Annotated in this window: 98 protein-coding genes, 1 tRNA gene and 1 riboswitch (2 of these 100 cut by a window edge); of the genes, 61 read left to right on the top strand and 38 right to left on the bottom strand. The window is 32.1% G+C overall.

What is annotated here, in order from left to right:
- From WA327_RS09205 to WA327_RS09140, 14 genes are all read left to right on the top strand, one after another.
- A protein-coding gene (locus WA327_RS09205; protein WP_336068935.1) for a DASH family cryptochrome crosses the window boundary here: on the top strand, positions 1-528 show its end. The gene continues 783 nt to the left of window position 1, outside the view; the window shows 528 of its 1,311 coding nt (coding positions 784-1,311); its start codon lies off the left edge, out of view; it ends in the stop codon at positions 526-528.
- A gap of 3 nt (positions 529-531) precedes the next feature.
- Complete coding sequence (locus WA327_RS09200; protein WP_336068933.1) at positions 532-2,064, top strand: cryptochrome/photolyase family protein; 1,533 nt, start codon at positions 532-534, stop codon at positions 2,062-2,064.
- A complete protein-coding gene (locus WA327_RS09195; RefSeq protein ID WP_336068931.1) occupies positions 2,064-3,548 on the top strand; it encodes a deoxyribodipyrimidine photo-lyase in 1,485 nt (494 codons plus the stop codon). Before WA327_RS09200 ends, WA327_RS09195 begins: the two co-directional genes overlap by 1 nt.
- 105 nt (positions 3,549-3,653) lie before the next feature.
- Positions 3,654-4,088: a hypothetical protein gene (locus tag WA327_RS09190; RefSeq protein ID WP_336068929.1), complete on the top strand. Its 435-nt coding sequence runs from the start codon at positions 3,654-3,656 to the stop codon at positions 4,086-4,088.
- Complete coding sequence (locus tag WA327_RS09185) at positions 4,081-4,359, top strand: TIGR03643 family protein (protein ID WP_129761666.1); 279 nt, start codon at positions 4,081-4,083, stop codon at positions 4,357-4,359. The genes WA327_RS09190 and WA327_RS09185 overlap by 8 nt, the downstream gene beginning before the upstream one ends.
- 58 nt (positions 4,360-4,417) lie before the next feature.
- Positions 4,418-5,113 (top strand): GTP cyclohydrolase I FolE, encoded by a 696-nt coding sequence (gene folE / locus WA327_RS09180; RefSeq protein ID WP_336068926.1) that lies wholly within the window; start codon positions 4,418-4,420, stop codon positions 5,111-5,113.
- Between the two features lie 3 nt (positions 5,114-5,116).
- Positions 5,117-5,338, top strand: a complete 222-nt coding sequence (locus WA327_RS09175) for a hypothetical protein (RefSeq protein WP_336068923.1) — start codon at positions 5,117-5,119, stop codon at positions 5,336-5,338.
- Positions 5,339-5,340: 2 nt separating this feature from the next.
- The gene (locus WA327_RS09170) at positions 5,341-6,024 is read left to right on the top strand and encodes an SDR family oxidoreductase (protein ID WP_336068921.1); all 684 of its coding nucleotides are present in this window, start codon (positions 5,341-5,343) and stop codon (positions 6,022-6,024) included.
- A 4-nt stretch (positions 6,025-6,028) separates the two neighbouring features.
- Positions 6,029-6,490 carry a TspO/MBR family protein gene (locus tag WA327_RS09165; RefSeq protein WP_336068919.1) on the top strand — a complete coding sequence of 154 codons (462 nt, stop codon included), beginning with the start codon at positions 6,029-6,031 and terminating at the stop codon, positions 6,488-6,490.
- Between the two features lie 30 nt (positions 6,491-6,520).
- Entirely contained in the window at positions 6,521-6,982 is a 462-nt protein-coding gene (locus WA327_RS09160; protein WP_336068916.1) for an SRPBCC family protein, read from the top strand.
- Positions 6,983-7,044: 62 nt separating this feature from the next.
- Positions 7,045-8,349, top strand: a complete 1,305-nt coding sequence (locus WA327_RS09155) for a deoxyribodipyrimidine photo-lyase (RefSeq protein ID WP_336068913.1) — start codon at positions 7,045-7,047, stop codon at positions 8,347-8,349.
- 148 nt (positions 8,350-8,497) lie between these two features.
- Positions 8,498-9,760, top strand: coding sequence for a DNA cytosine methyltransferase (locus WA327_RS09150; protein ID WP_336068910.1), 1,263 nt, complete (start codon positions 8,498-8,500; stop codon positions 9,758-9,760).
- On the top strand, positions 9,757-10,836 hold the full coding sequence (locus tag WA327_RS09145; protein WP_336068907.1) for an HpaII family restriction endonuclease: 1,080 nt from the start codon (positions 9,757-9,759) through the stop codon (positions 10,834-10,836). The genes WA327_RS09150 and WA327_RS09145 overlap by 4 nt, the downstream gene beginning before the upstream one ends.
- A 116-nt stretch (positions 10,837-10,952) precedes the next feature.
- Positions 10,953-12,620 (top strand): formate--tetrahydrofolate ligase, encoded by a 1,668-nt coding sequence (locus WA327_RS09140; protein ID WP_336068905.1) that lies wholly within the window; start codon positions 10,953-10,955, stop codon positions 12,618-12,620.
- A gap of 285 nt (positions 12,621-12,905) precedes the next feature.
- On the opposite strand, the gene murA is transcribed toward WA327_RS09140, so the two are convergent.
- From murA to WA327_RS09125, 3 genes are all read right to left on the bottom strand, one after another.
- Entirely contained in the window at positions 12,906-14,222 is a 1,317-nt protein-coding gene (murA, locus tag WA327_RS09135; RefSeq protein ID WP_336068903.1) for a UDP-N-acetylglucosamine 1-carboxyvinyltransferase, read from the bottom strand.
- An 8-nt stretch (positions 14,223-14,230) separates the two neighbouring features.
- Entirely contained in the window at positions 14,231-14,872 is a 642-nt protein-coding gene (locus WA327_RS09130; protein ID WP_336068900.1) for a DUF4290 domain-containing protein, read from the bottom strand.
- A 72-nt stretch (positions 14,873-14,944) separates the two neighbouring features.
- Complete coding sequence (locus WA327_RS09125) at positions 14,945-15,238, bottom strand: DUF493 family protein (RefSeq protein WP_336068898.1); 294 nt, start codon at positions 15,236-15,238, stop codon at positions 14,945-14,947.
- An 89-nt stretch (positions 15,239-15,327) separates the two neighbouring features.
- Here WA327_RS09125 and WA327_RS09120 point away from each other — a divergent pair, with 89 nt between their 5' ends.
- From WA327_RS09120 to WA327_RS09100, 5 genes are all read left to right on the top strand, one after another.
- A complete protein-coding gene (locus tag WA327_RS09120) occupies positions 15,328-15,870 on the top strand; it encodes an ATP-binding protein (protein ID WP_336068896.1) in 543 nt (180 codons plus the stop codon).
- A complete protein-coding gene (locus WA327_RS09115; protein WP_336068895.1) occupies positions 15,870-17,774 on the top strand; it encodes a RecQ family ATP-dependent DNA helicase in 1,905 nt (634 codons plus the stop codon). Before WA327_RS09120 ends, WA327_RS09115 begins: the two co-directional genes overlap by 1 nt.
- A gap of 1 nt (position 17,775) precedes the next feature.
- On the top strand, positions 17,776-18,723 hold the full coding sequence (gene fmt, locus WA327_RS09110; protein ID WP_336068893.1) for a methionyl-tRNA formyltransferase: 948 nt from the start codon (positions 17,776-17,778) through the stop codon (positions 18,721-18,723).
- A gap of 195 nt (positions 18,724-18,918) precedes the next feature.
- Positions 18,919-19,191, top strand: coding sequence for an HU family DNA-binding protein (locus WA327_RS09105; RefSeq protein WP_027878698.1), 273 nt, complete (start codon positions 18,919-18,921; stop codon positions 19,189-19,191).
- Between the two features lie 123 nt (positions 19,192-19,314).
- Positions 19,315-19,875, top strand: a complete 561-nt coding sequence (locus tag WA327_RS09100) for a YqgE/AlgH family protein (protein WP_336068890.1) — start codon at positions 19,315-19,317, stop codon at positions 19,873-19,875.
- Here the strand turns inward: WA327_RS09100 and WA327_RS09095 are convergent.
- On the bottom strand, positions 19,872-20,714 hold the full coding sequence (locus WA327_RS09095) for an aminotransferase class IV (protein WP_336068887.1): 843 nt from the start codon (positions 20,712-20,714) through the stop codon (positions 19,872-19,874). The two genes, WA327_RS09100 and WA327_RS09095, sit on opposite strands and share 4 nt — an antisense overlap.
- 52 nt (positions 20,715-20,766) lie before the next feature.
- A complete protein-coding gene (locus WA327_RS09090; protein ID WP_336068886.1) occupies positions 20,767-21,153 on the bottom strand; it encodes an START-like domain-containing protein in 387 nt (128 codons plus the stop codon).
- 138 nt (positions 21,154-21,291) lie between these two features.
- Here WA327_RS09090 and WA327_RS09085 point away from each other — a divergent pair.
- The 4 genes from WA327_RS09085 (at position 21,292) to WA327_RS09070 (ending at position 36,328) form a co-directional block, all read left to right on the top strand.
- A tRNA-Met gene (locus tag WA327_RS09085) sits at positions 21,292-21,365 on the top strand.
- A gap of 432 nt (positions 21,366-21,797) precedes the next feature.
- Positions 21,798-25,190: a M14 family zinc carboxypeptidase gene (locus WA327_RS09080; protein ID WP_336068882.1), complete on the top strand. Its 3,393-nt coding sequence runs from the start codon at positions 21,798-21,800 to the stop codon at positions 25,188-25,190.
- 83 nt (positions 25,191-25,273) lie between these two features.
- Entirely contained in the window at positions 25,274-30,715 is a 5,442-nt protein-coding gene (locus tag WA327_RS09075) for a LamG-like jellyroll fold domain-containing protein (RefSeq protein WP_336068880.1), read from the top strand.
- Between the two features lie 228 nt (positions 30,716-30,943).
- The gene (locus WA327_RS09070; protein WP_336068878.1) at positions 30,944-36,328 is read left to right on the top strand and encodes a LamG-like jellyroll fold domain-containing protein; all 5,385 of its coding nucleotides are present in this window, start codon (positions 30,944-30,946) and stop codon (positions 36,326-36,328) included.
- A 61-nt stretch (positions 36,329-36,389) separates the two neighbouring features.
- Here WA327_RS09070 and hisS read toward each other — a convergent pair whose 3' ends face one another.
- The 5 genes from hisS to rpsF all read right to left on the bottom strand — a co-directional run bounded on the left by hisS (position 36,390) and on the right by rpsF (position 39,647).
- On the bottom strand, positions 36,390-37,772 hold the full coding sequence (gene hisS / locus WA327_RS09065) for a histidine--tRNA ligase (RefSeq protein ID WP_336068877.1): 1,383 nt from the start codon (positions 37,770-37,772) through the stop codon (positions 36,390-36,392).
- 185 nt (positions 37,773-37,957) lie between these two features.
- Positions 37,958-38,428, bottom strand: a complete 471-nt coding sequence (locus WA327_RS09060) for a DUF6495 family protein (RefSeq protein ID WP_336068876.1) — start codon at positions 38,426-38,428, stop codon at positions 37,958-37,960.
- Between the two features lie 101 nt (positions 38,429-38,529).
- A complete protein-coding gene (gene rplI, locus WA327_RS09055) occupies positions 38,530-38,991 on the bottom strand; it encodes a 50S ribosomal protein L9 (RefSeq protein WP_336068875.1) in 462 nt (153 codons plus the stop codon).
- Between the two features lie 15 nt (positions 38,992-39,006).
- Complete coding sequence (rpsR, locus tag WA327_RS09050) at positions 39,007-39,303, bottom strand: 30S ribosomal protein S18 (protein ID WP_027878687.1); 297 nt, start codon at positions 39,301-39,303, stop codon at positions 39,007-39,009.
- Positions 39,304-39,308: 5 nt separating this feature from the next.
- Positions 39,309-39,647: a 30S ribosomal protein S6 gene (rpsF, locus tag WA327_RS09045; protein ID WP_336068871.1), complete on the bottom strand. Its 339-nt coding sequence runs from the start codon at positions 39,645-39,647 to the stop codon at positions 39,309-39,311.
- Between the two features lie 213 nt (positions 39,648-39,860).
- Between rpsF and WA327_RS09040 the strand changes: the two genes are divergently transcribed.
- Positions 39,861-40,556, top strand: coding sequence for a LytTR family DNA-binding domain-containing protein (locus tag WA327_RS09040; RefSeq protein ID WP_304143488.1), 696 nt, complete (start codon positions 39,861-39,863; stop codon positions 40,554-40,556).
- Positions 40,557-40,622: 66 nt separating this feature from the next.
- Here WA327_RS09040 and priA read toward each other — a convergent pair whose 3' ends face one another.
- From priA to nadC, 4 genes are read right to left on the bottom strand one after another with little or no spacing between them, the layout of a single operon-like run.
- Entirely contained in the window at positions 40,623-43,076 is a 2,454-nt protein-coding gene (gene priA, locus WA327_RS09035) for a primosomal protein N' (RefSeq protein WP_407942459.1), read from the bottom strand.
- Positions 43,077-43,094: 18 nt separating this feature from the next.
- A complete protein-coding gene (locus WA327_RS09030; protein WP_336068865.1) occupies positions 43,095-43,508 on the bottom strand; it encodes a DUF2147 domain-containing protein in 414 nt (137 codons plus the stop codon).
- Between the two features lies 1 nt (position 43,509).
- Positions 43,510-44,430, bottom strand: a complete 921-nt coding sequence (locus WA327_RS09025; protein WP_336068863.1) for a YihY/virulence factor BrkB family protein — start codon at positions 44,428-44,430, stop codon at positions 43,510-43,512.
- Positions 44,431-44,465: 35 nt separating this feature from the next.
- Positions 44,466-45,326 (bottom strand): carboxylating nicotinate-nucleotide diphosphorylase, encoded by an 861-nt coding sequence (gene nadC / locus WA327_RS09020; RefSeq protein ID WP_336068860.1) that lies wholly within the window; start codon positions 45,324-45,326, stop codon positions 44,466-44,468.
- A gap of 113 nt (positions 45,327-45,439) precedes the next feature.
- Between nadC and rlmH the strand changes: the two genes are divergently transcribed.
- A complete protein-coding gene (gene rlmH / locus WA327_RS09015; RefSeq protein WP_336068859.1) occupies positions 45,440-45,913 on the top strand; it encodes a 23S rRNA (pseudouridine(1915)-N(3))-methyltransferase RlmH in 474 nt (157 codons plus the stop codon).
- A gap of 286 nt (positions 45,914-46,199) precedes the next feature.
- Here rlmH and hpf read toward each other — a convergent pair whose 3' ends face one another.
- Positions 46,200-46,499 carry a ribosome hibernation-promoting factor, HPF/YfiA family gene (hpf, locus tag WA327_RS09010; RefSeq protein WP_336068856.1) on the bottom strand — a complete coding sequence of 100 codons (300 nt, stop codon included), beginning with the start codon at positions 46,497-46,499 and terminating at the stop codon, positions 46,200-46,202.
- A 131-nt stretch (positions 46,500-46,630) separates the two neighbouring features.
- Here hpf and WA327_RS09005 point away from each other — a divergent pair, with 131 nt between their 5' ends.
- From WA327_RS09005 to WA327_RS08995, 3 genes are all read left to right on the top strand, one after another.
- Positions 46,631-47,206 carry a non-canonical purine NTP diphosphatase gene (locus WA327_RS09005; protein ID WP_336068854.1) on the top strand — a complete coding sequence of 192 codons (576 nt, stop codon included), beginning with the start codon at positions 46,631-46,633 and terminating at the stop codon, positions 47,204-47,206.
- A 204-nt stretch (positions 47,207-47,410) separates the two neighbouring features.
- Positions 47,411-49,216 (top strand): DEAD/DEAH box helicase, encoded by a 1,806-nt coding sequence (locus WA327_RS09000; RefSeq protein WP_336068852.1) that lies wholly within the window; start codon positions 47,411-47,413, stop codon positions 49,214-49,216.
- A gap of 87 nt (positions 49,217-49,303) precedes the next feature.
- Positions 49,304-50,149 carry a carboxypeptidase-like regulatory domain-containing protein gene (locus WA327_RS08995; RefSeq protein ID WP_336068850.1) on the top strand — a complete coding sequence of 282 codons (846 nt, stop codon included), beginning with the start codon at positions 49,304-49,306 and terminating at the stop codon, positions 50,147-50,149.
- Here WA327_RS08995 and WA327_RS08990 read toward each other — a convergent pair.
- Together WA327_RS08990 and WA327_RS08985 are read right to left on the bottom strand one after the other, a co-directional pair.
- A complete protein-coding gene (locus tag WA327_RS08990) occupies positions 50,146-50,805 on the bottom strand; it encodes an RNA methyltransferase (protein ID WP_336068848.1) in 660 nt (219 codons plus the stop codon). The two genes, WA327_RS08995 and WA327_RS08990, sit on opposite strands and share 4 nt — an antisense overlap.
- A gap of 68 nt (positions 50,806-50,873) precedes the next feature.
- Entirely contained in the window at positions 50,874-51,695 is an 822-nt protein-coding gene (locus WA327_RS08985; RefSeq protein ID WP_336068846.1) for a CHRD domain-containing protein, read from the bottom strand.
- Positions 51,696-51,790: 95 nt separating this feature from the next.
- On the opposite strand from WA327_RS08985, the gene WA327_RS08980 reads away from it, so the two are divergent.
- A complete protein-coding gene (locus tag WA327_RS08980) occupies positions 51,791-52,465 on the top strand; it encodes an NAD-dependent deacylase (protein WP_336068844.1) in 675 nt (224 codons plus the stop codon).
- Positions 52,466-52,468: 3 nt separating this feature from the next.
- Here the strand turns inward: WA327_RS08980 and WA327_RS08975 are convergent, their stop codons facing one another.
- From WA327_RS08975 to WA327_RS08965, 3 genes are all read right to left on the bottom strand, one after another.
- On the bottom strand, positions 52,469-54,106 hold the full coding sequence (locus WA327_RS08975) for an ABC-F family ATP-binding cassette domain-containing protein (RefSeq protein ID WP_336068841.1): 1,638 nt from the start codon (positions 54,104-54,106) through the stop codon (positions 52,469-52,471).
- A gap of 66 nt (positions 54,107-54,172) precedes the next feature.
- Positions 54,173-55,408: a glycosyltransferase gene (locus WA327_RS08970; protein WP_336068839.1), complete on the bottom strand. Its 1,236-nt coding sequence runs from the start codon at positions 55,406-55,408 to the stop codon at positions 54,173-54,175.
- Between the two features lie 3 nt (positions 55,409-55,411).
- Positions 55,412-55,888 (bottom strand): heme-binding domain-containing protein, encoded by a 477-nt coding sequence (locus tag WA327_RS08965; protein ID WP_336068837.1) that lies wholly within the window; start codon positions 55,886-55,888, stop codon positions 55,412-55,414.
- A 35-nt stretch (positions 55,889-55,923) separates the two neighbouring features.
- On the opposite strand from WA327_RS08965, the gene WA327_RS08960 reads away from it, so the two are divergent.
- A complete protein-coding gene (locus tag WA327_RS08960) occupies positions 55,924-56,487 on the top strand; it encodes an adenylosuccinate lyase (RefSeq protein ID WP_336068835.1) in 564 nt (187 codons plus the stop codon).
- An 84-nt stretch (positions 56,488-56,571) separates the two neighbouring features.
- Entirely contained in the window at positions 56,572-57,915 is a 1,344-nt protein-coding gene (gene purB / locus WA327_RS08955) for an adenylosuccinate lyase (RefSeq protein WP_336068833.1), read from the top strand.
- A gap of 248 nt (positions 57,916-58,163) precedes the next feature.
- On the opposite strand, the gene WA327_RS08950 is transcribed toward purB, so the two are convergent.
- From WA327_RS08950 to WA327_RS08935, 4 genes are read right to left on the bottom strand one after another with little or no spacing between them, the layout of a single operon-like run.
- Positions 58,164-58,706, bottom strand: a complete 543-nt coding sequence (locus WA327_RS08950) for a DUF4252 domain-containing protein (RefSeq protein WP_336068831.1) — start codon at positions 58,704-58,706, stop codon at positions 58,164-58,166.
- Between the two features lie 6 nt (positions 58,707-58,712).
- Positions 58,713-59,279, bottom strand: a complete 567-nt coding sequence (locus WA327_RS08945; RefSeq protein ID WP_336068828.1) for a DUF4252 domain-containing protein — start codon at positions 59,277-59,279, stop codon at positions 58,713-58,715.
- Between the two features lie 31 nt (positions 59,280-59,310).
- A complete protein-coding gene (locus WA327_RS08940) occupies positions 59,311-59,766 on the bottom strand; it encodes a hypothetical protein (RefSeq protein WP_336068827.1) in 456 nt (151 codons plus the stop codon).
- Entirely contained in the window at positions 59,753-60,262 is a 510-nt protein-coding gene (locus tag WA327_RS08935; RefSeq protein WP_336068825.1) for a sigma-70 family RNA polymerase sigma factor, read from the bottom strand. Before WA327_RS08935 ends, WA327_RS08940 begins: the two co-directional genes overlap by 14 nt.
- Positions 60,263-60,371: 109 nt before the next feature.
- On the opposite strand from WA327_RS08935, the gene WA327_RS08930 reads away from it, so the two are divergent.
- Positions 60,372-61,820: a S41 family peptidase gene (locus WA327_RS08930; protein ID WP_336068822.1), complete on the top strand. Its 1,449-nt coding sequence runs from the start codon at positions 60,372-60,374 to the stop codon at positions 61,818-61,820.
- A 61-nt stretch (positions 61,821-61,881) separates the two neighbouring features.
- Here WA327_RS08930 and WA327_RS08925 read toward each other — a convergent pair whose 3' ends face one another.
- Both WA327_RS08925 and WA327_RS08920 read right to left on the bottom strand, forming a co-directional pair.
- Positions 61,882-62,928 carry a DUF5074 domain-containing protein gene (locus WA327_RS08925; RefSeq protein WP_336068819.1) on the bottom strand — a complete coding sequence of 349 codons (1,047 nt, stop codon included), beginning with the start codon at positions 62,926-62,928 and terminating at the stop codon, positions 61,882-61,884.
- A gap of 10 nt (positions 62,929-62,938) precedes the next feature.
- Complete coding sequence (locus WA327_RS08920) at positions 62,939-64,789, bottom strand: TonB-dependent receptor domain-containing protein (RefSeq protein ID WP_336068817.1); 1,851 nt, start codon at positions 64,787-64,789, stop codon at positions 62,939-62,941.
- Positions 64,790-64,828: 39 nt separating this feature from the next.
- Positions 64,829-65,020, bottom strand: a riboswitch (cobalamin riboswitch).
- 181 nt (positions 65,021-65,201) lie between these two features.
- On the opposite strand from WA327_RS08920, the gene WA327_RS08915 reads away from it, so the two are divergent.
- From WA327_RS08915 to WA327_RS08890, 6 genes are all read left to right on the top strand, one after another.
- Entirely contained in the window at positions 65,202-66,359 is a 1,158-nt protein-coding gene (locus WA327_RS08915) for an ABC transporter substrate-binding protein (protein ID WP_336068814.1), read from the top strand.
- Positions 66,356-67,387: an iron ABC transporter permease gene (locus tag WA327_RS08910; RefSeq protein WP_336068811.1), complete on the top strand. Its 1,032-nt coding sequence runs from the start codon at positions 66,356-66,358 to the stop codon at positions 67,385-67,387. Before WA327_RS08915 ends, WA327_RS08910 begins: the two co-directional genes overlap by 4 nt.
- A gap of 1 nt (position 67,388) precedes the next feature.
- Positions 67,389-68,183, top strand: coding sequence for an ABC transporter ATP-binding protein (locus WA327_RS08905; RefSeq protein ID WP_336068808.1), 795 nt, complete (start codon positions 67,389-67,391; stop codon positions 68,181-68,183).
- A 71-nt stretch (positions 68,184-68,254) separates the two neighbouring features.
- Positions 68,255-69,640 carry a DNA recombination protein RmuC gene (gene rmuC / locus WA327_RS08900; RefSeq protein WP_336068805.1) on the top strand — a complete coding sequence of 462 codons (1,386 nt, stop codon included), beginning with the start codon at positions 68,255-68,257 and terminating at the stop codon, positions 69,638-69,640.
- Between the two features lie 8 nt (positions 69,641-69,648).
- Positions 69,649-69,900, top strand: a complete 252-nt coding sequence (locus tag WA327_RS08895) for a hypothetical protein (RefSeq protein ID WP_336068802.1) — start codon at positions 69,649-69,651, stop codon at positions 69,898-69,900.
- Positions 69,897-70,460, top strand: coding sequence for an acyl-CoA thioesterase (locus WA327_RS08890; RefSeq protein WP_336068799.1), 564 nt, complete (start codon positions 69,897-69,899; stop codon positions 70,458-70,460). Before WA327_RS08895 ends, WA327_RS08890 begins: the two co-directional genes overlap by 4 nt.
- A 29-nt stretch (positions 70,461-70,489) precedes the next feature.
- Here WA327_RS08890 and WA327_RS08885 read toward each other — a convergent pair whose 3' ends face one another.
- The 3 genes from WA327_RS08885 to rpmH all read right to left on the bottom strand — a co-directional run bounded on the left by WA327_RS08885 (position 70,490) and on the right by rpmH (position 74,331).
- Complete coding sequence (locus tag WA327_RS08885; RefSeq protein ID WP_336068797.1) at positions 70,490-71,125, bottom strand: T9SS type A sorting domain-containing protein; 636 nt, start codon at positions 71,123-71,125, stop codon at positions 70,490-70,492.
- 88 nt (positions 71,126-71,213) lie between these two features.
- Positions 71,214-74,066: a carbamoyl-phosphate synthase large subunit gene (carB, locus tag WA327_RS08880; protein WP_336068794.1), complete on the bottom strand. Its 2,853-nt coding sequence runs from the start codon at positions 74,064-74,066 to the stop codon at positions 71,214-71,216.
- A gap of 103 nt (positions 74,067-74,169) precedes the next feature.
- Entirely contained in the window at positions 74,170-74,331 is a 162-nt protein-coding gene (gene rpmH / locus WA327_RS08875) for a 50S ribosomal protein L34 (protein WP_027878648.1), read from the bottom strand.
- A 171-nt stretch (positions 74,332-74,502) separates the two neighbouring features.
- Here rpmH and WA327_RS08870 point away from each other — a divergent pair, with 171 nt between their 5' ends.
- Together WA327_RS08870 and WA327_RS08865 are read left to right on the top strand one after the other, a co-directional pair.
- On the top strand, positions 74,503-75,387 hold the full coding sequence (locus WA327_RS08870; protein ID WP_336068789.1) for a DUF6263 family protein: 885 nt from the start codon (positions 74,503-74,505) through the stop codon (positions 75,385-75,387).
- 4 nt (positions 75,388-75,391) lie between these two features.
- Entirely contained in the window at positions 75,392-75,970 is a 579-nt protein-coding gene (locus tag WA327_RS08865; protein WP_336068786.1) for a DUF2892 domain-containing protein, read from the top strand.
- Between the two features lie 4 nt (positions 75,971-75,974).
- Here WA327_RS08865 and WA327_RS08860 read toward each other — a convergent pair whose 3' ends face one another.
- The 4 genes from WA327_RS08860 to WA327_RS08845 form a co-directional block, all read right to left on the bottom strand.
- Positions 75,975-79,238 (bottom strand): T9SS type B sorting domain-containing protein, encoded by a 3,264-nt coding sequence (locus tag WA327_RS08860; RefSeq protein WP_336068784.1) that lies wholly within the window; start codon positions 79,236-79,238, stop codon positions 75,975-75,977.
- Positions 79,239-79,320: 82 nt separating this feature from the next.
- Positions 79,321-80,778, bottom strand: coding sequence for a cardiolipin synthase (cls, locus tag WA327_RS08855; RefSeq protein ID WP_336068782.1), 1,458 nt, complete (start codon positions 80,776-80,778; stop codon positions 79,321-79,323).
- Entirely contained in the window at positions 80,778-81,707 is a 930-nt protein-coding gene (locus WA327_RS08850) for a lytic transglycosylase domain-containing protein (protein ID WP_336068779.1), read from the bottom strand. Before WA327_RS08850 ends, cls begins: the two co-directional genes overlap by 1 nt.
- A 47-nt stretch (positions 81,708-81,754) precedes the next feature.
- Positions 81,755-82,420: an alpha/beta hydrolase gene (locus tag WA327_RS08845; protein ID WP_336068776.1), complete on the bottom strand. Its 666-nt coding sequence runs from the start codon at positions 82,418-82,420 to the stop codon at positions 81,755-81,757.
- A gap of 124 nt (positions 82,421-82,544) precedes the next feature.
- On the opposite strand from WA327_RS08845, the gene WA327_RS08840 reads away from it, so the two are divergent.
- Positions 82,545-82,841, top strand: coding sequence for an N-acetyltransferase (locus WA327_RS08840; protein ID WP_336068773.1), 297 nt, complete (start codon positions 82,545-82,547; stop codon positions 82,839-82,841).
- 62 nt (positions 82,842-82,903) lie between these two features.
- Here the strand turns inward: WA327_RS08840 and mtaB are convergent, their stop codons facing one another.
- Positions 82,904-84,235 carry a tRNA (N(6)-L-threonylcarbamoyladenosine(37)-C(2))-methylthiotransferase MtaB gene (gene mtaB / locus WA327_RS08835; RefSeq protein WP_336068769.1) on the bottom strand — a complete coding sequence of 444 codons (1,332 nt, stop codon included), beginning with the start codon at positions 84,233-84,235 and terminating at the stop codon, positions 82,904-82,906.
- Between the two features lie 121 nt (positions 84,236-84,356).
- Here mtaB and WA327_RS08830 point away from each other — a divergent pair, with 121 nt between their 5' ends.
- From WA327_RS08830 to WA327_RS08820, 3 genes are read left to right on the top strand one after another with little or no spacing between them, the layout of a single operon-like run.
- Positions 84,357-85,517 carry an ABC transporter ATP-binding protein gene (locus WA327_RS08830; protein ID WP_336068766.1) on the top strand — a complete coding sequence of 387 codons (1,161 nt, stop codon included), beginning with the start codon at positions 84,357-84,359 and terminating at the stop codon, positions 85,515-85,517.
- A 15-nt stretch (positions 85,518-85,532) separates the two neighbouring features.
- A complete protein-coding gene (locus WA327_RS08825) occupies positions 85,533-87,278 on the top strand; it encodes a hypothetical protein (protein ID WP_336068764.1) in 1,746 nt (581 codons plus the stop codon).
- Positions 87,279-87,281: 3 nt separating this feature from the next.
- A complete protein-coding gene (locus tag WA327_RS08820) occupies positions 87,282-88,880 on the top strand; it encodes an ABC transporter substrate-binding protein (protein ID WP_336068761.1) in 1,599 nt (532 codons plus the stop codon).
- Here the strand turns inward: WA327_RS08820 and WA327_RS08815 are convergent.
- From WA327_RS08815 to WA327_RS08805, 3 genes are all read right to left on the bottom strand, one after another.
- Entirely contained in the window at positions 88,877-89,233 is a 357-nt protein-coding gene (locus tag WA327_RS08815) for a hypothetical protein (protein ID WP_336068758.1), read from the bottom strand. The genes WA327_RS08820 and WA327_RS08815 overlap by 4 nt on opposite strands.
- A gap of 20 nt (positions 89,234-89,253) precedes the next feature.
- Positions 89,254-90,429, bottom strand: coding sequence for a GlmU family protein (locus WA327_RS08810; RefSeq protein WP_336068756.1), 1,176 nt, complete (start codon positions 90,427-90,429; stop codon positions 89,254-89,256).
- A gap of 103 nt (positions 90,430-90,532) precedes the next feature.
- The gene (locus WA327_RS08805) at positions 90,533-90,784 is read right to left on the bottom strand and encodes a type B 50S ribosomal protein L31 (RefSeq protein ID WP_336068755.1); all 252 of its coding nucleotides are present in this window, start codon (positions 90,782-90,784) and stop codon (positions 90,533-90,535) included.
- A 159-nt stretch (positions 90,785-90,943) separates the two neighbouring features.
- Between WA327_RS08805 and WA327_RS08800 the strand changes: the two genes are divergently transcribed.
- From WA327_RS08800 to WA327_RS08770, 7 genes are all read left to right on the top strand, one after another.
- Positions 90,944-91,474 (top strand): DUF4199 domain-containing protein, encoded by a 531-nt coding sequence (locus tag WA327_RS08800; protein ID WP_336068753.1) that lies wholly within the window; start codon positions 90,944-90,946, stop codon positions 91,472-91,474.
- A gap of 35 nt (positions 91,475-91,509) precedes the next feature.
- Entirely contained in the window at positions 91,510-92,463 is a 954-nt protein-coding gene (locus WA327_RS08795; RefSeq protein ID WP_336068751.1) for a glycosyltransferase family 2 protein, read from the top strand.
- A gap of 51 nt (positions 92,464-92,514) precedes the next feature.
- A complete protein-coding gene (locus WA327_RS08790) occupies positions 92,515-94,245 on the top strand; it encodes a phospho-sugar mutase (protein ID WP_336068748.1) in 1,731 nt (576 codons plus the stop codon).
- A 1-nt stretch (position 94,246) separates the two neighbouring features.
- Positions 94,247-96,076: an ABC transporter ATP-binding protein gene (locus WA327_RS08785; protein ID WP_336068745.1), complete on the top strand. Its 1,830-nt coding sequence runs from the start codon at positions 94,247-94,249 to the stop codon at positions 96,074-96,076.
- Positions 96,077-96,350: 274 nt separating this feature from the next.
- Positions 96,351-96,896, top strand: coding sequence for an RNA polymerase sigma factor (locus tag WA327_RS08780; RefSeq protein WP_336068744.1), 546 nt, complete (start codon positions 96,351-96,353; stop codon positions 96,894-96,896).
- A 124-nt stretch (positions 96,897-97,020) separates the two neighbouring features.
- Positions 97,021-97,497, top strand: coding sequence for a hypothetical protein (locus tag WA327_RS08775; RefSeq protein WP_336068743.1), 477 nt, complete (start codon positions 97,021-97,023; stop codon positions 97,495-97,497).
- A gap of 11 nt (positions 97,498-97,508) precedes the next feature.
- Positions 97,509-97,973, top strand: coding sequence for a sensor of ECF-type sigma factor (locus tag WA327_RS08770; protein ID WP_336068741.1), 465 nt, complete (start codon positions 97,509-97,511; stop codon positions 97,971-97,973).
- A gap of 32 nt (positions 97,974-98,005) precedes the next feature.
- Here WA327_RS08770 and WA327_RS08765 read toward each other — a convergent pair whose 3' ends face one another.
- Positions 98,006-99,064: an oxidoreductase gene (locus WA327_RS08765; RefSeq protein ID WP_336068740.1), complete on the bottom strand. Its 1,059-nt coding sequence runs from the start codon at positions 99,062-99,064 to the stop codon at positions 98,006-98,008.
- A 106-nt stretch (positions 99,065-99,170) separates the two neighbouring features.
- On the opposite strand from WA327_RS08765, the gene WA327_RS08760 reads away from it, so the two are divergent.
- The 10 genes from WA327_RS08760 to WA327_RS08715 all read left to right on the top strand — a co-directional run.
- Positions 99,171-100,382 carry a methyltransferase domain-containing protein gene (locus WA327_RS08760; protein WP_336068738.1) on the top strand — a complete coding sequence of 404 codons (1,212 nt, stop codon included), beginning with the start codon at positions 99,171-99,173 and terminating at the stop codon, positions 100,380-100,382.
- Between the two features lie 24 nt (positions 100,383-100,406).
- Positions 100,407-102,278 carry an endonuclease gene (locus WA327_RS08755; RefSeq protein WP_336068735.1) on the top strand — a complete coding sequence of 624 codons (1,872 nt, stop codon included), beginning with the start codon at positions 100,407-100,409 and terminating at the stop codon, positions 102,276-102,278.
- Positions 102,279-102,440: 162 nt separating this feature from the next.
- Positions 102,441-106,139 carry a phosphoribosylformylglycinamidine synthase gene (gene purL / locus WA327_RS08750; RefSeq protein WP_336068733.1) on the top strand — a complete coding sequence of 1,233 codons (3,699 nt, stop codon included), beginning with the start codon at positions 102,441-102,443 and terminating at the stop codon, positions 106,137-106,139.
- Between the two features lie 68 nt (positions 106,140-106,207).
- Positions 106,208-107,014, top strand: coding sequence for a helix-turn-helix domain-containing protein (locus WA327_RS08745; protein WP_336068731.1), 807 nt, complete (start codon positions 106,208-106,210; stop codon positions 107,012-107,014).
- A gap of 291 nt (positions 107,015-107,305) precedes the next feature.
- On the top strand, positions 107,306-109,075 hold the full coding sequence (locus WA327_RS08740) for a long-chain fatty acid--CoA ligase (protein WP_336068729.1): 1,770 nt from the start codon (positions 107,306-107,308) through the stop codon (positions 109,073-109,075).
- Between the two features lie 142 nt (positions 109,076-109,217).
- Complete coding sequence (locus tag WA327_RS08735) at positions 109,218-109,664, top strand: MarR family transcriptional regulator (protein ID WP_336068728.1); 447 nt, start codon at positions 109,218-109,220, stop codon at positions 109,662-109,664.
- A gap of 5 nt (positions 109,665-109,669) precedes the next feature.
- On the top strand, positions 109,670-112,078 hold the full coding sequence (locus WA327_RS08730; protein WP_336068726.1) for a 3-hydroxyacyl-CoA dehydrogenase NAD-binding domain-containing protein: 2,409 nt from the start codon (positions 109,670-109,672) through the stop codon (positions 112,076-112,078).
- A 72-nt stretch (positions 112,079-112,150) separates the two neighbouring features.
- The gene (locus WA327_RS08725) at positions 112,151-113,341 is read left to right on the top strand and encodes an acetyl-CoA C-acyltransferase (RefSeq protein ID WP_336068724.1); all 1,191 of its coding nucleotides are present in this window, start codon (positions 112,151-112,153) and stop codon (positions 113,339-113,341) included.
- A 37-nt stretch (positions 113,342-113,378) separates the two neighbouring features.
- Positions 113,379-113,732: a four helix bundle protein gene (locus WA327_RS08720; protein ID WP_336068722.1), complete on the top strand. Its 354-nt coding sequence runs from the start codon at positions 113,379-113,381 to the stop codon at positions 113,730-113,732.
- Positions 113,733-113,774: 42 nt separating this feature from the next.
- On the top strand, positions 113,775-115,343 hold the 5' portion of the coding sequence (locus WA327_RS08715) for an acyl-CoA dehydrogenase family protein (protein ID WP_336068719.1). It continues 240 nt past the right edge of the window; 1,569 of the gene's 1,809 nt are visible here — the first part of the coding sequence; the start codon lies at positions 113,775-113,777; its stop codon lies off the right edge, out of view.

Here is a 115,343-nt window from a genome sequence, read left to right as displayed (position 1 = left end):
TCAGCTAAACACATTTATTACCAAGTCAAGCGGTTTGAAAAAGCATATTTTAAAAATGATTCTACCTATTGGCTTATTTTCGAGCTTATTTGGCGTGACTATTTTAAATATGTGTCATTAAAATTTGGCAATCAGATCTTTAAAATTGGTGGAATTTTAAACAAGGATTACGACTGGTCTAAAAATCAGCAAAAAATAAACGACTGGATTAATGGTAAAACGTCTGAACCTTTTGTAAACGCTAACATGATTGAGCTTAAAAAAACAGGTTGGATGAGTAATCGTGGTCGACAAAATGTAGCGAGTTATTTTGCAAAATCACTAGAATTAGATTGGCGCATTGGTGCAGCCTATTTTGAGAGTTTACTACTCGATTACGATGTGCACAGCAATTACGGTAACTGGATGTATGTTGCTGGTGTTGGTAACGACCCGAGAGACCGAAAATTTAACGTCAAACTTCAAGCAGATCGCTACGATAGTAACGGTAAATACCAACGTTTGTGGCTGCAAGACACTTTATTTTAGAACATGAAAACACTTAGACTTATACTTGGTGATCAATTAAACAGCAAACACAGTTGGTATAAAACCAATGATAAAAATGTGGTGTATTGTCTATTTGAAATGCGTCAAGAAACCGATTATGTAACGCATCATATTCAAAAAATAATTGGCTTTTTTGCTGCAATGCGTGCGTTTTCAAATCATCTTAAAGAGAATAATTTTAAAGTAGACTATTATAAACTAGACGATAAAAAAAATACGCAAGATTTAGTAGAAAATTTAAAACAACTCATCAAAAAACATGAGATTGAAAAGTTTGAATACCAATTACCAGACGAGTATCGCGTAGATCAACAATTATCAGAATTTTGCAAGTCTCTAGATATTGAATCTGAAGTGTTTTCAACAGAACATTTTTACACAGAACGTAATGATTTAAAGGACTTTTTTAAAGGTAAAAAGCAATATTTAATGGAGAATTTTTACCGCGATATGCGTAAAAAACACGACATTTTAATGGCTGGAAACCAACCTGAAGGCGGTAAATGGAACTACGACAAAAGCAACCGCAACAAATGGAAAGGTGAACATAAGATTCCTTCTTACAAATATTTTAAAAATGACGTTTCAGATATTGTTGAGCTAATTAAAAACAGTGACATCAAAACCATTGGTAACTTTGACACTAAAACGTTTAGTTATCCAATTACCAGAGCGCAAGCGTTAGATCAACTCAAATATTTCTGTGAAGAATTATTGATTCATTTTGGCGATTATCAAGATGCGATGCATACTAACGAAGTGTATTTATTCCATTCGCGACTGTCTTTTGCGATGAACATCAAGCTTATTTCAGCAAAAAATATTGTGGATACCGTTTTAAATTATTGGCGCAAACATGGCGACAATATTGATATATCTCAAGTAGAAGGTTTTATTCGTCAAATTATTGGTTGGCGCGAGTATATGCGCGGTATGTATTGGGCTTTAATGCCAGATTATAAAACCGAAAACCACTTAGAAAACACCAATAAACTTCCTGAGTTTTATTGGACAGGAAATACTAAAATGAACTGCCTAAAAAATGCCATAACCAACAGTTTAGATAATGGTTATGCGCATCACATACAGCGATTGATGGTAACTGGTAATTTTGCGTTACTCGCGCAAATTAAACCAGATGAAGTTGATGCTTGGTATTTAGGTATTTATGTTGATGCTTTAGAATGGGTACAATTACCCAACACACGTGGCATGAGCCAATTTGCAGATGGTGGAAAAATAGCTACAAAACCCTACGTTTCTAGCGGAAGTTACATTAATAAAATGAGTAATTATTGTGACAATTGCTATTACGATAAAAAGGAAAAATTAGACAAAAAAGCATGTCCGTTTAACAGCTTATACTGGAATTTTTTAGACGATAAACGCAGCATTTTAGGCAATAATCGTCGTATGGGCATGATGTACAGTTTACTAGACAAAATGGATAAAGACCAACTGGTAAATATCAAAAAACGTGCACAAAGTATTATAGAAAATCCTAATAACTTTTAATGAAAAACAACCTTAGTATAGTTTGGTTAAAACGCGACCTTCGTTTACAGGATAACGAAGCCATTACCAACGCCATAAACACAAACCAAAACGTGCTTCTCCTCTACACTTTCGAGGATTTTTTACTTCAAGACAAACATTACAGTCAACATCATTGGGATTTTATAAAACAGTCTTTAGAGGATTTAAATCAGCAACTAAAACCTTATAAGTCTAAAGTTTTAGTAGTTAATAATTCTATTGAAAATACAGTTGAGCAACTTCAAAAGCAATTCAACATTACACACGTGTTTTCTCACCTAGAAACTGGAATACTATCAACTTTTGAAAGAGATATCGCTTTCGCGAAATTTTGCCGAACTCAACATATTACTTGGATAGAAAACACTAATAACGGTGTACAGCGTGGACTAAAAAACAGAAACACTTGGTTTGAAGATTGGGATCATTTTATGATGCAACCAGAGTTTCAGTTTCAGCCAAAACAAAATCAGTTATTAAATATTACTTCAGTTGAAGCTTTAGAACTTCAGTTTAAAACTGTTTCAACAGAAACTATTCACAATAAAAACTTTCAAAAAGGTGGTACAACAACAGGAATAAAATACGTGCAGTCTTTTTTCAATAATCGCTATAAAAACTACATGTTTCATATATCAAAACCTTTAGAAGCCAGAACAGGTTGCAGCCGATTATCGCCATACATTGCTTGGGGAAATTTATCCGTGAAACAAGTCATTAATAGTGCATCAGAAGCTGTTAAAAACAAAAAACACAAACGTCATTTAAATGCTTTTGTATCGCGTTTACGCTGGCAAGCACACTTTATCCAAAAGTTTGAAATGGAACATACAATGGAATTTAAAAGCGTAAATAAAGGCTTTCATCAACTTGAAAAACCAGTAAACGTTGAGTTTCAAAATGCATGGAAAGAAGGCAAAACAGGCTTTCCGTTGGTAGATGCCTGCATGCGTTGTTTAAACACAACAGGCTATTTAAATTTTAGAATGCGTGCTTTAGTGGTTTCATTTTTCACACACAATTTATGGCAACCTTGGCAAGACTTAAGCGAACATTTAGCAAGCTTATTTTTAGATTTTGAACCTGGTATACATTACCCACAAATACAGATGCAAGCAGGAGAAACAGGTATAAACATGTTGCGAATTTACAATCCGTTAAAAAATAGTTTAGAGCATGATCCGGAAGGTAAATTTATAAAACAATGGGTTCCAGAATTAGCAAATTTAGAAGCGCCTTTTATACATAACCCAAGTGAAATGACCTATTTTGACCAACAAATTACTAGTTTTGAATTAGGTAAAGACTATCCTTTTCCTATTATCAATGAAAAGAAAACGCGCAAACAAGCAAGTGATATTTTATGGCAAATGAAAGAAGATACTCTTGTAAAAAAAGAAAGTTTACGCATCTTAAAACGACATACTTTAAGCGATCGTAGCAGAATGCTTCGCAACCGATAGATTTTAATTATCAAACATCAGAAAATAATATGTTAAATATTGTTTAACATATTTTTAAAAAGATTAAACATTTTGTAGATTTGGTTAGAATCAAATAACAAAATATTGCTTTTTAATACTTCTTATACCGATAAAGAAATCACTAAACAAATCAACAACTTGTTAGGTAAGCCTTTTTCGTTTTTCCAAGCGTTAAAATTAAAAGGTGTTGGTTCTAAACGAATGATTATTGACGAGGTTAGCCCAAACCTACATACCGTAATTAACTTGGTAAACGATATAAATTATGGAAGCATAGAGTTAAGACCAAAAGGCATTTTAATTCATATAGGTAAAGGTTTACAACGCTTTGCTTGGGCAATACCATATTACAGATTAGTGATTTATAAAACTAACGGTGCAAGCATACATGCAGACGGCAAATTTATTCATTTTAGAGAGAATAAAACCTTCAAAGAAAACAAGCAATTTTTTAAAAAACTATTGGATCAGAAAATAGAATTTGACGCACAATTTTCAACAATACCATATAATGAATAAGAATTTGACGATAAGGGAAATTGATAGAATAATAGAAATGGCTTGGGAAGATCGCACTACCTTTGATGCTATCGCTTTTCAATTTGGTTTAAAAGAACAAGAGGTTATTAATCTTATGCGTAGAGAGATGAAACCTAGTAGCTTTAGACTTTGGCGAAAACGTGTGCAAGGTCGTGCTACCAAACATCAAAAATTAAGATCTTTTGAAAAAGGAAGATTTAAATGCAGTAGACAAAAACAAATTACACACAATAAAATATCTAAACGATAGATATAACAACCTGCTTTGTTTCGATTTTATATTGAAAACAGCAATTAAAAAAGATGCTATGAAAAATGAAAAATTAGTAACTCCAACCAACGGACACAAATTAAATGGATTTTCGATTGAAGATATTGGTGATGACCATTTATTTACCAGTCTGGAAACACCAATGAAAAAAGATGCGTTTAAAATTTCTGATGAAGAAAAAAAGGAACGTATTTCAATTCTTTTTGAAGAAATTATGGACGTACTTGGTTTAGATTTAACCGACGACTCGCTAAAAGGCACACCACAACGTGTTGCAAAAATGTATGTTGAAGAAATTTTCTCTGGATTAAATCCAGCTAACAAACCAAAAATTGCATTGTTTGATAATAAATATCAATACAACCAAATGTTGGTAGAAAAAGATATTACATTTTACTCTAATTGCGAGCATCATTTTGTGCCAATTATTGGTAAAGCGCATGTGGCTTACATATCTTCAGGAAAAGTCATTGGACTATCTAAATTAAATAGAATTGTACAGTATTATGCTAAAAGACCACAAGTACAAGAGCGTTTAACCAACCAAATTGGTGAAGATTTAAAACAAATTTTAAATACAGAAGACGTAGCAGTAATCATAGATGCAAAACATCTTTGTGTATCGTCAAGAGGCGTAAAAGACGATACTTCTGCTACTGTAACTACTTTTTATAGCGGACTATTTACAAACCCGCAAAAAATATCAGAATTACAAAACTACTTAAAACAATAAGCCATGAGTACAATAGAAAAAGCACTAGAATTTGAGCAAACTAGTTTAAGATCTTTATCAACTAGTGATCGTGTAAAGTTATCAAGACAGGCAAAATCTTTAATCTTAGAATTGAACCAAATTTATAAGAAAAAGAAAGACCAAAAAATCATGGATTTAATGAAACGCTTAACCGCTATAAAACGTAAAGTAGAAAAACGTTTACCAACAACTGTAACTATATAATCATGAGTCATTTAGTTATTATTGGCGGAAGTAAAGGCATCGGAAAAGCCATTACTAAAAGCTTTTTAGAAACACATAAAGTCACAAATATTAGTAGAAATGAACCTGATTTTTCTCACGAGAATCTAACCCATCATTCTTGCGATATTTTAACTGACGATTTACCAGAAATAGACTATTTAGATCATTTAATTTATTGTCCGGGAAGTATTAATTTAAAACCTATCGGACGATTAAAATTAGACGATTTTAGAGCCGATTTTGAAATTAACGTTATTGGTGCTGTAAAAGCATTACAAAAATATGTTGAGCCTTTAAAAAAAGGTAATAATCCATCAATTGTATTATTTAGTACCGTAGCTACAAAATTAGGAATGCCTTTTCACGCCAGCGTTGCAGCATCAAAAAGCGCTGTTGAAGGTTTAGTAAAATCTGTTGGTGCCGAATTAGCGCCAACCGTTAGAATAAACGCTGTTGCGCCAACTGTGACCAATACAGATTTAGCATCAAAACTATTGCGTAACGAAAAGCAAGAAGAAAACATGCGCGAGCGTCATCCGTTAAAAAAATACTTACAACCAGAAGAAGTTGCCAATATGGCAAGCTTTTTATGTTCGGATAAAGCTTCTTCAATTTCGGGACAAGTTTTTGATTTAGACTGCGGTATTGTAAGCTTTAAAATTTAAACGTGTGAAAAAGCTAAAATACTTCATCTTTTTCCTGTTTATCAATTTTGGAAGCTTAGGTCTTGGCAGTTGGTTAATGGATAATGGACCACGATCAGACTGGTATATTAATTTAAATCAAGCACCTTGGACGCCACCAGGTTGGGTTTTTGGTGTGGCTTGGTCATTAATCATGCTGTGTTTTTCGGTGTATTTGATGTTTTTATTTATTAAAATAACATCAGAAAAAGCCAAAATTGCCTTTAGCATTCAAGTGTTTTTAAACATTATTTGGAATTTCATTTTCTTCAACCAACATTTAATTCTGTTAGGTTTAATCACCATTATTTTATTAACTGTAGTCGTATTTTATATCTTTTTCAGTTTAAAAAAAACAATGAAAAGTTGGAGTCTTTTATTACTTCCATACATAATTTGGCTATTAATTGCTACGTCATTAAACGCTTACATTCTCTTTAATAATTAAAAGTTTTCGCTTTCGCGGAAAAAGCTAACCATGAAAATTTACAGATTACATCAAAAGCAAAATTTACCAATTACCAAACAAGAAGCTTGGGATTTTTTGTCAGACCCAAAAAACTTAAAAGTCATCACGCCAGATTATATGGGATTTCATATACTTTCGGGAGCAGATAGACCAATGTTTGCTGGTCAAATTATTCAATATATTGTCACGCCAGTTTTAGGGATCAAAACAAAATGGGTAACGGAAATCACTCATGTTATTGATGGCGAATATTTTGTAGACGAACAACGTTTTGGTCCATATTCACTTTGGCATCATAAGCATTTTATTAAAGAAATTAATGGCGGTGTAGAAATGGAAGACATCATCGATTACAAAGTCCCAATGGGTATTTTAGGACAACTAGTACATCCTATTTTAGTCAAACCAAAACTGAAAGAAATCTTTGATTATCGCACCAAAAAACTGGAAGAACTATTTGGTAAATTTTAATCAGACAGACAAAAACACTAACTTTAAATACTTACAACTCTAGACACTTTAAGTAATCACAAATGAAACAACCTTTAAACATATTCTGGTTTAGACGCGACCTAAGATTAGACGATAACGTAGGCTTTTACAATGCTTTAAAAGCAGACAAACCTGTGTTACCTATCTTTATTTTTGATAAAGAAATTTTAAACGAATTACCAGAAGATGACGCAAGAGTAACTTTCATTTTTGATACATTGCAAAGCATGCGAAACACGCTTCAAGACGAACGTGACAGCAGCATTGCTATGTTTTATTGTACGCCAAAAAAAGTTTTTAAACAACTAGTTGAAGATTACGAAATAGACACAGTTTTTACCAATCACGATTATGAGCCATACGCAAAAACACGTGATACCGAAATTGAAGAATTATTAGCAAAAAACAACATCAATTTTAAAACTTTTAAAGACCAAGTTATCTTTGAAAAAGACGAAATTGTCAAGCAAGACGGCGATCCGTACGTAGTTTACACACCATACATGCGTACTTGGAAAGAAAACTTTAAAAACTACAACCTCAACATCTATTACACTAACGAGTATTTAGATAATTTGGTAAAAAATACCCGATTACCAAACGTATCCTTATCCGATATGGGTTTTAAAACCTCGTCACAAAAAATTGCAGATTATACAGTAACGCCAACGTTAATCCAAGAATACGAAGACAAACGAAATTTCCCTGCCAAAGACGCAACTTCAAAACTTGGTCCTCATTTACGATTTGGTACCGTTAGCGTGCGTAAAATGGTAAAAAAAGCAATTGCAGAAAAAAACGAAATCTTTTGGCAAGAGTTAATTTGGCGCGAGTTTTTCATGCAAATTTTATGGCATTATCCTAAAACACAAACAAAAGCATTTAAGTCTAAATACGACAATATTAAATGGCGAAATAACAAAGAAGAATTTGAAGCTTGGAAAACAGGAAACACAGGTTATCCTTTAGTAGATGCTGGTATGCGCGAGCTAAACGAAACTGGTTTTATGCACAACCGCGTACGTATGCTAGTTGGTAGTTTTTTATGCAAACATTTATTGATAGATTGGCGTTGGGGCGAAGCCTATTTTGCCGAAAAATTACACGATTACGAAATGGCAAGCAACGTTGGTAACTGGCAATGGGTTGCTGGATCTGGTGTAGATGCTGCGCCATACTTTAGAATCTTTAATCCAACAACTCAAATTGATAAGTTTGACAAAGACCACAAATACATTAAAAAATGGGTGCCAGAGTATCAAGAATTAACCTACGCGCAACCTATTGTAGACCACAAAGCTGCTAGAGAACGTTGTTTGAAGGTTTATAAGGAAGCGGTTAGTTAGAGTTTTGAATTTATCAAAAATCTTCTAAAAAACTTAAAATTTCAGTCAGATAATTGTTAAGAAGAATTGAAAAAACACTTTAAAATCAATTAAAAAATTTGCAAAAGACTTCTTATCTTGCAAGGAGCAAATTTTGAATTGAAAATAAATGTTAGACGAGAAAACATTAATAGAAAATATTGACGGGCAATTGTTTGAGATTAATATTATCGAACCAGAAAATCATAAACAGGCTTCATATTCTCACTACATATACAACCATAAAAATGGCGTTTCTCAATTTTTTAAAAAAGATGCTTTAAATTTTGTTAAAGATATTTTGTCTGAAAATTCAGAGAAAAAAATATCTACAGAGTTAGCTGAAGAAGCATTACAGTATTTAATTTTTAACAACAAAAATTCAATTCCTTTTCCAGCTAAAGAAAATCCAGATTTTAAATTTATAGACCTTTTCGCAGGAATCGGTGGATTTCGTTTGGCTCTTCAAAATTTAGGTGGAAAATGTGTTTTTACAAGCGAATGGGATAAATATTCAAAGAAGACTTACCGAGCCAATTTTGGAGAAATTCCTTTTGGAGATATTACAAAACCCGAAACAAAAAATTATATCCCAAATAATTTTGATGTACTTTGCGCAGGTTTCCCGTGTCAAGCATTTTCGATTGCTGGAAGACGTGGTGGATTTGAAGACACAAGAGGAACTCTATTTTTTGACGTAGCAGAAATCATAAAGAAAAAACAGCCTAAAGCAATTTTTCTTGAAAATGTAAAAGGATTAAGAAATCATGATAAAGGAAAAACGTTATCAACAATTTTAAATGTACTTCGAGATGATTTAGGGTATTATGTTCCAGAACCTCAAATTATTAACGCAAAAGAATTTGGTGTTCCTCAAAATCGAGAGCGAATTTTTATAGTTGGATTCCACAAAGATACTGGTATTAACGATTTTGAATATCCAAAACCAACAAATAAAGAAACAGTTTTGCAAGATGTTTTAGAACAAAACGAAGTTTCAGTTAAATATTATCTTTCAACAACTTATGTAGATACATTAAGAAAACACAAAGCAAGACATGAAAGTAAAGGAAACGGATTTGGCTATGAAATAATACCAAATAATGGAACTGCAAATGCTGTTGTTTGTGGTGGAATGGGAAGAGAAAGAAACTTAGTTTTAGATGATAGGTTAACAAATTTCAAACCTGTTACTAATATTTCTGGAGAAGTAAACCGAGAAGGAATTAGAAAAATGACGCCTCGAGAATGGGCAAGATTACAAGGCTTTCCAGACAATTTTAAAATAGTTGTTTCAGATGCTCAAGCATACAAACAATTCGGAAATTCGGTAGCAGTTCCTGCAATTCAAGCAACTGCCAAAAAAATAATAGAAAAACTTAAATACAAATGATAACAGGAAATAAAGGAGAATGGAGCGAAATTTATGCTCTTTTTAAGTTATTAGGTGACAAACAATTATTTCTTGGAAACAAAGACATAGAAAAATTAGAAGGTTTAGTTTATCCAATAATCAAAATACTTCGTACAGAAAACAACGGTAATTTTGAGTATTCAATACAAGATGAAATTATTTTAATTTCTGGTAATGAAGAAGTTTTAAAAATCCCAATTTCAGAATTTAAAGACAAAGCACTTTTTCTCTTAAATACAATCAAGAAAAATAATGAAAGGACTTTTTCTGTTCCAGAAATTGAGGAGTTTATGCAATCAATAAACTGTATTTCATTAAAAGCTAGTTCTTCTGCAAAAACTGATATTACAATTGTTGTTCACGACCAAAGAACCAATCAACAACCAACATTAGGGTTTAGCATAAAATCTCAACTTGGTAGTCCTTCTACTTTACTAAACGCTGGTAAAACGACAAATTTCATCTTTAATATTGTTGGGATTAACTTAACTAAAAATGAAATTAAGGGTATCAATTCAATTTCTTCGAGAAGCAAAATAATGGATAGGATTGTTCAAATTCAAAATAAAGGAGGAAAATTTGAATTCGTAAAAACAGAACGAAAAATATTTTCAAACAACCTAGTTTTAATAGACAGTTTGCTTCCAGAAATTTTATCGCAAATAGTTTTAGATTTTTATTCGAGTGAGTTCTCACATTTGACCGATTTGGTAAAAGAAACAGCTAAAAAAAATCCTTTGAATTTTGATATTGAAAACGAACATAAGTTTTATGAATATAAAATAAAACGTTTCTTGACTGATGTAGCACTTGGAATGATGCCTTCACAAGTTTGGACAGGACAATATGATGCTACAGGTGGTTATTTAATTATAAAAGATAATGGAGATGTTTTATGTTATCACATCTACAACAAAAATGAATTTGAGGACTATTTACTAAATAATACAAAGCTCGAAACTGCAAGTTCGTCACGACACGAATTTGGAGAAATTTACGAAGAAAATGGTGAGTTATTTTTTAAAATGAATTTACAAATTAGATTTATAAAATAGCCAGCAAAAAAAATCACATATAATTATTATAAATAAACCTTCTCCCAAACTCCTAACAAATATCATAAATCGCCTCCATAAGTTTTAATATTTTTATAGTGTTAAAACAAAGACTTATGACCGATTTACAAATATCAAAAACCGTAACCTTAAAACATATTTCAGACGTTTCAAAATCCTTTGGTATAGATCCAAACGAAATTGAAATGTATGGTAAATACAAAGCCAAACTGCCTTTAAAATTTATAGATAAAGACAAAGCCCAAAAAAGCAATCTTATTTTGGTGTCTGCCATATCGCCAACACCAGCTGGAGAAGGTAAAACAACCGTTTCTATTGGTTTATCAGAAGGCTTAAACCAGCTTAACAAAAAAACAACCGTTGTGCTTAGAGAACCATCTTTGGGTCCTGTTTTTGGTATAAAAGGTGGCGCAACTGGTGGCGGATACTCGCAAGTATTGCCAATGGAAGATATTAATTTACACTTTACTGGCGATTTTTCTGCAATTGAAAAAGCACACAATTTATTAGCAGCAATTATTGATAATAACATCCAAAGTAAAACCACATCGTTACACATAGACCCAAGAACCATTGGTTGGAAACGCGTTGTAGATCTTAACGATCGTGCATTAAGACGTGTTGTCATTGGTTTAGGCGGTACAACGTCTGGCGTACCAAGAGAAACTGGTTTTGATATTACTGCAGCTTCTGAGATTATGGCAATTTTATGTTTAGCAGAAAACCTAACCGATTTAAAAACCAGACTAGGTAATATTTTTGTGGGTTATACTTTTGATAAACAACCTATTTACGCCAAAGATTTAAAAGCTGAAGGTGCTATGGCGGCTTTACTAAAAGATGCTATAAAACCTAATTTAGTACAGACCTTGGAAGGTAATCCAGCCATTATCCACGGTGGACCATTTGCAAATATTGCTCAAGGTACCAATAGTGTTATCGCTACGTTAATGGGTATGTCACACTCAGAATATACGGTTACCGAAGCTGGTTTTGGCTTTGATTTGGGTGCAGAAAAATTCTTCGATATCAAATGTCAAAGCGCCAATCTAAAACCTAAAGCGGTCGTGTTAACCACAACTATTAGAGCATTAAAATATCATGGTGGCGCAGATTTAAAATCACTTACAACTCCAGATGTAAATGCTTTAAAAAATGGTTTACCTAATTTAGAAAAGCACTTAGAAAACATCGGTAAGTTTAATGTACCAGCTATAATTGCCATTAATAAATTTACTAGTGATAGTAATGAAGAAATAGAAGTCATTACCAAATTTGCTAAATCTAAAAACATCAAAGTAGCAGTTGCAGATGTTTGGGGGCAAGGCGGAATAGGTACTTTAGAATTAGCGCAAGCTGTTATAGATGAAGTTGAAAAAGGCTCTGCTAATTTTAAACCATTGTACAATTGGCAATCTAATGTAAAAGATAAAATTGAAACTATTGCAACCGAAATTTACGGTGCTGAACACGTAGATTACAGTTCTAAAGCCAAAGCTAATTTAAAAACCATAACTAATTTAGGACTTGAAAACTTGCCAATCTGTATTGCCAAAACTCAGAAATCGTTATCCGATAACCCTAAATTATTAGGACGACCAAAAGATTTTATCATCACAATAAGAGAAATTGAAATTGCTGCTGGCGCAGGATTTTTAATCCCTATAACGGGCGACATTATGCGTATGCCAGGATTACCTGCGCATCCAGCATCAGAAAATATTGATATTAATGATGATGGAGAGATTGTTGGGTTGTTTTAAAAATTGTCATATCAACAGAGCGAAGTATGAGCGACGAGATATCACAAAAGATAAGATTTCTCCTCGTACTTAATACGAAATGACATATAAATCTCTAGGAAAGATTCTTCGCTTTTGCTCTCAATGACAGAATTACTATAAAACAGCTACGCGTTTTAAGTTCAAACTCTCCAAATTTTCTAAAGAAAATTCACCTCTCTTTATCTAAAGAGAGGAACTTATCAGAATAAAAAAAGCGTCTAACCAAAATTAGACGCTTTTGTATTTATTTAAATAAAGAGAAAATTAATTGCCTTCAAAACGTTCAATTTTTGCTCCAATAGCTTTCAAACGTTCTACAATTTTTTGATAACCTCTATCTATTTGTTCAATATTATGAATGGTACTTGTGCCTTTTGCAGAAAGCGCAGCAATTAACAAACTAATTCCGGCTCTAATATCTGGAGAAACCATAGTTGTAGCTTTTAGCTGTGATTTAAAATCATGACCAATAACTGTTGCTCTATGTGGATCACAAAGGATAATTTTTGCGCCCATATCGATTAACTTATCCACAAAGAACAAACGACTCTCAAACATCTTTTGGTGTACAAGAACTTCTCCTCTAGCCTGCGTTGCTACAACCAAAACAATACTTAATAAATCTGGTGTAAAACCTGGCCAAGGAGCATCTGCTATGGTTAGAATAGAACCATCTATGTAGTTTTGTATTTCGTAACCATCGGTATGTGCAGGTATATGTATGTCGTCACCATGTTTTTCAACAGTGATTCCTAATTTTCTAAAGACGTTTGGTATTTGTCCTAAATCATCCCAACTTACATTTTTTATGGTAAGTTCTGATTTTGTCATTGCTGCTAAACCAATCCAGCTACCAATTTCAATCATATCTGGTAACATGGTATGCTCAGTTCCGCCAAGACTATCAACTCCTTCAATAGTTAATAAGTTAGAACCAACTCCTGAAATTTTTGCGCCCATTCTATTCAGCATTTTGCATAATTGCTGTAAGTATGGCTCGCAAGCGGCGTTGTAAATTGTTGTAGTTCCTTCTGCCAATACTGCAGCCATCACAATGTTTGCTGTACCTGTTACAGATGCCTCGTCTAAAAGCATATCGGTTCCTACTAATTTATCTGCTTCTACACCGTAAAAATAATCTTCACGGTTGTATCTAAATTTAGCGCCAAGATTTATAAATCCTTCAAAATGTGTATCTAAACGACGACGACCAATTTTATCACCACCTGGTTTTGGGATGTATCCTTTACCAAAGCGTGCTAATAATGGACCAACAATCATTATAGAACCACGTAAACCACGTCCTTCTTCTTTAAAAGCAGCAGACTCTAAATATTTTAAATCTAATTGATCAGCTTGAAAACTATAAGTGCCTTCAGAAAGATGTTCTACTTTAACGCCTAAGTTTCCTAATAAAGTTATTAGTTTATTGACGTCAATAATATCTGGAATGTTATTTATGGTGACTTTTTCTGGAGTTAATAAGACAGCACATAAAATTTGTAATGCTTCGTTTTTTGCTCCTTGAGGTTGAATGCTTCCTTTTAACTGGTGTCCACCTTCAATTTTAAATGTTCCCATAAATAAGTTTAGTATCTTTTTCGGTTTCTGTTATTCTTTTTATGTCCTTTTTTGTTGTTGGAATATTTTTTTCCGCTAGAGGCTTTCATTAAACTATTAGCATCTGTTAAATCTTCATCAGAGTTTTTAATGTTTAATTCGCCATTAGACAATTCAAATAAATGATCATAAATCACATCATCTTCAACGGTATCTTTATTCCAATTTAAGAAGCATTTTTTCATGTGATTAGCAATTGTATACACTAATGCTTCTTTCATTTCACCTTCTTCCCATGTTCTAGCAACGTCAATCATGGTTTTAATATTGTTTCCGTAAAAACGATATTTAGGGAAATTTTGAGGATAATCTAAAGGCACAGGACGTTGCATTAGCTCTTCTTGTGAAGGCTTTTCGAACGGAGAATCTGCGTCTAGTTCAAAATTAGACATGATAAATAATTGATCCCAAAGTTTATGCTGAAAATCTGGCACATCACGCAGATGTGGTTGCAAATTACCCATTACAGCTATTATAGCTTTGGCTACTTTATTGCGTTCTTCTTTTGTTTCTCTTGATTTTGCGTAGCTAATCATTTTTTGAATATGTCTACCATACTCAGGAATAATCAAGTGTTCACGCTCTGTGTTGTACTCTAAATTGTCTATCAAAATTAAATAAGTGTAGTATTTATATATTTTGCATTTGAAGTTTCTAATGCAGTTGCAAAATACAAAAAAAAATTAAAGGCTTATTACGCCTTCAATTTTTTCTCCGACCTCTTTATACTTTTCTATAACATGGTCAGGATTTTTCATTTTTACGCTAACCGAAACGCTGGTATATTTACCATTGCTAGATTCTTTTGTATTAATTACTGCGCCCATGTTATCAAAAATAATTTCTACGTGTTCTATTTTTGATTTTTCTGTTTGCACAATAAATTTATACAAATATTCTGTAGGCCACATTGCGGTATCTTGCAATTGGCTTTTTAATTTAGCGTAAAATTCGTCTTTATTTGGTATATTATCCATAGCGTTATTATAAGTCGCAAATATACCAATTTGTTTACATTTTTTTTTAAAGAATTTAATTCCGATTTTTACACTTTAATTTACAGACTTTGATTACAAAAAAAATAGTTATTACTGGCGGACCAGGAACAGGAAAATCTTCAATTATTAACGAGCTTACAAAACGTGGTTATACTTGCTACGAAGAAATCTCTAGACAAGTTATTTTAGACGCAAGAAAAGATGGTGTTGAGCAATTATTTTTAACCAAACCTTTATTATTTAGCGAGTTATTATTAAAAGGAAGAGAACAACAATATGTAGAGGCAGAAAACAGTGATAACGAGTTTGTATTCTTAGATCGAGGTATACCAGATGTTGTTGCATATATGGATTATGCTAACGAAAGTTATCCTGAAAATTTCATTACTTCATGCCAAGAAAACACTTATGATTATGTGTTTATTTTGGCTCCTTGGCAAGAAATTTTTAAAAGTGATAACGAACGTTATGAAAATTTTGAACAAGCAAAACAAATTCATGATAGCTTACTAGAAACCTATAAAAAGTACGACTATCACTTACAGGACGTACCTTTTGGAAGTATAGAAGAAAGAGCTAAACATATTTTAAACGTTGTAAAAGCCTTGTAATGCAACATCCAATAAACATATTAGAGCGTTATTGGAAATTTACATCGTTTAGACCTTTACAAGAAGAAATCATAAACGCTGTTTTAAATGGCGAAGACGCTTTTGCACTACTTCCAACTGGTGGCGGAAAAAGTATTTGTTTTCAAGTTCCTGCTTTAGCTAAAGAAGGTATTTGTATTGTCATTTCCCCGTTAGTGGCGTTAATGAAAGATCAAGTTAGAGCCTTACAAAATAAAGGTATCAAAGCAATTGCATTAACTAGCGGAATAAAACCTGCTGAAATTGATACCCTTTTAGATAATTGTATCTACGGAAATTATAAGTTTTTATACCTATCTCCAGAACGTTTACAACAAGAACTAGTACAAGACCGAATTAGACAAATGAATGTTAATCTAATTGCGGTAGACGAAGCACATTGCATAAGCCAATGGGGAAACGATTTTAGACCAGCCTATAAAAACATAACATTATTAAGAGAATTACAGCCAAGCGTTAATGTTATAGCGCTTACAGCTAGTGCAACGCCAAATGTAATTGACGATATTGTAACCGAACTTGATTTTTTAGACCCAAAAATCTTTAAGCAATCCTTTTACAGACCCAATATAGCTTACATGGTTTTTGAGGAAGAAGATAAGTTCTTCCGTTTAGAAGCTATTTTAAATAAAAACAAACAATCTTCTATTATTTATGTTAGAAACAGAAGATTAACTATTGAAATTTCTAACTTTTTAGAACAAAAAAACATTAGTAGCACTTTTTATCACGGTGGATTAAACAATACCGAAAAAGACCAACACCTTAATGATTGGATAAGTAATCAAAAACAAGTTATGGTGGCTACCAATGCGTTTGGAATGGGTATTGACAAAGCTGATGTAAAAACAGTCATTCATTTAAATTTACCCGATAGTATAGAAAATTACTTTCAAGAAGCTGGTCGCGCAGGAAGAGATAATGCCAAAGCTTTTGCTGTAATTTTAAAAAACAAAAATGACGATGCGCTTTTACATAAACAATTTATAAGTGTATTGCCAACTGTAGATTTTGTAAAAGCTGTATATAGAAAATTGAGTAACTATTTTCAAATTTCTTATGGTGAAGGCGCTTACCAAACTTTTGAATTCAATTTTAATCAATTCTGTAAAACATATAATTTTAATCCTGTAACAACTTATAACACACTACAAACATTAGACAGAACTAGTGTTATTGCATTAAGCAAACAGTTTAATAATCGTACTGAAGTACAGTTTATTATACCTAACAAAGCGCTGTTTTCTTATTTAGAAACCAATAAACAACTTGCTACCATCGTTAAAGCTATTTTAAGAACCTACGGTGGTATTTTTGAGCATCAAACCAAAATAAACAACAGTTTAGTCGCTAATAAAGCAAATGTTAGTGAAGAGCAGCTTTTTATGGCTTTAAAGCAATTAGAAAAAGATGAAGTTATTACGCTTAACATTCATAAAACAGATGCACAGATTACTTTTATCGAACCAAGAGAAGACGATAAAACCATTAACCGAATTGCAAAAACCATAGAGCAACAAAACGATTTAAAGAAAAAACAAGTCAAAGCCGTTTTAGATTACGTTAATAATAATGACGTTTGCAAAAGCATTCAACTACTATCCTATTTTGGAGAAAAAGAATTAGAAGAATGTGGGATTTGCTCTGTCTGCATTAAAAAGAAAGATGTTTCAGTTAAAGCGACTTCAGCAGACATTAATAAAGAAATTATCAAACAATTAGAATTTGGTCATTTAAGCTCTAAAGACTTATTTAAAACGTTACCTTTTTCTGAAGAACAAATAAACAACACATTAAAAAAGATGTTAGAGCGTAACATAATTGAAGTTACTGCAACAAACACTTATAAATTAAAACATTTATAAAATGAAAGATTTACGAATAGTATTTATGGGTACGCCAGATTTTGCTGTGCAAACCTTAAAAACCATATTAGAACATAATTATAATGTAGTTGGCGTGATTACAGCTCCAGATAGACCAGCAGGTCGTGGAAGAAAGTTAAATGAAAGCGCTGTAAAAACCTTTGCAAAAGAAAAAGGGCTACACATTTTACAACCAACTAATCTTAAAAGTGAAGATTTTTTAGATGAATTAAAATCGCTAAACGCCAATCTACAAATTATAGTAGCATTTAGAATGTTACCAAAAGTAGTTTGGGATATGCCAGAATATGGCACATTTAATCTTCACGCTTCATTATTACCAAACTATCGCGGTGCAGCACCAATAAATTGGGCTATAATAAATGGCGAAACCAAAACAGGTGTTTCTACATTTTTTATAGATGAAAAAATTGATACAGGAGAAATGATTCTTCAAAAAGAAGTAGAAATAGATCCAAAAGAAAACGCTGGTAGCTTACATGACAAATTAATGCAAGTTGGTAGCAATCTAGTAATAGACACAATTAAACTAATCGAACAAGGAAATGTAAAAACAACACCTCAACCAGAAGACGCGATTAGCAAAACAGCCTATAAATTAAACAGAGATAATTGTAAAATTAATTGGCAAGTAAATTTAGACCATATATATAACCAAATTAGAGGCCTAAGTCCATATCCTGCTGCGTGGTGTATTTTAAAAAATGAAGACGAAGAATTAGACGTAAAAATCTATAAAGCTGAAAAAGAAACCGAAAATCACAATTTAGCAATAGGAACGGTAATTTTTGACAAATCCTCAATTAAAGTAGCTGCAAAAGGCGGGTTTATATCAATCCTTGAAATTAAGCTTCCAGGTAAGAGAAATATGGATGTAAAATCACTTTTAAACGGATTTTCTTTAAGTGAAAATGCAAAAATGCTGTAAAGCCTTATTATCACTGATTTTATTAAAAAAAGTAAAAAAACAAGCTTCTTTATTAACAAAAGGCGCAACTTATTAACAAAACAACCTATTTCCCTTACTATTACTTGCATAGTAGCATAATCCGTATAAATTTGTAGAAGGATTTAACAAAAAATATGTTTAATCAACTATTTATTAATAATTAAAATTAAAATTATGAACAAAACAGATTTAATCGACGCAATGGCGGAGCACGCAGGAATTACTAAAGCAGCAGCTAAAAAAGCTTTAGAGTGTGCATTAATCGAAATTGAAGGAGCTTTACAAAAAGGAAACAGAGTTTCTTTAGTAGGTTTTGGATCTTGGTCAGTTACTAGAAGAGCTGCAAGAGAAGGAAGAAACCCTCAAACTGGAAAAACTATCAAAATCAAAGCTAAAAACGTTGTTAAGTTTAAAGCTGGATCTGATTTAGCAAACGCTGTAAACTAGTATTTGCATAAAATAATTACCAAAAAGCCTTCTTAAAAGAAGGCTTTTTTTGTGTTTATACTTCATTATAATTGGTATTTAAACAAAATAATATTACATTTAATAAAATAATCCTTTTAATTTATGACTACAACCAAACCAAAAAAGGGTGATTTATTAATTGCAGAACCTTCTATAATAGGTGATATTTCATTTAACAGATCTATAGTTTTACTTACAGATCATAACGAAGAAGGCTCTATTGGTTTTATACTAAACAAGCCCTTAAACTACACAATTAAAGATTTAATACCAGAACTTGATGTTTCTTTTAGAGTTTACAATGGTGGACCTGTAGAACAAGATAATCTTTACTTTATTCATAAAAGACCAGATTTAATACCTGATAGTATTGAAATATCTTTAGGTATTTTTTGGGGCGGAGATTTTAATGTGGTTGCAGAACTTATTGCTGAAAACAAAATTGATCAAAAAGACATAAAATTCTTTTTAGGATATTCTGGTTGGGATATTAATCAATTAGAAGACGAATTAAAATCTAACGCATGGGTTGTTACCAAAAACACTTATGAAAAAGATATTATTGAAAAAGACTACGAAACCTTTTGGAAAGAAAAAATGTTAGAGCTAGGAGGCGATTATTCTATTTGGTCTAATGCACCAGAAAACCCAAGCTACAACTAACTTAATCTTACCTTTACATTCAGCTTTTGCAGTAATGCTTTTGCTACATCTGTCTTAAATTGCTTTTTTCTATATTTTGATACTGGTTGAATACCTGTTATTACATTAGTAATAAACATTTCGTCTGCTTTTTGGATTTCAAAAGGAGAAATTGAAGTTTCTTCTAAAGTATATTCGTCCATCAAATTAATAATTTCTATCAACTGCTTTCTTATAATTCCTTTTAAACAACCATCTGATAGTGGTGGAGTTTTTATTGTATTTCCTTTGACTAAAAAAACATTTCCATTTAAAGCTTCAACTACACTTTTATTAGTATTTATTAACAAACAATTATCTAACTTATTTTCTTTTGCATAAATACTACCTACAATATTTATAGCTTTGTTGTTAGTTTTTAAGGTCGAAATTAAGCTAGGCGATACATAAAAATCTTTAAATAGATCAACTTCATAATTGCCTTCATTTAATAAATAGAAATCTTGATCTAAAGCTTTTACTGAAACTATAAATTCAACATCATTACTTTCTGGTTGATACAAACCACCTTCTACTCTATGCACCTGTAACTTAACGCGGCTAGTAGCATTGTCTAATTGATTTGCTTTTAAGGTTTTTAAAATTTCATCTTGAAGATACTCTAAAGTAAAGGTCATTGGTATTTCCATACGCATAATACGCATGGATGCCATTAGTCTAAAATAATGATCTTCAAAAAAAAGAAGCTTACCGTGTACTGCTTTTATGGTTTCAAAAAGTCCGTCACCAAAAGCGTATGCACGATTATTATTAGTTATTACTGTTTTTTTACCTTGTAAGTTTCCGTTAAAATTAATCATAAAAAAAGTCCCAAATTTCTTTGGGACAAATATAATTTAATTGTTACGATTTTTATGCAGAACCTAAGACTTGTTTTAAATCAGAAATTTGATTAGTCCATAACATTTTTGCTTCTTCCACTTCATCTTCTTCAGCAAAATCTGTTATCATTAAAGATACATCTTTAGTTATTTCGTCTACCTGAATTCTAATTTCAAAATAATATGGCTCGTCTTCATCATCCATCCATCTAAATTTTACACGTTCGCCAGATTTTTTTGTAAGTAAATTTGCTTGTTCTTCTGCCCCATCCCAAATAAACTTAAATAATTCTCCTCTAGAGTTTACGTTATCTGCAAACCATTCTGATAATCCTGATGGTGTTGAAATATACTGATATATAAGCGACGGTGACGCATGAATAGGAAATTCTAACTCATACTTTATTTTTTCTTCCATTTATTTTTTCTTGAAAATTATTACTGCCCAATATATACATTAATTAACAAGTTTAGAAATCATTTTAAAAAATATTTAATTTTAAAAATAATGTTTGCTTGATTTAATATTGTTGTTATATTTGCACCTCCAAAATATGGCGAGGTAGCTCAGTTGGTTAGAGCGTTGGATTCATAACCCAGAGGTCACGAGTTCAAATCTCGTCCTCGCTACAAGAAAAAAGCTAAGATGTACGTCTTAGCTTTTTTTATTTTAAACCCTATAGCACTTTATATTACAGTATTATTTTTAGAGCATAACCTTATTTTTAATAAGATTTAACTTATTAAAAAACAGCTATTTAGTATAAATTTGTAAGATTTTTAATGAAATGAATGTTCAAATGAATAAATTTAACATTTTGTAATTATCTAATTATCAGAGAAAAAGCAAATATTAAATGTATTTTATCGAAAATTTATGCTTTTTATAGATAATTTAATATAATCTAATATACATTTGTAGGTAAATACTTCTGTTTTTAATCGGATATTATTGCATTTAATAGAAATGAAATATCCTGAATAAAATTAAAGTATTTAAAAATTGTAAATAATATAATATTGTACAACCCTAATTAATTAAAACCATACTCATACATAGTTATGAAAAAAACTAACCTACTAATTACAATTTTATTTGTATTTCTAACACAACTAATATTTGCACAAGATTCTCATAAAAGAATTAGCATTACTAATCCTTCAGAATCTACTTTATTAAAAATAGCTACCTCTGGTATAGATTTAAATTGCGGAACCAAACATTCTCATGATAATTTAATATTAGATTTAACTAATGAAGAAGTTAACCTATTAACTAATGAAAATATATCTTTTAAAGTTGTAATTGATGATTTAGAAAAGTTTTACAGTGATAGAGCAACAAAGACTAAAGCAAAAGCAAACGCAGAACTAAATGCTGAAAAGTCTGCATCAATCAATAATTCTAACACAATGCAACGTGCATCAATTTCAAGCATTGTACAAGACAATATTATACAATATATAAATTGTGACGAAATTGATTGGGCAACTCCACAAAACTTCAACTTGGGTTCTATGGGTGGATGTTTAACATTAAGTGAAATGAAATCTGAACTTGATGAGATGAGAACATATTCTGTAACAAATGGTTTAGATATTGTTTCTCAAAAATTAGACGCATCACCAACTGGACAAACCACATGGGGAAATCCTTCTGGAACTATTTCTAATAATGGATTAACATATAACGGTCAAGGAACATCAAGATGGAACCCTGAAACTATATACTATGTAAGAATTACTGGTAACGAGTCTTCAACACCAGAAAATACAAAACCTCAAATTCTTTTCACTTCTATGATTCACTCAAGAGAAGTAAGTGCTTTAATGAATAACATTTACTTTATGTGGTATTTAATTGAAAACTATAATACTAATGATGCTGTTAAAGAATTAGTTGATAATAACGAACTTTATTTTGTACCAGTTGTAAATCCTGATGGTTTAAGATGGAACGAGCACCTAAATTCTAATGGAGGCGGAATGCAACGTAAAAACTTAAGACCTAATACAGGAGGAACAACAAATACGACAACTACAAGAGGTGTAGATTTAAACAGAAACTTTGATTACTATTGGGGATATAATAATATAGGTTCTTCGGGCACTCAAACTAGTGGAACATATAGAGGACCTTCTCCTTCTTCTGAGCCAGAAACTCAGATTATGGAAGATTTTATTTTAAGTAGAAACTTTGAAACTGGAGTTTGGAATCATTCATTTGCTAACTCTGTACCTCATCCTTACGGAGGAGTACCAACTTTAAACTCAGGAAGAGAAGATGAATTTTACAGATGGCATGAAGAAATGACTCGTTACAACAGATACCTTTATGGAGCTACAATCTTTTATGAGTCTAATGGTATACCTGACGACTGGATGCTTGGTGGTGCACCAGATAACAACGGACACACAGGTTCTGGTCAAGCTATTTTAGGCACTACACCAGAACATGGTAGTGAGGGTTTTTGGCCACCACAAACATCAATTATACCTATTGCTAAAAGATCTATGCGCATTTCTTTTGGTACAGCTTATTATGGTGGTAAATATGCAAAACTACACGACTTAACACAAAGTAATATTGATAATACAACTGCTAACTTAGACTTTGGTATTGAAAGAATTGGTCAAACAGCTAGTGATTTCACTTTAACAATCACACCAATTTCATCAAATATTATTAGCATAAATGCTCCAGCAACTCAAACGGGAATAAATATTTTAGAACAAAGAAATGTTTCAGCTCAAATACAATTAGATCCTAGTATTGTTGCAAATGAAAAAATAGAATACAACGTAAAATTATCTAATGATAACGGTATTATTTACGATGTTAACTATGAAAAATACTACCAACCAACTGTACTTTTTGATCATGACCCTGATATAGATGGTATTTCTGGATGGACACAATCTGGCGGATGGACAACATCAAGTACAGATACTTACACAGGAACAAATGCTTTAAGAACAAGTAGCGGTGCTCCTTATTCTAATAATACCACAAGAACTTTAACAACCACAAATAGTTATGATTTTTCTAATTCAACATCTATAGTTGTACAATTTTACTCTAAATGGGATATTGAAAGAAACTATGATTTTGTTGAAATCTTAGGGTCTACTAACGGTGGTAGTAGCTGGCAACCTCTTTGTGGTAAATACACAAAGCCAAATGCTACAAGCAACACTACTTCTCATGATAATAAAGGAGGTACATCTAACTTCCAAGCGAACAGTATGGGACAAGTCTATGATGGAGACAGAATGGATAATTGGGTAATGGAAGAAATTGCAATAGATGCAGCAAACAACTCTTATTTATTAGGTGCAACTAACGTAAAGTTTAGATTTAACTTTAGAACAGATGGTAGTAACGTATCAGAAAATTACACAACAACATCTGATGGATTTTTTATTGATGATTTCAAAATTATTAGTATTCAAATACCTTGTCAAACAGATGTTCCTGTAAACGTATCTACATCTTCAATAACAGCTACAGAAGCTACAGTTACTTGGGATGCGATACCTTCTGCTACTTACGATTTACGTTACCGTGTTTCTGGTGCTTCAACTTGGACAGATGTACCTAACTTAACCACTAGTAGTCATACAATTACAGGATTACAACCAACAACAACTTATGAAGTAGAGGTTAGGTCTAAATGTGATACTGCTACTTCTGCTTATTCATCTACAATTAGTTTTGTTACAACTAATGTTAATTACTGTAACTCTAACGGTCAAAGCACTACTGACGAATACATAGGAAATGTAACATTAAACACAATCAATAATACATCTGGAGAAGGAACAACAGGAACAGGTTATTCTGACTTCACATATATAAGTACAGATTTAGATAAAAACTTAACACACAACATTAGTATTTCAAAAATATGGACAGGAACTCAGTATAACGAAGCAGTTTCAGTTTGGATTGATTTTAATAAAGATGGAGACTTTGAAGACGCAGGAGAAAACGTCTTTACTAGTGGAGCATCACAATCAACTCCAGTTAGCGGTAGTTTTTCTATACCAAATGATGCTTTAATTGGAAGCACAAGAATGAGAGTTTCTATGAGATACAACACTAGCCCTAATTCTTGTGGATCATTTGATTATGGAGAAGTTGAAGATTACACTGTAAATATAACTGAGCCTAGTTTAGGTAATAATGAGTTTATTCTAAATGAAATAAAAATATATCCAAATCCATTTAATGATAGTTTTAACATAAGTCTATCATCAGATTTAATTGGACAAGAATTAGAGGTTTCTATTTATGATTTAAAAGGGAGATTAATCATAAAAGAAAACCCAAGATTAAATAATTACGTAATTACCATCGATGATTTAAAATCGGTGTCAAGCGGAACTTATTTTATCAGAATTAAAGATGTTAAAACTCAACAATTAATAACTAAAAAGCTTATAAAACAATAAAAAGGAAACACCCTTTTTTAGTGTAAAAAAGTAAATGCAAATAAACTGTGATTAGCCCCAAAACTAATCCAAATCAACCTACTATGAAAACAAAACACTTAAACAAGTTATGTCTTGCTATTGCCATTTTGTTTAATTTAATTTTAAGCAATAAAGCGTTTTCGCAATGTTCATCTAACGGAAACAACACTAGTGATGAATACATTAGCCGTGTTCAATTAAATACTATTAACAACCCTTCAGGTGATGGAACAACTAGTATAGGTTATTCTAATTTTACAGGAATAAGTACTAACCTTAATCAGAACTCAAACTATACAATTACAGTGACGCCTACATGGACAGGTTCTGCTTATTCTGAAGGATACGCTGTTTGGATTGACTATAACCAGAATAATGTTTTTACAGATCCTGGTGAATTAGTTTTTTCTAATTCTCCTAGTACAGCTTCTCCTGTATCAGGAAACTTTACAGTGCCTGCAACTGCGCTAACTGGAAGTACAAGAATGCGTGTAAGCATGAAGTATAATGCTATTCCAACCTCTTGTGAATCTTTTAGCTATGGAGAAGTTGAAGATTACACTGTAAACATAATAGCTTCAACTCCTTACAACGAAATTAGTGTTACAGGTAATGCCACCAACATTAATGATGGTGATACAACACCTTCTACCGTTGATGGGACAGATTTTGGAACAGCAGATATAGCAGGAGGAACTGTTAACCAAACCTTTACAATTTCAAACTCAGGGAACATCAATTTAAACTTAACTGGTGCTTCACCATATGTTACTATTACTGGTGCAAATGCAGCAGACTTTACATTAATAGCAAACCCTTCTACTCCTATAGCTGCTGGAGGAAACACATCATTTACCATTCAATTTAACCCTAGTGCTACAGGTGTGAGAACAGCTACAGTATCTTTTGCAAATGATGACACTGATGAAAACCCTTTCAATTTCAACATACAAGGAACAGGTATCATTCCTCCTCCGTGTGGCACAACAGTATTACACAATGCAGATTTTGAATCAGGAACAGATGGATGGTTACAAGGTAATATATTAGGAAGTGATGCATATAGAACAACAAATGCCACTTGGTCATATTCAGGAAGTAGTTCTTTATTAATAAGAGATAATTCAGGAAGTAGCTCATCATTTGATTCACCTATATTTAACCTTACTCCTTACGATAAAGTTGACTTTAAGTTTTTCTTTGCTCCTAATAGTATGGATTCAACATATGATTGGTCGGGGAACAAAACATATTCTGAAGATTTCTTAATTGAGTATAGTAACGATGGTGGATTATCTTGGACAACTGTAAAGTCTTTTGAAAGTGGAGAAGTAGCTCGTAAAACAGCAGATTTTGAAACTTCAAACTCGCCTATTTTTTATGCTAGAACAGTTTCTATTTTAGCTACAGATTATACCTTTTCATTAACATCAAGGTTTAGAGTAAGATGTGACGCTAGTGATAATGATGATCAAGTATTTATTGATTTAGTTACAATTTCAGGAACTTCGTTTTGTACTCCTACAACTGGTCCTGGTGGAGTTAGCTCAAACTTAGATTTATGGCTTAGAGGAGACAAGATAAATGGTTACGGAGTAACAACTGACGGAACAAACGTAAGTACTTGGGTAGATAATGGCAAAGGAAATAATGCAACTACAGCAGTGTCTGGTCAAGAACCTGTGTATAGAAACAACGCAAACGACAACTTAAACTTTAATCCTGTTATCGAGTTTCAAAATGACCACAATACAGCTGGTGCTGACATGACGTATATAAATAATAGAGATGAATTAAGCGGTTCTTCTGGCTTTAATAGCAATGATATGTTTTTAGTGGTTATTGCAGACCCAACAGTTACTACTTCGATGCTTCCTTTAGACACTTTTACTAGCTCTGATCCATTAGGAGATAGTTATGCAGAAGATGTAACAGGTGTTGGTTTTGGTGGTTATACTCAAAGATTATCTGGAGAATACTTTACATATTGTATAGGTAGTAGTAGTGGATCTGGTCCTTACACTGGTTATGGTCGTGGTGATACATCTGGTTCAAATAACTATAATAATTTCAATATTATTAATGTAAGACAAAACTCAGGAAATACAGATATGGAAATGTATCTTAATGCAAATTCTGTCTCTACTTCTTTAAATGATATTTCGTTATACGCTCCTGTAAATAACAGAAAATATTGGCTTGGAAGAAGTCAATACTACAATGGTAGTTTTGACGGAAAAATAGCCGAAGTAATTACTTTTAACTCAAGAAAAAATGACGGAGCTTCAGAAAGAAGACGTATTGAAACCTACCTTGCTTTAAAATATGGTATTACACTTGGTGTTAATGGTACTGCTATGGATTATATAGATTCTAACGGAAATGTAGTATGGAATGCAACTACAAACTCTGGATTTAATTATGACATTGCAGGAATTTTTAGAGATGATGCTTCTAATCACGTACAAAAACAATCTAAAAGTATAAACACTTCTAGTGTAGTTACAATAGGACACGGAAATATAACTTCTACAAACTCTAACAACACATATAGTTTTGATAATGACAGAGACTATTTAATTTGGGGACACAACAATGGTGCTTTATCAGGATCTAGCGTATTATCTGTAAACTTAGGCGCGTCTTCAACTTCAGTTACTACTTTATTTGATAGACGTTGGAAAATCGTAGAAAGTGGTAATGATGTTAGAGATGTAAAAGTATCTATACCTACATCTGTACTACCAGCAAAAGCTTCGGATGAAGAATATGCCATAGTAGTTTCAAACACTTCTTCTTTTGGAACTAATGATATAGTAGACGTTATACCAATGACTGTAAACGGATCAACCTACGAAACTTGGTATGATTTTGAAAACACTAAATATTTTACTTTCGGTATTGCTTCAAGAGTGACAGGAAAGTATAATGTAGAGTTCTCTGCTGGTGACTTCCTAGTAGGAGAAGACGTTGTTAACCTAAATTCTTCTTATACAGTTTCTGCATGGGTAAGAAATTTAGGAAACGGTGGTAATTATGTTTCCAAAGGAAATGCTTACAATTTTGAAGTTAGAAGTAATGGAAGAATAAGAGCTAACATTAACGGAACTAACTATTCAGAATCTGCAACTACCATTGCAGACACCTACTGGCATCATGTTGCTTACACATATTCTGGTGGTGATTTAAGATTATATATTGATGGTGTAGAAGATGGCAATAGTCCTATTAGTGGTGTTGCTATTCCTGTTGCAACTACAGATCATTTTGCAATTGGTGTAAACTATATAGACAAGAGCACTATTAGTAATTCTTTTAATGGAGATATAGACGAAGTAAGAATCTGGGATAGAGTTTTAACTCAAAACCAAATTCAGTACTTAATGAATCAAGAACTTGAAAACCTTAGCGGTACTGTAGATGGTTTATACTTACCTCAAACTGTCACTCTTAATGAAGCAACTAGCTTACCTTGGAGCGACATGCAAGCTTATCATAATATAAATGAATTTTATGGTACTACTGTAGTAGATGGATCTGGACATAAGAATTGGGTGAGAATAAAATACCTTGTAACAGGTAAAAACATTATGGATAATCAAGCTGCTCCATTACCATATACCACAACAACAAATGGAACTTGGGATAATAACTCATCTTGGACTAATGGTGCTGAACAATATATACCTGGCTCTGCTTCTATCGTTGATCCAACGATTACTGTAGATTGGAATATTGTGGAAACATCTCATAATATTACAATGGACAATATTGGGTTACCTGCTGGTAATAACCAAAACCGTTCTGTGCTTGGTCTATTTGTAACTGCTAATGAGCTTGAATTATCTGGTGACACATCAACAAATACTGGTAATGGTTTAACAGTAACGCACTACCTTAAAATTGATGGTAAAATTGATTTAGAAGGCGAATCTCAATTAATCCAAACAACAGATAGTGATTTAGATCCAACTAGTTCTGGTAGTCTAGAGCGTGACCAACAAGGTACACGTGATTTATATACTTATAATTATTGGGCTTCTCCTGTTGGTGTGATAAATTCAACAACAAATAACAATAGTTATACTTTACCTAATGTCTTTAGAGATGGTTCTAATCCTGCTGCTCCAACTGCTATTAATTTCATTACTAATGGTTATAATGGTACTTCAGGATCACCTATTGGTATTGCAGATTATTGGATTTGGAAATACGCTAACCAATCAGGTGCTTATGCAGATTGGCAACACGTACGTAGTACAGGTTCTTTACTTCCTGGTGAAGGATTTACTATGAAAGGTATAGCAAACACGTCTGGTAACGTAACATTAGAACAAAACTATGTATACCAAGGTAAACCTAACAACGGAGATATTACTTTACCTATTACTGCAAATAATGAGTATTTAGTAGGAAACCCTTATGCTTCTGCATTAGATGCTCATCAGTTCATTATTGATAACGCTCCTACTATTCAGGGTTCTGGTGCAACAACAGGTACTTTATATTTCTGGGAACATTGGGGCGGAGGATCTCATATCCTTGCAGAATATCAAGGTGGTTATGCTACATACAACCTATCTGGTGCTACTCCTGCTGCTTCTTTAGGTACTAATGATCCATTAGTTGCTACTGGTGGTACTCCAACAAAACTTCCTGGTCGCTATATTCCTGTGGGACAAGGTTTCTTTGTAAAGAGTGAAGCTACTGGCACAATAAGATTTAACAACTCTCAACGTGTTTTTGAAAAAGAAGGTGGTGCTTCTTCTATATTTATGAAAAGCGCTAACACGAGTCAAACAACTTCAGTTTATAACTCAGATAACCGTTTAAAAATCAGACTAGGTGTTAATACTGTTAATGGTATTCACAGACAATTATTAGTCACTCAAGATTCACATGCTACTGCTGGTCACGATTGGGGTTATGATGGCGAAATCACAGAATCTCAAATGGATGATATGTACTGGATGATTGAAGGTAATAAATTTATCATTCAAGGAACTGATGTTATTGATGTAAACACAGTATTACCTATCGGTATTCATACAGACGATGCTGGAAACAACACGTTTACAATTGATGCTTTAGAAAATGTTCCGGATAACTTAGATATTTACATTTTAGATAATGCAACAAATACGTATCATGATATTAGAGCTAACGATTTTACGATTAACTTACCTGCTGGTGAATATTTAAATCGTTTCTCAATGGTGTTTAGTACAACTTCAACTTTAGGAGTTGAAGATAATATCTTAGCAGAAGATATTAATATTTACTATAATAATAGTCAAGAAAGCATTGTAATTAATAATCCGAAGTTACACAGTATCACTACGGTAAAATTATACAACATTTTATCTCAGGAAATCTTTAGTGAAACCGAGATTGAAACTTTAGATTACACTACTTTAAAAACAGGTAAATTAAATACAGGTACTTACATTATCAAAATGAAAACGGACTCTGGTGAGATTTCTAAAAAAGTCTTAATCGAATAGATAAATCTCTCATCTAAAAATAACTAAAAGCCGAAACTAACCGTTTCGGCTTTTTTTTAAACGAATACCCTGAAATACATTTAAACGATAAAAATAGTTATTTTACCGTTATTTTGTAAGTAAATTCTTTTTAAAAATACATTTCATCGAATATTTTTGCACTTAATCATTGGTTTTCATAGTTTTAGCCCATATTAATGTTAATCCTAACCCAAAACAAACCTGCTTATGAAAAATTCTACCCCAAAGAGTTTAAAAAAGCTAACATTAAAACAAGCATACACATTAGTATTATTTTTAATGTTTGTTTCATTTTCTTACGCGCAAACCTCGATTGTTGAGGTTAGTGTAAATTGGCCTAATTGGTCTTCTGAAAACAGAGTAGAAATTTACAATCCATCAAACACAATTATAGCTACAATTGATAATGGATACGACGGTTGTTGTGACGACTCTTATTCTACAACAGTATCATTAGGCTGTATTCCTGACGGAAACAACTACTATATCAGAATGTACGATACTTATGGAGATGGTTGGAATGGTGCTACTTCAAACATAACCATTACCTCTTCAGGAACTACAGTACTCACAAATTCTGGTGCAAGTGCTAGCCCATCTGGTACAACATTAAACTTTAATGTTAGTGGTGGTTGTTCTAGTTCTTGCTCGGCTATTGTTAGTAGTTTTCCCTATAACGAAGGTTTTGAATCTGGATTAGGACAATGGACACAAAGCACAACAGATAACTTTGATTGGACAAGAAACCAAAACGGAACACCTTCTAACAACACAGGACCAAATGGAGCAAACGGAGGAAACTGGTATATGTTTACTGAAGCCTCTGGTAATAGTAACAATACAACTGACTTGATTAGTCCTTGTTTTGATTTATCTGCTGCAAGTTCAGCAAATTTCTCATTTTACTATCACATGTATGGTAGCAACATGGGATCTTTAAATGTAGACTTAAGTACAAATAACGGTGTTACATTTCCTAATAATGTATTTTCGGTTACAGGACAACAACACACAAGTAATGGTTCTGCATGGAGCTTAGCTTCAATAGATTTATCTGCCTATTTAGGACAAACAGTTACGATAAGAATTTCTGGAACAATGGGTTCTAACTATAGAAGTGATATGGCTATAGATGATATTTCTTTAACAGCTGTAACTACACCTTTACCAGAAATAGCTATTGAAGGTAACGCTACTGACATTTTAAATAACGACATTACTCCTTCAACTTCTGATGATACCGATTTTGGTAGTATTAATGTAGCTGCTGGATCTGCAACACATACATTCACTATAAGAAACACTGGTTTATTAACTTTAAATCTAACTGGTGCATCGCCTTATGTGAATATTTCTGGTCCAAATGCTGGAGATTTCACATTAACTGCTACGCCTTCTAATTCAATTTCTGCAGGAAGCACAACAACTTTTGATATTACTTTTGATCCTTCTGGGAATGGTCTTAGAGGCGCAACCGTTTCTATAGCTAATAACGATTCTAACGAAGATCCTTTTACTTTCAATATCCAGGGTTACGGATTAACACCTTTATCTGAAGGTCCTGGTGGAGTAACTACAGATCTTGAATTATGGCTAAAAGCTAATGATGGTGCAGGAATATCTGACAACCAACCTTTAAGCACATGGTTTGATCAAGCCAATACAAATAATGCAACAGTGCACACAGCTGGTCAAGAACCGTCTTACAGAGACACATATGGTAAAAATGTAAATTACAATGCTGTAATTGATTTTAATAACACACCTAATTCACCTTACGAAACTAATTTAAATTACACGCCACAACAATACTTAGAAGGCTCTACAGGTTTTTATACGCAAGATATTTTTATAGTTGCTTTTCCTGAAGAAACTGTTAGTAGTTCTTACGGTGCAATGGATATGTTTTGTGGAGACGCAGATTCTAGTAATACTACAGACAAAGATGTAACAGGAATTGGTTGGGGCGGATACACCGTTAGAATGAACAACGAGGTTTTAACCTATGCCATCTCTTCTACTCCTGAGCCAAACCCTTCAGATATAAATTTAAGAGGTTATGGTGTTGCTCAAACAGGAAGTGCACCTTCTTATAATAATGTAGGAATCATCAATGCAAGAAACAACAGTAGCTCTTCTCCTAATGCACAAGAAGTATTATATAATGGTATAAGAGTTGATAATTACGAAGTAGGCTCGCCTCAATTTACTAACATCAATAATTCTAATTTCTGGATTGGAAGAAGTCAAGCTTACCGTGCTAGTTATTATGGTACAATTGCAGAAGTAATTACATTTTCTTCAAGAAAGAATAATGCTTCTGTTACAGATGAAAGAAATAGAATTGAATCTTACTTAGCTATCAAATACGGAATTACTTTAGGCGTTAATGGCACATCTAAAGATTATGCAGCATCAGATGGAACCATTATTTGGGACACTTCTGCAAATGCTGGTTATAATTATGATATTGCTGGGATTGGACGTGATGATGATTCTGATTTATACCAAAAACAATCAAAGAGTGTAAATAACAGCGCGATTGTTTCATTCTCTTTAAATAATACAGAGTTAACCAACAACCTAAATACTCAAACGTTTAACACAAGTAATGAATATCTTGTTTGGGGAAATAACGGACTAGACACCAACTCATCTGCTACTTCTATTGTTGTAAGTTTAGGACCTGCAACAGTAACAACTGTAACAGATGTTATGAACAGAATTTGGAAAATAGTTGAAACTGCTGGTGATGATGTAGGAACTGTAGAATTATCAGTTTTCGAATCTGACTTAACCGGTTTACCTCCATTAACTGGCAACGATGCTTATGTAATGCTTGTTGCTGATGATCCAACTTTTACGACAAACTTAAGAACATCGTTTTTAGACGCTTCAACTTTTAGTGGATTACCAACACGTGAAGGTACTTTTGATTTTGATGGTACTAAATACTTCACTATTGGTATTGCACATGAAGAAGTTATAGACAGACAACTTGGTTTTGACGGTATTGACAACTACACAAATATTGGTGATAGAGTTGATTTAGCAGGAAGTTTTACAGCTTCTGCTTGGGTAAAACCTGATGGCGCTAATGCTTTAGGAACAGACAAAACAATCTTAGCTAAAAATAATGGTACAGTTGGATATAAGTTATTTTTAACTAACAACAACTATCCTGCTTTTTCAGTAGGAACAAATACTGCTACAGATAGAATTGATGCTAACACACAATTGCCAGACAATATTTGGCATCATGTTGCTGTGACCTATAATGGTACAACTGCAAACCTTTACATTGATGGTGTATTAGATAATACTAAAGTAATTACAGCGTCTACACCTAACGGTTCTTCTTTAGCAATTGGTGCAGTATACATCGATAAACTTAATATTGTTGACTATTTTAAAGGTGACTTAGATGAAATTCGTATATGGGATAGCGCATTAACTATAGATCAGTTAAGATTTGTGATGAATCAAGAGTTAATACAAAACGCATCTATGGTTAATGGTGATGTTTTACCATCAACAGTAACAAAAAATGATATATCCGTAGTTAACTGGAGTAACTTATTAGCATATTATAATATGAATTCTTACATAGGAACTCACCTTAACGATGTCTCTGGAAACGGAAATAGAGGTAGTTTAGCAGAACCTTCAGAATTCAATTTAGAATATCAAACGTCTCCTCTTCCATATACAACAACAAGTAATGGAACGTGGGATAATAACTCATCTTGGACTAATGGTGCTGAGCAATATATTCCTGGTTCTGCTTCTATTGTAGATCCAACCATTACTGTAGATTGGAATATCGTGGAAACATCTCATAATATCACTATGGATAACACTAGTTTACCTACTGGCAATAACCAAAACCGTTCTGTGCTTGGTCTATTTGTAACTGCTAATGAACTTGAACTATCTGGAGATACATCTACAAATGCTGGTAATGGTTTAACAGTAACACACTATCTTAAAATCGATGGTAAAATTGATTTAGAAGGCGAATCTCAATTAATCCAAACTACTGACAGTGATTTAGATCCAACTAGCTCTGGTAGCCTAGAGCGTGACCAACAAGGTACGCGCGATTTATATACTTATAATTATTGGGCTTCACCGGTTGGTGTGATAAATTCAACAACTAATAACAATAGTTATACCTTACCTAATGTATTTAGAGATGGTAGTAATCCTGCTGCTCCAACTGCTATTAATTTTATCACTAATGGTTATAATGGTACTTCAGGATCACCTATTGGTATTGCTGATTATTGGATTTGGAAATACGCTAACCAATCAGGTGCTTATGCAGATTGGCAACACATACGTAGTACAGGTTCTTTACTTCCTGGTGAAGGGTTTACCATGAAAGGTGTAGCTAACACATCTGGTAACGTAACATTAGAACAAAACTATGCATACCAAGGTAAACCTAACAACGGAGACATTACCTTACCAATTACAATCAATAATGAATATTTAGTAGGTAACCCTTACGCATCTGCTATTGATTCACATCAATTTATAATGGATAACGCACCAACTATTGACGCTGCTGGCGCAACAACTGGTACTTTATACTTCTGGGAACATTGGGGAGGAGGATCTCATATCCTTGCTGAATATCAAGGTGGTTACGCTACTTACAACCTATCTGGTGCTACTCCTGCTGCAACCTACGGAACAAACGATCCTTTAGTTGCTACTGGTGGTACACCTTCTAAATTACCTGGTCGTTATATTCCTGTGGGACAAGGTTTCTTTGTAAAGAGTGAAGCAACTGGTACAATAAGATTTACTAATGCACAACGTGTGTTTGAAAAAGAAGGCGGCGCTTCTTCTATATTTGTTAGAAGTGCAAATACTAGCGAAACAACTTCAGTTTATAACTCAGATAACCGTTTAAAAATTAGACTTGGTGTAAATACAGTAAATGGTATCCATAGACAATTATTAGTGACTCAAGATTCCCATGCAACTGCTGGTCACGATTGGGGTTATGATGGTGAAACAACTGAAGACCAAATGGATGATATGTATTGGATGATTGAAGGCAACAAATTTATCATTCAAGGAACTGATGTGATTGATGTAAACACAGTATTACCTATCGGTATTCATACAGACGATGCTGGAAACAACACGTTTACAATCGATGCTTTAGAAAATGTTCCGGATAACTTAGATATTTACATTTTAGACAATGCAACAAGTACGTATCATGATATTAGAGCTAACGATTTTACGATTAACTTACCTGCTGGTGAATATTTAAATCGTTTCTCAATGGTTTTTAGCACAACTTCAACTTTAGGAGTTGAAGATAATATCTTAGCTGAAGAGATTAATGTGTACTATAACAACAGTCAAGAAAGCATTGTAATTAATAATCCGAAGTTACATAGTATCACTACGGTAAAATTATACAACATTTTATCTCAGGAAATCTTTAGTGAAACTGAGATTGAAACTTCAGCTTACACTACTTTAAAAACTGGTAAATTAAGTACAGGTACATATATTATTAATATGAAAACAGACTCTGGCGAGATTTCTAAAAAAGTCTTAATCGAATAGATAAATCTCTCGTCCTGACTAAACATAAAAAAAGCCGAAACTTAAGTTTCGGCTTTTTTGTTTATGATTGAATATTTTGTTTCAATTTAGAAGTCAAAGAGTCAATATCAACTTTGTTTTGCTCTCCTGTTTTCATATTTTTTAGTGCAAATAGATTGTTTTTCATTTCTTCTTCACCTACTATCACCACAAATGGAATATCTCTTTTATTAGCATAATTCATTTGCTTTTTCATTTTAGCATCATCGGGATACAACTCAGCATTCACACCATATTCTCTTAGTTTTTTTATGGCTTTCATACTAAATAATGCTTCCTTTTCACCAAAATTGATAAATAAAACTTCGGTAGATTTTGTAATCGTTTCTGGGAATAAATCTAACTCTTCTAACACTAAATAAATACGATCTAACCCAAAGCTAATACCAACTCCACTTACATCTTTCATCCCGAAGATTCCTGTTAAATCGTCGTATCTTCCGCCACCACCAATAGAGCCCATTGCTACGTTTGGAGCAGCAACTTCAAAAATAGCACCAGTGTAATAATTTAATCCACGAGCTAAAGTAACATCTAATTGTAAAATTGCCGATTTTAAACCAAGCTCAGAAATTGCTGTGTTTATAAATTGAAGTTCTTCTATTCCTTTTTTTCCTTCTTCTGAAGTACTTAAAATAGACGTCAAACTTTCTACTTGCGTTCCAAAATCTCCTGATAACGAAAATAAAGGTTGAAGTTTTTCTATACCTTCTGGACTAATTCCTTTACCAAGCATTTCTTCTTTTACCTTCTCCTCTCCTATTTTGTCAAGCTTATCTAATGCAACTGTAAAATCGATTAATTTATCGCTTGCGCCAATTACTTCTGCAATACCAGATAAAATTTTACGATTGTTGATTTTTATGGTTGCACCTTCTAATTTTAAAGCAGTAAACACATCGTCATACAATTGTACTAACTCTACTTCTTGCCATAGACTATTGCTACCAACCACATCTGCATCGCACTGATAAAACTCTCTAAAACGTCCTTTTTGTGGTCTGTCTGCACGCCAAACCGGTTGCATTTGATAACGTTTAAATGGAAATTCTATCTCGTTTTGATGCTGTACTACGTATCTTGCAAATGGTACAGTTAAATCATAACGAAGGGCTTTTTCTGAGATACTTGAAGTTAATTTATTAGAATCCTTTTCGTCATAAGCTTTTTGGTCAGCTTTAGAAAGATAATCACCACTATTCAATATTTTAAAAATCAAGCGGTCACCTTCATCACCATATTTACCCATTAAGGTGTCTGAGTTTTCAAAACTTGGTGTTTCTATTGGCATAAATCCAAAACGTTCAAATTTTGACTTTATCGTATTAAAAATATAGTTTCGTTTTGCGACTTCTTCTGGATTAAAATCTCTGGTTCCTTTTGGTATGCTTGGTTTTTGTGCCATATTAACTTTCTGCGTTTGCAGAAATTTATTTTAATGATTATTCTTTCTTATATCTCACTTCGACAAGCTCAGTGTGACAACTTGATTTAAGTCTATTTTGTTAAATGTAATAACAAAAATAGTAGTTTAGTTACAAATAACGAAAGTTAATTAATGAGATTACTGTCTAAGCAACAATGACAATTTTAGTTGATTAAATTGTTCATATACTCATACAACTCGCCTTTTGTAATCACACTTCCTTGTTGGATTAGCGCAAATTTATCAAGGTTTTTATCTTCGGTATATTCTTTTTTGGCTTGGGCAAATTCTACACTTTCATCCATTAAATTATTTCGTAACCAATTAAAACCTTCTGGTGTGGTTACATCTACATCTTCCTTCTCTATTTTTATACCTATAAGATGCATATGATCTTCGTTTAAGGCAAATAAATGGATGTTTTTTGGCGATATGTGCTCTAAATATTTTGCTGCTGTTAATACGCCTTCCCAAACCAAATCACTAAATACGTCTAGCTCTTGTTCTGCCACTTCAGGCTTTTCGGTTTTAATGGTTTGCCACTCGTCTGCTGTGATAGATTGTGTGGCTAAAAAGTTGATAAATTCTTGGTGCAATTCTTCAAATTGTTCTTTTGTTAGTCTTGCGTATTTCATTGTTTATTAGTTTCAATTTCCGCGAAAGCGGTATGATTAAAATTAAAAAAACCGTTTAGAACAAGTCCAAACGGTTTATATTTTATAGTTACTAAAAACTATTAAGCTTGTGCTACAACTTCAAATTCTATATCTGTAGACGCTTCACGGTGTAAACGTACAGTTGCAGTGTAAAGACCTAAACGTTTGATGTTACCACCAATAATAGATACGTATTTTTTATCTACTGTGTGACCTTCTTTTTCAAAAGCTTCTACTAAATCTAATTTAGTTACAGAACCAAATAATTTATCTCCTGCAGATGCACCTTCTGTAGCTTTAGCTGCTATTTTAATATCTAATTGTTTTAAAGCTTCTAACGTTTTGTTAGCCTCTTCAATAACTTTTTTATCTTTAAAAGCACGTTGCTTTAAAGTTTCGTCTAATGCTTTTTTAGCAGATTTTGTTGCTAAAATTGCTTGTCCAGTTGGGATTAAAAAGTTTCTACCATAACCGTTCTTTACCGTTACAACATCGTCTTTAAATCCTACGTTTTCAACGTCTTGTTTTAATATAAGTTCCATTGTGTTATGATAATTTTATTTTAATAAATCTGTTACGTATGGTAACAAAGCTAAGTGACGAGCTCTTTTTACAGCTACAGATACTTTTCTTTGGTATTTTAAAGAAGTACCTGTTAAACGTCTTGGTAAAATTTTACCTTGCTCGTTTACAAAGTTTAATAACCAGTCTGCATCTTTGTAATCTACATACTTAATACCAGACTTTTTAAAACGACAATACTTTTTAGTCTTGTTAGTTTCTATGTTTAAAGGAGTTAAATATCTGATCTCTCCTTCTTTTTTTCCTTTTGCTTGTTGTTCGATACTTGCCATGATGATTACGCTTTTTGTTTAAGTTTTTCTCTTCTACGTTCTGCCCATGCAACAGCGTGTTTGTCCATTGCAACAGTTAAGTAACGCATAAAACGCTCGTCACGTCTAAATTCTACTTCTAAAGGCTCGATTACTTCTCCTTCTACTTGGTACTCAAATAAGTGATAAAAACCACTTTTTTTGTTTTGAATAGGGTAAGCTAATTTTTTTAGTCCCCAATCTTCTTTAGATACCATCTTAGCTCCTCTAGAAACAAGAAAATCTTCGTATTTCTTTACTGTTTCCTTTATCTGTGTTTCAGATAAAACGGGATTTAAGATGAAAACAGTTTCATAATGATTCATAAAAATCTATTTTATTGTGTTAAAAATGAGTGCAAAAGTAATTCTTTTTCTTTAATATTACAATACTCTATTTAATATTTCTTTTTTCAAACTGTAAAACAAATATTCGAATGATTTTACATTTTTGTTAAAAAAAACATTTTACCGATGTTTTTTGGTTTTAATCCGAATTTTTTGTACTATTGTCGATAACTTAACCTAAACACTTACGCTATGATACTAAATTGTGTAGTTGTAGATGACTCGGCAATCCAAAGATTGTCTATTGTAAAACTAATTGAAGGGAACAATAACCTTAATCTAATTGCAGAATATAGCAGCGCTTTAGAAACCAAAAATGGACTAAACACACATAAGGTAGATCTTATCTTTTTAGATATTGAAATGCCAGTTCTTAATGGTTTTGAACTTCTGGACGTTTTAAATAATAAGCCTCAAATTATTTTTGTTACAGGAAAAACCGAGTATGCTTTTAAAGCTTTTAACTACGACGCTACAGATTATTTACAAAAACCAATCTCTAGAGAGCGTTTTAACCAAGCTGTTGAAAAAGCTGTAGAACAACACAAACTTAAGCAAGACTTTAGCCAAGAAGAAGGCGAGCATATTTTTGTAAAAAGCAACCTTAAAAAGCGTAAAGTTTACATTAAAGACATTAAATGGATAGAAGCTTTAGGTGATTATGTAAAATTAGTTACCGAAGATACTAGCCTTGTTGTTTTATCTACAATGAAAGCTTTTGAAAAAGAATTACCAGAAGGTAAGTTTTTAAGAATACACAAATCATACATTGTAAATCTTGATAAAATAGATAGATTTAATAGTAAGAATGTTGAAGTTGGTGCTTACGAAATACCGCTAAGTAGAAACAAAAAAACACAATTAGTTGAAGCTTTAAATAGCATATAAACTACTACTCTATTATAATATTAAAATCCTGCTTCTTTTTGAAGTGGGATTTTTTAATGAATATAATTAATAATTATCCACATTCATTATTAAACGTACCGCTTTAAAATCTGCTATGGCGCTAAAAGTAGTTTCGACTCGCTTTATAGCTTCTTTTGTCTTACCCAAATGTTGGCCTTGCGGAATTTTAATCAATATATTTTTATGGTATTGATTTCGTATTCTTGATACTGGTGGAAATTCTGGTCCTAAAACATTATTTTTAAATAATTGAACCAATGCTTTAGCTAACCAATCTGCTGCCAAATTTACTTTATTATAATCACGATGTTTTAGGGTGATTTTTATTAAACGATAAAATGGTGGATATTTATAATTATAGCGTTCTTCTAGCTGTTCTTTAAACATTCCAATATAATCGTTTGTTGAGACTTGCTGTAAAATTTTATGATACGGATTATAAGTTTGTATCAAAACCTTTCCTCTTTTTTCGGTACGTCCTGCACGACCAGAGACTTGTAACATTAATTGAAAACTTCTCTCATGTGCTCTAAAGTCTGGGAAATTCAACATATTATCGGCATTCATTATACCTACTAGTTTGACATTTCTAAAATCTAAACCTTTGGTTAGCATTTGTGTACCAACCAAAATATCAATTTCTTGTTGCTCTAAAGCGGTAATAATTTTCTCGTAGCCAAATTTTCCACGTGTAGTATCTAAGTCCATTCTTGCTACTTTAAAATCAGGAAATAACTCTTTTACCTCAGCTTCTATTTGCTCTGTACCAAAACCTACGGCATCTAAATCTGGCGTACCACAAGCCATACATTTTTGCTGCATAGCAATACCATAACCACAATAATGACAACGCAATTGTTTACGGTATTGATGGTAAGTTAAACTAACATCACAATTTGGGCATTGTGGCGAGTGACCGCAAGTTGTACACTCTACAATTGGTGAATAACCGCGTCTATTTTGAAACAAAATAACTTGATGTCCTTCTTTTAATGTTTCTGTCATTTCTTCTATTAAACGATCAGAAAAATGACCTTTCATGCGCTTTTTTTTGTGCTTATCTTTTAAATCAACCAGCTCAATATCTGGCATTTGCACATTATTATAACGCCTGTTTATTTCGACTAAACCGTATTTATTTTCTTGTGCATTATGATAACTTTCAAGGCTTGGCGTAGCGCTTCCTAATAAGATTTTCGCCTTAAAAAAAGATGCCAAAACTACTGCTGCATCACGTGCGTGATAACGTGGTGCTGGATCAAATTGTTTAAAAGATTGTTCATGCTCTTCATCTACTATGATTAATCCTAAATTGTCAAAAGGCAAAAATATAGATGATCGTGCACCTAAAATTATTTTCGCTTTCGCGGAATTATGTAGCACATTATTATAAACCTCAACACGTTCATGCGCTGAGTATTTACTATGAAAAACAGCTACTTGTTCTCCAAAATAATCTTGCAAACGACTAACCAATTGTGTAGTTAATGCAATTTCAGGAAGTAGATACAAGGCTTGTTTTCCTTCAGCTATAACATCTTCAATTAGCTTTACATAAACTTCTGTTTTACCTGAAGATGTTACACCATGTAACAACACAACGTTTTGGTTTTTAAACTGATTTTTTATTTGTTGTAAAGCTTCAGTCTGATATTGATTTAACTGCTTACTTTCTGAGTTTTCTTCACCATTATATTGTACGCGATCGGTTTGGATATGATATTCTTCTAAAATATTTTTATCTACTAAAGTTTTAATGGTTGTAGATGAAGTTTTGCTAACCTCTACCAACTCTGAAACTTTAACTGGTTTTTTAGTTTTTGCCGAAATAGAAAAGAGATTTAAAATGACCTCTTTTTGTTTGGTTGCATTTTTATTTAAATCTTCTAACAATGAATTCAAAGCAGCTTCTGAAGAATATTCGCTACTTAATTTTACGTATCTAACGTATTTAGGCTTGTACTTTTCATAGATTTCTTCATTAAGAATTACCGCTTCTTTTTCGACTAAACGTTTAACTACCGGAAGTACATTTTTTTTATCTAAAATGTTAGATATGTCCTGAATTTTTAACGACGATTGATGTTGCAATGCTTCATAAATCAAAAACTCGTCATCTTTTAAATCTTCGTCATTAATTACTGATGTATTATTTGGGCTTATTATAGTTTCACTTTCTAACAAAAAAGCGTTTGGTAAGGCTGCACGCATGACTTCGCCTTCTGTACACATGTAATATTTAGCTATCCATTGCCATAATCTAAGCTGTTGTTGAGTAACGATTGGAGATTCATCTAAAATTTGATGAATGTCTTTAGCATCATAAACCAAAGGTGCTGTTTGATGGATATTTGCAACAATACCTGTGTAGATTTTTGTTTTTCCGAAAGGAATTGATACACGCATACCGATTTGCAAAAACTCACTTTCGGCTTGTGTAATACTGTAAGTAAAGCGTTTTTCTAACGGAATTGGTAAAATGACGTCTATAAAATGCAAATTAATTTTGTTTAAAAGTTATTTTACTTTTTCCCAATATTGAGTAGAATAAATAAATCCTAAGTAACCTCTTACTTGAAGTTGTCCTTTATCATTAACAGCTAACCTTAATTTATAAGAGCTTCCGTTTTGAGGATCTAAGATGGTGCCGTGTTTGTAATATTCGCCATCTTTAACTGCATCTTTTATAATGACTAAACCTAAAATAGGTTTATTATAATCTTCGCCTTCACATTCTGTACATAAAGCATCAACTTTAGACTGGTCGTTGATCTTTACTATTTTACCGTAAATAACTCCGTTTTCCTCATAAATTTTCACGATAGACTTTTCTTCACCTTTATTATTAATGGTTTGCCATTCGCCAAAAATATCTTGTGCAGACATTGACAAAGTGAAAAACAATAGTAATAATGTGATGTTTTTTTTCATCTTAAAAACTTTTTCTGAGTTGTTTTAGTGAAATATTTAGCTCAAAACCTAACAGTAAGATATTGGCATTTAACCAAAGATAAAAAAGCAATATTAGTAATGCACCGATTGAACCATAAAGTTCATTGTATTTGGCAAAATTTTCGATGTAAATACCAAATAAATATGAAGTTAACATGATTAAAACTGTTGTAAATAATGCTCCTATTGAAAAGAATTTTGATGTTTTACCTTCTGCTGTACCAAAATAATATAGCACTGCAGTTGCTAAATACACCATAATTACAAAGAAGACATATTGTGCAAAATTAGCCCAGAAGTCAGTATTTCTGGAGTCTATATAACCTTCAAAAGTTGATAAAACATAAATTTGAAAATAACCTAAAACCGCTACAGTAATAATTAGTAAAAAACTTAATATTAAAGCTATTCCTAAAGCATAAAGATACTGTTTAATGACATTTCTGGTTAATTGTTCGTGATAAGAATTTTCAAAACCAGAAAACAAAGCATTAACACCATTTGCCATTAAAAAAATGGATAATACAAATACTGATGAAATTAATCCTTCCTTATTTCCTTCGATGTTATTAAAGATGTTTTCGTAAAAGAAATCTGTTGTTGTCGCTGGTAAAAATGATTCTAAAAAGATTAGAAATTCTGATTGAAAATCGTCTATTGGCACATAAGGAATCACAATTAAAATAAACAACAAAAACGGAAACAATGCCATAAAAAAGCTATAAGCAATAGCACTTGCTCTTGCTGTTAATGCGCCTTTTGCAATACCAATAATGTACAATTCTAATAAATCGTAAAGCGATAAACCTTCTAATCCTGGTAGCTTGATTTTACCCAATAATCTAACAATTACGTTTACTACAGGTATTTTATTTAGCTTGTCCTCTATCGCTTTTGACATATTATTGACTTACGAATTACAGTTTTTTAATTTGACTACTCTACCGCTTTTAAGCTTAAATCTTTGTTATATACTGAGTGTGTTAACGCACCAGAAGAAATATAATCTACACCGCAAAGCGCATATTCTCTAATAGTATTTTCGTTAATTCCTCCAGAACTTTCGGTTAAGCATTTATTACCTATAAGTTTTACTGCTTCTTTGGTGTCTTTGTAATTAAAGTTATCAATTAAAATGCGATAAACACCATCTGATTTTAAAATTTCTTTGATTTCGTCTAAATCACGAGCTTCGACAATAATTTTTAAATCGCGATTAGTATCTTTTAAATATTGTTTGGTTTTGTCAATTGCTTTTGTGATTCCGCCAGCAAAATCTATATGATTATCTTTAAGCATAATCATATCGTATAATGCAAAACGATGGTTTTCTCCACCTCCAATTTTTACAGCCCATTTTTCTAAAGCTCTAATACCCGGCGTAGTTTTACGTGTGTCTAAAACTTTAGTTCCTGTACCTTCTAAAAGATCTACAAATTCTCTTGTTTTGGTAGCAATTGCACTCATACGCTGCATAGCGTTTAACACTAAACGTTCTGCTTTTAAAATAGATTGTGAAGCACCTGTGACATAAAACACAATATCTCCGTATTTAACATGACTTCCATCTTCAATCAAAGTTTCTATTTCCATTTTTGGATCTACGTAATGGAATACTTTTTTAGCAAATTCGACACCAGCAATAATACCTTCATCTTTTACTAAAAGTTTAGCTTTTCCTTCAGCAGAAGCTGGTATACAAGCCAGACTACTATGATCACCATCTCCTACATCTTCTCTAATAGCGTTGGCTATGATTAATTCTATTTCTTTATCAAATTGCGCTTGACTGATCATGTTTGTATTGTTTGGTGTAAAAATAGTAAATTGAATGACGTTTTACGATTATAGATTTATGATTTTTTTATATGAAATTTATTCATCATCATTCATAAAGTGTAAATTTGCGCATGACCATCAAACTACTAGCCATAGGAAAAACAGACAATAAGCAATTACAACAGCTTATTGACGACTATACAAAACGATTAGGCTTTTATATAAAATTTGAATTAGAGATAATTCCTGATTTAAAAAAGGTAAAAAACCTAAGCGAAGACCAACAAAAACAAAAAGAAGGCGAACTTATCTTAGCCAAAATAACTAATACAGACGTATTAATTTTGTTAGATGAAAACGGTAAACAATACGATAGCGTACAATTTGCTAATTACTTACAAAAACATATGAATTCTGGAATTAAGCAACTGATTTTTGTTATTGGCGGACCATATGGTTTTAGTCCTGAAGTATATAACAAAGCACAAGGAAAAGTCTCTTTGTCAAAAATGACATTTTCGCATCAAATGGTACGTTTATTTATGATAGAACAACTGTATAGAGGTTTTACCATATTAAAAAACGAACCTTATCACCATAGGTAATTACTTTAGGCTACATTGCTTTTGTTTACAATATCGTCTATTTAACAAGCCATTTGTAACCGTAGATAAAGCAATTACCAAAATAAAAAAGACATCCCAGTTTTCACTATCCTTAAACAAGATTGCTGATAATAAAATAACAGATGCCCAAACGATAGAATTTATAATAATTAATTTTTTCATACTTATTTGACGCACTAATTTTAAAAAAGTTACAAAAACAAATAAAAAAAAGGCTGATATAAGATTTTACTTATTATCAGCCTTTAAAAAATATATTTAGAAGTTAGTGGTTAGCAAATGTGTGCTTACGTTTTTTAAGCTGCTTTTCTAAATCTTTAATAGCATGTTTAACAGCTTTTTCGTAATTATCTTCATTAGCAGTAGCAAAAATTCGTGGACCTGGAACACTTAATTCCATTTTACAAATTTTACCTTTAATTGGATCATGTTGCTCTTTTTCAAAGTGAACTTCAGCGTTAATTATCCAATCAAATTTTTCACTTAAATTATTTAATTTTTCGGTTACGTAAGTGTTCATAGCTTCGCTGGTAGCCATATGAACGTATTGGATATTAATTGTCATTGTTTTTGGGTTTTGTATTAAACTATACTCAAAGATACCATAGATAATCCGTGATAAAAATGACATAAATCATGTAATAGAAATCTTAAAACACACATATTTAAATTACATTTGTAGCAAACCATTTTAAGATGAAATTAGTCTTCGCTACCAACAATTTAAATAAGCTAAAAGAAGTACAAAGTTTAATACCTAAACACATTACTTTATTAAGTTTAAAAGACATAGAATGTTTTGAAGATGTGCCAGAAACCCAAAATACCATTGAAGGTAACGCCATCCAAAAAGCAGAGTACATCAAAAATAATTATGGATACGACTGTTTTGCAGACGATACAGGATTAGAAGTTGAAGCTTTAGATAATAAACCTGGAGTTTTTAGTGCACGCTACGCCGGACCACAACGCGATGCAAATGACAATATGAATTTGTTACTTACTAATCTAAAAGATAAACCTAACAGAAATGCGCAGTTTAAAACAGTTATTGCGCTACACTTAAACAATACGTTAGAAACGTTTACTGGAATTTGTAAAGGTGAAATTACAACCGAAAAACATGGCGAAAAAGGTTTTGGCTACGATCCTATTTTTAAACCAAAAGGCTACCAAGACACTTTTGCCGAAATGGATTTAGAATTAAAAAACAAAATTGGGCATCGTGGTAAGGCTGTAAAATTGTTGGTTGATTTTTTAAATAAAATTTAGCATATATTAAAGCTTTACTAAATATTTTACCAAAACATTTAAATCTCAAATAAAAGACTATCTTTGCACGCTGAAACTCAAATCATTTTGAGAAAAAAATTCCTCAGAGAGAGGATGTGTTACTAGAAGTTTTAGGTTTAAGTTTGTTCAATTCGCTTCTATAGGTAACACCAACATAATGCAATTGAATACTTAGATTTTAGAATGAGCACATTCCAACAACTTGGTCTTGACGCTAATTTGCTTCAAGCTATTACAGACTTAGGTTTTGAAACGCCTAGTGAAGTTCAACAAAAAGCAATCCCAACTCTTTTAGAAAGCGAACGCGATCTTGTAGCATTAGCACAAACTGGAACTGGTAAAACAGCCGCTTTTGGTTTCCCAATGTTACAAAAAATAGACGTTAACAGTCGTACCACACAAGGGTTAATACTATCTCCAACGCGTGAGCTTTGTTTACAAATCACCAACGAAATGAAACTTTACGGTAAGTACCTTAACGGACTTAACGTTACTGCAATTTATGGTGGATCAAGCATCACAGAACAAGCTAAACAAGTTAAACGTGGCGCACAAATTATTGTAGCTACACCTGGTCGTATGAAAGATATGATTAGCCGTAATTTGGTAGATATTACTAAAATACAATATGCTGTTTTAGATGAAGCTGATGAAATGCTAAATATGGGATTTTATGAAGACATCAATGATATCTTAAAAGATACTCCTATAGATAAAAGCACATGGTTATTTAGCGCAACAATGCCACAAGAAGTAGCACGTATTGCTAAAGACTTTATGAGTAATCCTTTAGAAGTAACCGTTGGTAATAAAAACGAAAGTACTTCTAACGTATCACATGAATATTATTTAGTAAACTCTCGTGACCGTTATTTAGCTTTAAAAAGATTAGCAGATGCTAACCCAGATATATTTTCAGTAATATTTTGTCGTACAAAAAGAGATACACAAAAAGTTGCAGAAAAACTTATTGAAGATGGTTACAATGCTGGAGCATTACATGGCGATTTAAGTCAAAATCAACGTGATTTGGTAATGAAATCTTTTAGAAACAACCAAATACAAATGCTTGTAGCTACAGATGTTGCTGCTCGTGGTATTGATGTAGATGACGTTACACACGTAATTAACTACCAATTACCTGACGAAATTGAAACCTATACTCACCGTTCTGGTCGTACTGGACGTGCTGGTAAAACTGGTGTTTCTATGGTCATTGTTTCTAAAAGTGAGGTAAGAAAAATTAAGAGCATCGAGCGTATTATAAAACGTGAATTTGATAAGAAAGAATTACCTGATGGTATGGAAATTTGCGAAGTGCAATTAATGTCTTTAGCAAATAAGGTTCATAACACAGAAATGAATCACGAAATTGATGCCTACTTACCAAGCATTAATGAAATTTTTGAAGACACTTCTAAAGAAGAATTGATTAAAAAATTCTTTTCTGTAGAGTTCTCGCGTTTCTTCAACTATTATAAAAATTCTAAAAACTTAAACGTAGAAGCATCTTCGCAAGACAACAGCAAATCTTCTAGCGGTGATAGTACAAGATTTTTTATCAATGTTGGTAGAAAAGACGGTTATGATTGGATGAAACTTAAAGACTATTTAAGAGATACTTTAGAACTTGGTCGTGATGATGTATTTAAAGTAGATGTAAAAGATAGTTTCTCGTTCTTCAACACAGAAAAGGAACACCAAGAAAAAGTATTAGCTTTCTTTACAGATTTTAAAGAAAACGGACGTTTTATTAATGTTGAAATTACTGAAGATCGTGGCGGACGTGACAGAAAACGTGGTGGCGGAAGACGTCGTGATGGCGGTAACGACCGTAAACGCAGAAGCGACAAACCAAAAGGCGAAAGACGTAGCAGACGTAGTGAAGATTTTGGAGGCAACAAAAACAACAAAAAAAGTAAACGTAGTGACAGGGATAAATCTGAATTTAAATCTACACACGGTAGACCAAGACGCTCTAGACGTTAAACCTTTTTGTTAATATTTAGTCAAATATATAAGAAGACGCTATCAATTAGCGTTTTCTTTATTATTTTTAGAGCATTAAATAATTAAATGAAATCATTTTTAACCCTTTTATTAGTAGTATTTAGTATTCAGCTTGGTCTTGCTCAAGACACAAAAGAAAAAGATGATAAAAACACTACACCAAAAACAACTGTAGATTCTACTCAAATTAAAAAAGAATCTACCGTTAAAGGGATTATTATTGATGCTACAACAAAAAAACCACTAGAAAACGTAAATATTGTTAATCTTAACCAAGTTATTGGTACGGCTACTAACAAAAAAGGTGAATTTGAATTACGTGCAGTAGCAAATGACACTTTACACCTTTCTTATCTTGGTTTTAAATCGGTTAAGGTTAAAGTAACTAACGACTGGATTAATAAAATTGAAAAATCTACAATAACATTAACCGAGCTTGCGTTAGCTTTAGAAGAAGTTGTTGTAAGCGAACTTAAATTGACAGGTTATCTTGAAGTAGACATTAAACAAGTTAACGTAAATAACAACTATAGATATAGTATTAGCGGATTAAGTACAGGTTACGAAGCTGGAAAAAAGCAACCTAATGCCATCAACAAAGTGTTAGGCTCCATTTTCAATCCTCTTGACTTTTTATACAACACCTTTAGTAAAAAAGGAACCGAGTTACGTAAGCTTAAAAAGATGAAAGAAGATGACAACATCCGAAACACTTTAGCTGAACGTTTTGACCGTGATATGTTAACCGCTTTACTTGGCGTTACAAGAGTTGATTTAGACGAAATTGTAAGTCAATGTAACTATTCTGCTGAGTTTGTTAATACAGCAAACGACCTTCAAATATTGGATGCTATTAGTGAATGCTACGAAGAATACAAAGTATTAAGTAGAACACGTAAAAAGCGTCTTTAGCTTTTAGCTAAATAAAATCGTTCTACAATTTCATCATAGCTTTTAATTGTTTTTTTACACCAATCTAAACGCTTTTCTAACTTTTCAGTTTCGGTTAATTGCCAATTTACAACTGTTTTTTTCAGTTTACTAGTTACGTGTTGTAAGATTATTGCTGCGCTTACAGAGATATTTAAACTTTCAGTAAAGCCAACCATTGGTATTTTTAAATAAGCGTCTGCTTGTTGTAACACCTCATCAGATAATCCTTCGGTTTCTCTTCCAAAGAAAAAACAAGACTTTTTAGTGACATCAAAATCTGACAAATCACAATCGTTAATATGTGGTGTTGTTGCTACAATTTGATATCCTTTAGATTTTAAATCTTTGATACTATCTTTTACAGTATGAAAACGATTTAAATCTACCCATTTTTGTGCGCCCATTGCAATCTCTCGGTCAATACGTTTGGTATTTTGTTCTTCAACAATATTTACTTCTTGTATTCCAAAAACATCACAACTACGTATCACTGCGCTTGTATTATGTAATTGATATACATCTTCTGTCGCAACAGTAAAATGCTTTGTACGTTGGTCTAGTACTTTATGAAAACGCTCTAAACGATTTTCAGTTAAATAGCCTTCTAAATGTTCTAAAAGTTTAATATCTACCATGGGCTAAAAATAAAAAAACCTGACAGTTATTTACTATCAGGTTCGTTTTTATATTTAAAATTTTACTTTTAATTAGCGCCAATATTTCCTTGTGCTAAGTGATAATTTGTGGTGGATTCACTTAAAACAACATCTACGTAAGCATCTAAAGTTAATAAGTCTTGATATAGTAACGGATTTCCGTTTTCATCTTGATCAATATTAGAATATCCTATTCCCGTTGTACCATCTATATTATTAAATGCAAACAAAAGATTACCAGGCGCATTAGCTAAATCACCAGTAAAAATATAAGCAGGATGTGATCCTCCTGAAGGTAAACCTGAAAGATTGAAAGTTGCTAACGCTTCTCCGTTAATTCGTTCTGTAAAAGTTACATTTCCTGTTACTCCAGCTAAATCTGCCTCTTGTAAAGTATAAGAAGTTGTGTTTTGCGTTAATTCATTTTGACCAATATCTACAGTTGCAACAACTTGAGAGTTGTTAGTATCTGCATGTACAGCCAAATAACCATCCATATTAAGTAATTGTTGGTAAGTAATTTGCGTACCATCATCTTTTATGTTGAAAGTAGAAACACTTTCTCCTGTCTCACCAGAAGTAGAAACTAAAGTGATACTAATTGGACCAGTTTCGGCAGCAGTATTAGAATGAATGTGAGCAGGTAACGTTGCACTAGACGAAGTTCCTGTTAAATTCAATTCAACACTTATTGTTCCGTTAGAATTATTAATAAATCTAGCTGTACCTGACACATTATTGCCATTTGTTGGTTGTAGTTGGTACGTTTTTGAGGCAATTTCTACAACGCCATCAACGTCATCTTTAGTACAACTGGTTATGAATACTAAAAATGAAACAAGTAATGAAAGTCTTTTTAAGTTTTTCATGGATTAAAAATTATTGATTAGCTTTAATTAATTGTTTAAGAATTGTAGCGACTCAACCTTAAACTGCATTTACGCTGTAAAAATATAACAAAAAAATGAAACATCTTGTAGTTTTAACAGGCGCTGGCATGAGTGCTGAAAGCGGATTGAAAACCTTTAGAGACGAAAACGGTTTATGGGAAGGACATGATGTAATGAAAGTAGCTTCACCACAAGGTTTTGCTAATAATCCCGATCTAGTTTTGGAATTTTACAACCAACGTAGAAGACAATTAAAAACGGTACAACCAAATGCTGCACATGAGGCTTTAGCTAAACTTGAAAATGACTTTAAAGTATCTATAGTTACTCAAAATGTAGACGATTTACATGAACGCGCAGGAAGTAGTAACGTAACTCACTTACATGGCGAATTATTTAAAGCAAGAAATATTGCTGATGACAACTCTGTCGTTGATTGGAAAAATGATATTGTTTTAGGTACTACTGATAAAAACGGAATACAATTAAGACCACATATTGTTTGGTTTGGAGAAGATGTTCCGTTGTTTGAAAAGGCTATTAACATCTGTCAAACTGCAGATGTTTTATTAATTATTGGTACCTCTTTACAAGTTTATCCTGCTGCTAGTTTAATGCATTATACTTCTAAAGATATACCTAAATTTTATATAGATCCAAAACCTTCTATAGCATCAAAAGAAAATTTAACCGTAATAGGTAAAACTGCTACAGAAGGTATTAAAGATTTTATAAATGAAATACGTTAGTGGTTATTTATTAAAGTTAATATCTGCTATTCTTTCAATACGGTTACGTTCTAAGAAAGCGTCTATAGTTTCAAAATGTTCTATAACGCGTTGATTTTTAAATTCGAATACTTTTTGAGATAAACCTTGCAAGAAATCACGGTCGTGAGACACCAAAATTAATGTACCATCAAACTCTAAAAGTGCTTCTTTTAAAACGTCTTTAGATTTTAAATCTAAATGGTTTGTTGGTTCGTCTAAAATCAACAAATTAACTGGTTCTAAAAGCAATTTAACCATTGCTAATCTGGTTTTTTCTCCTCCAGATAACACACCAACTTTTTTATCAATATCATCACCAGCAAACATAAAACGACCTAAAATATTCTTTATTTGGGTTCTAATATCGCCTTGCGCAACTTCATCTACAGTTTGAAAAATAGTCAATTCTTCATCTAATAAAGAAGCTTGATTTTGAGCAAAATAACCAACTTTAACATTGTGTCCTAATTGGCAAGTACCATCAACTTCTATTTCGTTTAAAATGGCTTTTATCATTGTAGATTTTCCTTCACCATTTCTTCCAACAAAACAGACTTTTTCACCTCTTGCTATAGACATATTTGCATCTTTAAAGACAACTTTATTATCGTATGCTTTTGAAACGTCTTTAACCGTAACTGGATAATCTCCAGATCTTGGTGCTGGCGGAAAACGTAATTTTAATGAAGAATTATCTATTTCGTCAATTTCAATAATTTCTAACTTTTCAAGCATACGCTCGCGCGAAGCAACTTGATTAGTTTTAGAATATGTACCTTTAAAACGTTCTATAAACGCCATGTTATCGGCGATAAATTTTTGTTGTTCTTGATATGCTTTTAATTGATGGCTACGTCTATCTGCACGTAATTGCAAATAGTGACTATAATTGGCTTTATAGTCGTAAATACGTCCCATAGTTACCTCAATGGTACGATTGGTAATATTATCAATAAACGCTCTGTCATGTGAAATGACCATAACTGCATTGGCTTTATTGACTAAGAAATCTTCTAACCAAATTACAGATTCAATATCTATGTGGTTTGTAGGCTCATCTAACAGGATTAAATCTGGTTTTTGTAAGAGTATTTTAGCCAACTCGATTCGCATACGCCAACCACCAGAAAACTCATTGGTTTGACGGGTAAAATCTTCTTGTTTAAAACCTAAACCTTTAAGTGCTTTTTCTACTTCGGCATCATAATTAACATCTTCTAAAGCATAATATTTTTCACCTAAATCGGACACTTTTTCTATGATAGACATATACTCGTCACTTTCGTAATCTGTACGTGTTTCTAATGCTTTGTTAAGCTTTTCCATTTCATCTCGCATTTCAAAAACATGTTTAAATGCTTTTGCTGCTTCTTCAAAAACGGTACAATTATCTTCAGTTAATAAATGTTGTGGTAAATAGGCGATTACTGCATCTTTTGGTGCACGCACATGTCCTCTAGTTGCATTTTGCACACCTGCAACAATCTTCATCATTGTAGATTTTCCTGCACCGTTTTTTCCCATAAGGGCAATTTTATCGGTTGGATTTATAACGAAAGACACATCTTTAAATAGTGTTGTTCCGCTAAATTCTACTGCTAAATTATCTACTGAAATCATAAAAAAATAACCCTATAAGTTTAGGGTTGCGAAAGTAATAAAAAGAGTAATGTAACGTAATGTTTTTTATTTATTCTTCTCTTCTATCCACTTACTCATATACTTATTACTTTGTAGTGTGTGATGTTGAAGCATTTGCCCTATGAAGTTTTTTTGACGACGAAGCGGTAATTCGGCTTCAATATGCTTAATAGTTTCAATAGTATCTTTTAAATAGATGTTTTTATCGTAAAACGTATTAAGAATTCTAAACCCATTTTTTTGTTTACCACGCCAATAGATTTTGTTGGTATATAACTCCACCGCTTGTTTAGCAAAATTTTTAGCATCATCTTCTATAAAAGCATTGGTGTCTTTTAATGTACCATACATACCTTCTGCTCCAATGGTTGTTGTAACGCAAGGTGTCCCTGTTTTCATGGCATCAATAATTTTTCCTTTTAAACCAGCACCAAAACGTAATGGCGCTAAAAGTACTTTGGCTTGTTTTACAACTTCTGAAACATCTTCGGCAAATCCTTTAATTAAAAATCCGTTTTTAGGATCGTTTAATTGCAAATGTTTTTGTGATGCATATGCGCCATATACATGCATTTCGGCTTTAGGTAATTCTTTTCTTATTAATGGCCAAATATCGGTTTTAAGATAATTTACAGCATCTGCGTTGGGCTCGTGTAAAAAATTACCGATTGTTACAAAGTGCTGACGCTGTTTAAAATTAGGAGCTTGCTTTTGATCCTCAATAGATACTGGCTCTAACATAAACGGCAAGTAGTACAATAAGCTTGGACTTATCCCAAATTGAGTAATTAAAATATCTTGTTCTACTTGAGAGATGATTAAACTTAAATCTGATCTTAAAATACTTGCAATTTCGCGTTTAGCAAAGTCATTTTGCAAATAAGAAATATCAAAAAGCGCTTGATCTTTTAAGGCTTGTTGTCTTCCTTTTCTTAAAAAATGCAAATCTTCTGTATCCAAAATTCTTAGCGCATCAGGACATTGTTCTGCAACACGCCAACCAAATTGTTCTTCGGTCATAAAACGATCAAAAAGAACAATATTTGGGTTTAGTTTTTTTATAAAAGTATCAAAACTAGAGTCGTTCAACTTAATGCTTTCAACTTTTATATTAATAGATTCAAGATCATAAGCGTTATCTGTTTTACTACAAGTTGTAGCAAAAGTAATATCATAATCAGCTTGCTGAAACATCTCAATAAGCTGTAACATCCTACTTCCTGCTGCCGAACTTTTAGGTTCTGGCCAAACAAACCCTATGATTAATACTTTTTTACTCATTAATTATTTTTGAGGAATAGATTGTACCGCATAACCCATACGTACTTTTTTTGCCCAAGCTACAACTGCTTCAATCTGTTCTGGACTTAAATCTGCTTCTGTATGCGACCATGTATAGCTTGGTAATGGCATTTCTTTTTCTTCTACTTCTTCTATTAATTCTTCAAATTTATGATCTTTCCTTTTTATTGAATAATCTGCCCATTTGGAAAAGTTAAGATGTTTTTTTCCGTCTTCTACATGCTCTGCCATCCAATAATTTACAGGTGTTATCTTGCTATACCAAGGATAAACAGTGTTACTACTATGACAATCGTAACAAGTGGTTTTTAAAATAGCTTTTACCTCATCATTCGGCTTAGTTTCATCTAAAAAAGCGGTTAAATCTGTTGTATCTCCAATGTTTTTTTCTGGAGAAAAGAATTGTGCAATTACCAATATAATTAGCAATGCCATTAAAATTTTCTTTACTATTTTCATTTTAACTAAATTTAAAGTTTAAAAATACTAAATCTTTGACTACAGAAACGCTTTATAACGAATTAAATTACGTCAACCATTCTAGAGAAAACAGAATGTATTACGCACAAATGGTTATTAATAACAGTAGTTTGATCCCAAAACTTATAGAAATTTTAATGCAAGTTGACGATAAGGTTTCACCAAGAGCGGCTTGGGTTTTAGAATTTGCGTGTAAAGATAATTTAGACATTATTATCCCATATTTAGATGTATTTACCAAAAATATGCATCGGGTTAAAAAAGAACAAGCTGTTAGACCTGTAGCCAAAATTTGTGAATATTTAGCTAAGGCGTACTTTTCTAAAACAGAAAACAAAATAAAAACTTCATTAACACAAACTCATAAAGAACGTATTGTGGAAGTTGCTTTTGAATATATGATTGGCGATTATAAAGTGGCACCAAAAGCCTATTCTATGACAACTTTATATCTTTTTGGAAAAGAATTTGATTGGATTCATCCAGAATTGGCAATTATTTTAGAGCGTGATTTTTATAATGAAAGCGCAGCATTTAAAGCTAGAGCAAGACATATCTTAAAAAAAATTAAAGCTTAATTTTTTAAAAAATTTATAGACTGATTAATTTTTGTCTTCCTCTTAAAAAACTATCTTTATGCCTTTCAAAAAAACAAGCAAAATATGTCTTTAAGCCAATTAAATGCCATCTCTCCTATTGATGGTAGATACAGAAATAAAGTAGAAAAGTTACAAGATTTTTTCTCTGAAGAAGCATTAATCAAATATCGTGTTTTAGTTGAAATTGAATATTTTATTGCGCTTTGTGAAGTGCCTTTACCTCAACTAGAAGATGTTAATACATCTGTATTTGAAGACCTTAGAAAAATTTACAAAGAATTTTCTTCTGAAGACGCGCAAGCTATAAAAGACATAGAAAAAGTAACCAACCACGATGTAAAAGCTGTTGAATACTTTATTAAAGAAAAATTTGATGCACTAGGATTAAGTGATTATAAAGAATTTATTCACTTTGGATTAACCTCTCAAGACATTAACAACACAGCAATACCATTAAGCATTAAGGAAGCAATGAATGATGCTTACGTGCCAGAATACCTTAATGTTTTAAAAGAATTAAAACGTCTTGCTGAAGAGTGGAAAGATGTACCAATGCTTGCCAGAACACACGGTCAACCAGCATCTCCTACACGATTAGGAAAAGAGATTATGGTTTTTGTTGTTAGACTTGAAGAGCAATTTAACTTACTTAACGATATACCAAGCGCTGCAAAATTTGGTGGTGCAACAGGTAATTACAACGCACACAAAGTTGCATATCCAAATATAGATTGGAAAGCTTTTGGGACTAGTTTTGTTCAAGAAAAATTAGGTTTACAACATTCTTTCCCAACAACTCAAATAGAGCATTATGACCACATGGCTGCTTTATTTGACTGCTTAAAACGTATCAACACCATTATAATTGACCTTGACAGAGATATTTGGACGTATGTGTCTATGGACTATTTTAAGCAAAAAATTAAAAAAGGAGAAGTTGGTAGTAGCGCAATGCCACATAAAGTAAATCCTATAGATTTTGAAAACTCTGAAGGAAACTTAGGTATTGCAAATGCTATTTTCGAGCATCTTTCTGCAAAATTACCAATCTCTAGACTGCAAAGAGACTTAACAGATAGTACAGTTTTACGTAATGTTGGTGTACCATTTGGACATACTTTAATTGGCTTTGCTTCAACTTTAAAAGGTTTAGGTAAATTACTTTTAAACGAAGTAAAGTTTGCTAATGACTTAGAAAACAATTGGGCTGTAGTTGCAGAAGCCATTCAAACCATTTTAAGACGCGAAGGTTATCCTAACCCTTACGAAGCTTTAAAAGGTTTAACAAGAACTAATGAAACTATAAACCAAAATTCTATTTCAAATTTTATTGATACATTAGACGTAAATGATTCGATAAAAAATGAATTAAAAGCTATAACTCCTAGTAATTATACAGGAATTTAAAATGTTTAAAGACAAGACTTCTATATTATTTGCAACCATAACCCTTCTAATATTTTTTTTAGGAGGTTTATTAGATGTGTTATATAATCCTATTGTTATTGGTGCTTTACTTATTTCTTTTTGTCTTGTTATTGTTAATTTAATTTTAATTAAAAAAAAACCAGACGATGATGTTTGATAAAGAATAAAAAAATAAAAAAAGGCTTATCTGTTTAGATAAGCCTTTTTAATTAACATTTAAACCTTAATTATTTAAAATAATTAAATAATTGATTTAGTTGGTTGCCATCAACATCTGCGTGTTGAAGTTCGGTAATTAGTTTTACTAATTGTTCTGGTTTCATCTCATCACCTATTACTCTGACAAATGTAAAACCCATTTCTTTTGAGTTTGCAAGTACTAAAAACTCGTCTACTGTGTTTTCATCACCAATAGTACTTATTTTAAAACTTATACCATTGTCTTTAAACTCCATCAACTCCTCATACTTTTCATTTTTGAAGACTTTTTTTGCTTTTTGAAGTTCTTGCTCATAAGCTACAACATCTCCATCATTAACACGATAAGCTAATACATCTAATTTTTCAATTGAATTATAGGCTTCTTGTTGCTCTACTGTTAAATCTGCTTTAGATAAATCTAACATTTTTGCAGACAAGTCTAATGATAAAAACTCTGGTTGTTCTCTATGATCTACAAAGTAAGTTTGTATTGAATTTTCGTCTTTACAGCTTACAAAAAGCAGTGCTATTGTAAGTACTGTAATTATTGATTTTAGCTGGTTTTTCATGGGTTTTTATTTTTTATTTTTTTTCTCTAACTCATCGCCACCAGGTAAATCCATTTTATTAGCAAGTTTTGAAATTTGATTTAAATCAATATCTCCGGTTATACTAATTACAACGGTTTCTACTGTTCGTTTTTTTCCGTTTACTTCAATATTACTATTTTTTGTAACAGCTTCTAATCCGTTAATAAACATTAGTAATTCGCTTACATGATCTTCGTCTTTTCCTTCTTTAATGTAAAACGTCATGTTTACTCCATTATCTTTTACTACCATTAATTCTTCTAAAGAAGCGCTTCTTGATTTTACCCATTTTACGATATCTGAAGAAATATCTTTATCGTCTGTTGCCATAGTTTTAAAACTGGTAATACTATTTACCATATTAATGTATTCTTGCGCTTCTGGATCGTCTGTATTTATATCCATTTTTGCTAACATCTGAAACATTTTTGGCTTTATTGAAACATAAGTTACGTTTTCATTATCACTATATTTTTCAAAAACATTTTGAGCCATTCCTGATAATGGAAGCATTAATAATGCTATTACTGCTATTAATATTGATTTTTTCATTGTATTTGTTTTAGTTGTTTTCATCTTGTTTTTATTTGTAAATTCTTTCTATTGGGTTATTCATTTCTTTTAAATAGTTAACCTGTTTACCTGCTTGGTTTATTGCGGTTAAATACTCAACTTGTTTAGTTCCTTTATTAAGGGTTTGAGATACTAACTGTAAATATGATTTTGCTTTTTCATAATCTTGTTTGTCTTGTTCTGTAATAGTTTCATTTCGATTAAAATAAAACCCAACCATCAACGCAATTACTGCTGCAACACTTAACCACTTATAATTAAATTTCGTTTTAGTTTTTAATGGAAGTTGTTTAGTAAAGGTTTCTTGCTGGCTAAAAGAAAAGTAATTAAACAAGGCTTTATATTGCTCTAAATGAGGCGCTACAGTTTCTTGCGAAAAATAGTCTTTTAACTGTGCTTCTTCTTTAAGCGTTGTTTCTCCGTTTTCGTACTTTTCAATTAATTTTTCTATTTCATTTAACACCATAACTATGCGTTTTAGTTAATTGTTCTCTTATTGTTTTTCTTGCTCTAGATAAGGCTACACGTATTGCTGTAGGTTTCATATCTAGCATTTTTGCTATTTCATCAAAGTCATATTGCTCAATATCTCTAAGTTGTATGACCATTTTTTGTTGCTCTGGTAAATCTTCAATTATTTTTGCTATCCAGCTCATACTGTCATTAAGCTCTACTTGTTTTTGTAAGGCTACTTTATGGTCTTGATAGTTACTATGAACAATCTTTAAATTTTGTGCTTGTTTAGATTTTAATTTATCCAAGCAAAAGTTTTTTGTCATGGTCATAGAAAACGCTTCAACGTTTTTATAATCTTCAATTTTGTTTTTGTTATTCCATAACTTCAATAACACTTCCTGTGTAGCGTCTTCTGCTTCTTCTCTAGATACAAGTAGTCGTTTTGCTAGACGAAATACTTTATCCTTAAAAGGCATTACTGTATTTAAAAACTCAGTTTGTGTCATTTTGGTTTTGGTGGTTTCTATTACGACGAGTAACTATTAATTTTGTTACAAAGTTTTTTTATTTCATCGTAAATTAAGTACTTTTAAAATGAAAAATTAAAAAAGAACTATGAAATTGAATTACAAACTTTCCGTTATCGGACTGCTTTTTCTTGCCCTAACTAGCTGCTTTAGTGATATTGATGATGACCCGATTGCTGATACCGACATAAAAGATTTTGTTTGGAAAGGTCTTAACCTATGGTACTATTGGCAAGGTACTGATAGTGCTCCAGATTTAGCTGATAACAGCTTTTCTAACGACACCGATTACACTAATTTTTTAAATAGTTTTGATTCGCCTAACCAATTATTCTATTCACTTTTAAGTAATGAAGATAGATTTAGTTGGATTGTTGATGATTATTTTGAGTTAAACAGCTCTTTAAGTGGTATTACCAAAAACAATGGTATGGCATTTGGATTAGAACGTATTAATGGCGGACCAAACATATATGGTTATGTTCAATACGTACTTCCAAATACGAGTGCAGAAAACCAAGGTGTTCAACGTGGTGATATTTTTTTAACCGTTAACGGAACACAATTAACAGAAGACAATTATTTAAGCCTTCTAAATAATGAGGTTTATACAATAGGTCTTGCTCAATTAGACGGTAGTAATAATTTAAACTTAACAGGAGAAGAAATTACTTTAACAAAACAAGTCTATGAAGAAAACCCTATATATATAGCCAACACCTTTGAAGTTGATGGTATAAAAGTAGGATACTTGATGTACAATCGCTTTTTAAATGATTATGACCCTGCATTAAACCAAGTCTTTGCTAATTTTGTAGCTGAAGGTATAGATGAACTAGTTCTTGACTTAAGATACAATCCTGGTGGCAGTGTGACTTCTGCTATTAATTTAGGAAGTATGATTACAGGAAACACCACTAACGATGTATACTTAAAACAAAGATGGAATAACAAAATACAATCTGCTTTGACAGAAGAAGACGTTACTAGATATTTCACACAAGCTTTATCAGATGGAACTTCAATAAATAGCTTAAATTTAAATAAGGTTTACATTTTAGCTCAAGGAAGTTCTGCGTCTGCAAGCGAGTTAGTAATAAATGCATTAGATCCTTACATAAATGTAGTACACATAGGCGGTACAACAAGAGGAAAAAATGAATTTTCAATAACACTATACGATAATCCTGATTGTGCTTTTTTACCACCAAACTCTAATTGTGACGGTAATATAAATCCAAATCACACATGGGCAATGCAACCTTTAGTTGGAAGAAATGAAAATGCAGATGGCTTTTTTGATTATACAAGCGGTTTAGAACCAGATATTTCTTTTGGAGAAAGCCTATCTAATTTAGGCGTTTTGGGTCAACAAGACGAACCTCTTTTAGCTAGAGCGATACAACACTTAACAGGTAACGGAAGAACCGGAGAAACCATTATAGAAAATAAAATTGAACTATTTGACTATTCTAACAAACATACGCCAACTGGTACAAATATGTATTTAGAACCAGATGACGTGCCAATGTTTTAACCAAAACAAAAAGCCTCAAAATAAATTATTTTGAGGCTTTAATTTTTATAAAAATTATAATTTAGTTGAAGTAAATTTTAGAAGCTCCAATACCAACGCCAAAGCTTTCAGATAAAGTTCCGCTAGGAAGATCATAAACTTTTAAAGTACTTTGTGCAGAAAAACTAGCATCTGTTAAAAATAAATTATCCTCTTTTACTGATAATCCATAAGCATATCCTGCATCTACACTAAATAAAGATGAGCTTGGTAAATTTGTAGCTGTATCAGCCAATGCATAAACTTCATTATTTAATATATAATAAGCCATTCCGTTAAAATATGACATTAAACTTGGGTGATTACCTGTAGCAAATTCGATTGTAGATATTACTGAATTATCATTAGTATTTATTCTTGTAATTGATGCTAAAGTTTCTCCAGAAACTTGCCAAGATTGTCCACCTTCACTTAAAACTAATAAGTTTCCTTGAGAATCTAAAACCATTTCATCTGGAACATCATTTACAGAAATAGTTGCAGCGGTTGAATTTGATGTTGATATTACAGAAATTTCATTATTAACACCATATCCACCTTTATGAGAAACAAATACTTTACCGTTATTAGCCAATACTTGTTCTGGTCCTTCACTCACTGGTATAGTAGATGTTACTGTATAAGAGTTTAAATCTATTACAGCAACATAATCATCTGTACTTGTATTTGGATCTGCCCAATCTGATACGTAAGCAGTAGAACCATTAAAACCTATATATCTTGGTAAAGTTAATCCTGTTGTTATTGTTGTTACTAGCTCAAAAGTATAGCGATTTACAACTGTAATAGTTCCTGAATCTTGGATAATATAGGCGTTATCACCATTAAAACCGATAGATTGTAGATAAACGCCAAGTGTTTCTCCGTTAACGTTAAAATAGATATCATTTTCTGAAGTAGAAAAATCGTTAGAAATGTAAGCTACTGAAGATGGTCCACCTTCTGCACTAACAATAATTCCGTTTTCGTAATCTCCTAACGGTTCTTGAAGTGTTATTGTTCCATCATCATCATTAGAACAAGAAAATAAAAGGGATAATGCTAATACTGAATAGAGTAATTTTTTCATGAATTTGTAATTAAAATTTATAGTGTAATTGAATGTTATAATTTCGGTTTGGCATTGGTCTAAAAATTACATTTTGATAAGATGTATCGAATAAATTATTAATATCTAGACCTAATCTAAGATTATGCGTATTACTTTTAATTATTTGATAAGAAATACCTGTATTTCCTAAATCATATTTAGGTAGACTGTATAATGGACTTACAATATTATCTTCGGTAGTAAAAACCATATCATTAAACATGTGCTGATAGTAAAATGAAAATCTTTTGACATTATAAGCTATACTTACATTAGCTTTATGCTTGGGCACATAGATTAACTGTTTATTAGTCTGTAAATCTTCAGAAATTGTGTAAGAATAATTGCCGTTTAAAGCTATGTTATGATTTCCAAATGTTTTATTCAATTCTAAACCTACTTCTGCACCATAACTATGTGTTTGATCTATATTTATTGGTGACCAAAAACCGGAGTTACTAGGTTTCCATTGTATTAAATTTTCATTTTTAATATAATACGTGTTAAGGTCTAATGTTACCCATTTGTATTGTAATTGATGACCTAAATCTATTTGATAAGACGTTTCTGGTTTAAGATTTAGATTGCCACCAGGTTGCCAAAACAAGTCGTTAAATGTTGGTACTCTAAAATTCTTAGAGGCATTTAACATTATTTTGTAAAAGTTATTAAACTGATAACTTCCGTCTAAAGAAAATAATAACGGGCTATCAAAATCTGAAGTAACATCTTGTCTAATATTAAAAGCTATAGTAGATTTTGTATCAGGCTTATAAGTAGCTATTGCTGTTGCAGAAAATGCACTACGATTTGGTGACCCAAAACTACTACCATCTGCTTCAAAATAATTAAAATCTAAAATACTTTTTAGTGCTATTTTTTTAGTCAAAGCATAATCAAAAACATGCTTAATTAAATAAGTATTTACTTTACCATAACTATAACTATCTAAGTCTTTATTTTGATAAAACTTAAACAACTCCTGTAAATGAGCAATCTTTAATTTTGAGGTGTATTGATCACCTATATTTGCCCATTCTAATAGTGTTCTAAAGTTTTCATCTAAATATTTATTTCTAGAAATAGTGTTTAAAGTACCTGACAATTCTCGCTCTCCTAAAAACGATTGATGATATAGTTTTAAGACATTATTTTCTGAAATAAAATAACCTAAATTCACATTAAAATTTAAGTTATTAAAAGCGCCGTTTTCATTAACTTCATCTGTACCTAAATACTTGTAATCGTTATCTGAAGTTACATACTGAAAACCAAAATTTACAGCAAATTTTGAACTTCCATAATTAGTATTAAAACTTGCTTTTTGAGTATTAAAACTAGCATAGTTTAACCTTATTTGATTATCAAAATGCGAACTAAAATTTAATTTATTATTTAAATGAATACTACCGCCTATCGCTCCACTTCCGTACTGTACACTTCCGCCTCCATTTTTAATAATAATATTATCAAAATTATTAACATTTATTAAATTAAAATCGGTTTGACCATTAAGTTGAGAGTTGATTGAAATCCCGTTCCAGATTACAGCAGTTTGAGAAGCATTTGTTCCTCTAAACGATGGTGAAGACACCATACCATAACCGTTTTCTTTAAAGTAAATATGACTATTAAAACGCAATAAATCTGTAAAAGATTTAGAGTCATTTTGCAACACAGAATCTTTTAATGTTATTGTTTTAAATCCATAATTATTCTGCTGTAATTTAACATCGCTTAAAACAACTGTTTCTAACGTTTGTACAGAATCCACTTTGGTTTGTCCCTTCAAAACAACAACACCAAAGCACAAAAAAATAAGACTATAAAATAATTTCATAAACCTTAAAAACCTTTTTCCCGAAGGTTATTAATTTTAATATTAGTTATAGAATTTGGCAGGTCTCCTGACTTGCGTCTTGCTATTGGTCTTCCCATCTAAAAAAGACAGTGACATGAAGTGTAATAACAAGCTTTATAGCTTACAGTTGCGGGAACAGTTCTGGATTTTAACCAGATTCCCTTTTAATCTGTCATAAAAAATGACAGAACCAAAATCAATCACAAAAGTAATTTAAATCTTAAAGGTGACCTACTTTTTCTTGTTCATTTTATAAATCAAATAAGCAAAGCCTAATAAAAAGTGAAGAATAATAACACCTGCTACTATATATATTGTTAAATTTGAACCGTCTCGCATGGCAAATAATTTTGATAAATTTACATGCTTTTTTAGTCAACAACAGTTACAAATGTTACAAAAACACCTACTACTTTATATCTCTGTTTTTTTATTGCTTTTTACAAATTGCAAAGAAGATAAAGGCATAAAAAAACCTTTACCTGCTACTATTAAAACTAGTTTAAACATTGATTACGCAAAAGGTTTCAGTATAAAAAACAACGGGAATTTTAAAGTTTTAACCATTACAAACCCTTGGCCAAAAGCAGATAAAAATTACCGTTACGCTTTAATTACTAAAGAAAACGCTGCAAAAACAACGTTAAATAAAGATGAATATGATGGCATTATCACCATTCCGATTCAGAACATTGTAGTGACATCTACAACTCATATTCCTGCTTTAGAATTGTTAAATGAAGTTGAAACCTTAGTTGGTTTTCCTGGTACAGACTATGTGTCTTCAATTAAAACAAGACAACGTATTGACGAAGGTTTGGTACGAGAACTTGGTAAAAATGAAGGTCTAAATACCGAAGTCCTTTTAAGCATAAATCCTGATGTTGTCGTTGGTTTTGGTGTAGACGGAAAAAGCAAATCTTTAAACACCATAAAAAAAGCAAACATACCTGTAATTTATAACGGAGATTGGGTAGAAAAATCGCCACTTGCCAAAGCAGAATGGATTAAGTTTTTTGGAGCATTGTATGATAAAGAACAACAAGCAGATTCTATTTTTAAATCTATTGAAACAAGTTATAAAGACGCAAAACAATTAGCAAAAACAGTTACCAATCAACCAACTGTAATTAGTGGCGCATTACACAAAGATGTATGGTATTTACCAAGCGGAACTAGTACCGAAGCACAGCTTTTAAAAGATGCTAACCTTAATTATTTATATGCAGACACTGAAGCTGCTGGTAGTTTAGCTTTAAATTTTGAAAGTGTCTTTGCAAAAGCAAAACAAGCTAATTTATGGTTAAGTCCGTCGTATTATTCTTCTATGGATGCACTAAAAGAAGCTAATCCTCATTATACACAATTTGACGCTTTTAAAAACAATCAAGTATACTCTTTTACTAATGCAACTGGCGCAACTGGTGGCGTTTTGTATTACGAAACAGGTTTTGCGAGACCTGATTTAGTTTTAAAAGACATAATTAAAATTGGACATCCAGAACTTTTAAAAGATTACAAACCTTATTTTTTTAAAGTTTTAAAGTGAATCAAAACCAGTCATATAAATGGACGTTTTTAGCACTTAGTTTAGGGCTTATTGCTTTGTTTATTTTAAACATTAGTTTAGGATCTGTACAGATTTCATTTTCTACAATTATTGATAGTTTTTTAGTTAAATCATCAGATTTTTCTAACCAAGAATACATCATTCAAAATTACCGTTTACCTAAGGCGATTACAGCCATTTTAGTAGGTTCTGGTTTAGGTATTTCTGGTTTGTTAATGCAAACCTTATTTAAAAATCCTTTAGCTGGTCCATTTGTTTTAGGGATTACTTCTGGTGCAAGTCTTGGTGTTGCTTTAGTTATTTTAGGCAGCTCGGTCTTTGGTGGATTTTTAGCTACGTTTTTAATTAGCAAATGGAGTTTAGTAATCGCTGCAAGTTTAGGTAGTTTTTTAGTATTATTACTTGTTCTTATCGTTTCAAGTAAAGTTAGAGATACGATGGCAATTTTAATTATAGGGTTAATGTTTGGTAGCATTACTGCTGCAATAGTTAGCGTGTTATCTTATTTTAGTTCTGCAGAGCAATTACAACAATACATTTTTTGGGGATTTGGTAGTTTAGGCGATTTAGACTGGCAAGAGTTAATCATATTTATTATTATTTACAGCTTTGGATTGCTATTTAGTATCCTTTCTATTAAAGGATTAAACTCTTTATTGTTAGGTGATAATTATGCTAAAAGTTTAGGTTTAGATTTAAAGAAAAGCAGATTTATCATCATCATTGCAACTAGTTTATTAGCAGGAACAATTACCGTTTTTGCTGGACCAATTGCTTTTATTGGTTTAGCAATTCCGCATTTAACACGACAATTATTTAAGACTTCAAACCATAAAATATTATTACCAGCTGTGTTTTTAATTGGAGCCATTATTATGCTTATTTGCGATAGTATTGCACAACTACCAAACAGCGATTATTCGTTACCAATTAATGCAATAACCTCTTTATTTGGTGCACCAATAGTGATTTGGTTACTAGTTAGACAACGTAAAATGATATTTTAATATGAATAACCAAAACCAAAATATCATCCTAAAAACCAATAATTTAGATATAGGTTATATTTCTAAAAAGAAAGAAAACCGTATAGCCAAAGACATTAATATTAATCTAAATAAAGGTGAATTAATAGCGCTTGTCGGCGGAAATGGAATAGGAAAATCTACATTATTAAGAACACTAACCAAAGTACAACCTGCTTTAAATGGAAATATTTTTATTAAAGAAAAACAGCTAAATCTTTACAATAATTTAGAATTAGCAAAAGAGATGAGTTTGGTTTTGACAGAGCCTATTTCATCTAAAAACCTAAGCGTTTTTGAGCTTGTTGCTCTGGGAAGACAACCATACACAAACTGGATTGGCAACTTAGCATCAACAGATTTAAAGGCTGTAAAAAAAGCAATTCAACTTACAAATATTGAAGATTTACAGCACAAAAAATGTTTTGAATTAAGCGATGGACAACTTCAAAAAGTAATGATTACACGTGCCTTAGCGCAAGACACACCAATGATTATTTTAGACGAACCAACAACGCATTTAGACATGTATCATAAAGCCTATCTTTTAAAATTGTTAAAGCAATTAACGATAGATACTGGCAAAACCATACTGTTTTCTTCTCATGAAATTGATTTAGCCATTCAACTTTGCGACAGTATGATTGTGATGACAAAAGACCAAGTGGTTTCTGATCAACCATGTAACCTTATTTCAAATGGTATTTTTGAAAGTTTATTCCCAAAAGATTTGATTGTTTTTGATGATAAAACAGGAAGTTTTAGAGTTAAAAAATAGTTGAGAAAACTTTCAACTTGTAGATTTCAACTTGTAACTTTATTTTATCTTTGAAAAAATCAATGTTTTAAATGAGCGATAACATCATTCTTATTATAGCAATACTAATTTCGGCAGCTATTGGCGGTTATTTAGGTATGCTTTTTACTAAACTAAAAAGTAAAAGTGAAAAAAGCACACTAGAAGAACGCAATACCAATTTGCAACAACAATTTAACGAGTTTAAAGCCTTTCACGATAGTGAAAACCAAAGACAAAATGAGACATTTAATCTTCAATTAAATGAATTACGTCAACAAATTTCAAAAACCGAAAACGAGCGTGAAGACATTAGACGCGAAAAAGAATTTTTAAACGCAGAATTAACCAGACGTAATACAGAATATGACAATCTTCAACAACTAAACTTAAAACGTGATGAAGAGTTAGCGCAGCAACAAGAGCAATTACGTAAAGATTTTGAGTTATTGGCAAACAAAATTCTTGAAGAAAAGTCAAATAAATTCACTGAGCAGAATAAAGAAAATATCAAGAATATTTTAAATCCGTTACAAGAAAAAATACAGACGTTTGAGAAAAAAGTAGAAGACACTCAAAAAGAAAGTATTAGTATGCATAGTGCTTTAAAAGAGCAATTATTAGGTTTAAAAGACCTAAATCAACAAATGACTAAAGAAGCCACAAACCTAACTAGAGCTTTAAAAGGTGATAGTAAAATGCAAGGAAATTGGGGCGAATTAGTTTTAGAACGCGTTCTTGAAAAATCTGGTTTAGAAAAAGACCGCGAGTATTTTGTACAGCAAAGTTTTGCGCGTCCTGACGGTACACGTGTATTACCCGATGTGGTTTTACACTTACCAGACAACAAAAAAATGATTATAGATAGTAAAGTGTCTTTAACCGATTATGAGCGTTATGTTAATGCAGAAGAAGACGAACGTGCTATTTACCTTAAAGCACATTTAAATTCGATTAAAAAGCATATCGAGCAACTTTCTGAAAAGAATTATCAAGATTTATACGATATAGAATCGCCAGATTTTGTGTTACTTTTTATTCCGATAGAGCCAGCATTTGCTATTGCTTTAAATGAAGACAACACGCTTTACAACAAAGCTTTCGAGAAAAACATCGTTATCGTAACACCATCTACACTACTTGCTACTTTAAGAACGGTAGACAGCATGTGGAATAACGAAAAACAACAACAAAACGCCATAGAAATTGCACGTCAAGCTGGTGCTTTATATGATAAATTTGAAGGTTTAGTAAAAGATTTAACTGGAGTTGGCAAAAAATTAGATGATGCTAAAAAAGACTACTCGTCTGCTATGAATAAGTTAGTAGAAGGACGAGGAAACTTAATTACCAGCGTAGAAAAAATTAAAAAATTAGGTGCTAAAGCAAAAAAATCGTTACCAGAAAATATTGTAAAACGCGCTAATAACGATGATTAACTAACTTAATGACAGAACGCACCCAAAATATAATTTACAAATGGACATTAAGAGCTAAATATCTTTTTTTATTTATAGCTGGAGCTGGTTTGTTATCAATAGGTTTACAAACCTTTTTTCAACCTAATTTAGTTTCTAAAAACCCTGATTTAGAATCAATTTTAATGATTGGATCCTTAATATTTGGTTTAATTTTTATTGTATTTGGGTTTTACATTAAAAATGATACTGAAAATATCATAATACAAAATAAACTATGAGCAATAAATCCTTTAAAAAAGCAGATGCATCACGTGTAAGTATTTCGCAATTAATGCAACCTTCACACTCTAATTTTGGAGGAAAAATACATGGTGGTTACATTTTAAATTTAATGGATCAAATTGCGTTTGCTTGTGCTTCAAAACACTCAGAAACCTACTGTGTCACTGCAAGTGTAGATACTGTTGACTTTTTAAATCCAATTGAAATTGGCGAACTTGTTACCATGAAAGCATCCGTAAATTTTGTAGGTAACACCTCTATGGTTGTTGGTATAAGGGTTGAAGCAGAAAACATACAAACTGGTGCTGTAAAACATTGCAACTCGTCTTACTTTACCATGGTTGCAAAAGATGAAAGTGGCGACTCTAAAAAAGTACCTGGTTTAATTTTAAATGATATGAATGAAGTCAAACGTTTTTTAAAAGCCATTAAACGTATGGAAACTAAAAAACAACGTCAAAGTGAATTTGACAGCGAAGACTTTTCTCATATAGATTACTTACCACTATTAGAAAAATATAAAGTCAGAATTGAATTACCAGATCAATCTAATTAAAAAAAGCCTCATTAATTGAGGCTTTTTTTTTAAATCTTTACAAACTTTTTGGTGATTGATTTTCCTTCCTTTTCAGAAGTTATTTTGATTAAATAAACACCATCATCCCAATCTAAAACAGGTATTTTATTATTTTGACCTGAAGTGTTTTTGCTAAAAATCTTCTTTCCTAAAACATTAAATACATCAATAGTATATTCACCTTCTAAAAGAGATGGAAGATTTATATTTAATTGATTTGATGCTGGATTTGGATAAATACTGATTTTTTTTGATGCTTCTTCAAAAGTAGAAACACTTAAAGAACCTTCTGGTACAACAGTAATAACGCCGTACATATTACCACTATGTGGCGTACATACGTAAGGATTTGTCCCAACCGAAGTAAAAGTTCTTTGGTAAGTTACTCCTGCTCCAGAAGAGATAAAACCACTATCCCAAGTTTCGGTACTTCCAGAAGAACTTGTTACAGTATGGGTTCCTGTTGCGTAATAATTCCAAATTACGGTATCTCCAACTTCAATTGTTCGATCTGCGTTGGTAGGATCTGTTGTTGGCGTAACATCAGAATTTGATCCAAAAGACCAATCTATAGTTACCGTTTGCGTTTGAGCAGCAATACTAAAAGTTGCTAAACAAGTTAAAATTAAGAGTAGTTTTTTCATCATAGTTTGTTTTTTTATTATTAAATATACAAAAACAAACTTAAAAACAACTGATTACCAATTAATTAAAACTTGTTTAGCAGTTTTATTACTTACTTAAATACATTTTACGTCTAGCGTATAAATCGTAAAACTCATCGTCTTTAAGACTATCAATAAATAAGATACTTTCTCCTGTACTCTTCATTTCTGGACCTAATTGCTTATTTACATTAGGGAATTTATTAAACGAGAATACTGGTTGTTTTATAGCGTATCCATCAAGTTGCGGATTAAAGTCAAAGTCTGTTACTTTTTTCTCACCCAACATTACTTTAGTCGCATAGTTTACGTAAGGTTCTCCGTAAGCTTTTGCAATAAATGGTACCGTACGAGATGCACGTGGATTAGCTTCAATAATGTAAACTACATCATCTTTTACTGCGAACTGAATATTGATTAATCCTACTGTATTTAATGCTAATGCGATCTTTTTTGTATGATCTTTTATCTGTTGCATTACTAAGTCACCTAAATTGAAAGGTGGCAAGGTTGCATTACTATCACCAGAGTGAATTCCACATGGTTCTATATGTTCCATTATACCAATAATGTACACATTTTCTCCATCACAAATAGCATCTGCTTCTGCTTCTATTGCACCATCTAAATAGTGGTCTAATAATAATTTGTTATTAGGAATACTACGTAACAAATCTACAACGTGTTCTTCTAATTCTTTTTTATTGATCACAATTTTCATTCCTTGTCCTCCTAATACATAAGATGGACGCACTAAGATTGGAAAATCTAATTGATCTGCGACTTTAAGCGCTTCTTCTGCTGTTTCGGCAATATCAAACTTAGGATAAGGTATATTGTTTTCTTTTAATAATTTAGAAAAACTTCCTCTGTCTTCTGCTAAATCTAATGCTTCATAGCTTGTCCCTAAAATCTTAATACCATACTTAGATAGTTTTTCTGCAAGTTTTAATGCTGTTTGACCACCTAATTGAACGATAACGCCTTCTGGCTTTTCATGACGAATAATATCGTAGATATGCTCCCAAAATACTGGCTCGAAGTAAAGCTTGTCTGCAGTATCAAAATCGGTAGATACTGTTTCTGGATTACAGTTAATCATGATGGTTTCGTAACCACATTCTGCAGCAGCTAACACACCATGAACGCAACAATAATCAAACTCTATTCCTTGACCAATTCTGTTAGGTCCAGATCCTAAAACAATAATTTTTTTCTTGTCCGAAACTACACTTTCATTATCTGGTAAACGTGTCCCATCTACGGTTTCTACATCATTTTCAAATGTAGAATAGTAATAAGGTGTTTTTGCCTCAAACTCGGCAGCACAAGTATCTACTAACTTGTACACACGATTTACACCTAATTCATCACGTTTATTATACACTTGACTTTCTAAACAATTAAGCATGTGTGCTATTTGTCTATCACCATATCCTTTTTGTTTAGCTTCTAATAATAGGTCTTTTTCTATCGTGTCTATTGTATATGTGGAAATTTCTTTTTCTAATTGATACAACTCTTCATATTGACGTAAAAACCACATATCAATTTTTGTGATTTCGTGAATACGACTTAGAGGAATACCCATTTGGATAGCGTCATAAATTACAAATACTCTATCCCAACTTGCGTTAGTTAGTTTATCTATAATCTGGTCATAGTTTTTATATCCTTTACCATCTGCTCCTAAACCATTTCTTTTAATTTCTAGAGATTGGGTAGCTTTATGTAAGGCTTCTTGAAAAGATCTACCAATCCCCATTACTTCTCCTACCGCTTTCATTTGAAGACCTAAAGTACGATCTGATCCTTCAAATTTATCAAAGTTCCAACGTGGTATTTTTACGATTACATAATCTAATGTTGGCTCGAATAAAGCAGAAGTAGATTTTGTAATTTGGTTTTGAAGTTCGTCTAAATGATATCCTATAGCTAATTTAGCAGCTATTTTTGCAATTGGATATCCTGTTGCTTTACTTGCTAATGCAGACGAACGAGATACACGTGGATTAATTTCAATTGCGATAATTTCTTCACGTTCATCCGGACTTACAGCAAATTGTACGTTACAACCACCTGCAAAATCACCAATACTACGCATCATTTTTATTGCCATATCACGCATTTTCTGAAATGTTTTATCAGAAAGTGTCATAGCTGGCGCGACAGTAATTGAGTCTCCGGTATGGATTCCCATTGGATCCATATTTTCAATCGTACAGATAATTACAACATTATCATTTTTATCTCTTAAAAGCTCAAGCTCATATTCTTTCCAACCCATCATAGCCTTATCAATCATCACCTCATGTATTGGAGATACTTCTAAACCACGGGTAAGAGCGTCGTCAAATTCTTTTTCGTCATAAACAATCGCTGCTCCTGCTCCTCCTAAGGTAAATGATGCTCTAATACATAACGGAAAACCAAATTCTTGAGCTATTTCTTTACCTTTTAAAAATGAAGTTGCTGTTGCTTGAGGTGCCATACCAACACCTATTTTTAACATTAACTCTCTAAACTTTTCTCTGTCTTCTGTAATGTTAATGGCATCAATATTAACACCGATAATTTCTACTCCAAAGTCTTCCCAAATACCTTTTTCGTCTGCTTCAATACAAAGGTTAAGCGCTGTTTGTCCTCCCATTGTTGGTAAAACAGCATCTATTTGAGGATGCTCTTTTAATATTTTAACAATAGACTTTGTATTAAGAGGAAGCAAGTACACATGATCTGCCATTTTTGGATCAGTCATGATAGTTGCTGGGTTAGAGTTAATTAAAATAGTTTCGATTCCTTCCTCTCTTAAAGATCTTAATGCTTGTGAGCCTGAGTAATCAAATTCACATGCTTGACCAATAATAATTGGACCAGAACCAATAATAAGGATAGATTTTAATTTAGAATTTTTAGGCATTTTATTATGTGTTGTTTTTGGTTTTCAAAAATAGTGATAATTAGATACAAAAAAAGGCGTTACACCTAAGCAACGCCTTTAAAATATTAACAATTGTTAATCATTATTTTTTATGTCTAGTTTCAGATGAAACAGATAATTTCTTTCTTCCTTTAGCACGACGACGCGCTAATACTTTTCTACCATTAGCAGAAGCCATTCTTTCTCTAAAACCATGCTTGTTTCTTCTTTTTCTTTTCGATGGTTGAAACGTTCTTTTACTCATTGTATATTATCTTTAAATCTGAAAATGTAATTTTTAATATAATTCTGGTTTTGAAATCTCCAAAACTGAGCGCAAATATACAAAGGGTTTTTAATTTGACAAACCTAAAATTAAAAATATTTTTCAATAAAATTTTAGTTTCTTTGCAAAAGCAAATAAAACAATGCTTTTATGTCCTTTAAAAAATTATTTTTATTAGTCCTTTTGATAGGTTTTACTAGTGTTACACAAGCACAACACTATCTTGGATATAACTTAAATGTTGGTGACACCTTAAAGATTACTCAGGTTTCTGAGCAAGAAATTGTTCAAAAAATGAATGATCAAGAACATAAAATTATTAATAATCTTGTTGGAGATTATCTGTTTCACATCAAAAAAGAGACAGATAGCTCTTATATTATTAACTTTAAGTATGATTCATTTTTTATGAAAACTACTTCTAATTTAGCAGGTCCTATTTTTGATGTTGATACAAGAAAAGAAATTAGTGAAGATGATGTAGAAGGAAAAATTTTTAAAGGGTTAACCGAAACTGCTTTAGAAATTAACATGCTAAAAACAGGAAAAATTGTAAGTTTAGTTGGTACAGAAGACTTAATTAACAACATGATTAACGACTTAGGATTAGATAGCTTTACAATGGAAGTTATGAGAGAATCTATGCGAAAAGAGTTTGGCGGAGAAAGTTTAATTGAAAGTCTTGGTCAATTTACTTACATGTATCCTGATAAAACTGTAAATATTGGCGACTCTTGGCAAAACAAATTTAAAGGAGACATGAAAGCCGATAATACTTGGCAATTAGATAGCGTAGATGAAAATTTAAATATTTCTTGCAATAGTGATATCGCTCTAACATCTCAAGAAGAAAACCTAACTATGATTCTTAAAGGAACACAGCAGTCTGAAATTACTTCAGATAAAGTTACGGGTTGGACAATAGATGCTAAAATTACATCTACAGCAAAAGGAATTTCTATTATGCAAGGCATGGAAAGTGTAGAAATCCCTACAACAATAATTTCAACAACAACATATAAACCTTTTAAATAAAAACATGTACAATAAAATTTTTAAACTAATATTAGCGGTAGGAATATTTGGAGTTGCAATCTGGCAATTTATTGATGGCGAAATAGGAAATGGTATCATGTACCTTTTACTTTCTTTAGTATTTCTGTTTTTATATTTTAAAAATGAATTTATCCTTCTAGCCTTTTTACGTCTTAGAAAACAAGATTTTGACGGTGCAAAAAAATGGCTTGATAAAATTAAAAACCCTGAGGCTGCTTTAGTAAAAAAGCAACAAGGTTATTACAACTTTTTACACGGGATAATGGTGTCTCAAGATAATGTTAATGAAGCCGAGCGCTATTTTAAAAAAGCGGTAAGCTTAGGATTGTCAATGGATCATGATATGGCTATGGCTAAATTAAACTTAGCTGGTATTGCTTTTTCTAAGCGAAGAAAACAAGAAGCTACAAAGCTACTTGCCGAAGCACAAAAACTTGACAAACAAGGTATGCTTACTGAGCAAATCAAAATGATGAAGCAAAACATGAAGCAAGCGCAAATGCCTAAGCAACATTATGGTCAAGGTGGATCTTTAAGAGCTCAAAAAAGAAGAAGCAGATAGGCGTTTATCGTTTTAACGTAAAATGTCCTTTGTAAGTCAGACCATTTGCTCTGTTTACAACAAACCAATAGTCGTTGGTTGGCATAGTATTACCATTATAAGTACCATCCCAACCAGCGTCTTGACTACCTAATTGTTTTAAAAGTTTTCCATATCTATCAAATATAAAAACTTCTAAATCTGGTTCAAGACTTGCAAATTTTATCTGCCAAAATTCATTTATATCATCACCATTTGGAGTAAAAAACTTAGGATAATTTAGCAGATAAACATCTTCATCTATAATACCACATCCATTATTATCCTTTACATATACTGCATATTCACCTGGTTGTAAATTAAAAAATGTGTTTTGTGTTTGGTAATTTATACCATCTAAAGAATACACATAATTACCAGATCCAGAAACCATAACTGCTATTGTATTATTATTTGCTGTCCAATCTGAAATTTCTATACTTTCGATAGTTGCTGGTTCTGAATTTATCACTTGATAACTCTTTGTGCTTTCGCAATAAAAATCTCCTATTTCATCAATAATAGTTACTGTATAAGTTCCGGCTTGATCTACAGTTATACTTTGTGTTGTTTCTTCTGTTGACCATAAATACGCATCAAAACCAAAATCTGCTATTAATGTTGCCGTACCATCAGGACAGATGTAAACTGTTTCTTCTTCACTTAAAACAGGTACTTGACCTACATATATTTGAAATGATGTTGTTGCATGACACAACGCTAAATTATTATGTACAACCCTTGCGTAAACCGTTTGAGGATTAGTATTATTTGTAAATTGATTTGGCAATGGATTATTACCAGAATCTGCATCTGATTGCGATAAATGATAGGTTATTGTGTAATTATTTGGGTTTTGATTTCCTAAAATTTGTTCGTTTTGAGTATCTAATTGAAATACTTCCTGCGCTACTCCATCATCTTTGCAAATTGTAAAATTATCTGGTGTGTTAGCTCTTACTAATGGTAATAGATTTTCTAGGTTAACAGTAATGTTTTCAATACTTCCGCAAGCATCTTCCACTTTGATTTCGTAAGTTCCGTTTGGTAATCCAGAGAAAATATTATTGGATCCATTATCTATTGTTATTGGTGAAATAATACTATAATTGAAAGGCGCTACACCAATAGCTTCTACTACGACGTCTGACGGATTACCGCCACTAGAACAATTTAAATTATAAACTCCTGAAATAACTAAATCTGAATATACAGTGAAATTGGCAAATTGATCTAAACAATACACGTCTGGATTTTCTGAATTTATAGATTGAAACACTTTTATCAATCTAAAATCTCCTGTTAAAAAGATATTGTAGAGTGTTTCCATGTTTTCTATTTCTATAGCAGTTGTGCTATTTGGGATATCGCCTTCTGTGTACGCTACACCGGTATTTGGATGTCCCCAAACTTCATTTTCTTCAAAGTAATATTGCAACCAATATGTTTGGTTAGTTACTGTTTGATCTAAATCATTAATAGTAACATCAAAAGAACCACAGTTTCTGGTTAATGTGTATGCAAAAGGATTACTGGTATAACTATTTATGGTAACATTAGTTGTGTAATCAAAATTACAGGTATCAGTAGATTCAAATTGATAATCACCAACGGGTAAATTATTCATAAAAAGGTTACCATTTCCATCTAATAAACTGGTCGCATCAAAAGGAATTGTTTCCGCGAAAGCGGAAGGTGCAGCAACAATAATGATTTCTGATAATTGTCCATGATTACTGCTTAGATTTAAATAACCTGTTTCTGTTTCGCAATTTGGAAGCGTTAATACATTTAATCCTTGAAACTGAAACACCGGAATATTAGCATCTAAAGTATATTCTACACCACAATTATCAACTACAGTAACAACATAATCTCCTGCAGGAAGATTGTTATCCTGAATGGTTAAAATATCTCCAACAATAAACTCGTCTGTATTAAATGGCAATGTTTCAGGAAATGATGATGGTGCGCTAATAATAGTTGCTGTAATAACTTCACGTTCAGGAATTCTAATTTCTATAATACCAGAATTAGCTGTACAACCGCTATTGCTTGTTATCACTAACGGTTCTACAACAACTTCATCAACAAAAATTGTCCCTGCTCCTACTCGGTTACAAGCATCTACCACTTCTACTGTGTACATACCTGTTGGCACTGGATTCTCCTCAAAACCAAAAATTATAGTTCCGTCATCTTGCGTAAATGGTCCTGGATAACTTTCGTTATAATCTGATGGATCAAAACCTGAAGGCGCAGATGTAAAACTTAAAGTGAAAGGTGGTAAGTAATTATTGATTGCGACGTTTAAAAATTCGCCACAAAATTCTTCTGTGGTTGTTAAGTTGACTTTTGGGTTTGGATTTACGATCTGATCAGACTCAAAAACCAATCCGCAAGAGTCTACAATTAAAACATTTACATCAAAACTATCTGCTCCAAATAATGGAATTAATTGATTGATTGTAAAATTTAAATCATCACCACTTGTAATATTTTGATTAAAAACAATTTCAGTTGAACCATCTGGCGGATAAACAGTTAAGGTTACTGACAGCGGATAGATAATCGTTGTATTTTCTGCTGCATCAATAGAAATTTCAACATTTGCTTCATCACAATTATCATAAACAATTGGCAAAGCTACTTCACCTATCTCCAAATCATTGATATCTAATAACATGGTGTAGGTTTTTGAAAGTGCGTTATCACAATCATCATAAACTCTAACAATGTAAGTACCTTGAGGCAAACCTGTAAATATGTTTGAAGTTTGTGGCGCAACAGTTTGTGGTCCAGAAATAATCTCGTAAGACACAGGATTACCAGATAAAATATTTACTGTAATTGTTCCAAACTCATCACAATTTGATGTGGTTGAATGTGAAATATCGTAATCTAAAGTTGTTGTTACATCGTTAATTGTAACTTCTTGTTGTTGCGAATTTTCATCGCTTCCAAGAGTTTGCGTGGCAACAACAATATAATTTCCTGAAGGTAAACTGTTAAAAGAAGATGTTGTGGTTTCTGCAATTGGATTTGTGCTGTCTGGCAATAAAAACAATGAATAAGTAATTGTTACTCCTGCTTCGGTATTACTTACACTCATTGCCAAAGCACCGTTACCAGAACACGTTTCGTCAGTTGTAGTTACTGTTAGATTAAAGTCTGGTAATTGAGCAAAAGCAGACCATTGAGCAAGCAAAAAGAATATAAAAAAACAGATAATCCTTTTCACTTTACACATACTTATGTTGGTTGATGTTTTAATTTCATTATTAATTTAGCTTTTTAAATATACAACTAAAAAAATTTCTTGCATTGAATGTTTATAACAACGGAGCCCAAAGTCTGCAATATGCTTCTTTTAAACGCTCTAATTTACCTCTGTTTTTCCATTGTTCATAATCCATACAAAAGGCATCTTCTAAATCGTCTAAATACATTTGCTTAGCCTTTAACGCTTGCTCTTTACTATAGATTAGCGCATTAATTTCGAAGTTAATATTAAAGCTTCTGTAGTCCATATTACAAGTTCCAATAGTGGTAAATACATCATCAATAACCATCGTTTTTGCGTGTGTAAATCCTTTTTTATACCTGTAAACACTAACATTTGCATCAAAAAGCTGCTCTAAATAAGAGTTTGTTGCGTGTTGCGCTATCCAAGAGTCTGATTTATCAGGAATCATAATCCTAACATCTACGCCACTTTTTGAAGCCACTTGCATTGCGGTAATAATTTGGTCATTTGGAATAAAGTATGGCGTTGCAATATAAACGTATTTTTCTGCGGTTACTATAGAAAAGAAAATAGCCTCCATGATATTTGCCCAATCGGTATCTGGTCCGCTTGCTGCAATTTGAATTGGGGTAATTTTCTCCACTTTATTTTTAGGGAAATACGTTTTATTTATTTCAATTTTTTTATCTGAAACAAAGTTCCAATTAGTTAAAAACTGAACTTGAAGCGTAAAAACAGCTTCACCAACAATTCTAAGATGCGTGTCTCTCCAATACTTTGTGTTTTCGGGATAATTAACGTAAGTATCTGAAATATTTATACCACCAACATAACCAATTTCGCCATCAATAATAACTATTTTTCGGTGGTCTCTGTAATTCATTTTTCCAGTAAACTTTGGAAATAATACTGGCATAAACGGATGATGCTCTATTGAAGATTGCGTAAGCCTTCTTTTCATTTTAGATGAAATTTTACTTCCTACATCATCATAACTCAATTTTACTTGTACGCCTTCATCTGCTTTTTTTAATAGTAACTCTAAAAATCTTGTGCCTATTTTATCATCCTTCAAGATGTAATATTCTACATGAATGTGCTGCGTTGCTGCTTCTAAATCTTTAAAAAGCTTTTCAAATTTATTTTCACCATTAATGATTATTTCAACATCATTATATTGTGTTAACGGCGATTTATCGTTTTTTTGAAGTAACTGAACTAGGCGTATTTGATCTTCTTCTGCTTCTTTTTCGTAATATTTTAAAGCGTTTGGTTTAATCTCTAATTTGTCTTCAATTGACTTAATTAGCTGATTATTTAAAATATCCTTTTTATTGAAAATTTTATTTTTTCTGTATTCTTGACCAAACAAATAATAAACGATAAGCCCTAAAAAAGGAAACACTAACAAAACGATAATGTATGTTAGTGTTTTTGTTGGGTTTATAGATTTAAAAAGAATAGTAACCACTGCTATTAACGCTAGAGTGTAATTAACAGCTATTGCTAGCGTCCACCAATGGTCTTTTAAAAACTCTATCATTAAGGTTGCAAGTTATAATAACCTTCTTTAGGCAATTCTATAAAGTATTGTTTTCTTGATCTGTTGTTTAAATGTGGCTCTCTTAACCAAGGATTATGCAGTTTTAAAATTTTATAGTTAATACCGAATTGCTTTGCAAAACTTGCAAAATCTGTAACAGCTGTATCTACTTCTACTAAATATGTTGGCACTTTAGAGTATAAATCTTTATCTCTAAAATTGAAACCATATTTTGATGGATTGGATAAAATTTCTTTTAAAGCTAAAATCCTGAATACATAACGACCAGTTTCTTCACCTAACAACAAATCGTAATAATCTTTTACTTGCTGATCATTTAATCGTCTTGATATACCTGCATTACCTGCATTGTAAGCTGCTGCTGCAAGGGTCCAACTACCTAAGTTTTCTTTAGCTTTTTTCAGGTAATCACAAGCAACTTCGGTTGCTTTTTCTAGATGATATCTTTCGTCTACATTATCATTAACTTCTAATCCGTGTTCACGACCTGTAGCACTCATTATTTGCCAAAAACCACTTGCTCCTGCTGGTGATTTTGCATTGGTCAAACCACTTTCTATAACTGCTAAATATTTAAAATCGTCTGGAACGCCATGTTTAGCTAAAATAGGTTCGATTATAGGAAAGTATTTTTTTGCTCTTTTAAACATTAACAAACCATTAGATTGCCAATAGGTATTTACTAAAAGCTCTCTATCCATTCGTTCTAAAATATCTGGATTTGATAATGGCACTTCTTCTCCAGCAAAATCCATATAATCCGGAACTTGTAACGCGTATACGTTATAATCGTTTATTAATTTTTTTTCAAAATTTTCATCTGTTGGCGCTTCTTGCATAGCGTTGATTGACAACGCTCCAATAGCTAATAAACCAACTGCTGCTAATGTGTTTTTAACTAACTTCATCTTCATTATTTCTTTTTCTAAATTTAAAAATTTTATTTGATTTTCAATTAATTACCTAGTATTAGTTTTGGTAAATTTTCGTTAAACCATTTGTATTTATTTATAATCATAATGTGGGTTCCTCCTTTAATTTTTGTGCAATTAGAAATGTAAGAACACGGAAACACCATATCATTATCACCATGTATATGAATAGCTTCTGGTATTGGTTGGTCTTGTTCCCAACAAATTACTTGCTCTATTGCCCAATCCAAATACGCTTTATCACTTACAGATAAGTATTTTTTGTACAATTCTACACGCTTGGTAATGGTTTCTCCAAAAGCATATTTTGCTAGTAAATCTATATTACCCATTAACTGCGTTGGTAGTAATTTGTAAGCTTTGGTTAGTTTAAGCAGCTTCATACGCTTAGGCAACTCGTGCCTTGTCTTAACGCTAGACACTACAAATAATTTTCTTACACTAATGTGCTTACTCATTTCTTGTACCAAAATACCACCAAAAGATACGCCTAAAAGTACAGGATTATCGTGTTTTACATCTTCACACATACGCTTGGCGTAATCTTGTAAACTTTCTTTTTTTAAAGGCATTTTCCAAGATAACCAATGAATTTCAAACTGATCTTCTGGCAATTTTATGTATTCAAAAATTGTAGGATTTGCCGCCATACCTGGCATTAAGTAAACTGGTATTATCTCCTGATTCATAAGCTTTTAACAACAAAAACCTGTGTTCTTGTTATAATTTTTCGTACATTTGCACTGTAAAACTAAAAAATAGTTTGGTACTATTTTTGAAACTTCCTTGATAATTAATAAAACTTTATAAATTATGATTGATGCAGCTGAGCTAGTTGACAACGATTTTTTACGTCAATTTGAACTGAAAATCGATGATCATTTTGCTAAAATTGAGTACTCTCTTCAAGAACGAAAAATCTTTTTAACTAAACTAATTGTCCCTGAAGCACTTGATAATGATGAATTTAAAACAGATTTTATTAAAACTGTTTTTGAAAACATTGAAGATCGTAACCTAAGTGTTGTACCTACAAGTCCTTATATTGCTAAATTTATTAGAAGAAATAGGCAGTATAAAAAATTATTACCTGTTGGTGTAAGAATCTAATTTAAGTTTAGATTATAACTTAAACAAAACATCCGAAGTTAATTAACTTCGGATGTTTTGTTTTATATAACTTCTGCTTTTACAAATTCAAATCTTACTAATCCGTCTGAATCTATTTTGGTTAGTTCGACTTCGTGAAGTGTATTGACTAATTCTGGATTCCAAGGTGCTTTTACCTTGACATAATTTTCTGTAAATCCATGAATGTAGCCTTCTTTATTTTCTGACTCAAAAAGCACTGTTCTTTTTGTTCCTATTTGTGACTCGTAAAACGCACGACGCTTTTTAACGCTTAATCCTCGTAACATTTTACTTCGTTTTGATCTTACTTTTTTAGGTACAACACCATCCATTGTTGCAGCTACTGTATTTTCTCTTTCAGAATAGGTAAATACGTGTAAGTAAGAAATATCTAATTCATTTAAAAAATTGTAGGTTTCTAAAAAATGCTCGTCTGTTTCACCAGGAAAACCAACAATAACATCTACACCAACGCAAGCATGAGGCATTACTGTTTTGATTTGTTCTACACGATCTACATACAATTCTCTTAAATAACGACGTCTCATTTTTTTAAGCATATCGTTACTTCCGCTTTGTAACGGAATATGAAAATGCGGCACAAACGTTTTACTTTGAGCTACAAAATCTATGGTTTCATTTTTAAGCAAGTTAGGCTCTATTGAAGAGATGCGTAAACGCTCTATGCCTTCAACTTCATCTAAAGCTTGTACTAATTCATAAAACGTGTGCTCGTGTTTTTTATTACCAAATTCGCCTTTACCGTAATCTCCAATATTTACACCTGTTAAGACAATTTCTTTGATGTTTCTTTCTGAAATTTCTTTAGCATTTTTAAGTACATTTTCTAATGTATCACTTCGTGAAATACCACGAGCTAAAGGAATTGTGCAATACGTACATTTGTAATCACAACCATCTTGCACCTTTAAAAAAGCACGTGTTCTGTCTCCTATAGAATAACTTCCTACATAAAAATCGGCTTCTTCAATTTCACAAGAATGAACTTCGCCAAAATCGTTTTTTGACAAATCGTTTAGGTAATCTGTGATTTTAAATTTTTCGGTAGCACCAAGCACTAAATCGACACCATTTACATCTGCTAACTCTTGTGGTTTTAGCTGCGCATAACAACCAACAGCAGCTATAAAAGCTTCTGGATTTGCCTTTTGCGCTTGCTTAACTATGGTTTTAAAACGTTTGTCTGCATTTTCGGTTACAGAACAGGTGTTTATCACATAAATATCTGCTTCATCATTAAAATCTACACGCTCAAAACCTTCGTCTTTAAAAGAACGTGCAATGGTTGATGTTTCAGAAAAATTAAGTTTACAACCTAAAGTATAAAAGCCAACTTTCTTTTTGTTATTCAATGCAATTAGTGTTTAATGCTAAGTAAGTTTTGTTATATTTACCTAGTGCTATTAAAATTTGTGGCTGCAAAAATACGTAATTTTTCCTGCTATAAAAAGCGTTTAAACCTTTAAAATCAATATGTCTACATTAGAAAAAAGACTACAAGAAGTCTATCACTTTTTTGAAAATAAAGATACTGTTTTAGGCTACAGAAAACTTATGGATTGCGCTATTGACACGCAAAATCTAGAAATTTACAACCAAATTATTGAAGTTACCGATTGGAAATCTAAACATCAAGATAACGAAACCGAGTTTATAAATAAATGTTTGAAGGTTTTAGAGGACATTTCTAAAATCCCTATTGAAGTTTATAACGACTTTAAACCTATTGTTACAGCAACAAACGTCACTAAAAGTTACGGGTCAAATAATTTTAGTTTAGGACCTATTAGCCTGTCTATAAAAAAAGGAAATGTGTATGGTTTAGTTGGCGAAAACGGAAATGGAAAAACAACGCTTTTACGTGTACTAGCTAAAGAGTTAAAGCATACTTCTGGTAGCTTAAACTATGATTTTGACACCAAAGTAAATGCCGATTTTGAACTAAGATCTAAATTAGTTTACATACCACAACGCACTCAAAAATGGTACGGAAGTCTTAAAGACAACTTAAAATTTGTACTATCTAATTACGGCATAAGTCCTGAAGAAAATGAAACCAGAGTTTTAATGATGATTTGCAGACTTGGACTTTGGGATTACAAACATTTAAAATGGAGCGAATTATCTTCTGGTTACAAAATGCGTTTTGAACTTGCCAGAACTTTATTGCGTCAACCAGAATTACTACTACTTGATGAGCCTTTAGCAAACCTAGATGTTTTAGCACAACAAGTTATTTTAGAAGATTTAAAGTCTATTTGCAACTCTTTAAATCATCCTATTGCTCTGATTTTAAGTTCTCAACAATTATATGAAGTTGAAAAAGTTTCGGATAAGGTTATTTATTTGAAAAACGGAAAATATACCGATAATAATACCTCTGAAACTGAAGAAACCGCAGTAAAACACCAACTAATCATAGAAATTGATTGTCAATGCGAACGCGAGAAACTTCAGCAAATTTTTAACCCATTACAACTTGAAAAGTTAGTATTTAATGGCGGGATTTATGTAGCGTATTTTGAAGCTTCAACGCAATTCTATCAAGTTTTAGAAGCCTTAGGTAATCATCAAATTGATGTAACCTATACCAGAAACATTACTAAGTCTACCAGACGTTTTTTTGTATCCTAATCTCTATCATTCAAAATGAAACAGTTCATTTCTAAAATAAATAAGTATTTAATTGAACATCATCCAACATTATGGAATACCAAAGTAATTTGGATGTTAGGTGCTTCAATAATCATTCATATTCTATTCTTTTTATTTGGTTTAATCACTTTAACCAATCCAGAAAGTTTACAAGATCGAGGTGCCGAAAATATCTTTTTTGAAAACGGTACTATTTTCTTCAGCATGATGATTTCTGTTGTCATGCTAGTACTTTGGCTAGTATTTATGTTTAAGAATAATGCGTTTAAAAATTACTATCCTACAAGTGCTTTTAAGTTATTTAAGCAGTTTGTATTGTACTTTATTATTATATTTTTTTCGACTACATTTTACTTCTCGTATAATTTTGGCTTAAAAACTTATATCGTTAATAAATATCCTGATAGTATTACAAAAAATGAAGTCTTAACCGCTAATAAAGCTAGTGTGTTTTTATCTCATTCTTTAGAAAGTTACACCGTAGATAGGCTGGTTTACCCTAAACCTTTTGACTCTTTACATTGCGTGACTGAGTACGTGAAAATAAATTTAGATAAACCGCATCTTGATTTATTAGGTGAAAAATATCAATTCTACAATTTAAAATATGTGACGTATCCTGATGGAGATGAATTAAATCGTTACAACATAAAAGGCTATGTGTACTACAAACATAATGACGACAATACAACCACTTACACTTTTAAAGATAGCGTTGTAGATGTTTCTGCTTATTTAAAATCGGCTAAACCTAGTTACTACAACTATTCAAAAATATTTTACAGCTATGGTAAAGACGATGTAGACTACCTTTACTCTAGTTACGACTATGATCCTTCAGTTAACAGATATGGAAATATTTCTAAAAAACAATTAATACAAAAAGGGAATTTTGATTTATTAAATAGAAATAATCCTGATGAAATAAAACAGCTATTAAACGACTTCTTACTACTAGCAAAAAAGTATAAAATAAAAACCAATTTAGATACAGATAGTTGGTTTAAAATGGTTTATAATCCAACAAATTTTGAAGTAAAGCATCTTATTCTAGATAGAGAACCTTATTATGATGAAAGTTATATTTCTACCTCAGAACGTTCTGATTTTGAAATATATCAAGACAAAATAATGACCAAAAAGTTTATAGATTCTCAAGAATTAGAAATTGTTTTTGAAAACTTAGATGATATAAAAAACAAAACCATAATCGATGCTAGTATACATGCTTTTATTTGGATTGCTTTTGCTATTGCTTTGCTAATTTTCTGTTTTAGAGTTACAAGCCTAAGATCGGTATTATTTACTATAGTTGGCGGTATTTTACTTACCATTTTTGTATCATTAGTTGCTGCAGCTGTAAGTTTTACATCAAGAAGCGGAGGAATTGATTTTGAATATTTCATGATGTATTTCATACTATTTATTTCAACAATTATACTCGTCATTGGATTATTTGGAGTCACTAAATTAAAAAAGCTAGTAGGTAGTATTTTTATCAATCTAACATTATCCGGCTTTGTAGCTTACGTACTGTTAATAATGGCAATTATTACATCGCACCAAAGTGATGCGTGTCGCTTAAATTATCCCGATTATTTAGATCAAAAAGAACATTGCTTTGTCCTTCTAAGAGACTTAGGTTTATGGTCAAGTTTAATTTTATTTGTTGCAGGGATTATTTTTACTTATCTATATTGCAACATCATTTTAAAATGGAGAGCGACACCAGAACATTAAAAAATGAAACACCTACTTTATTATACCTTAATTTCACTAGCTTTTTGGTCCTGTACTTCAACTAAAAAAGACAATCAAGATCATTTAGTTTTTAGGTATAACGAACATAAAAACATAGGTTCTTTAGATCCAGCGTTTGCTAAAGACAATGCAGATATTTGGGCAGTCAATCAACTATTTAATGGTTTAGTTGAAATGAATGACAGCCTAAAAGTCATACCAAGCATTGCTAAAAAATGGTCTGTTTCTGAAGATGGCTTAACTTACAAATTCATATTAAGAAAAGATGTTTATTTCCACAAACATTCACTTTTTAAAAAAGACAGTACAAGAACTGTAACAGCACAAGATTTTGAGTACAGTTTTAACCGAATTTTAGATCCAAAAGTTGCCTCTTCTGGTCGTTGGGTTTTTAATAAAGTTGAACATTTTAAAGCTGAAAACGACAGCATTTTCACTATAAATCTAAAGCAACCATTCCCTGCGTTTTTAGGCTTACTAACCATGAAGTATTGCAGCGTTGTCCCAAAAGAAATCGTAGAACATTACGGTAGCAATTTTAGATCTAACCCAATTGGAACTGGCCCATTTAAATTTAAACGTTGGAAAGAAAATATAAAGTTGGTTTTTAGAAAAAATAACAACTATTTTGAAACAGATAACAACGGAAACCAATTGCCATATCTTGAAGCTGTAGCTATTACCTTTTTACCAGACAAGCAAAGTGAATTTATGCAGTTTGCACAAGGTAATCTAGATTTTTTAAACAGCTTAGACGCCTCTTATCAAGATGAAATTTTAACAACAAAAGGCGAACTTAGAGACAAATATACCAAAACCGTAAACGTAATTAAAGGTCCATATCTAAACACAGAATATTTAGCTTTTTTTATGGATAGTGATAACGCTGAAATTAACTCAAAAACTTTAAGGTTAGCTGTAAATTATGGCTTTGACAGAAAAAAAATGATGACGTATTTACGTAACGGTATTGGTATACCTGCTAATGGTGGATTTATCCCGAAAGGTTTACCTGGCTTTAATAAAGACACAGGTTTTGAATACAATCCTACTAAAGCCAAACAACTTATAGAAGACTACAAAACACAAACAGGTAATCAAAACCCAGAAATAACCATTACCACAACAAGTAATTACCTTAATTTTTGCGAGTATATACAAAGAGAATTAACAAAAATAGGACTTACAGTAAATGTAGATGTAATACCAGCTTCAACTTTAAAAGAAGGAAAAGCCAACGGTAAATTAGATGTATTTAGAGCAAGTTGGGTTGCAGATTATCCTGACGCACAAAATTATTTATCATTGTTTTACAGTGAAAACTTTGCCCCAAACGGACCAAATTACACTCACTTTAAAGATGAAACTTTTGACACTTGGTACACACAATCTTTTCTAGAATCTAATGTAGAGGAACGTGCTATGCTGTACTCTAAAATGGATAGTTTAGTTTTAAAAGAAGCACCAATAGTACCTTTATACTACGATGAAGTGATACGATTTACACAAAAAAAAGTTTCAGGATTGGGTAGTAATCCTATAAATTTATTGCAATTAAAAAGGGTTAGAAAAGAAAATTAAATTCTGTAATTAGGCTTTTCTTCATCTTCTTCTATAGACTTACCAATATCTTCTATGCTTTGTATAGGTTCAGGTTTATTTTGCTCGAAGTTTTTCTTTAATAAATAATGGAATAATGCTACTGCTCCTAAACCAAAAGGTAAACCTATTAAAGACATCAATAGTCTATTATCCCAGTCTATATCCCAACCTAAGTAAGCACTTAAAACTCCTAAAATTAAACCTCCTAATAGCTCTCCAAGAAAATAACTAATAATCCCAATTATAGCAAACAACCATTTCTTTTTATTGTAAGTTTCTGCTAATTTGTAAAAATGTTTTCCTATAAAAACAAATAAAATAATTTGTAACATTAATAATTTATGTTTTAAAATTAATCTTTTCTATACTTTTTAGTCTCTTCAAAAACGTGTTCTAAAATAGCTTTATCTTGATCTGTAAACTCTATATTACGTCTAGACATTACAACTTCCGCTACTTCAAAAGCTTTTTTTGTAAGATATGTAGTAAAGCCCGATGCTCCGCCCCAACTATAACTTGGTACAAAATTTCTTGGGAAACCACTACCAAAAATATTAGCATTTACACCAACTACTGTTCCTGTATTAAACATCGTATTAATTCCGCATTTACTATGATCACCCATCATTAATCCACAAAACTGAAGTCCTGTTCTTGCAAAACGCTCGGTATCGTAATCCCAAAGTCTTACTTCTGCGTAGTTGTTTTTTAGGTTAGAGTTATTGGTATCTGCACCAAGATTGCACCATTCACCTAAAACAGAATTACCTAAAAATCCATCATGTCCTTTATTAGAATATCCAAATAATACACTGTTATTAACTTCTCCTCCAACTTTAGAAAACGGACCAACTGTAGTAGGACCATAAATTTTTGCCCCTAATTTAATAGTGGCGTCATCACATAATGCTAAAGGACCTCTAACAATTGAACCTTCCATGATTTCGGCATTCTTACCTATATAAATTGGTCCAGAACTAGCATTAAGCGTTGTAAACTCTAGTTTAGCACCTTCTTCTATAAATATATTTTCTGGTGCAATTACGTTATTACTTGAAGGGATTGACTGTGAAGTGCGTTCTTTAGTTAATAAATCAAAATCTTGCTGAATCGCTTCGCCATTTTTAGAAAAAATATCCCAAGTATGTTCTATTTTTAGTATGTCGTTATCAAATTCGATAGCATCAAATTTGTCAAAGTCTATATCTTCTTCAGCTTCTGAAGTAAAAAAAGCTATAACATCTTCATCTTTAAAAATTGCTTGATTTTTTTCTAGACTAGTTACTAATTCTATTAATTCTGGATTTGGTAAATACGCCGCATTAAGCATAATATTTTCTTCCATTTCTACCATAGGATATTTGTCAGACAAATAATCTTCGGTTACCGTTGTAGTGGTAGTTTTAAGATACTGTTCCCATTTTTCCCTAATGGTCAAAATCCCTACGCGTATATCTGCAACTGGTCTTGTATATGTAAATGGTAGTAATTGGTTTCTTACTGGACCATCAAATAGAATGTAATTCATTGTAACTTTTAATGATTAAAGCATAAAAATAGCTTAATTAGAGATAACAAAAAAGCCTTTCAAAAAATATTGAAAGGCTTTTAGTATATGATTGCGTCTAAACTTATTTTTTAAATTTAGCGTATTTGTTTTTGAATTTATCGATACGTCCAGCAGTATCAATTAATTTAGTCTTACCAGTGTAAAAAGGATGAGATGTTCTTGAAATTTCCATTTTGATTAACGGATACTCAACACCATCAACTTCTAAAGTTTCGTTGGTATTTGCAGTAGATTTTGTGATAAAAACATCATCATTAGACATGTCTTTAAATGCTACTAATCTATAATTTTCTGGATGTATATCTTTTTTCATCGCTTAATGCTTTTGTGTCTTTACTAAATTCGAGGTGCAAATTTAAGCATTTTTTACAATTCAGCAACAAATTTATTAAATATTTTTATTTCAATTTATGTGTAACATTTTGTCACAAAATTATACTAACTTACAAATACTAACTTAAATCAAAATATTATGGAAAAAAGTATTAAATCTATTGCAACTAATAATGGGTTGTATTTAGGGCTTTTAATTGCTGTTGTATACGTAATCTCGTATGCGATCAACATTGAATTATTAACTAAATGGTGGATAGGCATTATAATGCTATTAGCGATTATAGTTTTTGGTATTGTATCTATCTCTAAAGCAAAAAAAGCTCAAAATGGTTTCATTTCTTTAAAAGAAGCTTTTACATCTTATTTCATTACTATTTTAATAGGATTAATTGTAGCTAGTGCAGTAGCCATAGTTCTTTTCAATGTTATTGATCCTGATGCTGCTATAACTTTAAAGGAAAAAACTATTGAGAATACTGCCGAAATGATGAGAAACTGGAACGCACCAGAAGAATCTATAATACAAACTGTAGAACAAATGCGAGAACAACCTAACCAGTTTAGTATTGGTAGCGTATTACAGTCTTTAGTTATACAATTAGTAATCTATAGCGTTATTGGTCTTATTGCTGCATTAATCATGAAAAAATCTGATGATAACACATAATAATTCTATATTTGAAATAATTTTCAAGTTGAATTATGGATATATCAGTAGTCATACCACTACTTAACGAACAAGAATCTTTAACAGAGTTACACCATTGGATTTCATCAGTCATGAAATCCAATGGTTTTTCTTATGAAATACTTTTTATAGACGATGGTAGCACAGACCAATCCTGGCAAACCATTTGCACTTTAAAAGAGCAAGATAAAAATGTAAAAGGAATTAGATTTTTAAAAAACTTTGGTAAATCTCAAGCATTACATGCAGGCTTTGCTCAAGCTAAAGGTGATGTAATAATCACTATGGATGCAGATTTACAAGACAATCCAGAAGAAATACCAGAACTTTACAACTTAATTACTAAACAAAAATTTGACCTTGTTTCTGGTTGGAAAAAGAAACGTTTTGATAATAAATTTACCAAAAACTTACCTTCTAAACTTTTTAATTGGGCTGCAAGAAAAACATCTGGTGTTAATCTAAATGATTTTAATTGCGGATTAAAAGCCTACAATAAAAACGTTGTAAAAAATATAGATGTTAATGGCGAAATGCACCGTTACATACCTGTACTAGCCAAAAATGCTGGCTTCACAAAAATTAGTGAAAAAGTAGTACAGCATCAAGCCAGAAAATATGGCGAAACAAAATTTGGGATGGATCGCTTTATTAATGGTTTTTTAGATTTAATTACCATTTGGTTTTTATCAAGATTTGGAAAAAGACCTATGCACTTATTTGGTGCTTTAGGTGTTATTATGTTTATTGTTGGTTTTGGTTTTGCTGTATATTTAGGTATTGATAAGCTATTTTTTAATCCAACAGGAAGATTAATTACACAACGACCTCAATTTTACATTTCACTTACAACAATGATTTTAGGATCTCAGTTTTTTATAGCTGGTTTTTTAGGAGAAATTATTTTACGTCAAAACGCAAACAAAAAACGCTATTTAATTAAAGAATCTTTAAATTTAAAAGAGTAAAAACTTTAGCATTTTGTAAATGCTTACTTTTGTATATAATTTATTTACGTTATGAGATATATTGACCCAGAACTTTTAGAACGTGTCAACACTTGGTTAACACCAACTTTCGATAAAAAAACACAAGATTACATAAAAGATTTAATCGCTTTAAAACCAGAAGAATTAAAGGAAAGTTTTTATAAAGATTTAGAATTTGGTACAGGTGGTATGCGCGGCGTTATGGGTATTGGTACAAATCGTATCAACAAATATACACTCGGAAAAAACACACAAGGCTTAAGCAATTATTTACATAAAAGTTTTCCTAATCAAGACTTAAAAGTAGCTATTGCTTTTGATTGTAGACATAATAGTAAAACACTAGCAAAAGTAGTTGCAGATGTATTTTCGGCAAATAATATTAAAGTGTTTTTATTTGAAGATTTGCGTCCTACACCAGAGCTTTCTTTCACTTTAAAACATCTAAATTGTCATTGCGGAATTGTACTTACCGCATCACACAACCCGCCAGAATATAACGGTTACAAAGTATATTGGCAAGATGGAGGACAATTAGTTCCGCCACAAGATGCCGAAATTATTCAAGAAATAAATAACCTTGAATATTCAGAAATTAACTTTGAAGCAAAAGAGGAAAACATTCAATACATAGGACAAGAAGTTGATGATGTATTTATTAACGCATCTGTTAAAAATGGAAGTTTTAACACCAGTCAAGATGCCAAAGACAACTTCAATATTGTGTTTACATCTTTACACGGTACATCAATCACAACCATTCCTGAAACTTTAAAACGTGCTGGTTATAAAAATGTTCATATAGTTGAAGAACAACGCGAACCAAACGGAGATTTTCCAACAGTAGTTTCGCCTAACCCAGAAGAACCAGAAGCGTTAAAAATGGCTTTAGAATTAGCCGAAAAAGTTAATGCAGATATTGTAATTGGTACAGATCCAGATAGTGACAGACTTGGTGTTGCTGTAAGAGACTTAGATAACAAAATGACACTTTTAAACGGAAATCAAACCATGGTAATGATGACTGATTTTCTTTTAAAACAATGGAAAAATAACAACAAAATTAATGGCAATCAATTTATTGGAAGTACAATAGTGTCTACACCAATGATGTCCGTTTTAGGTAACGCTTACAATGTTGAATGTAAAGTTGGCTTAACAGGATTTAAGTGGATTGCAAAAATGATTAAAGACTTTCCTAATCTTGACTTTATTGGCGGTGGTGAAGAAAGTTTTGGGTTTATGGTTGGCGATTTTGTACGCGATAAAGATGCAGTTACCTCTACCCTTCTGGCTATAGAAATTGCTACACAAGCCAAAGCAAACGGTAATAGTTTTTATCAAGAATTAATCAATCTATATGTAGAACACGCTTTTTATAAAGAACGATTAATATCTATGACTAAAAAAGGTATAGAAGGCGCACAAGAAATTAAACAAATGATGATTGATGCCAGAGAAAATCCCTTAACAAAAGTAAACGGTTCTAAAGTTGTTCGTATTGAAGACTATCAACTATCTGAAGCTAAAAACACTGTTAATAACACAACAGAAGTTATTGACATCCCAAAATCTAACGTATTAATTTACTATACAGAAGATGGTAGTAAAATAGCACTAAGACCAAGTGGTACAGAGCCTAAAATTAAGTTTTACATAAGTGTAAATACAGCTTTAGACAATGTGTCAGACTTCATCACAACGGAACAAAAATTGGAAGCAAAAATAGACGCTATCATAAACGATATGCAACTTAATTAAGATGAAAAAGATAATACATCAATTACTTCCTTTTATTAAAAAATTTAAAAAGCACGTCATCTTTAACGTGTTTTTTAATTTGCTATATGCCCTATTTAGTGCATTAGCATTTGTATCATTAATACCAATGCTAAAAGTATTATTTGATAAAACAGCTGTAGTTACAAAAGCTCCTGTTTGGAAAGGAATCTTTAAAATAAAGGATTACGGTGAACAACTGTTAAACTACAAAATGAGTAGTTTTATTCAAGAAGGTAATCCACAATTAGCTTTAATTATTGCTATCGCCTTAGTAATTTCTACCTTTTTGCTAAAAAACTTATTTGGTTATTTTGGTTCACAGCACATGATGTATCTTAAAAATGGTGTTTTAACCGATTTAAGAAAAACCATGTTTAATAAAATAATCAATCTTCCCGTAAGCTTTTACTCTAAAAGACAAAAAGGAGATGTCATGGCTCGTATTTTAGGAGATATAAATGAAGTTCAAAATTCGTTTTTTATTCTTTTAGAACTAATTGTTAGAGAACCTGCAACTATTGTTTTCTCGCTAATCATAATGTTTACGATAAGTTGGCAATTATCATTATTTGTTCTTGGTTTTATACCTATTGCTGGATTTTTAATTTCTAGAATTGGTAAAAGTTTAAAGAAAAACTCTCTTAGACAACAACAAGAATCTGGTCGGTTAATTTCAACTGTAGAAGAGTCTTTAACAGGTCTTAAAATTGTAAAAGGTTATAATGCAGAAAGCATTTTTGGGAATAAATTTTTTACTTCTGCAGACACTATTTTAAAACTATCAAACAAAATCGGTCTTAAAAATAATTTAGCAGGACCAGTAAGTGAGGTTTTAGGTATAGCAACAATCGCCATTTTATTGTGGTACGGAGGTAAATTAGTATTAGTAGATAAAATTATTGAAGGTGAAACTTTTATTGCTTTTATGGGGTTAGCTTACGCCATTTTAACACCTGCAAAAGCGATAAGTAAAGCCTCTTATCGTGTAAAAAATGGTTTAGCAGCTGCAGATCGTGTATTTGAGATTTTACATGAAGAAGACCAAATGCCAGATCTTCCTAATGCTAAAGAAATAAAAACTTTTAATGATAAAATTTCAATAGAAAATATTTCATTTAAATATGATGAAGACTACGTATTAAAAAACTTTTCTATTCAAGTCCCTAAAGGAAAAACAGTCGCATTAGTAGGACAATCTGGTAGTGGTAAAAGTACGATAGCTAATCTTGTCACTCGATTTTATGATGTTAATGAAGGTGAAATTTCTATCGATGGAAACAATATTAAAAACGTCACTAAAAAATCGTTAAGACATCAAATGGGATTAGTAACTCAAGATTCTATTTTATTTAATGACACCATAAAAAATAATATTTTATTAGGTAAACCAGATGCTACCGAAGATGAGATTATTGAAGCACTAAAAATTGCAAATGCTTGGGAATTTGTTAGCCAATTACCTAACGGCATAGAAACCAATGTTGGTGATGCTGGTAATAACTTTTCTGGCGGACAAAAACAGCGTTTAAGCATAGCAAGAGCTGTACTTAAAAATCCGCCAATTATGATTTTAGATGAAGCTACGTCGGCTCTAGACACCGAAAGTGAAAAACTAGTACAAGAAGCTTTAGAAAACATGATGAAAAACAGAACATCTATAGTCATCGCCCATAGATTATCTACAATTCAAAATGCAGATCAAATTATAGTCATGCAAAAAGGTGAAATTGTAGAACAAGGCACACATCAAGAGTTATTGGCTAAAAATGGTATGTATAAAAAACTTGTAGAGATGCAGAGTTTTGATTAACAAAACAGCTAAAAAATAAAAAGGATAAACTAATGTTTATCCTTTTTTTGTTCATTGTTAGATTTGGGGACGACTAACAACATAAGTATTATGATAAATCAAAAATAAGTTAAAAAAAGTTACAAACCAAAAAAATATTGTATTTCAACGTGTTTTTAATGCTTTTTATCGATGTTTTTAGTGTTAACACACTGAAATACAACACAATAAAAAACGTTTAAAATTTTAGATTTTAATTTAAACTTTCAACCTAAAATATAGTCTAAGTAGCTATATGCCAAACAACGAAAACCAATTAATAGCACAATTACAATCGCAAGACCATAAAAATCATGCGTTTAGAGAGCTTATTTCGCTTTACAAAGAGCGATTATATTGGCATATTAGACATATTGTAAAATCTCATGATGATGCTGATGATGTTTTACAAAACACATTTATAAAAGTGTTTAGAAGTATTGATAATTTTAAAGGTGAAAGTAAGCTATACTCTTGGATGTACAGAATTGCAACTAATGAAGCCTTAACTCACCTAAAAAAAAATGCAAAAAGACTTAATTTAAATAGTGAAGAGGCTAATAATTTAGCAATCAAAAATTTAGAAAGTGATGTGTATTTTGAAGGTGAAAAAATTCAACTTAAATTACAAAAAGCGATAGCAACATTACCAGAAAAACAACAACTGGTCTTTAATATGAAATACTTTCAAGATTTAAAATACAGCGAAATTTCTGAAATTTTAGAAACCAGCGAAGGTGCTTTAAAAGCATCCTACCATATTGCCGTAAAAAAAATTGAAACCTATTTAACTCAAGATTAAACCTTTATTAAAAAAAAGCGTCTAAATATTGAAATGAAACATCCATTAATTAAATTTCTAATCGCATTACGTAAAGATAATATAATGTTCCATGTGACCTTTGAAAAACAATGAATGTTAACACATGAAAAAAGAAAACTTACATAATATCAAACAATCAGGTTTTAAAACGCCTAATGCGTATTTTGACACTATTGAAGACCAAATTATGTCTCAAATTAGTCTTAAAAATAGCAACGAAAACTCTGGCTTTAAAGTACCTGATAATTATTTTGAAACCATTGAAGACAAAATTATAAGCAAAACTCAACAACCTAAAGTCATTAAGTTATTCAACAAAAAAACACTAATTACTGTAGCTAGCATCGCTGCTATGGTTGTTTTGTTTTTCAATTTAAATCCATTTAAAACACAAGTTACTTTTGACAGTTTAGACACAGAAACTGTTGAAGCCTACATTTTAAATGAGGTTGAACTTAACGATATTAGCAATCTAATTAACACCGATCAATTATCACAAACAGACTTTATTGACTATAATGACATTTCTATAGACAATTATTTAGACGATATTGATTTAGAAGAATTTTTAGACGAATAAAAACAAAAAACATGAAAAATAAAATATTTACTATAATCTTATTATTTGTTTCTATAAGCACCTTTGCTCAATTAGATAAAGAAAAAAGTTACACGAAAAAAATAAGCGAGAAATTAAAAGCACTAAAAGTAGCTCATATTACAGAGCAACTAGACTTAACAAAAAAAGAAGCCGAAGCGTTTTGGCCAATCTATAATGCTCATGAAGAAGAAAAACACAAACATTTTGAGTCTTCAATGAAAAAAAGAAAAGATTTAGATATCGAAAAACTTTCCGAGTCAGAAGCTGAAGCATTACTAAAAGAAATGCAAGCTAATGAAGAAGCAAAAGTAAAAAGCGAAAAAGCTTTTATTGAAAAACTTTCTAAAGTAATTAGTTACAAGAAAATTGTAAAATTAATGCACGCAGAACGCACCTTTAAACGTAAAATGATTGAAGAATTTAGAGGTAGACATCGGGAAATGCGAAAAGACTAAACATAAAAAAAGCAGCTATAAAGCTGCTTTTTTTATTTAAAACTCAATTTACTTATACGACCATTTCCTGCGGCGTAAGCAGTACTATCATTTAAAAATCGTAGCGTATAAAAACCTTCATCGCTTAAATGTTTCCATGTCTGTCCTGCATCTGCACTGTAATCTATACCTTTAAAACCTATCGCAATTAATTGTAGTGCTTTGCTGTTTGGCACATATTGCACACAACTTCGGTAACCTGGCCCACTACCATCGGCAACAACTTGCCATGTTTTTCCACCATCATTAGTCACTATTTTATTGTTTTGGTTAGCATCTGCATCTGTATAATCACCACCAATTGCAAAACCATGATATTCATCATAAAAATCTAAACTATACATTCCTGTCGTTGCTTTTCCTTGTATAATTGGCGTCTCAAAAACGTCCCATGTTTTTCCTTTATCTGGTGAAAATAATATTCGGCTAGACTTTCCGCCTGTTGCTACCCAAGTCATATCTCCTACTATAGCAATATTGGTATCACTTGCGGCAAATGCAGCTTCACCTTCATTGGCTTTTGGTAAAACATCACAAGATAGTTTGGTCCAAGTGTCTCCACCATCTCTGGTAATAATCACACTCATGCAATCCTCTGTTGGATCACCAATGGCGATACCTTCTTGGTCGTTCCAAAATTCCATAGAATCGTAAAAGGCTTTTGGGTGGTTCTCTTGGTAGACAATTTTAACTTTTTCAGCTTCTGCATGTAGCCTATAAAGATATGCTGGACTACCAACAGACAAGCCAAATCCTTTATTTTTATCAACAGCTAAAGACCTAAAATTTGGTGTGATACTATCACTAGAAACATCAAAAATTTGACTCTTTTTTTCTCCTGAATAATCTATTCTATAAGCTCCTAATCGACCATCAGATGTTAAAAAAGCAAAACCTGATTTATCAACAATTTCTAAAGCTCGAACATTTAAAGTAGAATCTTCTACTAAAATTTCAATTTCAATAGAAGTAAAGTTTTTACTTTTTTTTGTACTAAAAGCGCTAATAACAACAAAAATCACTGCTATTGTTAAATACAAAGGGTCTTTCATAATTCATAATTTTTAATAAAAATAGAAAAGCAAAACTAAATATTAACCAAATTCATTTAAAATCCACATATAAAACGTAACTTTGCACGCTTATAAATTTTAAAATATGCGCTTACACAGAAACTTATGTTTTGCTACCGTGGATGGATTACTTCAGATTTTTAACGAAGGTCAATATGCAGATAAAGTAGTACAACAACTTTTAAAAAGAGACAAACGTTGGGGAAGTCGTGATCGTGCTTTTGTAGCCGAAACGACCTACGACATTGTACGTTGGAAGCGTTTATATGCTGAAATTGCAAACGTAAAAGAACCTTTTAGTAGAGATGATATTTGGCGTATGTTTGCTGTTTGGGCGACTTTAAAAGGCATTAAATTACCCGATTGGAAGTATTTTGAAAACACGCCAACTCGTAAAATTAAAGGACGTTTTGACGAGCTTTCTAAAACCAGAAAAATTAAAGAATCTATTCCAGATTGGATCGATGATATTGCTGTAAAAGAACTTGGAGAAGCTAAGTGGTCTAAAGAAATCCAAGCTTTAAACGAGCAAGCAGATGTTATTTTAAGAGTAAATACCTTAAAAACAACTAAAGAAAAACTTCAAAATATTCTTTTTGACTTAGATATAGAAACCGAAACTTTAAAAGATTATCCAGACGCATTACGTTTAAAAGAACGTGCTAATGTGTTTTCAACAGAAGCTTTTAAAGATGGTTTGTTTGAAGTACAAGATGCATCCTCACAATTAGTGGCAGACTTTTTGCAAGTAGAACCAGGTATGCGTGTAGTAGACACCTGTGCTGGTGCTGGTGGTAAAACACTACACCTAGCTTCTATCATGCAAAATAAAGGACAAATTATTGCTTTGGATATTTATGCTAATAAGTTGAAAGAATTAAAGCGTCGTGCAAAACGTAATGGTGCACATAATATTGAACCAAGACACATAGACTCGACTAAAGTCATTAAAAAATTACATGACCAAGCAGACCGAGTTTTAATTGATGCACCTTGTTCTGGTTTAGGCGTTTTACGAAGAAATCCAGATGCTAAATGGAAGTTAGAAGCCGAATTTTTAGACCGAATTAAAAATACGCAAGCTGAAATTTTAAGTTCATATTCTAAAATGGTAAAATCTGGCGGACAGTTAGTGTATGCAACGTGTTCTATTTTACCATCAGAAAATCAAGAACAGGTTAACAAATTCTTAGCATCAGAAGAAGGAAAAGAATTTACATTTGTAAAAGATAAAAAAGTATTAGCTCATGAGTCTGGTTTTGACGGATTCTACATGGCTTTATTAAAAAGAAAATAAATTCCCCCCAAAATTAACAATTAAATGAAACATTTTTACACACTTTTAGCTTTACTAGTCGCAACTGCTGGATTTGCTCAAATTCCTGCAGGATATTACAGTACAGCGACAGGTACAGGTTACACTTTAAAAACACAATTACACAACATTATTAACGGACATAGTGACCAAGGTTATAATGCTATGGACGGTTTTATTGCTAACTACGACTTAGACAATTATTACGAAGTTGGAAGCAACACTATTTTAGATCCTTATTCTGAAAACCCAACTGGAGCTGATCCATATAATTTCACACCTGTTGGTGACGAATGTGGAAATTATAATGGCGAAGGAGACTGCTATAATAAAGAACACATCATACCACAATCTACTTTTAATAGTAATACACCAATGCAAAGTGATGCACACCATTTATTACCTACAGATGGTCGTGTCAATGGATTTAGAAGCAATTACCCTTTTGGTGTTGTTGACAATAGTAGTTTAGTATCGCAAAGCGGAATTAGTAACCCAACGCAAAACGGCTCTAAATTAGGAGGAAACTTAAACAGTGGGTATTCTGCTGGATATACAGGAACTGTGTTTGAACCAATTGATGAGTTTAAAGGAGATATCGCAAGAATCTATTTTTACTTTGTGACAAGATATGAAGATCAAGTTTCTAATTGGTCTGCTTATGCTATGTTTGACGGAAGCTCAGACAAAGTACTTGACGATCCGTTTTTAAATATTTTAATGACTTGGCATCAAAATGATCCTGTTTCTCAAAAAGAAATCGATAGAAACAACAACATCTATTACAACCACCAAAGTAATCGTAATCCTTTTGTAGATCATCCTGAGTATGTAGCAATGATTTGGAATCCTTCAACAGACACTACAGCTCCTACTACTCCAACAAATTTAGTAGCATCTAACGCTACTGCATCTACAATAGGTTTATCTTGGACTGCCTCTACAGACGATGTTGCTGTAGCAAGTTATGATATTTTTGTAGATGGCTCTTTCTATACAAACACAGCAACAGCTGTAACTAGCTTTACAGTTACTGGATTAGCTTCAGAAACTAATTACTGTTTTACAATTTATGCTTTAGATGCAGCAGGAAATACTTCAGTTGCAAGTAATCAAGATTGTGAAATGACAACTAATGTTCCAACAGGAGTAAACGAGTTATTCTTTTCTGAATATATAGAAGGAAGCAGCAATAATAAAGCTTTAGAGATTGCTAATTATACAAACTCAACTATACAATTAGCAAATTACACTTTAAGATTAGGCTCAAACGGTAATAGCTTTGGAAGTGATGTTTCTTTTCCTTCAGGTGCTTCAATTGCTGCTGGAGATGTATACGTAATTGTAAACAGCGGACTATCCCTAGGTTGCGAATCTGAAGCAGATTACACCAATAATACAATCACAGGATTTAATGGTAATGATGCTATTGGTTTATTTAAAAACGGAACTTTAATTGATATTATAGGTGAAGAAGGAAATAATTCTATTTATGCTGAAAACACTACTTTAATTAGAAAAGAAACAATTAATAATCCAAACACCTCTTTTAGTTTATCCGAATGGGATAGTTATGCCGAACCTCAAAATTATTGTGACGATTTAGGACAGCACACTATTACCACTTTATCAACTTCAAATTTTGAGAAGTCAATATTCAAAATCTACCCTAACCCAATTAAAGGAAACACTTTAAACGCTGACGTAAAATCAACAACTAGCTATCAAATCTATGATATTTTAGGTAAGAAAATTTTAAGCGGAACGGTAACTACAAACAACAAAAAAATTAATGTATCTAGTCTTAAAAAAGGAATTTACATCCTAAAACTAGAAACCAGTAATGGTAGTGTTACAAAAAAATTAATTAGAGAATAAGTTATCAAACTTGTAAATAAAAAAAGCGACACCAAGATGTCGCTTTTTTTATGGTTAATAACCACGTGAATAACTAAAAAAAAATGACAACTTTTTAATAAAATAATCTAACTAAAAGATGTAAATTTGATGCTTTAAAAACAACACAAAACTCCTGAAATAATGATTCATTTCTTCGGAAACCAAAACAGTAAAGTATTTGCTGTTCAAGCAACAAAAGAATTATCTACTGAAACCATCAATAAATTAACGTGGTTATTTGGCAACCAGCCTAAAATAGAACAAGCATCCTTAGATGCTTTTTTTGTTGGTCCACGTGCAGCAATGATTACTCCATGGAGTACCAATGCTGTAGAAATTACTCAAAATATGGGTATTGATGGCATTATTAGAATTGAAGAATTTGAATCTTGCACACAAGACTTCAAGGATTACGATCCTATGATTTCAGAGAAATTTAATGGTTTAAATCAAGATAGTTTTACTATAAACATTCAACCTGAAACCATTAAAAACATAGAAGATATAGCTGCTTACAACGCTCAAGAAGGCTTATCTCTAAGCGATGAAGAAGTAGACTATTTAGAAGGCGTTTCTAAAAAAATAGGAAGACCGTTAACAGACTCTGAAGTATTTGGTTTTTCTCAAGTAAATAGCGAGCATTGTCGTCATAAAATCTTCAATGGTACATTCGTTATTGATGGCGAAGAAAAGCCTACATCGCTTTTCAAATTAATTAAAAAGACTTCAGAAACTAATCCAAACGATATCGTTTCAGCTTACAAAGACAACGTTGCTTTTATAAAAGGTCCAGTAGTTGAACAATTTGCTCCAAAACGTGCAGATGTTCCAGATTTTTATCAAACTAAAGATTATGAATCTGTTATTTCGCTTAAAGCAGAAACACACAACTTCCCTACTACTGTCGAGCCTTTTAATGGTGCTGCAACAGGATCTGGTGGAGAAATTAGAGATAGACTTGCTGGAGGAAAAGGTTCTTTACCTTTAGCCGGAACAGCTGTTTATATGACTTCGTATTCTAGATTAGAAGACAATCGTCCGTGGGAAAAAGCGTTTCCAGAACGTAAATGGTTATACCAAACACCAATGGATATTTTAATAAAAGCCAGTAATGGTGCTTCAGATTTTGGTAACAAGTTTGGGCAACCTTTAATCTGCGGATCTGTTTTAACTTTTGAACATAAAGAAGACACTTCGACTACGCTCAGTACAGGCGCTAAAGCCTTAGGTTTTGATAAAGTAATAATGCAAGCTGGCGGAATTGGTTACGGTAAAGCAGATCAAGCTTTAAAAGACACACCTAAAAATGGTGATAAAATTGTAATTCTTGGTGGAGAAAATTATCGTATCGGTATGGGTGGAGCTGCAGTTTCTTCTGCAGATACAGGCGAGTTTTCTTCAGGAATAGAGCTTAACGCTGTACAACGTTCTAACCCAGAAATGCAAAAACGTGCGGCTAATGCTGTACGCGGAATGGTAGAAAGTGACGAGAATTTTATAGTTTCTATTCACGATCATGGTGCTGGTGGACATTTAAATTGTTTAAGCGAATTAGTTGAAGATACCGGTGGAAAAATTGACTTAGATGCCTTACCTGTTGGTGATCCAACACTTTCTGCTAAAGAAATTATAGGTAACGAATCTCAAGAACGAATGGGATTAGTTATTGCCGAAAAACACATTGAAACCTTAAATAAAATTGCAGAACGTGAACGCTCACCAATGTACACTGTTGGTGATGTAACAAATGATAACCGTTTTACTTTTCAATCTAAAACCAATGGTGACAAACCAATGGATTTAGCTTTAGAAGATATGTTTGGAAGCTCTCCAAAAACAATAATGACTGATAACACTGTAGCTTCTAATTACAGTGAAATCGCTTACGATAAAGACAAAATCTACGATTATTTAGACCAAGTATTACAGTTAGAAGCTGTAGCTTGTAAAGATTGGCTTACCAATAAAGTAGACCGTTGTGTTGGTGGTAAAGTTGCTAAACAACAATGTGCAGGACCATTACAATTACCATTAAACAATGTTGGTGTAATGGCATTAGACTTTAAAGGAAAAGAAGGTATTGCAACATCAATAGGTCACTCGCCTATTTCAGGATTAATTAATCCAGTTGCTGGTAGCCGTAATAGTATTACTGAAGCTTTAACCAATATTGTTTGGGCTCCATTAAAAGATGGTTTACAATCGGTTTCATTATCTGCAAATTGGATGTGGCCTTGTAAAAATGAAGGTGAAGATGCAAGATTATATGAAGCTGTTCAAGCAATTTCAGAATTTGCAATTGATTTAGGGATTAATGTTCCAACAGGAAAAGATTCATTATCAATGAAGCAAAAATATCCTGACCAAGAGGTTATTTCTCCTGGTACAGTTATTATTTCTGCTGCAGCAAATTGTAATAATATCACTAATGTTATTGAGCCTGTTTTAAGAAGAAATGGCGGAGATATATACTATATCAACTTATCACAAGATCAATTTAAATTAGGCGGAAGTAGTTTTGCTCAAATCTTAAATAAAGTAGGAAATGATGCACCAAACGTTAAAGATGCTGGTTATGTAAAAACGGTATTTAACACTATTCAGCAATTAATAAAAGACCAAAAAATTGTTGCTGGTCATGATGTTGCTTCTGGAGGATTAATTACCACTTTATTAGAAATGTGCTTTGCAGATATCAATTTAGGAGCTGAGCTAGATCTTTCTGCTTTAAATGAAAAAGACACGTTAAAGTTATTATTTGCTGAAAATTCAGGAATTGTATTCCAAGCTTCTGATAATTCAATAGAAACTGTTTTAAGTGATGCTAATATTGAGTTTTTCAACATAGGAAAACCAACCACTAGTGATGTTTTAAGTATTATAAATAATGATGAAGTCTATACAATGACGGTTTCTAGGTTAAGAGACATGTGGTACAAAACTTCATATTTATTAGATCAAAAACAGACGGCTAACGGATTGGCAAAAACTCGTTTTGAAAACTACGCAAAACAACCGCTAAACTATTATTTCCCAAAACATTTTACTGGCGAATTAAGCTTTTACAATAAAAATCAATCAGCAGATCGTCCAAAAGCTGCTATTTTAAGAGAAAAAGGAAGTAACTCTGAGCGCGAAATGGCTAATGCTATGTATTTAGCTGGTTTTGATGTAAAAGATGTACACATGACCGACTTAATTTCTGGTCGTGAAACACTTGAAGATATTCAATTTTTAGGTGCAGTTGGAGGTTTTTCTAATAGTGATGTTTTAGGCTCTGCAAAAGGTTGGGCTGGAGCAATTAAATATAACGACAAAGCTAACAAAGCGATTAAAAACTTCTTTGAAAGAGAAGATACACTTTCTGTAGGTATTTGTAATGGTTGTCAATTATTTATGGAGTTAGAACTGATAAATCCAGAGCATGAAAATCACGGAAAAATGGTACATAATAACTCTCATAAACACGAAAGTTCTTTCACTTCTGTAGTTGTACAAAAAAATAATTCGGTAATGCTTTCAACACTAGCAGGAAGTACTTTAGGTGTTTGGATAAGTCATGGTGAAGGTAAATTTAACCTTCCAAAAGATGAAAACAATTATGATATTGTTGCTAAATATGCTTACAACGATTACCCATCAAATCCTAATGGCTCTGATTACAATACAGCAATGTTATGCGATAAAACAGGAAGACATTTAGTAACAATGCCACATATAGAGCGTTCTATTTTCCCTTGGAATTGGGCTAATTATCCAGAAAACAGAAAAGATGAAGTTTCCCCTTGGATAGAAGCTTTTGTAAAAGCTAGAAAATGGATAGAAAACAAAAAAAATTAAAAACCGTATAATATTTCAATCTTTTTTTATTACATTTCACTCACTTAAAAGTGTGTTAAGTATTATAAATGAAGTTTGAAAGAATTTATTGCCATAGGCCTAACAAGCTTATTGGCTCTTTTGTTGAAGTACATATAGAAGAAAACGACTTGCCTTTAACTGCAGATTTATTACCAACTGCACAAAGCCATATCATATATTTTTTCTCTGATGAAGAGCAAGAAATAAGAATAAAAAACAAGTCCTTTTTTAATAAAGGACTTGTAATATCTGGTCAATCCTACAGATCATATCAATTCATACCAAAAAAACCTGTAAGAGCTTTTGTGGCTAACTTTAGTGCAACAACTCTTCATAAAGTTTCAGGTAAACAAATGTCATCTATAACAGATTCTCATATTCCATTATCAGAATTTTGTAATGAATTTTATCAAAAAATTATTCCTTTATTTGATCCAAATAAAACAGCTAAAGAAATAGCTTTAGACTTTGAAAGTTTAATGTATGACTTGCCAAAAATTGATAATAAAAATGTTAACTATGTAGATATTGCAGTAGATTTAATTCATCAAAAAAAAGGTAGAATTACCGTGGATGAAGTCTTAGAGTTTCTTACCATATCACAAAAAAACTTAGAAATTCAATTTAAAAAAGTTGTTGGTTTGACTCCTTTAAAATACATCAAACTCTACAGATTTTGGCATTTAATGAAAGCCTACGAAAGCAAAAAAATTGACTTTAATCAAGCATTAGAATATTACAACTATTACGATTTATCTCATTTTAACAGAGATTTTAAACTGTTTATGAAAGTAAAACCATCAGAATACGTTAAAAGAGATAACACACTGATAAAAAACTACTTAACCATCTAATTTTTACGATTATTTACATTTTATTTCATTTTAAATTCAATAAATTAGCTATTGAGTGGCACTATTTGTTTAATTTAAATGAAAGTTAAGGGATTCATTTAAAAATAGTTAGTTATTAAATAAAAATATAAAAGGTACCATTCTATAGCTATCAATCAGTTAGCAAGGAGCTGTTTAAAAACAGCTCCTTTTTTAGTTAAAAATGTAAGAGATTATTTAAATTTTCATAATTTACGTTCGCCTTAAATCATTTTTTCATAATTTGCATACCCCTTAATTCATTTAAATGTAATGATTGAAGTAACCAGACTTTTCGATTTTCCTTATTATCAACTTGAAAAACATAACCTAGACGCTGCTTTAGTTACCAAAAAAAATGGTAAATGGGAAGCAACTTCTACTAAAGAATATATTGACAAAGCCAATGCTTTAAGTAGAGCATTGTTAAAATTAGGAGTCAATAAAAATGATAAAATTGCAGTAATCTCTTCTACTAACAGAACAGAATGGAATATTGTAGATATCGGTGTTTTACAACTTGGTGCGCAAAATATTCCTATCTATCCAACAATTTCGGCTGAAGATTATGAGTATGTTTTAAACCATAGTGAATCTATTTACTGCTTTGTGTCTGACAAAGAAGTTTTAGAAAAAATAAATAAAGTAAAAGATAAAACTAAACTTAAAGAAGTTTACTCTTTTGATCATATTGAAGGCTGTAAACACTATTCAGAACTTTTTGAATTAGGAAAAGATGAAAGTAATCAAGCAGAAGTTGAAGCCAGGAAAGATGCAGTAACACCTGATGATTTAGCTACAATAATATACACTTCTGGTACAACAGGTAAACCAAAAGGTGTTATGTTAAGTCATAATAATATTACTAGTAACGTATTAGATAGCATACCACGATTACCAATTTCTACTGGTCAAACAAAAGTTTTAAGTTTTTTACCAATTTGCCATGTATTTGAACGTGTATTAATTTACCTTTACCAATATGAAGGAATAAGTATTTATTATGCAGAAGCTATAGATAAAATTGCAGAAAATGCTCAAGATATTAAACCTAATTTAATGAGTGTTGTACCAAGATTACTAGAAAAAGTTTACGACAAAATCTATGCAAAAGGTACAGAATTAAGCGGTATAAAAAGCAGACTTTTCCATTGGGCTATAGAATTAGGAGAACAATGGGAACCTTACGGTAAAAATGGTGCTTGGTACGAGTTTAAACTAAAAATAGCTAATAAATTAATCTTTAGTAAATGGCGAGCTGCTTTAGGTGGCGAGTTAACTACTATGGTATCTGGTAGCGCAGCATTATCACCAAGATTAACACGTATATTTTGTGCTGCAGGCATGAAGGTTATGGAAGGATATGGATTAACAGAAACATCTCCTGTTATTTCTGTAGGCATGTACAGAGAAAATCATTTTAAGGTTGGTACCGTTGGTAAACCTATAAGAAATGTAGATGTAAAAATAGCAGAAGATGGCGAAATCCTAATTAAAGGACCAAACGTAATGAAAGGTTACTACAAAGATCCAGAAAAAACGGCTAGTGTGATGACAGGAGACTATTTTCATACTGGAGATAAAGGTGAAATTGATCCTGATGGTTTCTTAAAAATTACGGGGCGAAAAAAAGAAATGTTTAAAACGTCTGGAGGAAAATATGTCATTCCTACCCTTTTAGAAAACGACCTAAAACAGTCTAGATTTATAGAACAAGCAATGGTCGTTGGGGAAGGCGAAAAAATGCCAGCAGCTATAATTCAACCTAATTTTGAATTTTTAAGAGACTGGATTGACAGAAAACATAACCACATAGGTAAATCCGAAAAAGAAATTGCTAATTCTCAAGTAGTAATAGATCGTATTCAAAAAGAAATAGACAACTGCAACAAAAACTTTGGTAAGTGGGAACAAATAAAACGTTTTGAACTTACAGAAGATGTTTGGTCTGTAGATGGTGGACAATTAACACCAACCATGAAAATGAAACGAGATGTCATAAAAAACATCTACAAAGAATTATACGACAAGATATACAGTTAAATCCTTAACGATTTCTCAAAAAAGCCATCTAATTTTTAGATGGCTTTTTTATTTATTAACAATAATTTTTCATAAATTTATTATGCATGCATAATAAATTTTACTATATTTGGAAACCTAGAAGACAATTACTACTGTAAGAATGAAAGACAGAACTATAGATTACATGCTCAGAACCACTTGGTTAGCTGTAAATAAAATGTATAACGAAGAAGCTGCAAAATTTGATACCTCTATGGCTACAGGGTTTACATTATTAAGTATAGATAAAGAAAACGGAACACCTTCAACATCTTTAGGACCTATAATGGGCATGGAAGCAACTAGTCTTTCAAGAATACTAAAACGTATGGAAGATTTAGGTTTAATAGAACGTAAACCTAACCCAAATGATGGTCGTGGTGTATTAATTTATCTAACCGATTTTGGTAAAGAAAAAAGAAAAGATGCTAAAGAACGTGTTTTAATATTTAATGAAACTGTAAGGAAGCACGTTTCAGAAGAGAAACTAAAACACTTCTATGAAGTGTCAGACACTATAAACGAGTTAATTTCTAATAAAAAAATATATACTAAAGAAACCATTTAATAAAAATGAGTAAACGTAGAATAAATAAAGTAGCCATTATTGGATCCGGAATTATGGGAAGCGGTATTGCTTGTCATTTCGCCAATATTGGTGTAGAAGTCTTATTATTAGACATTGTACCAAGAGAGTTAAACGATGCTGAAAAAGCTAAAGGTCTTACCCTTGATGATAAGGTAGTAAGAAACCGTATTGTTAATACAGCTTTAGCCACAGCGTTAAAATCTAAACCTTCACCAATTTATCATCAATCTTTTGCAAGTCGCATTACCACAGGTAATCTTGAAGACGATATTGCTAAAGTTGCCGATGTAGATTGGATTATGGAAGTTGTTGTAGAAAGACTTGACATTAAAAAGCAAGTATTTGAAAAACTAGAACAACACCGTACACCAGGTACTTTAATTACATCAAATACATCTGGTATTCCTATTAAGTTTATGAGCGAAGGACGTAGCGAAGATTTCCAAAAGCATTTTTGCGGAACGCACTTCTTTAATCCAGCGCGTTACTTAAAGTTATTCGAAGTAATTCCTGGACCTAAAACATCTCAAGACGTTTTAGACTTCTTAAACGGTTATGGGGAACAATTTTTAGGAAAAACATCTGTAATCGCTAAAGATACACCAGCATTTATTGGTAACCGTATTGGTATTTTTGGTATTCAATCGTTATTTCACCAAGTAAAAGAATTAGGATTGACCATAGAAGAAGTTGATAAATTAACGGGTCCTGTTATTGGTCGTCCAAAATCGGCAACTTTCCGTACGGTAGATGTTGTTGGATTAGACACTTTAGTACACGTTGCTAACGGAATTTACGACAACTGTCCTGATGACGAAGCACATGAGCTTTTCAAATTACCAGATTTTATCAATACCATGATGGAAAACAAGTGGTTAGGAAGCAAGACAGGACAAGGATTTTATAAAAAAGTAAAAGGAGATAATGGTAAAAGTGAAATTTTATCATTAGACTTAGATACATTAGACTATCGCTCTAAAAAAAGAGCCTCTTTCCCTACGCTTGAATTAACAAAAACTGTAGATAAAGTCATCGACCGTTTTCCAATTTTAGTAAAAGGAAAAGATAAAGCTGGCGAATTTTATCGCAAAAACTTTGCAGCAATGTTTGCTTACGTATCACATCGTATTCCTGAAATTTCAGACGAATTATATAAAATAGATGATGCTATGAAAGCTGGATTTGGTTGGGAACATGGTCCTTTCCAAATTTGGGATGCAATTGGTGTAGAAAAAGGTCTTGAAATCATGAAAGCTGAAGGAAAAGAACCTGCGGCTTGGGTAAATGATATGGTTGCTTCAGGTAACACATCGTTTTACACAGTAAAAGATGGAGCTACGTATTATTATGATATTGATAAGAAGGCACAAGAAAAAGTACCAGGACAAGATAGTTTCATCATATTAGATAACATCAGAAAATCTAACGAAGTATTTAAAAACTCTGGTGTAGTTGTTGAAGATTTAGGCGACGGAATTTTAAATGTAGAATTCCAATCTAAAATGAATACCATTGGTGGCGACGTACTAGCTGGATTAAACAAAGCAATAGACATTGCTGAAAAAGATTTTGCTGGTTTAGTTGTTGGTAACCAAGGAGCAAACTTCTCTGTTGGTGCAAACATCGGAATGATTTTTATGATGGCTGCAGAACAAGAGTATGACGAGCTTAACATGGCGATCAAATACTTCCAAGACACGATGATGCGCATGCGCTACTCGTCTATTCCTACTATTTCTGCACCACATGGCATGACGCTTGGTGGCGGATGTGAGTTATCACTTCATGCAGATAAAGTTGTTGCTGCTGCAGAAACTTATATGGGATTAGTTGAGTTTGGAGTTGGTGTAATTCCAGGTGGTGGCGGATCTAAAGAAATGGCTTTAAGAGCGCAAGACACTTTCAAAAAAGGTGACGTCGAGTTAAATACTCTTCAAGAGTATTTCTTAACTATTGGTATGGCAAAAGTATCAACTTCAGCTTACGAAGCATTTGATTTAGGTGTATTACAAAAAGGAAAAGATATTGTTGTTGTTAATAAAGACAGACAAATTGCTACAGCTAAAGCACAAGCTAAATTAATGGCAGATCAAGGCTACACGCAACCTGTAAAACGCAAAGACATAAAAGTACTTGGGAAACAAGCATTAGGTATGTTCTTAGTAGGAACAGACTCAATGGAAGCAAGCCACTACATTAGTGAACACGATCAAAAAATAGCTAACAAATTAGCTTACGTTATGGCTGGTGGCGATTTATCAGAACCAACTAAAGTAAGTGAACAATATTTATTAGATCTAGAACGCGAAGCATTTTTATCGCTTTGTACTGAAAGAAAAACATTAGAAAGAATTCAGCATATGTTGAAGACTGGAAAACCACTTAGAAATTAGAAAAAAGAAACAAGATGCAAGAAACAAGACATCTTGATTCTTGATTCTTGGCTCTAAAAATCAAAAGAAAAAATGAAACAAGCATATATAGTAAAAGCATACAGAACAGCAGTTGGTAAAGCACCACGAGGCGTGTTCCGTTTTAAAAGAGCAGACGAGTTAGGTGCAGAAGTGATTCAGCACATGATGAAAGAATTACCAAATCTTGACGTAAAACGTATTGACGACGTTATAGTTGGTAACGCTATGCCAGAAGGATCACAAGGTTTAAATATGGCACGTTTTATCTCATTAATCGGATTAAACAGTGTTGATGTTCCTGGTGTAACGGTTAACCGTTTTTGTTCTTCAGGAATAGAAACTATTGGTATTGCAACTGCCAAAATCCAAGCAGGAATGGCAGATTGTATTATTGCTGGTGGATCAGAAAGTATGAGTAGCGTACCAATGACAGGTTTTAAACCAGAACTTAATTACGATACTGTAAAAGATGGTCATGAAGATTATTATTGGGGAATGGGTAATACTGCAGAAGCAGTTGCTAACCAATTTAAAGTGTCGCGTCAAGATCAAGATGAATTTGCTTACAATTCACACATGAAAGCCCTAAAAGCTTTAGCTGAAGATCGTTTTCAAGACCAAATCGTTCCAATTGAAGTTGAAGAAACTTACATAAACGAAAATGGTAAAAAAGCAACAAAAACATATACTGTAAATAAAGACGAAGGTCCTCGTAAAGGTACAAACGTAGAAGCTTTATCTAAGCTACGTCCTGTTTTCGCTCAAGGCGGAAGTGTAACCGCAGGTAACTCATCTCAAATGAGTGATGGTGCTGCATTTGTCATGGTCATGAGTGAAGATATGGTAAAAGAATTAAACCTTGAACCTATCGCAAGACTAGTTAATTATGCTGCTGCTGGTGTAGAACCAAGAATTATGGGAATTGGACCAGTAAAAGCAATCCCGAAAGCATTAGACTTAGCTGGATTAAAGCAATCAGATTTAGAGTTAATTGAATTAAACGAAGCTTTTGCTTCTCAATCAATTGCAGTAATTAGAGAGTTAGGACTAAATCCAGACATTGTAAACGTTAATGGTGGCGCAATTGCATTAGGTCACCCATTAGGATGTACAGGTGCAAAACTATCAGTACAATTATTTGACGAAATGCGTAAACGCAACATGAAAGGTAAATATGGTGCTGTAACCATGTGCGTTGGTACTGGTCAAGGTGCTTGTGGAATTTTTGAATTTTTAAACTAGAGACAAGATTTTAAGAATCAAGAAACAAGACCTGAAGATGCATAATTTTAAAAAATTAAAAATTTGGAATGAAAGCATGAAATTAGTTTCTGAATCTTATAAAATTACTAGAATGTTCCCAAAATTTGAAACTTATGGATTAATGAGTCAAATGAATCGAAGTGCAGTTTCTATTCCTTCAAATATTTCAGAAGGTTCAAGTAAAAGCTCTGATAAGCATTTCAATATTTATTTAGAAAACAGCTTAGGTTCTGCTTTCGAATGGGAAACACAATTAAATGTAGCTTTCAATGAAAACTATATTACAGAAGAAAAATTTTTAGAATTAGAACAACAAATAAAACAAATACAAAAAATGATTTCGGGATTTCAATCTAGACTTGATTTATAAGTCTTGGATCTTGAATCTTGAATCTCTTAATCTTATAAAAATATGGCAGAAACAGAAAAAGACATCCTACGTGGCGGTCAATTCTTAGTAAAAGAAACAAACTGTGAAGATATTTTCACACCTGAAGATTTTTCAGAAGAACAACAAATGATGAAAGAATCGGTTAAAGAATTTAATGACCGAGAAATCATTCCTAACAAACCTCGTTTTGAAGCTAAAGACTTCGCGTTAACTGAAGAGGTTATGCGTAAAGCTGGAGATATGGGCTTTTTAAGTGTTGCTGTTCCTGAAGCTTACGGCGGAATGGGAATGGGATTTGTATCTACGGTATTAACTTGTGACTATATTTCTTCTGGCACAGGATCTTTTAGTACTGCTTTTGGTGCACACACAGGTATTGGTACAATGCCAATTACACTTTATGGTACCGAAGAACAAAAACAAAAATATGTGCCAAAATTAGCTTCTGGCGAATGGTTTGGTGCTTATTGTTTAACAGAACCTGGCGCTGGATCTGATGCTAATTCTGGAAAAACTACTGCAGAGCTTTCTACTGACGGAAAAACATACAAAATCAACGGACAGAAAATGTGGATTTCTAACGCAGGATTCTGTAACTTAATGATTGTTTTTGCTAGAATTGAAGAGGATAAAAACATTACTGGTTTTATTGTAGAATATGATAAAAACAATCCTAACGGAATCACTTTAGGTGAAGAAGAGCATAAATTAGGTATCCGTGCAAGTTCAACACGTCAAGTATTCTTTAACGATACTGAAGTTCCTGTAGAAAATATGTTAGCTGGTCGTGGAGAAGGTTTTAAAATTGCAATGAATGCCCTAAACGTTGGTCGTATCAAATTAGCTGCTGCTTGTTTAGATTCGCAAAGACGTATCACAACTACTGCTGTTCAATATGCAAACGAGCGTAAACAGTTTAAAACACCTATCGCAGATTTTGGTGCTATAAAAATTAAGTTAGCCGAAATGACAACTAACACGTACGTTGGAGAATCTGCAACTTACAGAGCTTCTAAAAACATCGAAGACCGTATTGCTTTACGTGTTGAAGCAGGAAACTCACACCAAGAAGCAGAACTTAAAGGTGTAGAAGAATACGCTATCGAGTGTTCTATTTTAAAAGTAGCTGTATCTGAAGACGTACAAAACTGTGCTGATGAAGGTATCCAAATTTTCGGAGGAATGGGATTCTCTGAAGAAACACCAATGGAAGCTGCTTGGAGAGACGCACGTATTGCACGTATCTATGAAGGAACAAACGAAATTAACCGTATGCTTTCTGTAGGTATGTTGGTTAAAAAAGCAATGAAAGGTCACGTAGATTTATTAGGTCCTGCAATGAAAGTTCAAGAAGAATTAATGGGTATTCCATCTTTTGATACACCAGATTATTCTGAGTTATTTTCTGAAGAAAAAGAAATGATTGCAAAACTTAAGAAAACCTTCTTAATGGTTGCTGGTGCTGCGGTGCAAAAATTTGGACCAGATCTAGAGCAACACCAACAATTACTAGTTGCTGCTGCAGATATTTTAATTGAAATCTACATGGCAGAATCTGCAATTTTACGTACAGAGAAAAACGCAAAACGT

The organism is Mesoflavibacter sp. CH_XMU1404-2, assembly GCF_037029465.1.
Taxonomy (GTDB): Bacteria; Bacteroidota; Bacteroidia; order Flavobacteriales; family Flavobacteriaceae; genus Mesoflavibacter.
The sequence above is the reverse complement of the archived record's forward strand: the minus strand, read 5'-3'. Positions and strand labels throughout refer to the sequence as shown.

Bases quoted from the DNA above. Each gene is read 5' to 3' on its own strand.
- WA327_RS09200 (WP_336068933.1), top strand. From the start codon at position 532: ATGAAAACACTTAGACTTATACTTGGTGATCAATTAAACAGCAAACAC.
- WA327_RS09195 (WP_336068931.1), top strand. From the start codon at position 2,064: ATGAAAAACAACCTTAGTATAGTTTGGTTAAAACGCGACCTTCGTTTA.
- WA327_RS09185 (WP_129761666.1), top strand. From the start codon at position 4,081: ATGAATAAGAATTTGACGATAAGGGAAATTGATAGAATAATAGAAATG.
- folE (WP_336068926.1), top strand. From the start codon at position 4,418: ATGAAAAATGAAAAATTAGTAACTCCAACCAACGGACACAAATTAAAT.
- WA327_RS09175 (WP_336068923.1), top strand. From the start codon at position 5,117: ATGAGTACAATAGAAAAAGCACTAGAATTTGAGCAAACTAGTTTAAGA.
- WA327_RS09170 (WP_336068921.1), top strand. From the start codon at position 5,341: ATGAGTCATTTAGTTATTATTGGCGGAAGTAAAGGCATCGGAAAAGCC.
- WA327_RS09160 (WP_336068916.1), top strand. From the start codon at position 6,521: ATGAAAATTTACAGATTACATCAAAAGCAAAATTTACCAATTACCAAA.
- WA327_RS09155 (WP_336068913.1), top strand. From the start codon at position 7,045: ATGAAACAACCTTTAAACATATTCTGGTTTAGACGCGACCTAAGATTA.
- WA327_RS09150 (WP_336068910.1), top strand. From the start codon at position 8,498: ATGTTAGACGAGAAAACATTAATAGAAAATATTGACGGGCAATTGTTT.
- WA327_RS09145 (WP_336068907.1), top strand. From the start codon at position 9,757: ATGATAACAGGAAATAAAGGAGAATGGAGCGAAATTTATGCTCTTTTT.
- WA327_RS09140 (WP_336068905.1), top strand. From the start codon at position 10,953: ATGACCGATTTACAAATATCAAAAACCGTAACCTTAAAACATATTTCA.
- murA (WP_336068903.1), bottom strand. From the start codon at position 14,222: ATGGGAACATTTAAAATTGAAGGTGGACACCAGTTAAAAGGAAGCATT.
- WA327_RS09125 (WP_336068898.1), bottom strand. From the start codon at position 15,238: ATGGATAATATACCAAATAAAGACGAATTTTACGCTAAATTAAAAAGC.
- WA327_RS09115 (WP_336068895.1), top strand. From the start codon at position 15,870: ATGCAACATCCAATAAACATATTAGAGCGTTATTGGAAATTTACATCG.
- fmt (WP_336068893.1), top strand. From the start codon at position 17,776: ATGAAAGATTTACGAATAGTATTTATGGGTACGCCAGATTTTGCTGTG.
- WA327_RS09105 (WP_027878698.1), top strand. From the start codon at position 18,919: ATGAACAAAACAGATTTAATCGACGCAATGGCGGAGCACGCAGGAATT.
- WA327_RS09100 (WP_336068890.1), top strand. From the start codon at position 19,315: ATGACTACAACCAAACCAAAAAAGGGTGATTTATTAATTGCAGAACCT.
- WA327_RS09095 (WP_336068887.1), bottom strand. From the start codon at position 20,714: ATGATTAATTTTAACGGAAACTTACAAGGTAAAAAAACAGTAATAACT.
- WA327_RS09090 (WP_336068886.1), bottom strand. From the start codon at position 21,153: ATGGAAGAAAAAATAAAGTATGAGTTAGAATTTCCTATTCATGCGTCA.
- WA327_RS09080 (WP_336068882.1), top strand. From the start codon at position 21,798: ATGAAAAAAACTAACCTACTAATTACAATTTTATTTGTATTTCTAACA.
- WA327_RS09075 (WP_336068880.1), top strand. From the start codon at position 25,274: ATGAAAACAAAACACTTAAACAAGTTATGTCTTGCTATTGCCATTTTG.
- WA327_RS09070 (WP_336068878.1), top strand. From the start codon at position 30,944: ATGAAAAATTCTACCCCAAAGAGTTTAAAAAAGCTAACATTAAAACAA.
- hisS (WP_336068877.1), bottom strand. From the start codon at position 37,772: ATGGCACAAAAACCAAGCATACCAAAAGGAACCAGAGATTTTAATCCA.
- WA327_RS09060 (WP_336068876.1), bottom strand. From the start codon at position 38,428: ATGAAATACGCAAGACTAACAAAAGAACAATTTGAAGAATTGCACCAA.
- rplI (WP_336068875.1), bottom strand. From the start codon at position 38,991: ATGGAACTTATATTAAAACAAGACGTTGAAAACGTAGGATTTAAAGAC.
- rpsR (WP_027878687.1), bottom strand. From the start codon at position 39,303: ATGGCAAGTATCGAACAACAAGCAAAAGGAAAAAAAGAAGGAGAGATC.
- rpsF (WP_336068871.1), bottom strand. From the start codon at position 39,647: ATGAATCATTATGAAACTGTTTTCATCTTAAATCCCGTTTTATCTGAA.
- WA327_RS09040 (WP_304143488.1), top strand. From the start codon at position 39,861: ATGATACTAAATTGTGTAGTTGTAGATGACTCGGCAATCCAAAGATTG.
- WA327_RS09030 (WP_336068865.1), bottom strand. From the start codon at position 43,508: ATGAAAAAAAACATCACATTATTACTATTGTTTTTCACTTTGTCAATG.
- WA327_RS09025 (WP_336068863.1), bottom strand. From the start codon at position 44,430: ATGTCAAAAGCGATAGAGGACAAGCTAAATAAAATACCTGTAGTAAAC.
- nadC (WP_336068860.1), bottom strand. From the start codon at position 45,326: ATGATCAGTCAAGCGCAATTTGATAAAGAAATAGAATTAATCATAGCC.
- rlmH (WP_336068859.1), top strand. From the start codon at position 45,440: ATGACCATCAAACTACTAGCCATAGGAAAAACAGACAATAAGCAATTA.
- hpf (WP_336068856.1), bottom strand. From the start codon at position 46,499: ATGACAATTAATATCCAATACGTTCATATGGCTACCAGCGAAGCTATG.
- WA327_RS09005 (WP_336068854.1), top strand. From the start codon at position 46,631: ATGAAATTAGTCTTCGCTACCAACAATTTAAATAAGCTAAAAGAAGTA.
- WA327_RS09000 (WP_336068852.1), top strand. From the start codon at position 47,411: ATGAGCACATTCCAACAACTTGGTCTTGACGCTAATTTGCTTCAAGCT.
- WA327_RS08995 (WP_336068850.1), top strand. From the start codon at position 49,304: ATGAAATCATTTTTAACCCTTTTATTAGTAGTATTTAGTATTCAGCTT.
- WA327_RS08990 (WP_336068848.1), bottom strand. From the start codon at position 50,805: ATGGTAGATATTAAACTTTTAGAACATTTAGAAGGCTATTTAACTGAA.
- WA327_RS08985 (WP_336068846.1), bottom strand. From the start codon at position 51,695: ATGAAAAACTTAAAAAGACTTTCATTACTTGTTTCATTTTTAGTATTC.
- WA327_RS08980 (WP_336068844.1), top strand. From the start codon at position 51,791: ATGAAACATCTTGTAGTTTTAACAGGCGCTGGCATGAGTGCTGAAAGC.
- WA327_RS08975 (WP_336068841.1), bottom strand. From the start codon at position 54,106: ATGATTTCAGTAGATAATTTAGCAGTAGAATTTAGCGGAACAACACTA.
- WA327_RS08970 (WP_336068839.1), bottom strand. From the start codon at position 55,408: ATGAGTAAAAAAGTATTAATCATAGGGTTTGTTTGGCCAGAACCTAAA.
- WA327_RS08965 (WP_336068837.1), bottom strand. From the start codon at position 55,888: ATGAAAATAGTAAAGAAAATTTTAATGGCATTGCTAATTATATTGGTA.
- purB (WP_336068833.1), top strand. From the start codon at position 56,572: ATGTCTTTAAGCCAATTAAATGCCATCTCTCCTATTGATGGTAGATAC.
- WA327_RS08950 (WP_336068831.1), bottom strand. From the start codon at position 58,706: ATGAAAAACCAGCTAAAATCAATAATTACAGTACTTACAATAGCACTG.
- WA327_RS08945 (WP_336068828.1), bottom strand. From the start codon at position 59,279: ATGAAAAAATCAATATTAATAGCAGTAATAGCATTATTAATGCTTCCA.
- WA327_RS08940 (WP_336068827.1), bottom strand. From the start codon at position 59,766: ATGGTGTTAAATGAAATAGAAAAATTAATTGAAAAGTACGAAAACGGA.
- WA327_RS08935 (WP_336068825.1), bottom strand. From the start codon at position 60,262: ATGACACAAACTGAGTTTTTAAATACAGTAATGCCTTTTAAGGATAAA.
- WA327_RS08930 (WP_336068822.1), top strand. From the start codon at position 60,372: ATGAAATTGAATTACAAACTTTCCGTTATCGGACTGCTTTTTCTTGCC.
- WA327_RS08925 (WP_336068819.1), bottom strand. From the start codon at position 62,928: ATGAAAAAATTACTCTATTCAGTATTAGCATTATCCCTTTTATTTTCT.
- WA327_RS08920 (WP_336068817.1), bottom strand. From the start codon at position 64,789: ATGAAATTATTTTATAGTCTTATTTTTTTGTGCTTTGGTGTTGTTGTT.
- WA327_RS08915 (WP_336068814.1), top strand. From the start codon at position 65,202: ATGTTACAAAAACACCTACTACTTTATATCTCTGTTTTTTTATTGCTT.
- WA327_RS08905 (WP_336068808.1), top strand. From the start codon at position 67,389: ATGAATAACCAAAACCAAAATATCATCCTAAAAACCAATAATTTAGAT.
- rmuC (WP_336068805.1), top strand. From the start codon at position 68,255: ATGAGCGATAACATCATTCTTATTATAGCAATACTAATTTCGGCAGCT.
- WA327_RS08895 (WP_336068802.1), top strand. From the start codon at position 69,649: ATGACAGAACGCACCCAAAATATAATTTACAAATGGACATTAAGAGCT.
- WA327_RS08890 (WP_336068799.1), top strand. From the start codon at position 69,897: ATGAGCAATAAATCCTTTAAAAAAGCAGATGCATCACGTGTAAGTATT.
- WA327_RS08885 (WP_336068797.1), bottom strand. From the start codon at position 71,125: ATGAAAAAACTACTCTTAATTTTAACTTGTTTAGCAACTTTTAGTATT.
- carB (WP_336068794.1), bottom strand. From the start codon at position 74,066: ATGCCTAAAAATTCTAAATTAAAATCTATCCTTATTATTGGTTCTGGT.
- rpmH (WP_027878648.1), bottom strand. From the start codon at position 74,331: ATGAGTAAAAGAACGTTTCAACCATCGAAAAGAAAAAGAAGAAACAAG.
- WA327_RS08870 (WP_336068789.1), top strand. From the start codon at position 74,503: ATGTCCTTTAAAAAATTATTTTTATTAGTCCTTTTGATAGGTTTTACT.
- WA327_RS08865 (WP_336068786.1), top strand. From the start codon at position 75,392: ATGTACAATAAAATTTTTAAACTAATATTAGCGGTAGGAATATTTGGA.
- WA327_RS08860 (WP_336068784.1), bottom strand. From the start codon at position 79,238: ATGTGTAAAGTGAAAAGGATTATCTGTTTTTTTATATTCTTTTTGCTT.
- cls (WP_336068782.1), bottom strand. From the start codon at position 80,778: ATGATAGAGTTTTTAAAAGACCATTGGTGGACGCTAGCAATAGCTGTT.
- WA327_RS08850 (WP_336068779.1), bottom strand. From the start codon at position 81,707: ATGAAGTTAGTTAAAAACACATTAGCAGCAGTTGGTTTATTAGCTATT.
- WA327_RS08845 (WP_336068776.1), bottom strand. From the start codon at position 82,420: ATGAATCAGGAGATAATACCAGTTTACTTAATGCCAGGTATGGCGGCA.
- WA327_RS08840 (WP_336068773.1), top strand. From the start codon at position 82,545: ATGATTGATGCAGCTGAGCTAGTTGACAACGATTTTTTACGTCAATTT.
- WA327_RS08830 (WP_336068766.1), top strand. From the start codon at position 84,357: ATGTCTACATTAGAAAAAAGACTACAAGAAGTCTATCACTTTTTTGAA.
- WA327_RS08825 (WP_336068764.1), top strand. From the start codon at position 85,533: ATGAAACAGTTCATTTCTAAAATAAATAAGTATTTAATTGAACATCAT.
- WA327_RS08820 (WP_336068761.1), top strand. From the start codon at position 87,282: ATGAAACACCTACTTTATTATACCTTAATTTCACTAGCTTTTTGGTCC.
- WA327_RS08815 (WP_336068758.1), bottom strand. From the start codon at position 89,233: ATGTTACAAATTATTTTATTTGTTTTTATAGGAAAACATTTTTACAAA.
- WA327_RS08810 (WP_336068756.1), bottom strand. From the start codon at position 90,429: ATGAATTACATTCTATTTGATGGTCCAGTAAGAAACCAATTACTACCA.
- WA327_RS08805 (WP_336068755.1), bottom strand. From the start codon at position 90,784: ATGAAAAAAGATATACATCCAGAAAATTATAGATTAGTAGCATTTAAA.
- WA327_RS08800 (WP_336068753.1), top strand. From the start codon at position 90,944: ATGGAAAAAAGTATTAAATCTATTGCAACTAATAATGGGTTGTATTTA.
- WA327_RS08795 (WP_336068751.1), top strand. From the start codon at position 91,510: ATGGATATATCAGTAGTCATACCACTACTTAACGAACAAGAATCTTTA.
- WA327_RS08790 (WP_336068748.1), top strand. From the start codon at position 92,515: ATGAGATATATTGACCCAGAACTTTTAGAACGTGTCAACACTTGGTTA.
- WA327_RS08785 (WP_336068745.1), top strand. From the start codon at position 94,247: ATGAAAAAGATAATACATCAATTACTTCCTTTTATTAAAAAATTTAAA.
- WA327_RS08780 (WP_336068744.1), top strand. From the start codon at position 96,351: ATGCCAAACAACGAAAACCAATTAATAGCACAATTACAATCGCAAGAC.
- WA327_RS08775 (WP_336068743.1), top strand. From the start codon at position 97,021: ATGAAAAAAGAAAACTTACATAATATCAAACAATCAGGTTTTAAAACG.
- WA327_RS08770 (WP_336068741.1), top strand. From the start codon at position 97,509: ATGAAAAATAAAATATTTACTATAATCTTATTATTTGTTTCTATAAGC.
- WA327_RS08765 (WP_336068740.1), bottom strand. From the start codon at position 99,064: ATGAAAGACCCTTTGTATTTAACAATAGCAGTGATTTTTGTTGTTATT.
- WA327_RS08760 (WP_336068738.1), top strand. From the start codon at position 99,171: ATGCGCTTACACAGAAACTTATGTTTTGCTACCGTGGATGGATTACTT.
- WA327_RS08755 (WP_336068735.1), top strand. From the start codon at position 100,407: ATGAAACATTTTTACACACTTTTAGCTTTACTAGTCGCAACTGCTGGA.
- purL (WP_336068733.1), top strand. From the start codon at position 102,441: ATGATTCATTTCTTCGGAAACCAAAACAGTAAAGTATTTGCTGTTCAA.
- WA327_RS08745 (WP_336068731.1), top strand. From the start codon at position 106,208: ATGAAGTTTGAAAGAATTTATTGCCATAGGCCTAACAAGCTTATTGGC.
- WA327_RS08740 (WP_336068729.1), top strand. From the start codon at position 107,306: ATGATTGAAGTAACCAGACTTTTCGATTTTCCTTATTATCAACTTGAA.
- WA327_RS08735 (WP_336068728.1), top strand. From the start codon at position 109,218: ATGAAAGACAGAACTATAGATTACATGCTCAGAACCACTTGGTTAGCT.
- WA327_RS08730 (WP_336068726.1), top strand. From the start codon at position 109,670: ATGAGTAAACGTAGAATAAATAAAGTAGCCATTATTGGATCCGGAATT.
- WA327_RS08725 (WP_336068724.1), top strand. From the start codon at position 112,151: ATGAAACAAGCATATATAGTAAAAGCATACAGAACAGCAGTTGGTAAA.
- WA327_RS08720 (WP_336068722.1), top strand. From the start codon at position 113,379: ATGCATAATTTTAAAAAATTAAAAATTTGGAATGAAAGCATGAAATTA.